Below are 115,343 nucleotides of genomic sequence, written 5' to 3'. Positions count from 1 at the left end.
GCCGATCGCCTTCATGGTCGTCGCTTTCGTGCTCGGCTTCTTCATGAGCCTGGGCAAGGCCGCCGTCTACAAGCACATCCCGGCCTACTATCCTGAAAATGTCGGCGCCGTCGGCGGCCTCGTCGGCATGATCGGCGGCCTTGGCGGCTTCATCCTGCCCATCGCATTCGGCGCGCTCAACGACCTCACCGGCCTGTGGTCGAGCTGCTTCATGCTTTTGTTCGCCATCGTCGTGGCATCGCTGGTCTGGATGCACCTGTCGATCCGCCGGATGTCGCGCGAAAGCGCCGACGCGCCGCTGACCTTCGCTGCCCAGTGACATTGTCGAGGAGCACAGCAATGACCGAGAGACTTGTCATCATCGGCAACGGCATGGCCCCCGGGCGCATGCTGGAACATCTGCTGGAAGCAGCACCCGACCGCTACCAGGTCACCATCTTCAACGCCGAGCCGCGCGTGAACTACGACCGCATCATGCTGTCGCCGGTCCTGTCGGGCGAGAAGGCCTTCGAGGAGATCGTGATCCACGGCGACGGCTGGTACATCAAGCACGGCATCACGCTCTACAAGGGCCACAGGATCGTCGCCATCGACCGCGTGGCGAAGACCGTCACATCGGACCATGGCGTCACCGAACCCTATGACAGGCTGGTCGTCGCCACCGGTTCGGTGCCCTTCATCATTCCGGTGCCGGGCACGGATTTGCCCGGCGTGCTGACCTACCGCGACCTCGACGACGTCAACGCCATGCTGCTTGCCGCCCAGTCACGCGCCAGGGCGGTGGTGATCGGCGGCGGACTGCTCGGCCTGGAGGCCGCGGCGGGACTGAAGGAGCAGGGCATGGATGTGACGGTGCTGCACGTCATGCCGACGCTGATGGAGCGCCAGCTCGACCCTGCCGCCGGCTATCTCCTGCAGAAGGCGGTCGAGGCGCGTGGCATCAAGGTGATGACCAAGGCCAACACCAAGGCCATCGTCGGCGATGGCAAGGTCGAGGGCGTGGAACTCGCCGATGGCACCATCATCCCGGCGACGCTGGTGGTGATGGCAGTCGGCATCCGGCCCAATGCATCGATCGCCAGGGATGCCGGCATCGACACCAATCGCGGCATTGTGGTCGACCACGGCATGCGCACCTCCGATCCCGACATCCTTGCGCTCGGCGAATGCGCGGAGGTCGGCGGCCAGGTCTACGGGCTCGTCGCGCCGCTCTACGAGATGGCACGCGTCGCAGCGGCCCATCTCGCTGGCGACGAGACGGCCTGCTTCGTCCATTCCGACACGCCGACAAAGCTCAAGGTCACCGGCATCGACCTCTATTCGCTCGGCGACTTCGCCGATGGCGACGACCGCGAGGAGATCGTGCTGCGCGATGCCGCAGCCGGCATCTACAAGCGGCTGGTGCTCAAGGACAATCGTGTCATCGGCACGGTGCTCTATGGCGAAACGGGTGACGGGGCCTGGTTCAACGACCTCAAGAAGAAGCAGACCGATATTTCGGAGATGCGCGACACGCTGATCTTCGGCCAGGCCTATCAGGGAGGATCGCCGCTGGACCCTATGGCGGCCGTTGCGGCACTGGCGGATGATGCAGAAATCTGCGGCTGCAACGGCGTCTGCAAGGGCAAGATCACCGGCACCATCATTGCGAAGGGGCTGACCTCGCTCGACGACGTCCGCGCCCATACCAAGGCGTCCGCGTCCTGCGGCTCCTGCACCGGCCTTGTCGAGCAACTGATGTCGCTGACCCTGGGCGACAGCTACAACCCTACAGCCGTGCAGCCGATGTGCAAATGCACCGAGCTCGGCCATGACGACGTGCGCCGCCTGATCAAGGCCAAGGGCCTGAAGACCATCCCGGAGGTGATGCAGGAGCTGCAGTGGAAGACCTCCTGCGGCTGCGCCAAGTGCCGGCCGGCGCTCAACTACTACCTCGTCTGCGACTGGCCCGACGAATATGCCGACGACTACCAGTCGCGTTTCATCAACGAGCGTGTCCACGCCAACATCCAGAAGGACGGTACCTATTCGGTGGTGCCGCGCATGTGGGGCGGGGTGACCAGCTCAGGCGAATTGCGCGCCATCGCCGATGTCGTCGACAAGTTCGAGATCCCGCTGGTCAAGGTGACGGGCGGCCAGCGCATCGACATGCTGGGCATCCGCAAGGAGGACCTGCCGGCGGTCTGGTCCGATCTTGGCAAGGCCGGTTTCGTCTCGGGCCACGCTTATGCCAAGGGCCTGCGCACGGTGAAGACCTGCGTCGGCTCCGACTGGTGCCGTTTCGGCACCCAGGATTCGACCGGACTCGGCATCCGCATCGAGAAGTTCATGTGGGGCTCGTGGACGCCGGCCAAGCTCAAGATGGCGGTGTCGGGCTGCCCGCGCAACTGCGCCGAGGCGACCTGCAAGGACATCGGCGTGATCTGCGTCGACAGCGGTTTCGAGGTCCATTTTGCCGGTGCTGCCGGCCTCGACATCAAGGGCACCGAGGTGCTCGGCCTTGTGAAATCGGAGGACGAGGCGCTCGAGGTCATCGTCGCGCTGACGCAGATGTATCGCGAGCAGGGCCGCTATCTCGAACGCATCTACAAATGGGCCAAGCGTGTCGGCATTGCCGAGATCAGGCGCCAGATCCTCGACGATGCCGGCAAGCGCAAGGCCTATTACGAGCGTTTCGTCTTTTCCCAGAAATTCGCCCAGGTCGATCCATGGTCGGAGCGCGTCTCCGGCAAGGACAAGCACGAGTTCCGCCCGATGGCCTCGGTCGGCTATGCGGAGGCAGCGGAATGAGCGAGATGGACTGGATCGCGATCGGGACGATCGCCGACATACCGTTGCGCGGTGCGCGCTGTGTGAACACGCCCCAGGGCAAGATCGGCGTGTTCCGCACCGCCGAAGACCAGGTCTTCGCCATCGAGGACCACTGCCCGCACAAGGGCGGGCCGCTGAGCCAGGGCATCGTCCATGGTGCGGCGGTGACCTGCCCGCTGCACAACTGGGTGTTTTCGCTCGAAACCGGCAAGGCGCTCGGCGCCGACGAAGGCGCGGTCAGGACCATCCCGCTCAAGGTCGAGGACGGGCGCCTGTTCATCGCCCTCGAACTCCGTGCTTCGAAGGCAGCCTGACCATGACGGATGCACGCGAGGTGAGGACCGCCTGTCCCTATTGCGGGGTGGGTTGCGGCGTGCAGGCGCGGGTCGCCGCGGACGAAACAGTGTCCGTGCGCGGCGACCCCGGCCATCCCGCCAATGCCGGCAAACTCTGTTCCAAGGGCTCCGCGCTTGGCGAAACGCTCCGCCTCGACGGGCGTGTGCTGCATCCCGAGATCGCCGGCCGCAGCACCTCCTGGGACGCGGCGCTCGATGTGGTGGCCGGGCGCTTCTCCGAGACCATCGCCCGCCACGGAGCTGACGCCGTTGCCTTCTATGTCTCGGGGCAATTGCTGACCGAGGATTATTACGTCGCCAACAAGCTGATGAAGGGGTTCATCGGCTCGGCCAATATCGACACCAATTCGCGGCTGTGCATGGCCTCCAGCGTCGCCGGCCACAAGCGCGCCTTCGGCGAAGACATTGTGCCCGGCGTCTACGCGGATTTAGAACAGGCCGACCTTGTCGTGCTTGTCGGGTCCAACACCGCCTGGTGCCATCCGATCCTCTACCAGCGCCTGCTTGCCGCGCGCGCCGAGCGCGGAACCAGGATCGTCGTCGTCGATCCGCGCCGCACGGCTACCGCCGGAGAGTGCGACCTGCATCTGCAGCTCAGGCCGGGCACCGACGTGGCGCTGTTCAACGGCCTTCTGGCGCATCTTGTGGGCAGCAGTGCCATCGACCGCGACTATGTCGCCGCCCACACTTCGGGCTTCGAGGCGGCGGTCAGCCTTGCCTGCGCCGACGCGCCGACGCCGAGGCGTGTCGCCGAAACCTGCGATCTCGACAGCGCCGAGGTGTCACGTTTCTACGACTGGTTCGCGGCGACGGCGCGCACCGTCACCGTCTACAGCCAGGGCGTCAACCAGTCGGCCCATGGCACCGACAAGGTCAATGCCATCCTCAATTGCCACTTGGCGACCGGCCGCATCGGCAGGCCGGGCATGGGGCCGTTCTCGGTCACCGGCCAGCCCAATGCGATGGGCGGGCGCGAGGTTGGCGGCCTTGCCAACCAGCTTGCAGCGCATATGGGCTTCGACGATCCCCAGGCGCCTGACAGGGTCGGCCGCTTCTGGCGCACGGTTGCCATTGCCCGCAAGCCGGGCCTGAAGGCCGTCGACATGTTCGAGGCGGCAGGCGACGGCCGTATCAAGGCGCTCTGGGTGATGGGCACCAACCCCGCCGTCAGCATGCCGGATGCCGGCAAGGTGCGCGCTGCCCTGAAGGCCTGCGAATTCGTCGTGGTCTCGGATGTCACCCGCACCGACACCAGCCAGTTCGCCGACGTGCTGCTGCCTGCCGCGGCCTGGGGCGAGAAGGACGGCACGGTGACCAATTCAGAGCGCCTGATATCGCGCCAGAAATCGTTCCTGCCGATGCCTGGCGACGTCAGGCCCGACTGGTGGATCGTCTCGCAGGTCGCCCGGCGCATGGGCTTTGCCGAAGCCTTCGACCATCGGGGCCCGGCGGCGATCTTTCGCGAGCACGCGGCACTGTCCGCCTTCGAGAATGACGGCGTCCGCCTGTTCGACATTGGCGGCCTCGCCGATATCGAGGACAGCGCCTATGATACGCTTGTGCCGCTGCACTGGCCTTTTCCCGCCCGCGCCTCGGCCAAGAGCCCACGCTTGCTTGGCGATGGCCGCTTTCCCACCGCCGACGGCCGCGCCCGTTTCGTCGCCGTTCGCCAGGAGGGCGCGGCGCTGCCGGTCGACGCGGCGTTTCCCTTGGTTCTCAACACCGGCCGTCTGCGCGACCAGTGGCACACCATGACCCGCACCGGCCGGGTGCCGCGCCTGATGGCCAATGCGCCGGAGCCGGTGATCGAGCTGAACGCTGCCGACGCCGCCGCACTTGGGGTCGCCGACGGCGATCTCGTCCGCATCGAAAGCCGCTATGGCGGCGGCCGGGCCAAGGTCGCTGCCAGCGCCGGCCAGCGGCGGGGCGAGGCTTTCCTGCCGATGCACTGGAGCGGGCGCTTTGCCGCCAACGCCGCCGCCGGGTCGTTGTCGGCGCCGGTCACCGATCCATTTTCCGGCCAGCCGGAACTCAAGCACGTCCCGGTGCGGATCGCGCGCGAGCCGGTCGCCTGGGCCGGCGTGCTGATGACCCGCCGCGATATCAGGCCGACCGGCTTTGTCCACTGGAGCCGCGCGGCGGTGGCCGGCGGCTGGGTCTATGAACTCTCCGGCACCGAACCGCCCGAACAGGGCATCCTGCTCGCCCGCCGGCTGGTCGACGTCGTGCCGGCCGACCAACTGCTCGAATACACCGACCGGCGCAGCTCGACCTTCCGTGCTGCCGCGACCGACGCGGCGGGCCGGCTCGGCGAGGCGCTGCTGGTCGCGCCGCAAGGCCATCTGCCCGAGCGCGACTGGCTGCTGTCGCTGCTCGCTTCCGCCGAGCCGCTGTCGCCGCTCGACCGCCGCGCGCTGCTGTCGGGGCGAGCGCCGGTGCCGGTGCCGTCTGTCGGCCGCATCGTCTGCTCCTGCTTCAATGTTGGCATGAACCAGCTCACCAGCGCGATCTCGGGCGGCAGCAAAAGCCTCGACGATATCGGCAAGGTGCTGAAGGCCGGCACCAATTGCGGCTCCTGCCGGTCGGAGATCAGAACGATGCTCGAGGCCTCTCGGCTGATGGCGGCGGAGTGAGCCCTCAGGGCTGGGTGGACAGGCGGACGTCTCAGAGCGCGCCGATATCGGCCTATCGGACCTTGAGTGCCGCCACGGCCGCCTCGCTGCGATGGATGTGGTCGTTCGCATCGGCCTGGCTCTGGACGAGCAGGATGAACAGCAGGTCGGTCAGGGCCAGCTGCGCGTCGCGGGCGGTGATCGACGACGAGCGGACATTGTCCTCGTCGCTGACCGAGTGAAGCACGACGTCTGAAATGGCGCTCAGCGGATTGTCCCTGAGCGAGGAGATGACGACGACGGCAGCGCCCCGCTCTTTGGCGAGTTCGGCGATGCGGACCGTCTCGATGCTGGTGCCCGAATGCGAGAATGCCAGCAGCACGTCACGCGATCCCAGCGACGCGGCGCTGGCGAGCTGTACATGGCTGTCGCTGTCGTGCAGCACGTTGCGGCCGAGCTTCATCAGCTTGATGGCGAAGTCGCGCGCCACCAGCGATGAGGCGCTGACGCCGGCGAGGTGGATGCGCTCGGCCCGGTCGAGCAGGTCGAGAACCCGCCCCACTGTCTGTTCGCTGTTGACCGACATCGTCTGCTGCATCGCCGCGAGCTTGCCGGCCACCAGCTTTTGCTGCACGGCGACGTAACCGTCGGCGCGGTCGATGCTGCCATGGACCATGCCGGGCGGCGCCTGCCATTGCTGGGCCTTGGCCTCGCTGACTGCGAGCTTCAGCTGCTGGTAGCTGGGATAACCGAGCTTCTGCGCGAATTTCACGACGCTGGACTGGCTGCGCCCCGTCTGTTCGCCCAGCGCCACCGACGACAGGCGCAGCATTTCGTCTGGATTGTCGACGATGAACTGGCCGATCTGCCGGTCGGCCGGCGCCATGGTGTCGAGCGTCGCAATGATTTTCGTGAGAACCGACATGAAGCTCCTCGGGGCTCTCTCATCGAGCTGACATCAAGGAATAGAATATTCCAGGCAAGGTTGACAGAGAAGAATATTGCGATCAACTCTCTTGTCAGTTCTGCCGGTTCGATCGGCTGCTGAACGGATTCTTTGATATGGACAAGTTGCGTATCGTCGGCGGGCAGAGGCTGCAGGGCGCGGTCGCCATTTCAGGCGCCAAGAATGCGGCCTTGCCGCAGATCGCAGCCTCGCTGCTGAGCCCGGAACCGCTCCACCTGACGAACCTGCCTGCGGTGAGCGACGTCGAAAACATGCTCGGCGTCATCACCCAGCATGGCGCCGAGATCAGCCGCCAGGGCCGCTCCGTCCATGTCGACGCGAGCAAGGCCTCGTCGCGGGAAACCAGCTACGACACGGTGCGCAAGATGCGTGCCACGGTGCTGGTGCTGGGGCCGCTGCTTGCCCGTTTCGGCAAGGCCGAGGTGTCGCTGCCCGGCGGCTGCGCCATCGGCGCGCGGCCCGTCGACATGCACATCAAGGCGCTCGGACAATTGGGCGCCGACATCGGCATTCGCGGCGGCTCGATCGTCGCCGCCGCGCCCAAGGGGCTGACCGGCGCACGCATCGTGCTCGGCTCGCCGTCGGTGGGCGCGACCGAGACGGCGATGATGGCGGCAACCGCGGCACAGGGCGAGACCGAGATCGTCAACGCCGCCCGCGAGCCCGAGGTGATGGACCTCGCCGCCTGCCTCGGCGCCATGGGCGCAAACATCGAAGGGGCGGGCACGCACCGGATCCTCGTCCAGGGCGGCACGTCCTGGCGCGCGGCCAGCCATCACACCATCCCCGACCGCATCGAGGCGGGAACCTATGCGATTGCCGCGGCGATTACAGGCGGCCAGCTCGAGCTGACCAATGCGCGACTCGAGCACATGGCGTCGGTGGTGCAGGTGCTGGAGGCGGCGGGCGTCAGCGTCTGGCCGGGCGACCGCGGGCTGATCGTCTCGCGCGACGGTCCGTTGACGCCGGTCGACGTCACCACGGAGCCATATCCGGGCTTTCCGACCGATCTCCAGGCCCAGTTCATGGCGTTGATGTGCTGCGCACCGGGCGCGTCGCTGTTGCGCGAGACGGTGTTCGAGAACCGCTTCATGCATGTGCCCGAGCTGGTTCGGCTCGGCGCCAACATCACCTTGCAGGGCACGACGGCGCTGGTGCGCGGCGGCACACCACTGCGCGGGGCGCAGGTCATGGCCACCGATCTCCGGGCGTCGGTGTCGCTGGTGCTTGCAGCCCTGGTCGCCGAGGGCGAGAGCATCGTCAATCGCGTCTACCACCTCGACCGGGGCTACGAGAGCCTCGACCGCAAGCTCCAGATGTGCGGAGCGACAATCGAGCGGCTACCCGGATGAGTGCGGTGGCGCTCCCCCGTTTCTATCTCGGCGTCGATGGCGGCGGCACCGGTTGCCGCGCCCGCATCGTCGATGCGACAGGCGATGTGCTCGGCCAAGGGCTCTCCGGTCCGGCGACGACGCGGCTCGGCATCGACGTCGCCTGGGCCTCGATCGCCCGTGCCTATGGCGCGGCCGTCGAGGAGGCCGGCTTCGGCGCAGCCGAGCTGGCGCGCACCCTTGCCGGCATCGGCCTTGCCGGCATCGGCCGCAAGGGCGCGCTGGAGGCGCTGCAGGCGCTGGAACACCCCTTCGCCGCCATCGGCTTCACCAGCGACGGCATGGGCGCCTGCCTTGGCGCCCATTCGGGCAAGGACGGCGCCATCGTCATTGCCGGCACCGGTTCGATCGGGCTGGGTTTCGTCGAGGGACGCGACCTCAGGGTCGGCGGCTACGGTTTTCCGATCTCGGATGAGGGCAGTGGCGCCGATCTCGGCCTGAAGGCGGTGCAACTGGCGCTGCGCGCCCATGATGGCCGCCACGACCGTTCGGCCCTTCTCACCGAGGTCATGCAGCGCTTCCACAACGACCCGATGGAAGCCGTGACCTGGATGGACCGGGCAACCGCCACCGATTACGCAGCACTTGCGCCCACCGTCATGCGCCACGCCGACCAGGGCGATGCCGCCGGGCGCCGCATCGTGCAGTCGGCGGCAGAGCAGATCGACACCATCGTGCGCACCCTGTTCGACAAGGGCGCGCCGCGCGTCACCCTGCTCGGCGGCCTGGCCAGCCCGCTGGAGCCCTGGCTTGCGCCCGACGTCCGCCGCCGCCTCAAGCCGGCGGACGGCGATGCCGTGTCGGGGGCGATCATCCTGGCCCGACAGCTCGACCTGATACCCATTGCCAAGGAATAATCCATTCCAAAATTTATTGACAAGAGGAATATGTCATTCTAAAACGTTAATGAAAGCCTAGGAGAACCGGCTCCACAGGCTCGTGCATCTTGAGAACCGGGCAGGTGGCGACAAGTGTCAGAACAAGCCTTGATTTCGGAACTGGGGCGTTTGGTTTCCGAGGAGCGGAACCCGCGCACCATGGATATCGACCTTTTGCCGACCATCGACGTGCTCAGGAAAATCAACGACGAAGACAAGCTTGTCGCCCATGCGGTCGAGGACGTGATTCCAGAGATCGCCGCTGCCGTTGACCGCACCATCGCCGCCTTCCGCCAGGGCGGGCGCCTGATCTATATGGGCGCCGGCACCAGCGGCCGCATCGGCGTGCTCGACGCCTCGGAGTGCCCGCCGACTTTCAGCGTGCCTGCGACCATGGTGGTCGGCCTCATTGCCGGCGGCTACAGCGCGCTGCTGAAGGCCACCGAAGGGGCCGAGGACAGCCAGACCAAGGGTGCGGAGGCGCTGGCCGACATCGAGCTGACATCCAGGGACGTCGTCGTCGGGATCGCTGCAAGCGGCCGTACGCCCTATGTCATCGGCGGTCTGAACTATGCGAAGAAGGTCGGCGCCACCGCGGTGGCTTTGTCCTGCAACCCGCAGTCGGCCATCGCTGAAATCGCCGACATCGCCATTTCGCCCGTCGTCGGCCCCGAGGCGCTGACCGGTTCGACGCGGATGAAATCGGGCACGGCCGAAAAGCTGGTGCTCAACATGCTGACCACCGCCAGCATGATCGGCATCGGCAAGACCTATGAAAACCTCATGGTCGATCTCAAGGCGTCCAACAAGAAGCTTGTTGCCCGCGCGGCCCGCATCGTCATGCAGGCAGCCGACTGCACGCTGGAGGAGGCGCAGGCAGCGCTCGCCCAGACCGACAACGACGTGAAGCTCGCCATCCTCATCGTCATGACGGGGATGGACGTCGCCACGGCGCGATCGGCGCTGGACGGCTCCAGAGGCTTCTTGCGGCAAGCAATCCAGGATGCGAAGCAGGCATCCATATGATCCGGGCCACTGATCCGGATAAGTGAGTGATCTGGGCGGCCATTCCGGCCGCCGGCGAAAGAGTAACAGGGAGGATGAAATGACCAGCAAGTTCAAGTATTTCCTAGGCGCGACGACGGCCGTGATGATCGGTCTGTCGGCGGTCGCCGGCCATGCCGATGCGGCGAACCTGCGCATGGCCTGGGCGCAGGACGCCACCGGCCTCGACCCGCACAAGCAGACCGCGTTTTCGTCGCTGCGCCTGCTCGAGCTGATCTATGAGCCGCTTGTGCGCCTCGACGCCGACCTCAAGATCATCCCCGGCATCGCGACGTCCTGGGAATTCGCGGCCGACGGCAAGCAGCTGACCTTCAAGCTCGACCCCAAGGCCAAGTTCCAGAACGGTGCCGCCGTAACCTCCGCCGACGTCAAAGCATCGTTCGAGCGTATCCTCGACGAGAAGACCGGTGCCGCCAACCGCGCCAACTATCTCTCCATCGAGAGCATCGATGCACCCGATGCCGGCACCGTCGTCTTCAAGCTGAAGCAGCCCGACGCGCCGATCCTGACCGCCATGACCGACACCAATTCGTCGATCGTCCCGGCAAGCGAGATCGCGGCCGGCACCATCGGCACCAAGGCTGTCGGCTCGGGTCCGTTCAAGCTCGAGAAGTGGGACCCCAATTCCAAGGCTGCACTTGTCGCCAACAAGGACTGGGCCGGGGGTGCTACCGGCGTCGACGGCATCGAGATCAGCGTATTGCCCGACGAAACCGCGATCCTCGCGGCCATGCGCACGGGCCAGGTCGACTTCGCGCTGCTCAACGACCCGCTGATCGCGACGCTGGTGCCCAACGAGCCGAAGCTCCAGCTCAACCGTGCGCCGCTGCTCGCCTACCACGTGCTGCAGCTCAACCCGGCGCGCAAGCCGATGAACGAGCTTGCCGTGCGCCAGGCCATCTCCTGCGCCGTCGACCGCAAGGCGGTGCTCGACACGGCCTCCCTCGGCGAAGGCCAGGTGACCGGGCCGATTACCGCACCGTTCTTCGCGTCCGATCCGAATTCGCTGTTCTGCTACAAGCAGGACTTGGAGAAGGCCAAGAAGCTGATGGCCGATGCCGGTTTTGCCGATGGCTTCAGCGCCACCGTGATCGCTGCCACCGGCGAGCCGCCGACGGCTGCCGCCGAAGCCCAGGTGCTGCAGTCGCAGCTGGCCGAGATCGGCGTCAAGCTCGACATCAAGATGATGGAGCTCAACGTCTATGTCGACACCTGGCTGAAGGGCGACTTCGACATGGCGGTGGCGCTGAATGGCGGCCGTCCCGACCCCTACACCATGTACAACCGCTACTGGACCAAGAACGGCAACCTGCAGAAGGTTTCCAACTTCGCCGACGACACGCTCGACAAGCTGCTGCAGGACGGCCGCGCCGAGACCGATCCGGAAAAGCGCAAGGCGATCTTCGCCGAGTTCGACAAGCAGCTTGCCGAAAAGGCGCCGTGGATCTGGCTCTACACCGGCTATGGCTACACCGCCCAGCAAAAGAACGTGCAGGGTTTTGTGCCGATGCCGACCGGCTCGCTGGTCAGTCTCGGCAAGGTCACCATCCAGTAGCAACTGCGTTTTGGGCGGCGGGCATCTCCCTGTCGCCGCCCGAAGGCGGTCGCCGTTGAGCCGATGGCGACCGCCCTTGAATCCGCGACCGGCCTTTGCCGGTCCAGCCCGGGAACCGCAACGGCTCCCCAACTCCAGATGGTCCTTACGCCATGAGTTACGTGATACGTCGCCTGCGGGCCTTTCCCCTGGTGCTGATCGGCGTCTCGATCATCGTCTTCATCGCCATCCGGCTGGTGCCGGGCGATTCCATCACCGCCATGCTGGGAACCGAGGCCGGACTTCTGACGCCGCAGCAGCGGGATTCGCTGGCCATCTATTTCGGCATCGACCAACCCTGGCCGGTCCAGTACTGGCGCTGGTTCACCGGCCTGTTCAGCGGCGACCTCGGCATATCGGTGACCTACGGCAAGCCGGTGCTGTCAGTCATCCTCGAACGCTTTCCGCTGACGCTTGAACTGGCACTTCTGGCCATGCTGATCGCGCTGTCGATCGGCGTTCCGGCCGGCATCTTCGCCGCCACCCGCAACGAGCGTCCCGCCGATCTCGGCGTTCGCATCGCTGCCATGATCGGCCAGTCGACGCCGAGCTTCGTCGTCGGCCTCGTCATCATCTACATCCTGTCGGCCGGCTTCGGCGTGCTGCCCACCATGGGGGCGTTCACCCCATTCTGGCAGGATCCGTTGCAGAATCTCGGCCAGATGATCCTGCCGGCAATCACGCTCGGCTGTGCCTTTGCGTCTTCGGTTACCCGCGTCACCCGCTCGGCCATGCTCGATGTTTTGAGCGACGACTATGTGCGCACGGCACGCTCCAAGGGTGCGTCCGAACGCAGTGTGGTCTGGCGCCACGCCTTGCCCAATGCGCTTGTACCCGTGGTCACGCTGAGCGGCATCGAGTTCGGCTACTTGCTCGGCGGCGCCGTCATCGTCGAACAGATCTACGCCTTGCCTGGCCTCGGCCGCATGGTGCTGGAAGCCATCCTGCAGCGCGACTACGCGCTGGTGCAGGGCGCGGTGCTGTTCATTGCCCTCAACTTCATGATCGTCAATCTGCTCGTCGACCTCGCTTATGCCGCGCTCGACCCCCGTATTCGCCTGGAGGGCCGTTGATGCGTGTCGTGAAGGCCATTCTTTCGCATCCGAGCGGCCGCATCGGCGGCGTCATCGTGCTGGTCTATCTGCTCGTCGCCCTGCTCGGCGCCGTCGGCCTGACCCCGCATGACCCCTTGATGCAGTACCGCATCGACCGCCTGCATGCGCCGACATCGTCCTACTGGATGGGCACCGATCTGTTCGGCCGCGACGTCATGAGCCGCCTGATGAAGGGCATCGGCCAGTCCTTCACCGTGGCGTTCTTCTCCGTCGCGCTCGCCACGCTCGCCGGCACGGTGCTCGGGCTCACGGCCGCCTGGTACGGCAAGGGCTGGGATACGGTGATGATGCGGTTCATGGACGTGCTGCTGGCTTTCCCGGCGATCCTGCTGGCGCTGCTCATCGTCACCATCGTCGGCCCCGGCACCTGGACCAGCGTTGCCGCCATCAGCATCGTCTACACCCCGATCTTCACACGCGTGGTGCGCGGCCCGGCGCTGTCGCTCAAGGCGCGCGACTTCGTCGATGCCGCCCGCACCTTCGGCTCCAGCCGCAGCTACATCCTGACCCGGCACCTGCTGCTCAACCTGGTGGCGCCTTTGACCGTGCAGGTGACTTTGGCGCTCGCCTGGGCGCTGCTGACCGAAGCCGGCCTCAGCTTCCTCGGCCTCGGCACCCAGCCGCCGGCCTCGTCGCTCGGCCTTATGCTGAGCGATGCCCGCAACCTGATGGAGCAGGCGCCGTGGCTGCTGGCCTTTCCGGCCGTCGCCATCATGCTCTCGATCCTCGGTTTCAACCTTCTCGGCGATGCGCTGCGCGACATCCTCGACCCCAAGACGAGGAGGGCGTGACGATGGCGCCTGATATGAAGCCGATCCTTTCGGTCCGCGACCTGCATGTCAGTTTCGGCCCGGCGGCCAGCGCCAAGGAGGTTGTCCACGGCGTCAGCTTCGACCTCGGCGTCGGCGAGGTGCTGGCGATCGTCGGCGAGAGCGGTTCGGGCAAGTCGGTGACGGCGCTGTCGACCAACCGCCTGATCGATTATGCCGGCGGCCGCATCACCAGCGGCACCATCGAATTGCTGCGCGCCGACGGCAGCGTGCTCGACGTCACCGGCGCCGGCCGGCAGGAGCTGACCGGCATCCGCGGCGCCGAGATCGGCGTCATCTTCCAGGAGCCGATGACCTCGCTCAATCCGGTGCTGACCATCGGCGCCCAGATCGAGGAATCGTTCCGCCTGCATCGCGGCCTGACCGGCGCGCAGGCGCGCACCGCTGCGCGCGAGGCGCTCGAGCGGGTGCGTATTCCCGATGCCGAGCGCCGGCTCAAGGCGACGCCGAACGAGCTGTCGGGCGGCATGCTGCAGCGGGTGATGATCGCCATGGCGCTCGCCTGCAATCCGCGCCTGCTGATCGCCGACGAGCCTACGACCGCACTCGACGTGACCGTCCAGGCGCAGATCATGGCGCTGCTGGCCGAACTCAGGCGCGAGACCGGCATGTCGATGATCTTCATCAGCCACGACATCGGACTTGTCGCCGGCATCGCAGACCGCGTCATGGTGATGCAGGACGGCAGGGTCGTCGAACAGGGCGACCTGAGCGACATCCTCGACAAGCCGCAACATCCATACACGCAGCATCTCTTGCATGCGGTGCCGCATTTCTCCAGCGGCGTCGCGGCACGGACCGACGGCGCCCGCATGACGGAGCCGCTGCCCAGGCCGATGCTCGAAGTCGACGAACTCGTCGTGCGCTATCCGCTGAAGGGCGGCTGGTTCAGCAAGCCGGTGGGGGCTGTGCATGCCGTCGACGGCGTCGGCTTCGACCTGTTGCCGGGCGAGACGCTGGCGATCGTCGGCGAAAGCGGTTCCGGCAAGTCGACGACCGCGCGCGCCGTGCTCGGCCTGGTGTCGCCGACGCGCGGGGCGTTTGCCGTCGAAGCCCAGGCGGCGCGCCCCGGCCAGAGCCGGCTGCCGGTGCAGATGGTGTTCCAGAACCCCTATGCCTCGCTCAATCCGCGCCTCACGGTCGAGCAGATTCTGGCCGAGCCGGTGATCGCCACCGGCACGCCCATCGACGTCAAGGTTCGTGACAGGATGGCAGCATTGCTCAAGCGCGTCGGCCTGCCCGAGGACAGCCTTGCCCGCTATCCGCACCAGTTCTCCGGCGGCCAGCGCCAGCGCCTGTGCATTGCGCGTGCGCTGATGCTCAATCCGTCTGTCGTGGTGCTCGACGAGGCGGTCTCGGCGCTCGACGTTTCTGTCCAGGCGCGCGTGCTCGAGCTGCTGGTCGACCTGCAGCACGAATATGGTCTCGCTTATCTCTTCATCTCGCACGACATGGCCGTCGTCGAGCGCATCGCGCATCGTGTCGCGGTGATGTATGCCGGGCAGATCGTCGAGATCGGCGATGCCAAATCGGTGCTGTCCGACCCGCAGCACCCCTACACCAGGAAGCTCATCGAGGCCGTGCCGACAATCGACCGCCGCAAGCAGCATTTCGAGCTCGACACCCGCCAGGTGCCGTCGCTGGTGCGTCCGGTCGGCTACGAGCCGCCTGCCGCGACATGGATGCAATACGGCGCCGACCACAAGGTCCGCGCCGAGGCCTGAGGGAAGCGAACATGGCCAGCCACGACATCGCCCAGCGTTTCGAGCGTGCATTCGTCCCGCTCGAACAGGCCGTCGCCGCTGGTCGGATTCCCGGCGGGGTGATGGGGGTCGTCGACAAGGACGGCCGGCGCTTCTCCCGTGCCATCGGCCATGCGCAACGCCTGCCGTCCGAGCGACCGATGCGCGAAGTGAGCTGGTTCGACCTGGCGTCCTTGACCAAGGTGATCTTTACCACGCCGCGCATCCTGGCGCTGGCCGAGGCAGGCAGCATCGACCTCGACGCGCCCCTGACGACGGTGCTGCCGGACTTGCGACAATATGATGCCGACGCCTGGGAACGGCAGGTCACCTTCCGCCAGTGCCTCGGCCACCAGACGCCGTTCCCGGCAGTCGAGCCGATCTACACCTATGGCCGCGATCCCGACCTCCTCAGGACATTTGTCCTGCAGCGCCAGTGGCGGAAGCTGGAGGCGCCTGTCTATTCCGACATCAACTTCATCCTGCTCGGCTTTGCCATGGAGCGCCTGTCGGGTACCTGGATCCGCGGCATGGATGCCGGCCCGGGCTTTGCCTTTTCGGCCGATCCCGACCAGTCGGCGGCGACCGAGGACTGCACCTGGCGCCACCGGGTGCTGTCGGGCGAGGTCCATGACGACAATTGCGCAGCACTTCAGGGGGCGGGCCATGCCGGCCTGTTCGGCACGGCGGCTGCGGTGCTCGATTTCGCCCACGGCCTGCTCGACGGCAGCGGCGCCTCCGCCGACACGATCGCGCTGATGCGCACGCCGCTTTCGGACAAGCGCACGCATGGCTGGGAGCATGCTCATGCCGGCTGGTCCGGCGGCGACCGCTGCAGCGCAGCCACAATCGGCCATACCGGATTTACCGGCACCGGCCTGTGGATCGATTTCGACGCCGGCCGCGCCTGGACCCTGCTCACCAACCGCATCCACCCGACGCGTCATTTCGACAGCGGCATATCGGATCTGCGCCGCCAGGTCGGCGACATCATGACAGGAGCTTGAACATGCAACCCATCTGGTCGGTCGGGCTGATGACCGGAACCGTGCTCGACGGCAACATCGACGTCGCCCTGCTCAAGACCGACGGCGAGCGCATCGAGGCCTTCGGTCCTTACGCGCTGGTGCCTTACGAGGCGTCCGTCCGGCCGATGCTGGAGCAGGCCCAGGCCGAGGCCAGGGTCTGGAACTTCGAGGGGCCGGAGCCGGCGATCTTCGCTGCGGCCGAAGAGGCGCTGACCCGCGCCCAGTCCGCCGCCGTCCGCCAGGTCGTCGAGGGCGCCGGCATGGCGATGGCAGAGATCGGCGTCGTCGGCTTCCACGGCCAGACGGTGCTGCATCGCGGCCCGCAGAAAGGCGGCCTGCCGGGCGAGACCCGCCAGCTCGGCGATGGCCAGCTGATGCAGTCGCTGCTCGGCACCAAGGTGGTCTATGACTTCCGCACAGCCGACATCCGCGCCGGCGGGCAGGGTGCGCCGCTGGCCGCCGCCTACCACGCCGCACTGCTCGGCACGGCAGGCGCGAGCGGCGACAGCGCCATCCTCAATCTCGGCGGCGTCGGCAACGTCACCTGGTGGGACGGCAAGTCCGACCTTGTCGCCTTCGACACCGGCCCGGCCAACGCGCCGATCAACGACTTCGTCAAGGCGCGGGGGCTGGGCGAGATGGACCGCGGCGGGGCGCTCGCCGCCGCCGGCAGCGTCGACGAGGCGCGCCTCGCGCGCCTGCTCGAACACCCCTATCTCACGGCTGCCTATCCTAAGTCGCTCGACCGCTTTGACTTCACCGCTGCGATGGCCGACGGGTTGAGCAACGAGGACGGTGCTGCCACCCTGACCGCCTTCAGCGCGTCCTGTGTCGGCAAGGCGCTCGATCTTCTGCCGCAGCGGCCGACGAGGCTGTTCGTCTCGGGCGGCGGCCGCCACAACCCGACCTTCATGGCGATGCTGGGCAAGCGGGCGGGCGTCGAGGCGGTTTCCGCCGACACCATCGGCTGGCGCGGCGATGCCGTCGAAGCCGAGTGCTTCGCCTTCCTCGCCGTGCGTGTCCTGCGCGGCCTGCCGATCAGCTTCCCGAGCACGACCGGCGTGCCGCAGCCGATGACCGGCGGCCGCATCGCCGGCTGACCGGTTGCAGGCTGCCAACCGCAAGGCAGCCAGTCAGGTCGCCGGCTGGAGCGGCTTGGACAGAAAGGTCCGCGTGCGGCCTTTGGGGAAATCCGCCAGCTCGCCGAACGGCTTGTAGCCCTGGCGCTGATAGACCTTCAGCGCCGTCGGGTTGAAGGTGTCGATATAGGCCCCGTGGCAGCCGCGCCGGGTGGCCTCGTCCTCGGCGGCCTCAAGCATGCGTGCGGCCATGTTCTGGCCGCGCAGGCTGTCGTCCACCCAGAGCCACTGTATGTAGAGCCAGCCCCAGGCGGTGTAGCCCGATATGCCGGCCAGGAGTTTTTGGTGCTCGTCGCGGACGGCAACGATCAGCGCCTGCTTTTCCGCCGGGCCGACATCCCCTGAATTGAAGGTGGCGAGGCGTTCGCCGATGATGTCGAGCTCGTCGGAGGAGGGGGCATCGAGGGCGGTGATGGTGCAGGTCATTGAGGGGATCCCGTGGCGGATCCTTCTAGCAGGAAAATCCTGACGCGCCGCATGTTAGGGCCGTGGCCAGCGACAAATTCCTGTGCGCGAGGCGGCACGACGCCCGACCCCTGGGGCCGGGCGCCTGCCGGTCATGAGCTGCAGTTCCCGGGACTGCTTGTCTGGGTACTACTGCTTCTGGGCATAGGTCGGCTTGCCGTCGTCGCCTCGCTTCCATTCATAGATGACGTAGTCGGGGCGGGTGATGTCGCCCTTGGCGTCGTAGCCGATGTCGCCGATCGCCGTCGTCCAGGGACCATTGGCCCGCATCGTCTCGGCGACCTTCTGGGCGTCGTCGGCCGCGCCCGTCTTGGTTATGGCGGCGGCGATGATCTGGACGGCGGCGTAGGAATACAAGGTATAGGCTTCCGGCTCGAAACCCTTGGCCCGGAAGTTCTCGACCAGACCCTTGGCTGCCGGATTCTTGCGCGGATCGGGCGAGAAGGTGTTGAGCGTGCCGACCACGGAGTCGCCGGCGATCGAGGCGAGCTCGTTCGACACCATGCCGTCGCCCGAGAACAGGATAGCCTTCAGCCCCTGGTCGGCCGACTGGCGCATGATCAGGCCGGCCTCGGTGTGCAGGCCGCCGAAATAGATCAGGCTGACGCCGGCCTGCTTCAGCTTGCCGATGAGGGCCGAGAAATCCTTGTCGCCGATATTGATGCCTTCATACAGCACCTCGTTGATGCCGTTGCCGTTGAGCACCGCCTTGGCGACGTCGACAAGGCCCTGGCCATAGGGGCTCTTGTCGTGGATCATCGCGATCTTGGCGTCCTTGAAATTGGCGGCGATGTAGTCGCCGGCGACCTTGCCCTGCTGGTCGTCGCGGCCGCAGGTGCGGAAGGTGTTCCACAGGCCGCGCTCGGTATATTGCGGATTGGTCGAAGCCGGCGAAATCTCGAGCACGCCATTTTCGGCATAGACCTCGGACGCCGGGATCGAAACGCCCGAATTGAAGTGGCCGACGACATATTTGACGCCGTCGGCGACGAATTTGTTGGCCACCGAAATGCCCTGCTTCGGATCGGAAACGTCGTCGCCGACCTGGATCCTGATCTGCTCGCCGAGCACACCGCCGGCGGCGTTGATGTCGGCGGCGGCCTGCTCGGCGCCCTTCTGGAACTGCGCCCCGAAGGCGGCGTTCGGGCCGGTGATCGGGCCGGCGACGCCGATCACGATGTCGGCCCAGGCCGTGCCGCCAAAGGCGACCAGCGCGGTCAAGGCAACTGCTGACAACAGCGATTTTTTCATCTGAAGACTCCCATTGGTATTGTGGGCGTTGGTTGATGCCTTGCCGCGATGCCCACGCTCGCTGGCAAGGCTGACCGTTCCGGACCTGCCGCCGGTGTTCCCTTGTTGAACGGCGGCCTTCTCCTTGCGGCCGTCTAGGACGTCAGTTCCACGGCCATCGCGGTCGCCTCGCCGCCGCCGATGCAGACCGAAGCGATGCCGCGCCGCAGCCCGTGCTGGCGCAGCGCCGACACGAGCGTGACGAGGATGCGCGCCCCCGAGGCGCCGATCGGATGGCCAAGCGCGCAGGCGCCGCCATGGACGTTGACCTTGTCGCGCGGCAGGTCGAGCTCGCTCATCGCGACCATCGGCACCACGGCGAAGGCCTCGTTGATCTCGAAGAGATCGACGTCCTCGATACGCCAGCTGACCGTCTCGCAGAGCTTGCGCATGGCGCCGACCGGTGCCGAGGTGAAGAGATTGGGCGCCTGGGCGTGGGTGACGTGGCCGCGAATTGTTGCGAGAGGGGTGAGGCCGGCTCTGTCCGCCGCCGAGCGGCGCATCAGCGCGAGGGCCGCGGCACCATCCGAGATCGACGAGGAGTTGGCTGCCGTCACCGTGCCGCCGTCGCGAAAGGCCGGTTTCAGCAAGGCGATCCTGTCGGGGCGGGCCTTTTGCGGCTGCTCGTCGTCGCCGACCAGCCGATCGGCCTTGCCGTCCGGTGCCGTGACCGGAACGATCTCGTCGCGAAAGCTGCCGTCGGCGATGGCCTGCCGTGCCCTGTCGAGCGACTCCAGCGCAAACGTGTCCTGAGCATCGCGCGTGAAGCCATAGGCCTCGGCGCAGTCCTCGGCGAATGTGCCCATCAGGCGCCCCTCGTCATAGGCGTCCTCGAGGCCATCGAGATACATGTGGTCGACGAGGCGATGATGCCCGATGCGGTAGCCCGAGCGTGCGCGGTCGAGCAGATAGGGTGCGTTCGACATGCTCTCCATGCCGCCGGCGACGATCGTCCTGGCCGATCCCGCGGCGATGAGGTCGTGCGCCAGCATCGCCGACATCATGCCGGAGCCGCACATCTTGTTGACGGTGGTGGCGCCTGTGGCGAGCGGCAGCCCGGCTGCAAGCGCTGCCTGGCGCGCCGGCGCCTGGCCTTGGCCGGCGGTCAGGACACAGCCCATCAGCACCTGGTCGACAAGGCCGGTGTCCAGCCCGGACCTCTCCAGGACGGCGCGGATGGCTGCCGCTCCAAGCTGCGGGGCGGTGACCTCCTTCAGGCTTCCGAGGAAGCCGCCAAGCGGTGTCCTGGCTGCCCCTGCTATGACCACCGGATCATGACTGTTCACCCAGCTCTCCTCCTGCATGTGCTCAGCGCGGCGCCATGCGCAGCGCGCCGTCGAGGCGGATAACCTCGCCATTCAGCATGGTGTTCTGGCAGATGTGCCTGACCAGCCCGGCATATTCGTCAGGGCGGCCGAGGCGCGGCGGGAACGGTACGCTGGCGCCGAGCGCGTCCCGCACCTCCTGCGGCATCGCTGCCATCATCGGCGTCTCGAATATGCCCGGCGCGATGGTGACGACGCGCACGCCGTGGCGGGCCAGTTCGCGGGCGACGGGCAAGGTCAGCGCGACGACGCCGCCCTTCGACGCGGCATAGGCGGCTTGGCCGATCTGGCCGTCGAAGGCGGCGATGGAGGCGGTGTTGATGATGATGCCGCGCTCGCCATCGGTGTCGGCTTCACCCTTGACCATGACGCTTGCGGCAAGCCGCAACATGTTGAAGGTGCCCAAGAGATTGACGGCGACGGTCCGGGCGAAGCTGTCGAGGCCATGCGGTGCGTCGCGGCCGATGACCCGTTCGCCCGGTGCGATGCCGGCGCAGTTGACCAGCCCGTGGATGCCGCCGAACATCTCCTCGGCATGTCTCACCGCGGCGAGGCCGTCGGCTTCGCTGGTGACGTCGGCGCGAAAGAAAAGCGCCTTGCCGCCGAGTTCCGCGGCCGTCTTCTCGCCGGCGGAAGCGTTGACGTCGATGGTGAGCACGCTGGCGCCCGCCTCGGCAAGCATCCGGGCGACGGCCGCGCCCAGCCCCGAGCCCGCTCCCGTTACCAGAAAGACCTTGTCCCTGATCTGCATTTTTCGGCCCGGATGCGTTGTTCTTGCCGACATGTTGCAACGAAGCCAGGTGGCCGACGATGACCGCCGCGCTCAGATTTGGTGATCGATTTTGCAATGTTTGCTGTTCGCCGCGGCCCGGGCGTAGGGCGCGAGCGGGCCGAGCGACGGGCCGTCCTCGGCCTCGGCCATGGCGCCGGCCTCGCGGCGAAACGAAGCCGGGCTCCGGCCAGTCCATTTGTGGAAGGCGCGATGAAAGGCGCTCGGTTCGGAAAAGCCGATGTCGGCGGCGACGTCGGCGACGGAGCGGCTGCCGCTCAGCAGCGCCTCCATCGCCAGCGCGCGGCGCATCTCGTCCTTGATCGAGCGATAGGTCTGGCCCTCCAGCTGCAGCCGGCGGCGCAGGGTCGGCTCCTGCATGCGCATGCCGGTGGCCAGGTTGCCGAGGCTCGGCCAGGCCGACGGAAGCATGTTGTGCAGGCGTCCGCGGATCGCCGCCGAAAGCCCTTCGTCATGGCGATAGCGCACCAATATGTTGGCCGGCGCCTGGCGCAGGAAGTCGCGCAGGGCGGCGCTGTCGCGGATGACGGGCAGCCTGAGGAAGTCGGCGTCGAAGACCAGCCGCGTCTCGGGCTGGTCGAAGCGCACCGGGGCGCCGAAGAACAGGCGATAATCGGTTCCGGTCGGCGGCGCGCTGCATTTGAAATCGACCCAGCGGATCGGCAGGCGCCGGCCTACGAGCCAGCAGTTCAGGCCATGCACGATGATCCAGAAGGTACGGTAGGCAAAGGCGGAGCGCAGCGGGCCGGCATCGCGCAGGGTGACCTCCGCCAGTCCGTCTCGGACGATCAGTTCGCCATGCGGATCGTCGAGCACGACACGCAGGAAGCGCAGGCTGCGCCGCAGCGCATGCTCGAGCGTCGTTGTCGTCAGCACCGCATGGCACAAAAGGGCAAAGCTGCCCGAGCGCATCGGCCGCGCGCCTTCGCCGAAGAACTCGTCGTCCATGGCCTCGGCCACCGCCCGCCAGAGCGCGCCATACTGCCGGGCGGAGATCGGTTCCGAGATGATGGGCGGCAGCCCCAGCTGCGCCAGCAGAGGCGCTATGGGAACGTCGTGGCGGCGCAGGCATTCGAGCGTATCGTCGACGAAACAGGGGGCGACCATCCGACGTTCCACCGCATCTGCTCCCGCGCTAACGCTCACCCCGGTCGAAAGTGGCAGGCCCCACGCCGCGCTGGCGCAAGGTGTTCCGCGCCACCTTCTCCGTCGGCGTTCGCGGCAACGGCGTGTCGGTGATCTCGATGTAGCGCGGCACCATGTGACGGGGCGCGAGGTCCCTGAAATGGTCGAGCAGGTCGGCCGCCTCCACCGTCGAGCCGGCGCGCCGCAGGGCAACGACCATGATGTCCTCTTCGGTGAATTCGGAAGGGATTCCGAAAGCAGCACTTTCCAGAATGTCGGGGTGTTTTTCGGCGACCGTCTCCAACTCATAGGCGGAGATGTTTTCGCCGCGGCGGCGGATCGCCTCGTTCAGCCGATGCTTGAAATAGAGCCAGCCATCCTTGTCCATGTAGCCGGCGTCGCCCGAGTGGTACCAGAGGTTCCGGAGCGTCTGCACCGTCTTGGCCTCTGCGCGGTAGTAGCCGGAAAACATGCTCCAGCTCTTGGTCGGGCGCGAGACGATCTCGCCTATGCTGCCGGGCGGCAGCGGCCTGTCGGCATCGTCGACGATCGCCACCTGCCAGTCCGGATGCGGCCGGCCGCAGGACCCGGGACGGGTCTCGTCCACCGTATCAAGCGTCACGAAGCTGGTTTCGGTCTGGCCGTAGCCGGTGACGAGCCGCATGTCGAAGCGGCGTTCGAAGGCCTCCCTGTCTGCTACCATCGGAATGCACTGACACACCCGGACGGGATTGTCGCGGTCGGCGTCCGATGGCTGGGCACGCATCAGGATGACGGCCATCGCGCCGAGCAGATTGGTCGCGGTTGCGCCGCTGGCGCGGAGCTGATCCCAGAACCTGGAGGCGCTGAAGCTTTCGACCAGCGTCGTTTTGGTGCCGTAGATCAGCGGCAGCAGCACGCCGAACATCTGCGCATCGGTGTGAAACAGCGGCAGCGCGGAGAAATAGCTGTCGCTGCCGGTGTAGCCGAGATTGGACGCCATCGCCGCCGCCCAGGAATAGCAATGATGGTGCGACATCAATGCCCCCTTGGCCGGGCCCGTCGTGCCGGAGGTGTAGAGGATCGCCATCGGGTCGGCGTAGTGGACGTCGACGAGGTCGAAGCCCAATTGCGGTGCCATGCAGTCGTCGAAGGCGACGATGCGGTCGATCCTGATGCCCGCCGCCCGCGCCTCGGCGGGATCCGTGCCGACGAGGATCAGCGTCCGCAGGCTGGGCAGATTGTCCTGGACCTTGGCCAGCTCGGCCAGCGCGCCGGCGTCCGCAACCAGCACCTCGGCGCCGCAATTGTTCAGGTTGTGGCAGAGCAGGTCGCCCTTCAAGCCGGGATTGGTCGGCACCTCGATCGCCCCCAGGCTCGCTGTCGCAAACCACAGCGCGACGAGTTCGAACGAGTTGGGCAACAGCATCGCCACGCGGTCCGAGCGGCCCACGCCGAGCTGGCGCAGGCCGCGCGCCAGCCGGCTCGACACCTGCAGCATCTCCTCGAAGCTTGCGCTTCGCCCGCAGACGTCGATGAACGACTTGTTGCCGAAGCGCTCGGCCTGGCGCAGCAGGATCCGCGGCAGCACCCGGCTCTCCAGCTCGTTGTCGTTCTTACCCGGTATGTAGGCGGGGGAAAAGACGCTCGATGTCATGGCGCGTTCAGAACCTTTTTGCCCGGGCCTGCGCTTCGGCGGAGAGGAAGCCGCTGACCGTGGCCCTGGTCTCGAGCGCCATGGCAGCGGCGAGCGAGGAGTGGAAACCTTCGTTGATGGCGTGCTTGATGTCGGCGACCGCCTCCTCGGGCCGCGCGGCGATCGCCAGCGCCAGCGTCCTTGCCGCCTCGAGCAGCTCGGCCTCGGCAACCAGCTTCCAGGCGATGCCGACCTCGACCGCCTTGGCCGCATCGTGGCGTTCGCCGAGGATCATCAATTCCTTGGCGATCTGCGGCCCGACCTGCTTGGTCAGAAGTGCTGTCACCCCGCCTGTCACGAACAGGCCGTAGCCGACCTCGGGGAAGAACCAGCGCGTGGTGTCGGCAAACAGCCGGAAGTCGCAATTGACCACCCATTCCAGCGCGCCGCCGACGCACCAGCCATGCACCGCGGCAATGACGATCTTGCGCGACTGCATGATCTGCAGCGTGATCTGCTGGATGGACTCGACCCAGGCCTGCGTCGCCGCTTCCGACGTGGTCTGCGCGTCGAGATCCTTGAGATCGTCGCCGGAGCAGAAGGCGCGGCCTTCGCCATGCAGGATGACGACGCGGGTGGCCGTCCTCGCTTCGGCTGCCGCCAGTGCTGCCGAAAGCTGGTTGACGAGGTCGCCATTCATGGCGTTGAGCCGTTCCGGCCGGTTCAGCCTGATCCAGCTGATGGCGCCGTCGTCCGTCGAAATGACTGCTGGTGTCATGATGGGGTCCTCATACGATCATCGGTTCGGCATAGGAGCCCCAGACTTCTCTCAGCGCGCTGCAGATCTCGCCGAGCGTCGCGCGCGCCTTCACCAGCTCGATCGTCTTGGGCAGCAGGTTGATGTCGTCTGACTGGGCCTGTTCGGCGAGCTCGGCCAGCAGCTGCTTGACCAGTCCGTTGTCCCTTTCGGTCCGCACCGCGTTGAGGCGGTCGATCTGCAGCTGGGTGCACTGGTCGTCATAGGGATGGATGTGGACCTCGGCGGAACCGCTGGTCTCGTCGACATGCCGGTTGACGCCGACCGAGACCTTTTCGCCGCTGTCGATCTTCTTGAAGGTGGCATAGGCGGAATCGGCCAGCTTCTGCTGGAACCAGCCTTCCTCGACCAGTTTGATGGCGCCGCCGCGCTCCTTGACCTCGTCCAGCACCTTCCAGATTTCGGTCTCCATGTCATGCGTCAGGCGCTCGACGAAATAGGAGCCGCCGAGCGGATCGATCACCGACGTCACGTTGATTTCGTCGCGGATGATCTGCTGCGTCCGGATCGCCAGCTTCATCGCCTCCTCGGTCGGGATGGCGAAGGCCTCGTCGAGGCCATTGGTGTGCATGCTCTGGCAGCCGCCGAGCACCGCGCCCAAAGCCTGGATCGCCGTGCGCATCAGGTTGTTGTGGTGCTCGACCTTGGTCAGGCTCATTGCCGCTGTCTGCACATGCACCCTGAGGCGCATCGATTCCGGCTTCTTGGCGTGGAACTGCTCGGACATGATCCTGGCGTAGACCCGCCGGGCCGCCCTGAACTTGCAGATTTGTTCGAAGAAATCCTGGTGGCTGATGAAGAAGAACGACAGCCGCGGCGCGAAGTCGTCTATGTCCATGCCGGCGGCGATGACCTCCTCGCAATAGGCAATGGTGAAGGCCATGATGAAGGCGATCTCCTGCAGCGCATTGCCGCCGACATCGGAGAGATGGTAGCCGCTGAGGCTGATCGGATTGAGCTTCGGCGTCGTCTTCGCGCTGTGCATGATCAGGTCGCGCAGCAGCCTGACGGCCGGCCGTACCGGGTAGATCCATTCCTTCTGGGCGACATATTCCTTGAGCGGGTCGGCCTGCAATGTGCCGGTCAGCTTGGTTAGGTCGTAGCCGCGCCTTTCCGCGACCGCGACGAACATCGCGTAGATCACCCAGGCTGAGGGGTTGATGGTCAGCGACACCGAGATCTTTTCGAGGTCGATGCCGTCGAACAGGCGGTCGACGTCGTCGACCGTGTCGATCGCCACGCCGACGCGCCCGACCTCGCCGAAGGCCATCGGATCGTCCGAATCGAGGCCCAGCAGCGTCGGCAGGTCGAAGTCGGTCGACAGCCCGGTCTGGCCGGTCTGGATCATGTATTTGTAGCGCTGGTTGGTCGCCTCGGGATTGCCGAAGCCGGCGACCTGCCGGATGGTCCAGGGGCGGCCGCGATACATCGTCGGATAGGCGCCCCGGGTGAAGGGATAGGCGCCCGGAAATCCGAGATCGCCGGCCGGGATGCCGGCGACGTCGGCGGCGGTGTAGATCCGCTTCAGCGGAATGCCGCATTCCGTCTCATAGGCCGCCTTTTCCTCGGGCCTGCTGTTCAGCGTGGCCGCGAGTTCGTTGGCTTCCCACGCGGCCTGCTTTTCCCTGATGTCCTCGATCGCCTCGGCTGAGAACAGATTCATGCCAGCACCTCATTGTCCCAACCCAGCAAAAGGCAGGCGGCGGCGGACGGATCCGTGGTCCGGCTCACCACCGCCTGAACGTGGGCCTCGAGTTCGCCTGTGTCGCGTTTGAACCTGTCCTGGAAAAGCTGCCGGGCGGTGCCCAGGATCCGCGTCCTGCCGATGCTGCGCTCGCGCTCGCGCAGCTCGCCGCTGTCCCTGAGATGGTCCCAATGCCTTGAGATGGCGTCCTTCAGCTCGTTGATCCGCTCGCCCGACAGCGAGCTGACCGGCAGAACGGGCGTCTGCCAGTCCGACCCCGGTCTTGCAGGTCCGAGGCTCATCATGCCGCGCAGGGCCGCGACCGTTGCCGATGCGTCGGGCCTGTCGCTCTTGCTGACGGCATGGATGTCGGCAATTTCGAGGATGCCGGCCTTGATCGCCTGGATGTCGTCGCCAAGTCCCGGCGCCGACAGCACCACGATGGTGTGGGCGGCAGTGACGACTTCGACCTCGTCCTGTCCGACCCCGACGGTTTCGATGATGATCGGCGAATAGCCGGCGGCATCGAGGACATCGACGGCCTGAAGCGTCGCGCGGGCCAGGCCGCCGAGATGTCCGCGCGTCGCCATGCTGCGGACGAAGGCCTGGCAGGATTGCGCCGCCTCGCTCATCCGCACCCGGTCGCCGAGGATGGCGCCGCCGGAAAACGGGCTGCTCGGATCGACGGCAACCACGCCGACCTTGTGCCCGTCTGCGGCAAAGGCCCTGATCAGGGCGGCGACCAGCGTCGACTTGCCGGCGCCGGGAACACCGGTGATGCCGAGCACATGGGCCTTGCCGCTGTGGCGGTAGATCTCGGCCAGCGCCTCGGCTGCCTCGGCATATCCTGCCTCAGCCCGGCTGATCATCCGGGCGACCGCCAGCACGCTGCCCCTGAGCACTTCCGGCACGAGGGCCGCCGAAGGCACATAGGCCGTTCGCCGGGCGGGCCGGGATGAGGCGAACGCCGTCATTTCAGGCCACGTTCGGCGATCAGCTTCCTGATCGTCGTGACGATCAGGTCGCCCCTGGCTTCCTGCGGCACGATGGCGTCGACGCCGCTGTCCGACAGAGCGGCGTAGTCATGCTCGGGAATGACGCCGCCGGCGACGACGAAAATATGCTCGGCCTGTTTTTCCCGGAGGCAACGGCCGAGTTCCTGGAACAAAGGCAGGTGCGAGCCCGACAGCAGGCTGACGCCGATGACGTCGACGTCCTCCTGGATCGCGGCAGTGACCACGTCCTTGGGCGATTTGTAGAGGCCGGTATAGACGACCTCCATGCCGGCGTCGCGCAGGATCCGGGCGACCACCTTGGCGCCCCGGTCATGGCCGTCGAGGCCGAGCTTGGCGACAAGCACCCGGATGCTGCCGGGCGCGTTGACGTCGATCTCCGCCCGGGCGGCGTCGCCCTGGCTGATGGTGTTCATGTCGGTCATGTCTGGAGTGCCTTTCACTCTGCGGCGATGCTGGAGCCGCTTGCACCAGCGGCCAGCCCGGCTTCGATCGAGTCGGAAATGATGCTGAGGCCGAGGTCGAGTTCGGCCTCCGAGATCGTCAGGGGAGGGGCGATGCGGAACACGCCGCCCATGCCGGGAAGCTTGACGATGTTCATGCTGAGGCCGCGCTTGAACGCCTCGGCCGCGATCCGCGCGCCGAGCTCATGGTCGGGTTCCCTGTCCGTGCCATTCTTGACGATCTCGACCCCGAGCATCAGGCCGCGGCCGCGCACGTCGCCGACACATTCGTAACGTTGCTTGAACCGCGACAGGCCGTCGAACAGCCTGGCGCCGAGATGCCGGGCGCGTTCGACGAGATTCTCGTCCTCGACCACATCGAGCACGGCAAGGCCGACGGCCGCCGGCAACGGGTCGGAGACATGGGTGGTGTAGAACAGGAAGCCCTTGGCATAGGCCGCCTCCTCGATCTCCGCCGTCGTCATGACAGCCGAAAGCGGCAGGCCGGCGCCGATGGTCTTGGACAGGGTCAGTATGTCGGGGGTGACGCCGTCGCGCTGGAAGGCAAACATCGTTCCGGTGCGGCCGATGCCGGTCTGCGCCTCGTCAAGGATGAGCAGCATGCCGCGCTCGTGGCATTTCTGCCTGAGGGCGGCGAGATAACCCTCGGGCAGCTCCAGCATGCCGCCGCTCGACAGGATCGGCTCGGCGACGAAGGCCGCCAGGCTCCCCGTCGACTGGCTGTCCACCAGGGTGAAGGCGTCATCGAGCTCTGTGCGCCAGTCGAGGCTGCCGTCGGCATGCCGGAAGCGCGGGCGAAAACTGTTCGGCGCCGGTATGGCGATCGACCCGACGGCCGCAGGCCCATATCCCTTGCGGCCGGCGCTGTAGGTCGCCGAGGCGGCGACGCCGGTCATGCCGTGCCAGCTCTTGGAGAAGGCGACGATCTCGTGCTTGCCGGTGACCAGCTTGGCCATGCGGATGGCGGCTTCGTTCGATTCGGCGCCTGTCGACAGCAGAAGCGCCCTGTCGAGGCCGGGCGCCAGCCCGGCCAGGCGCTCGGCGAGCTCGACGACCGGGCGCGAGAGCATGCCGCTGAACAGATGCGCGACCTTTTCGACCTGCCGGCTGACCGTCGAGACGATCCTCGGATGGGCATGGCCGAGCAGGGCGCTCATCTGGCCGGAGGTGAAGTCGAGGATCGGCCGGTCGTTGGCGTCATAGACGAACGAGCCGGCGGCACGCTCGATGATCGCCGGCTCGAAGCTGCCGCCATAACGGATGAGGTGCTTCCTCGCCGAAGCCCAAAACGCCTGATCCCGGTTGTTCGACATGTCTCACCCCTTTTGATGATGCTCGGTCGAACGATAGGGCTTGGCGTTTATGCAGAAAAATTGATAATATTAGGATTCAGATATAAGAGGATTTGATATGCAGGCGCCGCTTGACCTGAGATTGGTGACGACCTTCGTCCGCGCAGCCCAGCTGGGCACGCTAAGCGCCACCGCCGTGCAGGTCGGGCGGACCCAGTCGGCGGTGACGATGCAGATCCAGCGGCTGGAAGAGGTGCTCGGCCAGAGCCTGTTTCACCGCCGCGGCAGCGGCGTCAGCCTGACGGCCAGCGGCGCCCGTTTCCTTGCCTATGCCGAACGCATCCTCAAGCTGCAGGACGATGCGGTGTCGGCCCTTTCGGACAAGGGCCTGCACGGCTCGATCATCTTCGGCAGCCCGGAGGACTATCTGATCGCCTTCTTCCCGGCGATCCTGAAGACCTTCGGCAGTCTATATCCCGATGTCGAGATCAAGGTCGTCTCGGCGCCTACGGTCGAATTGCGCGGGCTGCTGCACCAGCGGCAGCTCGACCTGGCGTTGGTCTCGACGCCGAATGCGAGTGATTCCCCAGATGTCGTCCGCCCCGAGCCGCTGGTCTGGGTCGGCAGCCGGCCGACGCTGGAGCAGCATGATTTCGGCGACGTCATCCCGATGGCGCTGCCGGCCTCCAACGCGATGGATCACCGCGCCGCATGCGATGCCATGGCCCATGCCGGGCTGCGCTACAAGATCTCCTATGCCAGCAACAGCCTGGCCGGCCTGATCGCGGTTGCCCGCTCGGGCCTGGCAATCAGCGTCATGACCAAGGAGGCGGTGCCGTCCGACCTCCACATCCTCAACGCGCCGCTGCCGCCGCTTTCCAGCCTCGGCATGCTGATCGCCTATGGCGACACCGAACGCTCGCCGGCGGTCGAGGCTTTCGCCAATCACATCCGGCAGGTCCTGCCGACGTTGTGAGGTGAGGATGCGACTGCCGCGCGCACGAGGCTCGTCGCCAGCCTTGCGAACTGAGGGGATTTCGAGCGATTTGCGAAAATTGTGGCTGGGGCGCCAGGATTCGAACCTGGGAATGTCGGTACCAAAAACCGATGCCTTACCGCTTGGCGACGCCCCAACACGCTTCGGCAGCAGGCCGAAGCGAGTCAATCGACAGCCGCCTTATATGCAGCGCGCGGCAAAAGCACAATCGTAGCCTTGCCGCTTTCCGCATCATCTTGCGGCAGGTATGAGCGGCCCAGGGGGCTGGTCGCATTAGGCTCGAATCGACCGAATCGCATGCGCCGACGTGTCGGCGATTGCCGAGCCTCTGCAACGCTGCCCCCTCGGAGCTATGGCGGTCATTCGCCCCAGACGGCGAGCTCGTTTCCGGCCGGATCGACGAAATGGAATCGCCGGCCGCCGGGGAAGGAGAAGATCGGCTTGACGATGGTGCCGCCGGCCTCTTCGACCGCGGCAAGGCTGTCTTCCAATGCCTCGGAATAGAGTACAGGTAGCGGTTTTGCCGGGACTTCTGCCTGGAAACCGCCGTCGAGGCCTTCCGCGAAGGCTGAATAATCGGGGCCGTAGTCGGTGAAGGTCCAGCCGAAAGCCGCGCTGTAGAAGGACTTCACATGGTCGAGCGTGCCGCCAACCGCCGCCATTTCGATGTAGTCGAGCTTGCCGGTCTTGCGCATGGTCGTCTCCGATATTCGTTCCTGATATGTTCTATATGAGGCAAGGGGTGGCCGCAAGGGTGTCGCAGTCCCGGTTCATTAATCGATTGTAGGACATTCCGTGGCGGAACAGTGCCTTGCCTTTCGCAGCGCAGCATCCTATCGCTCGCCGCAGAAGCAGGCGGCGGCCACCGCCCGGCTCCACACTCAGTCGGCGAGGAGAAGGCATGACCAAGTGGGTTTACAGTTTTGGCGACGGTGCAGCGGAGGGACGGTCCAGCGACCGCGACCTGCTCGGCGGCAAGGGCGCGAATCTCGCCGAGATGTGCAGTCTCGGCCTGCCGGTGCCGCCCGGTTTCACCATCACCACGGCAGCCTGCAACTGGTTTTATGCCAATGGCCGCGCCTATCCCGCGACGCTCGAAGCCGACGTCCGCGCCGCCCTCGACACTGTCGGCGCCATCACCGGCCGCCGTTTCGGCGACCCTGAAAAGCTGCTGCTCGTCTCGGTGCGTTCGGGCGCCCGTGCCTCGATGCCGGGCATGATGGACACCGTGCTCAATCTCGGCCTCAACGACGTCACAGTCGAGGCGCTGGCGGCCGACGCCGGCGACGCCCGTTTTGCCTATGACAGCTACCGTCGCTTCATCACCATGTATTCCGACGTGGTGCTCGGCCTCGACCATGAGGTCTTCGAGGAACTGCTCGAAGACGAGAAGGGCCGTCTCGGCTACGAACTCGACACCGAGTTCACCGCGCCGCAATGGCAGGACGTCATCAAGCTCTACAAGGCCAAGGTCGAGGAAGAGCTCGGTCGCGCCTTCCCGCAGGATCCGCACGAGCAGCTTTGGGGCGCCATCGGTGCAGTGTTCCAGAGCTGGATGAACCACCGCGCCATCACCTATCGCCGCCTGCACGACATTCCCGAGAGCTGGGGCACGGCGGTCAACGTCCAGGCCATGGTGTTCGGCAATATGGGCGAGACCTCGGCGACCGGCGTCGCCTTCACACGCAACCCCTCGACCGGCGAGAAGATGCTCTATGGCGAGTTCCTGGTGAACGCCCAGGGCGAGGACGTCGTTGCCGGCATCCGCACGCCGCAGAACATCACCGAAGCCGCGCGCATCGCCGCCGGCTCCGACAAGCCCTCGCTGCAGAAGCTGATGCCGGAGGCGTTCAACACCTTCGTTGCGATCTCCAATCGCCTCGAACAGCATTACCGCGATATGCAGGACCTCGAATTCACCATCGAGCGCGGCAAGCTGTGGATGCTGCAGACCCGCTCGGGCAAGCGTACCGCCAAGGCGGCACTCAAGATCGCCGCCGAAATGGCCGGCGAAGGGCTGATCAGCAAGGAGGAGGCGATCTGCCGGATCGATCCGTCGGCGCTCGACCAACTGCTGCACCCGACAATCGACCCCAAGGCGCAGCGCGAGGTCATCGCCGTCGGCCTGCCGGCCTCGCCGGGTGCCGCCACCGGCGAGATCGTGTTCTCCTCCGACGAAGCCGAGGAGCTGAAGTCGGCCGGGCGCAAGGTCATCCTGGTGCGCATCGAGACCAGCCCCGAGGACATCCACGGCATGCATGCCTCGGAAGGCATCCTGACGACGCGCGGCGGCATGACCAGCCACGCCGCGGTGGTTGCCCGCGGCATGGGCAAGCCCTGCGTTTCGGGCGCCGGTTCGCTGCGCGTCGACTATCGCGCCGGCACGCTGATCACCATGGGTCACACCTTCCGCAAGGGCGACGTCATCACCATCGACGGCTCCAACGGCCAGGTGCTGAAGGGCTCGGTGCCGATGCTGCAGCCGGAACTGTCAGGCGATTTCGCCGCCATCATGGAGTGGGCAGACGCGGCGCGCCGCATGAAGGTGCGCACCAATGCCGAAACGCCGGCCGATGCGCGCATGGCGCGCTCCTTCGGCGCCGAAGGCATCGGCCTATGCCGCACCGAGCACATGTTCTTCGACGGCGACCGCATCGTTGCGATGCGCGAGATGATCCTCGCCGACACCGAGAAGGACAGGCGCACCGCCCTTGCCAAGCTGTTGCCGATGCAGCGTTCGGACTTCATCGAGCTGTTCGAGATCATGGCCGGCCTGCCGGTGACGATCCGCCTGCTCGACCCGCCGCTGCACGAGTTCCTGCCCAAGACCGAGGAAGAGATCGCCGAGGTCGCGGCGGCGATGAACGTCTCGGCCGACAAGCTGCGCCAGCGCACCGAGGCGCTGCACGAGTTCAACCCGATGCTCGGCCATCGCGGCTGTCGTCTCGCCGTCTCCTATCCGGAGATTGCCGAGATGCAGGCGCGCGCCATCTTCGAGGCGGCCGTCGAGGCCGGCAAGAAGACCGGCAGCCCGGTCGTGCCCGAGATCATGGTGCCGCTGGTCGGCCTGATGAAGGAGCTCGACTACGTCAAGGCGCGCATCGACCAGGTCGCGCAGAGCGTGATGCGGGAAACGGGCGTGAATATCGATTATCTCGTCGGCACGATGATCGAGCTGCCGCGCGCGGCCATTCGCGCCCATGTCATTGCCGAGGCGGCCGAATTCTTCTCCTTCGGCACCAACGATCTGACGCAGACGACCTTCGGTATCTCGCGTGACGATGCCGCGTCCTTCCTCGAGACCTATCGCCAGAAGGGCATCATCGAGCAGGACCCGTTCGTCTCGCTCGACGTCGACGGCGTCGGCGAACTGGTCAAGATCGCCGCCGAAAAGGGCAGGGCGACGCGGCCGGAAATCAAGCTCGGCATCTGCGGCGAGCATGGCGGCGACCCGGCCTCGATCCACTTCTGCGAAAGCGTCGGGCTGGACTATGTCTCCTGCTCGCCATTCCGCGTGCCGATCGCCAGGCTTGCCGCCGCGCAGTCGGCGGTCAAGGCGCAGCGCTAAAGCGTTCCAAGGCAACTTGATCGGTCATACCCATTTGCAAATTGGGTATGACCGATCGCATCTGCTGACCTCGCCAGGCAGACGCCGATTTCGAACCGTGATGGCTGACGGCATTGCGCCGCTTGGTTCCGTTGTTCGGCAGCAACGCCGGTGCGGCATCGTCTTCAACGCGTCCGGCACCTCAGCCAAATAGCCGTCACGGTCATCATCGCGCCAAGATTGGGGTGCCAGTGGCCGCGATTCCAGACTGCATTTCCCGGAAATTCGCATGCGCAGGCTCGGCAGGTTTTTGATTGGCGTCGGTTTTGCGGCGCTGATGGGGTCTTCAGCCTCGGCGGCACTTCTCGAACCGCGGTTGCATCTCAGGCCTTCCACCGAAGCCACCCCCCGCGTGGCGCTGACGCTCGACGCCTGCGGCGGCAAGACAGACGCCCGCATCCTCTCGGCACTCGTCGACAACAAGATACCGGCGACGATCTTCGTCACCGGCAAGTGGCTGAAGCGCAACGCCGAGGCGCTCGCCGTCATGCGGGCGCATCCCGAGCTGTTCGAGCTGGAAAATCACGGCGCCGAGCATGTGCCGGCGGTCGACACGCCACACAGCATCTATGGGCTGAAAAGCGCCGGCAGCAGCGAGGCCGTGCAGGCAGAGGTCGTGGCCGGCGCTCTGGCCCTGACCGAGCGCGGCGGGCCGGCGCCGAAGTGGTTCCGCGGCGCTACCGCGCAATACAGCAAGAGCTCGATCGCACTGATCCGCAGTCTCGGCTTCAGGATCGCCGGCTATTCGATCAATGGCGACGGCGGCTCGCTGCTCGGTGCGCGCGAAACCGAGCGCCGCGTGTCAGCTGCGAGGGATGGCGACGTCATCATCGCCCACATCAACCAGCCGACCCACGCGGCAGGCGGCGGGCTGGTCAAGGGCCTGCTGGCGCTGAAGGCAAAGGGCTACACCTTCGTGCGGCTGGACGATGTCGAAGATGACGGTACCGACGACACGACGAACTGATGCCGTCGCGCAGCCGCTTCACGCTGCGGCGCGGAAAGCCTCGACCACGCCGACATAGGCTTCGGCGAGTTTTGCCAATGGGCTATTGCTGCGGCTGGCCGATTCGACCTTGAGCTTGCCGCCGGTGACAGGCAGCGAAAGCAGCAGGAACTGGCGCCTGGCGCCGTCACCGATCGATGCCGCCGCGACATGCCTGTCCTCGCCGGCCTCGTCGAGGCGCATCTTGAACAGCAGGATGCCGCCGACGGCCTCGAGCGCATCGTCGACCATGTCGGCGAATTCCGATTCCGAGACGCTGCCTGGAGCGATCGAGGGGGCGGCGATGGTTGCCGGTCCGGCGTCCTCCGGCGCTTGCGCGGCCAGCTCCTCGGGGCCAAGCACGACGGGCGCAGCTTCCTCGGCGGCCGGCGCTTCCGCCTCAACATCGGCTTCGGCTGATGTTTCCGCCGCAAGCTCAGGCGCTTCCGCAGCCTCGGGAACCACGGCAGCTTCGGTGGACAGCTCCTCCGCCGAAAGCTCGACATCGGCCGCAGCTTCCGCGACCGATTCGGATGCGGCCTCGACGATTTCTGCCTCGGCAACGGAAACCTGGGCGGCGGAAACGTCGGCAGCCTCGTCGCCGGCCGAAATCTCTTCGGTTGCGATAAGCTCCGGTGCTGCGATCAGCTCCGGCGGAACCGTTTCGGCAACATTGTCCAGTTGAGCCTCTGGCTCCTGCGATGACGCTTCGTGCTGCGGCAGGCCTTCGTCTTCCGCGCGGGGATGCGTATCCATGTGATGCCTCACAATATCTTACCAATCCCGCCAGCCGGTAACAAAGGTTAACCGGGACCGTGGCCGCAATATGGCCGCTGGATTTGCCGGCTTGGCTTTCCCCTTGGTCGGACTGGACAATCCAGCCATTGCGCCCAAAATGGCCTGACAAGATCTGGGAGGATCCACATGCTCGGACTGATGCAGGAGTGGCCGCTATTGTGCCACAAGATCATTGACCACGCCGCACGGCAGCATCCCAACCGGGAGATCGTGACGCGGTCGATCGAGGGGCCCATCGTTCGCACAAACTATGTCGAGCTGCGCGCGCGCTCGCTCAAGGTGGCGCAACGGCTGGAGCGTGACGGCTACAAGCTCGGCGACCGTATCGCCACGCTGGCCTGGAACTCGGCGCGGCACATGGAGGCCTGGTACGGCATCATGGGCATGGGCGCCGTCTATCACACGCTCAATCCCAGGCTTTTCCCCGAGCAGCTCGTCTGGATCATGAACCATGCCCAGGACCAGGCGCTGTTCGTCGACCTGACCTTCATGCCGCTGGTCGAAAAGATCGCGCTGCAGGTCGCGTCGCTGAAGCGGATCATCGTCCTGACCGATGCCGCCCATCTGCCGCCGACGGCGCTGCCCAATGTCATGGCTTATGAGGAGTGGCTGGCCGAAGCCGACGGCGACTTTGCCTGGAAGGCGCTCGACGAACATGCGGCGGCCGGCATGTGCTATACCTCGGGCACCACAGGTGACCCCAAGGGCGTCGTCTACAGCCACCGCTCCAACGTGCTGCATGCGATGATCGCCGTGATGCCTGACGCCATGGGCATTTCGGTGCGCGACGTCGTCCTTCCGGTGGTGCCGATGTTCCATGCCAATGCCTGGGGGCTGGCCCAGAGCGTGCCGATGGTCGGCGCCAAGCTGGTCATGCCCGGCGGCAAGATGGACGGCGCCTCGATCTACGAACTGCTCGACACCGAACGTGTCACCTTCACCGCGGCCGTGCCGACCGTCTGGCTGATGCTGCTGCAGCACCTCGAGGAAACCGGCAAGAAGCTGCCGCATCTCAACAAGGTGGTGATCGGCGGCTCGGCCTGCCCGCGCATGGTGACGGAGAAGTTTGAGCGCAATTACGGCGTCGAGGTCATCCACGCCTGGGGCATGACCGAGATGTCGCCACTCGGCACGCTCTGCACCATCAAGCCCGAATATGACGAGCTCGAAGGCGACGACAGGCTGAACCTCCAGCAGAAGCAGGGCTACACGCCCTTCGGTGTCGAGATGAAGATCACCGACGACGACAACAACGAACTGCCCTGGGATGGCAAGACCTTCGGCCGGCTCAAGGTGCGCGGTCCTGCGGTATCCGGCTCCTATTTCGGCGGCGCCAGCGCCGAGCAGTTCGACGCCGACGAATGGTTCGATACCGGCGACGTCGCCCATATCGATGAACATGGCTACATGCAGATCACCGACCGCTCCAAGGACGTGATCAAGTCTGGTGGCGAGTGGATTTCTTCGATCGAGCTTGAAAACCTGGCGGTCGGACATCCCGACGTTCAGGAAGCAGCGGTGATCGGGGTCAGGCACTCGCGCTGGGAAGAGCGTCCGCTGATGGTGATCGTGCGCAAGCAGGGCAAGGAGCCTGATAAAGCCGACATATTGGCGTTCATCGACGGCAAGGTCGCCAAGTGGTGGATGCCCGACGACGTCGCTTTCGTCGACGAAATCCCCCATACCGCGACCGGCAAGATCCTGAAGACGGCGCTGCGCGAGAAATTCAGGGATTATCGCCTGCCGACGGACACTGCGGCATAGGCAAGTTCATGTGCGGGAAGGGGGCATGAGCCGCCTTTCCGCTTCAACCGCAGCCGGAAACCTTCTAGTTTGACCAGGCAGCGACGTCTGCCGTGGGGACGGCAGTGCTGCCATATAGACTGGATGGGTAACGGGGTTCCATGGCTGAGTTCCAGACGAGATATCATGAGGTGCGCACCACGCGTTCGGCCGGTCTGTCCAGGGGCATGGCATCGTTTGCGGCGGTGCTGCTGGTCACGGTGGTTCTCGGCCATCGCCGCGGCCTCGTCGACACCACGGCGTTCTTCTGGGTGCTCGGCATCGTCGCACTGCTTGCCGCTTTTGCCCTGCTCTTGTCGGGTCTTGCCTTTTCGCGGCTGTGGAAGTTCGGCGATCGCGGCGGCCACGATTTGACCTTCGGTGCGCTGCTGGCGCTGGTGGTGCTCGCCCCGTTCGGCTTCGTCGCCTACCAGATCGCCACCTTGCCGATGCTGCGCGACATCTCGACCGATGTCGAAGATCCGCCGGCGCTGACGGCGGCGGTCTCGCTCAGAACGTCAGCCATGAACAGGCTCGAAATCCCGACCGCAGGCGAGCGCACCCTGCAGACCCAGTCCTATCCGCTGGTTGCCGGGCGGCGTTACGACCTGTCGCTCGACCAGGTGTTGCAGAGTGTCTCGGCCGTGCTCGCCCGCCAGGGCTGGGAGGTCGTCGTGCCGCCACCGGCCGCCGACAAGGCCACTGGTGAAGTCGACATCGAAGCTGTGGCGCGGACCTTCATCCTCGCCTTGCCCTCCGACGTGGCCATCCGGATGGTCGATGACGGCGATTCGACCTTTGTCGACATGCGCTCAGCCTCGCGCTACGGCCGCCACGACCTCGGCGAAAACGCCGCGCGGATCACGGCTTTCCTGGCCGAGCTCGACCAGGAAATCGCCAGCCAGGCCGGAACCGCGACGACGGCGACGCCCGAACAATAGGCCTGGCAGGCACGATCGATTTATTCTGACCAGATGTTTTTCAGGCTGGGGAATAGAGACTGTCGATCGCCGGTACCCCGTTGCTGACGGCCTGGCCGCGGCCGACCAGATCTTCGAGATGCGCCAGCACCGAAAGCCCGGCCGCGCCGTAGAGGCTGGGATCGGTGTTGCGATAGATGGCGCGCACGATGTCGGGGATCGAGCTGTCGCCGGCAACGAGGCGTTCGAGGATCGCGGCTTCGCGCATCTGACGGTGCGCTTTCAGCCCGCGCACGAATGTCTGCGGCGAGGTGACCGGGCCGCCATGACCGGGCAGATAGGTGCTGTCGTCGCGTTCGATCAACTTGTCGAGCGACGCCATGTAATCCGACATCGCACCATCAGGCGGCGCCACGATCGAGGTCGACCAGGCCATGACATGGTCGGCCGAAAACAGGATGCCGCTGCCCTCGAGCGCAAAAGCGGCGTGATTCGCCGCATGGCCAGGCGTCAGCACCGTTCGCATGCGCCAGCCGTCGCCATCGACGAGCTGGCCGTCGGCGACAATGACGTCGGGGACGAAGTCGGTGTCGCTGCTGGCATCGAGCGGCGCCACTTCGCCGATACGCAGCGGACGCGCCGAGCGGTGCGGCCCCTCGGCAACCGTCACGGCGCCGGTCGCAGCCTTCAGCCGGGCCGCCAGCGGCGAGTGATCGCGATGGGTATGGCTGACGAAGATATGGCTGACCGGGCGGCCGGCAATGGCGGAAAGCAGCGCTTCGAGATGCGCGTCGTCATTTGGCCCGGGATCGAGCACGGCAAGCGCGTCGGTGCCGATGATGTAGCTGTTGGTGCCATGGAAGGTGAAGGCGCTCGGGTTGTTGGCGGTGAGCCGCATGACGCCGTCGGCAACAGTGACAGGCTGGCCGTAGGCAGGGTCGAAGCGTGTGTCGAAGTCGAGAGACATGGCCAGCCGATATCTGTGGGTTCGAGGTGCCCTGGGCAAATTCGTTTGCCGCTTAGCATGGAAGACAATATAGGGAAAACCATGACTACAGTGCCGCGCGTTGAGGCGCAAAGGACGCTGTAGCAGTTTTGAATCGGTGCATGATCCCCAGCGAAAATCGAGTTCGATTTTCAGGGGCATGCAAAGCGTGCCTCGGCGCGCATACCACAAGGGGATTTACATGGCCGCTGCATCCAGTTCCACAGCACTCATCTCGGCGGCATTGCCCGAAAAGGGCGCGACGCGCCTGGCAACGCAGCTGTTGCTGGCCGTTGCAGGCTCGCTGCTGCTCATCGCTTCGGCCAAGACCAAGGTCGTGCTCGGACCGGTCGACATGTCGCTGCAGACGCTGGCCGTGCTCGGCATCGGCGCGGCCTATGGCCTGCGCCTCGGCGTGGCGACGCTGCTGCTCTACATGGCGCAGGGCGCCATGGGGTATCCGGTGTTCCAGAGCACGCCCGAAAAGGGCATCGGCATTGCCTACATGCTCGGCTCGACCGGCGGCTATCTGCTCGGCTTCGTCGCCATGGCGGCGATCGTCGGCTGGGCCGTCGACCGTGGCTGGGGCCGCAGCATCGTCAAGATGCTCGGCGTCATGCTGGTCGCCGAAATCGTCATGATGGCGCTCGGCTTCTCCTGGCTGTCGCTGCTGATCGGCGCGGAAAAGTCCTGGCAGTTCGGCGTCGTGCCGTTCATCGTGCCCGACCTGATCAAGGTGGCGCTGGCTGCCGCTGCCGTTCCGGCGATCTGGGCGCTGCTGCCCAAGAAAGCCTGATCGCCTCGACAGGCGTTTGATCTGCCAGGCGGTGGAATTGCTTGGCGGTGGATTGACGGGCGATGGATTAATGGACGCCCCGGCCTTAGAAAGGCTGGGGCGTTCTGCATTTGAAGAGCAGTGAATTCATGACCGTTCTCGTCACCGGCACGGCCGGCTTCATCGGCTTCCACCTTGCCCGCCGCCTCCTGGCCGACGGCTACGAGGTCGTCGGCTTCGACAGCGTCACCGACTATTACGACACCTCGCTGAAGACCGCGCGGCTGCAGCTGCTCGCCGAGCATGGCGATTTCCGCTTCATCCAGGCCGATCTGGCCGATGCGGCGGCGGTGACGTCCGCTTTCGAATGCCGGCCCGAGATCGTCATCAACCTCGCCGCACAGGCCGGCGTGCGTTATTCGCTCGACAATCCGCAAGCCTATGTCGATGCCAATGTCACCGGCTTTCTCAACATCCTCGAGAACTGCCGCGCAACGCAGCCGAAACACCTGATCTATGCCTCATCGAGTTCGGTCTATGGCGGCAACAAGAAGCAGCCCTATTCGCCGCGCGACGGCGCCGACCATCCGGTCAGCCTCTATGCCGCCACCAAGAAGGCCAATGAGCTGATGGCGCATACCTACAGCCATCTGTTCGGCGTGCCGGCGACGGGCTTGCGCTTTTTCACCGTCTACGGGCCATGGGGCCGGCCCGACATGGCCTATTACAAATTCACCCGCGCCATCTTCGCCGGCGAGACCATCGACATCTACAACAATGGCGATATGTATCGCGACTTCACCTATGTCGACGACATCGTCGAAGGCATCGTGCGGCTGATCGACCTGCCGCCCATGCCCGACCCCGACTATGACATTTCAGCCGGCGGGGCGTCGGGCAGCTGGGCGCCGCATCGCGTCATGAACATCGGCAACCGCCGCAAGGAACATCTGATGGAGATGATCCGCATCCTCGAACGCGCGACCGGCCGCGAGGCGGTGAAGAACTTCATGCCGCTGCAGCCGGGCGACGTGCTCAGCACCTGGGCCGATGTCGGCGACCTCGAAAACCTGATCGGCGAGCTGCCGCACACGCCCATCGAGGACGGGCTCGTCCGCTTCGTCGACTGGTACGGCAGATATTACCGCGTCCAGTAGGTACGGCGATCGGGCGTCTCCCCGCGGGCGCTTCACCGACCGCGCGATGCCGCCCCTCTCCAGGGGGCGGCCGGTCGGGCTTCTCCTCGCCGGAAGTGCCGCGCTGATTTTCCGCGGCTGAGGACGTTGCTGGCGCCCGTTGGCTTTGCCGGCGGGCCTCTTCCATGCGTTGAGGCTCCGCCCGTTTTTGGATTTGGCGCGGTACGTCATATTGAATAGCGCGGACCAGGGAGCGGGGCTATCGTCATCAAGTCGTCCGTATCAGCAACAGGCAAACGGGCGCTTGGAAGCGGTCATCGTGCTTTCGCCCTGTCCAGGGAAGCAAGCATGTTGGCAAACGGTATGGCGGACTCCGCCCAACTCACCATTCTTACCAGAGCGGTCGATGACTATTGCGCGAAGTATCGCGTCGCGGGCGGCCGTGATCGTGAGGAGATAGCAACACGTGTGATGGCGCTATTCCGCCGGGGGATTAGCGATTCCAGTGCATTGGCAGTTGCATTGGAGAAATCCAGCGGCAGCCTTCACATCCGCGCCGCATTCGATTGTGGACGGCTGAGTACGGTGATCCTGGCAGCAACTGTAGAATAGGCGCGGCGAGTTAGCGTTCGGATCCCTCGCGATCGATCTGTAGCTCTGTTCCCACTCTCTACCCATATGCGAAAGCCTGCCCTTTGCGGACGGCAGGCTTTTCGTTTGCGAGGTTTTCGTGACTTCAGAGCATAACGGCCGTGCATCGGGAGACGGTCTGTCCGACAGCCCTTCGGCACCGCAACTCCTGGTGAGCCGCTACGACGATGCCTGCCTTGCGCCTCGATCCTTCGGACCCAACGTCATGAACCTGTGGAAGCCTCTGCTGGCCATGCACCGGGCCGGCGTCCGCGATGAAGATGAAGCGGTGCTGCGCGCTCGTCGACGGCCAGGCGGCACCAAAAAAGGGCCCGCAGACGGTGCCGGCGAGCCCTTTGCGAGTGGGCTGGTTCAGGCCGCCAAAGCCTCGCGATTGGCTTTGCTGTCGGCCAGCATGGTCAGGTCATTGTCGGTGGTTTCTTCCTCGGCGAGCGTAGCCGCAAACAGCTTGGCGGCGTCCGGCATCTTCATGATCTCCGCCCAGCGGCGCAGCGTGCCATAGCGGGTGATCTCGTAATGCTCCACGGCCTGGGCAGCCGAGATCAGGCCGGCATCACCGGCGGCGGTGCCCTTGAACTCCTCGAGGATTTCCTCGCCTTCCTCGATGATGCCGTCAATTGCGGGGCATGTCTTGCCCTGGGCGCGCTTGCCGAGAAGGTCGAACACCTGCTGCAGACGCTCGACATGGCCTTCGGTCTGGTCGCGGTGCTTGTCGAAGGCGGCCTTCAGTTCCGGCGAACTGGCGCCGCGCGCCATCTTGGGCAGGGCTTTCAGAATCTTGCGCTCGGCATAATAGATGTCGCGCAGCGTGTCGTAAAACAGGTCGTCGAGACCCTTCTCCTTGTTAGGCATGTCGTTGCTCCTGGGGTTGAGGTATTGCCCGGGGACAACGACCGGTGTCGGCTCAGGTTCCGAAGCGGTGCCACTTTGTGACCAACCCGCTTCGAGCAGGCGTCTTAACGTCGCCTCGCGTTGCGCCTCGCGCGCCGCGGCACGGAGCAACTGTTCGAACCCGTCGCTCAAGCCGTCGTCGCACCGTCCCAGGAGATTGAGCCCCAACAAACCCTTCACTGTCGCGCACCTCCTGAAATCGAATAGGTTGACGCCGGATCAACGCCCGATGCCGAGGTCTGTTCCAGATGATGCGGGTGAGGGTGCAACCGTCGGACCGGCGCGTGCGTCGAGCGAGAAGAAAACCGAGGCCGAGCAGACCGCAAGGAACATTGGCGACGGGGGAGGGGCTCCGGCGTCGGGGCGCTGCCGCCCGACGGTGCCCGTCAGGAGGCAAGGCCGACAGATCGACCGGTCGTCTGGTTGCTGCCGGGCTTCCGGTCAGCTCGATCGCCAAGCTGGTTGTCGGTGGCATCGTCCTGGCGATCGTCGCTTCATGATGGGGGAGGCTGCAAGCTGCATCGAGCAGCCCGGCCCACCGAAGCGTGACCTGCAATTGAGCAACAAGGCTGAGCCAAGGCCACCGGCCCTGTTCCGGCACGGAGGGAACCTGTCGCCTCGACTTTGGAACGGATACAGGCGAGAGTGGTCTGGCGTGGCAATTGCCGGCGGCCAACGGGTTCGCATCGGCAGCACTCTCGATCTGGATGATCTTGCTTGTAACGGAAACTGAAGCGCGACCGACAGGAGCGCACAAGGACTTCTTGAGATGTCCGACCTTCCGAACAAACCGCTTGGCTCTCACCCGCTGGTGCAGCGCCTCGTGACAGAAACTAGCATAACAGAAGAGGAAGCCCGAGAACTCATCGCCCTCATCGGGTATGGTTGGCAGTCGCTGTTGCGAGAGGCCAATCTGCTGGCGAAAAAACGGTAACGCAGACCTCTGGCGTTTAAGGCTATCCGATCTTCCTGATACGGCCCTTGTCCAATCGGAAAACGCCGTCGGTCCCGCCCTGCTTTTCGAGGTCCGTCAGCAACTCGTCCCAGATTCCGAGGAACTGGCCACAATCCTCGCATGATATCGGTGTCCCAGGGTCGACATCCTCGGGAATGCGCAAGCGAATTGTTTCGCAATAAGGACATTCGAGCTTGTGATTGAGATATTTGGCATCAACCATGGTTGCATCCTCACCGCAGAGACGGCCAGTGGATCGACCGCTCGGATAGATGGAATATCAGGCCGCCACATCACCGCTTGGCATCGTGAGTGCTCCCGTTGGCTTGAAGGTCTGCCGTCAGCTTCTCCAGAGCGTCGACGGAATCCTGATAATGCGATGCGTAGCGGGGAAACATGACCTGCTGAGTTCGATAGAAATCGAGCCATTTAGGCAGATCGGAGATGGGATAGGTGTTCTTCCAGGAACCTTTCGACATTGTGAATGTGCCCGCGATCGGATCATACACGACATCCATGAAAAAGGGTTGGGACAACTTCATCTAGTCGGCCGATGACCTCAGGCGTTTTGCGCTCAGATACATCAATGCTGCGGCTGCCTTGGTGCGATCCCAGCCGGCAGCCTGGGCATCGTCAAGCAGGCTTTCCAAACGATCTGTCAGGGCGCTTTGGCATTCTGCGTCATAGGCAAGCGAATTGGCGTGACTTTCCGGCGATCTGATCGCCATGTTTTTTGGCATCGATGGCATGTCCATGTGTAGTGGGGTGGCGACCCTACGTCGCCACCCGCCGTTTGAACCATAAGTCAGACGTGTCTCTGCTGTCCCGATTCCGCCGGCGGCAGCGCTGCGCCGTCCTGAACAAGGATGTCCTTCTTGCGCGCAAAGGCGACAAGGACACCCCTGGCGGTTTCAGCATCGATGTCGCCTGCCAAAGCAGCCCGACACGCTCTGATGGCAGCCCTTTGCTCCGGACTGTTGCCGCACCATTCCATGGTGAACTGATAGGCGTCGGCAACCGTGTTCAGCTGACGCGGGAAACCAAGACCGACCCAAACGCGGACGGGCTTGCTGAACGGCTGTGCCAGCATTGCATGCCCCTCCCGTCAAACGCCGACGCCACTTGCGCCCGTCTTGCCGCCGATCATCCACGGCAGCGGGACGCTGACGTCTTCCAGTATGTCGATGGATTTGGCAAAGCCGATGAATGCCTGCCGCGCGGCGGAAATCGGATAGTCGCTGTCGAAGGCGCGCTGGCACGCTCTCAGGGCCGTCTCGTAGATCGGGCCACGGCGGTTTCTTGGCCATTCGTAGAGAAATTCTAGGGCGTCCTCGAGGCAGGCTATCTCCTCAACAAGACTGTTTCCGACCTTCACGAAAACAGGGCTGTCGAACATCCGATCGCTCATCAGATCCTCCAAGTCGAACGAAAGTTTGCGTTTTTGGATAGGCCGACGCCGACAGCGGTGCCGGCCCGCATTCGATATGTGTTGGGATAATTCTTGTTTCAAGATCGATTTTCGTGAACCGTCGTGAATTGACTCCGCAAGGTATTTGTTCCTGTTTTGTGCAAAATGCTTAATGCCGACAATGCCCTTTCCTGTCCAAGCTGAACGATGCCAGCGAGGTCGCGGTTCGGTCACGCTTTTGCAGGTGCAGCCACGTCTGATTGATGGCAACAAGCTGCGCAGGCTTGTCGCCATCAATGACTAGGGGATGCCATTTTGCCGGGAAGATTGGGACATGCCACGCAGACCCACAAGAAGCGAAAAACTGACCGAGAGCGAGATCGAGGCGATTGTCCTCGCCGCGATCCCTTTCCGCAAAGCAGTCCAGCAGTGCGTCATCGGCCTGAAGCCGTTCAACGAGACCTACTCGCTCCTGCACGACCACGTTAACAGGCTTGACGCGGTTCTGGAGAAGATTATCGGCGAGACGATCGACCATCGCGGGAAAAACCTTGGGCTGCTCCCGCGGTGGCCGTGACGTTGCCTGTTAGCCGATGCCGATGCGGGCGATGCCGGTGTAGGCGGCGACCCCGGCAAGTCCCTCGATCACCGGCGTCGCCGCGTCGAACTCGCCCAGGCTGTCCTTGTAGCTGAACGGAATGCCCATGAAGTCCCAGCGGCCGAGATGCGTCACCTGGCCTGTCAGCTTCTTGATCTCGTTCTTTGCGACCCGATCCAGGATTTCGCCGGCGACATCGTCGATCGGCCAGCCCAGCGGCGTGTTGACGTCGAAATCGACCTTGGTCAGAACGGCCTGGGTGACCACCAGGTCGCCATAGACATAGCCGGCGGTCAGATCGGCGGTGAGCCGGATTTCCGATGCGAAGTCGCCGCTGCCCAGTACGCTCGCGCTCGCCAGGCCGAGCTTCAGGCCGCTGGGACCGTCGATCCAGGCCCGCGCGGCGCCGAGAAAGTCGATGACCGCCCGGAGCCCGATATTGCCGGTTACCGTCAGGCCGGCGCCGCCAAAGATGATGCCGGTGGTGATGTCGGCGGTCAGCTTCTTGAGGCTAAAGGCCCCGCTGACGCTCCATTTGACGAGCCCGCCGCCGCCGGCGTTGACCATCACCGCGGGCTGGAGAACCTTGGCGGTGAAGTCGATGAACCGGGTCTTCGGCAGGTAGACGGCCATGTCGACCCGATCCGCGCTGACGCTGGGCGCAGGGATCGCCTGGCCATAGGGAAACAGCGGGTCCGGCTCGACGGTGATCGAGGTCGGGTCGCAGCCTCCGACAGCGATCTGCGCCCTCGAGGCGGTGACCAGCACATGATCGCCGTCATAGTCGAACTGGAGCGGCTCGAGCAATGTCAGCCAGGGCGCAAGCTCGCCCGTCTCGTAATAGGGCAGGAGCGCGATCAGCAGATTGATGAACATGTTCTTGGTGGTCCAGATGCTCGGCAGCTCGACCTCCTGCAGAAAGCTGTCCTGTTGCGGCGCGGGCAGGGCTGTCTTCGCCAGGACCGCGACCGCGTCCGGCCCCCAGGCTCCGACCATGTTGGTGTCGGCGCTGCCTTGCTCGCGCCAGAACAGTTTTCGCGACGCAAAGTCATAATCGAGCACGAGCCGGATCGGCTGGCTGGTCGTGACCTCGTAGGTCCTGATGATCTCGCTCGGATTGCCCCTGAGATGGATTGTCGCCTCGATCCTGGCGTCGAGCTCGACATAACCGAAGCCCATCTTGACCTTCAGGTCCGACAGGAACGCCGAATAGGCAAGCCCATAGACCGGCAACGGGATGTCTCCCATGCCGACTGCCGGCTGGTCGGGGAAGACCCCTTCCAGCTTGCCCTGGATTGCCTGGATTTCCCGAACCAGCTGCAGCCTGCTGAAGGCAATTGCCGGCATGCCCTTGGCAAAATTGATGAATCGCGAATGAAGATCAGAGATAGTCATCGATACCCCCCCCACGAGTTTTCGTTGCTCTCTTACTTCATCAGTGAAACAAAATATTAACCTTACGTCCAGTCGGTATACTCAGGCATCTCAGATGGGTCGAGAAGACGGACCCGCCCCTGTTCTTCCAAGGCCGCAAGCGACTGCCGACAAGACTGAGGCTCCGCGCATCCGTCGGCTCGATCCGGCATCACCCCGCATCCAGGCGCTTCACCTCGGCCGCCAGATGATCGCGTCCGGCGGCAACACCTTTTCTGCCGTCCATCGCTGAGCCTGTGCGAACCGGCGGCCGCCGATCCTGGTGGCCTGTGTCCCCGATGTTCTCCTCCGACTGACCGGCCTGCCTGTCTGAGGACAAATTTCGCGCCAGGATCAGCTGTTCAAGCGTGCCGGGGAATTGCATTCCAGAAGATGCGGAAGGCGGGCAAAAACTGACTGTGCAGGCGGTGGTTTTTGGTCGTGTCCTGCTTGCGACACCGCTAATTTGTGCGAAACTGCAGCCAATCGGTCGTTTCGGCACTCAAACCGCGGCCATGGAACGATTTCCGAAGGCTTTTCAATGCTTGCCAGACTGACTCACCTGGACCGTGTCGAGGCGGAGGCGATCCACATTTTCCGTGAGGTTGCCGCCACTTTCACCAAGCCTGTGATGCTCTATTCCGTGGGCAAGGATTCCTCGGTCCTGCTGCATCTGGCGATGAAGGCCTTCTACCCCGCCAAGCCGCCATTCCCCTTCCTGCATGTCGACACGACGTGGAAGTTCCGCGAGATGATCGAGTTCCGCGACGCGATGGCGCGCGAGCTCGGCTTCGACCTCCTGGTCCATGTCAATCCGGACGGCGTCCGCGACAACATCAATCCGTTCGATCACGGCTCGAACACCCATACCCATGTGATGAAGACTGTCGGCCTGCGCCAGGCGCTCGACAAATACGGCTTCGACGCGGCCTTCGGCGGCGCCCGTCGCGACGAGGAGAAGTCGCGCGCCAAGGAGCGCATCTTTTCCTTCCGCAATGCCCAGCATGCCTGGGACCCGAAGAACCAGCGTCCAGAAATGTGGAAGATCTTCAACACCCGCGTCGCCCAGGGGGAATCGATCCGCGTCTTCCCGCTCTCCAACTGGACCGAGCTCGATATCTGGCAGTACATCCTGCAGGAAAACATTCCGATCGTGCCGCTCTATTTCGCCAAGCATCGGCCGGTGGTCGAGCGTGACGGCATGCTGATCCTGCGCGACGACGACCGCATGAAGCTCAGGCCGGGCGAGGTGGTCGAAAACAAGCTCGTGCGCTTCCGCACGCTGGGCTGCTACCCGCTGACCGGCGCGATCGAATCCGACGCCGACAGCCTCGAAGGCATCGTCAGCGAGATGCTGACCGCCCGCACCTCCGAGCGGCAAGGACGCCTCATCGACCGCGACGAAGCCGGCTCGATGGAAAAGAAGAAGCGCGAAGGGTATTTCTGAGAATGCGCCACGCCATGGCCACCAAGATCGAGGCCGCCGAGAGCGTCCGCGAATATCTCGCCGGCCAGGAGCAGAAGTCGCTCCTGCGCTTCCTGACCTGCGGCTCGGTCGATGACGGCAAGTCGACGCTGATCGGCCGGCTTCTCTCCGACACCAAGCAGATCTTCGAAGACCAGCTCGCAGCCCTCGAGCGCGATTCGCGCAAGCACGGCACGACAGGCGAGGACGTCGATTTCGCATTGCTGGTCGACGGGCTGGAAGCCGAGCGCGAGCAGGGCATCACCATCGATGTCGCCTACCGTTTCTTCGCCACGCCGAAGCGCAAGTTCATCGTCGCCGACACGCCCGGCCATGAGCAGTACACCCGCAACATGGCAACCGGCGCCTCGACCGCCGACCTCGCCATCGTTCTCGTCGACGCGCGCCAGGGTGTGCTGCGCCAGACGCGCCGGCATTCGATCATCGCCTCGCTGCTCGGCATCAGGAACATCGTCGTCGCGATCAACAAGATCGACCTCGTCGGCTTCGACCAGGGCGTGTTCGACCGCATCACTGCAGAATATGCCAGCTTCGCCGAAAGCCTCGGCTTCAGGTCTATCGTGCCGATCCCGATGTCGGCGCGCTTCGGCGACAATGTCACGCGGCGCTCGGACAAGATGGGCTGGTATTCCGGCCCGACCCTGATCGAGCATCTCGAGACGGTTGTCGTTGAGGAAGAGGCGACCGACCGGCCGTTCCGCTTCCCGGTGCAATATGTCAACCGGCCCAATCTCGATTTCCGCGGCTTTGCCGGCACGATCGCCTCCGGATCGATCTCGCAGGGCGACGAAATCGTCGTCGCCAAGTCAGGCAAGCCGTCGACGGTCAAGCGCATCGTCGCCCATGGCGGCGACCTGCGCAGCGCCGTTGCTGGCCAGGCCATCACCCTCGTGCTCGAAGACGAGGTCGAGGTGTCGCGCGGCAACCTTTTGGTTTCGCCTGATGCCCGGCCCGATGTCGCCGACCAGTTCGCCGCCAATGTCGTCTGGTTCGACGAGCAGGCGCTGCTGCCGGGGCGCTCCTACATCCTGCGCACCGAGACCGACCAGGCAAGCGCCACCGTCACCGAGCTGAAGTACCGCATCAACGTCAACGACTTCGCCCATGAGGCGGCCAAGTCACTGGAGATGAACGAAGTCGGCGTCTGCAACATCTCGACCCAGTCGCCTATCGCCTTCGACAGTTTTGCCGAAAACCGCACCACCGGCGCCTTCATCCTGATCGACCGGATCAGCAACGCCACCGTCGGCGCCGGCATGATCCTGCATCCGCTGCGGCGTTCTGAAAACATCCACTGGCAGTCGCTCGACGTGACCCGCCATGCCCGCGCCGACCTCAAGAACCAGCGCCCGGCGGTGCTGTGGTTCACCGGCCTGTCTGGTTCGGGCAAGTCGACAGTCGCCAACATGCTGGAAAAGAAGCTGCACGCGGCCGGCCGCCACACCTACATCCTCGACGGCGACAATGTCCGCCATGGCCTCAACCGCGATCTCGGCTTCACCGACGAGGATCGTGTCGAGAACATCCGCCGCGTCGCCGAAGTCGCCAAGTTGATGGCCGATGCCGGCCTGATCGTCATCGTCTCCTTCATCTCGCCGTTCCGCGCCGAGCGCCGCATGGCGCGCGAATTGATGGGGCAGGGCGAGTTCGTCGAGGTCTTTGTCGACACGCCGTTCGAGGAGTGCGCCAAGCGCGACCCCAAGGGGCTGTATGCCCGTGCGCTCGCCGGCGCGATAAAGAACTTCACCGGTGTCGATTCGCCCTATGAAACGCCGGAGAATCCTGAGATTCATCTCCAGACACTCGGCAAGACCCCTGAAGAGATGGTCGAGACCGTCGAGCACTGGCTGAATGAGCGAGACCTTGCAGAGCATCAATACGACGACGGCGGCGGTATCTGACGAAGCCATACTGGAGACCTTCGAACGCCTGGCCATCGCGGCCGGGCGAGCGATCATGGAGGTCTACAATTCCGAGATCACGGTGACGGACAAGGCGGATGCCTCGCCCGTCACGCAGGCCGACAGGGCTGCTGAAAAGATCATCCTCGAAGGATTGCGCGCGGCCTTTTCAGGTGTGCCATGTGTCGCCGAGGAAGAGACGTCGGAGGGTGTGATTGCGCCCGATCTCGGCCGCGCCTTCTTCGTCATCGACCCGCTCGACGGCACCAAGGAATTCGTCAAGCGGCGCACCGACTTCACCGTCAATATCGCGCTTGTCCGCGACGGCGCGCCCGAAATCGGCGTCGTCTATGCACCTTGCACCGGCCGGTTCTTTGCCGGCCGCCCTGGCAAGGCCGAAGCCTTCGAGATCGTCGACGGCGTGGCCGCCGGCCGCCGCCAGATTCATGTGCGCGAAGGCCGTGAGCCGCTGACCATCGTCGCCAGCCGGTCGCACCTGACACCCGAGACCGAAACCTTCATCAAGCGCGTGCATGCCGCCGAGATCGTCTCGGTCGGCTCGTCGCTGAAGTTCTGCCTGCTGGCATCTGGTGAGGCCGACCTCTATCCGCGCTTCGGCCGGACAATGGAATGGGATACGGCGGCGGGCGATGCGGTGTTGCGCGCCGCCGGCGGCACCACCCATACGCTGGATGGCGCGCCGCTGGTCTATGGCAAGCGCAACCAGGCCAATGATGCGGATTTCGCCAATCCGCATTTCGTCTCGAGCGGCCGGATCATCGACCCGGCCTTCATGTTCTGATCTGAAATTACCGCTTATTCGGCCGCGATCTTGGCCGAGTTGGAGCCGACATAGTTGCGGATCGTGGTGATGATCCGGTCCTGGTCGGCTTCGCTGAGGTAAGGATGCATCGGCAGGCACAGGATGGTGCCCGGCACGGCATCGGATACCGGCAGGCCGCCCGGCGTGCGCGGGTAGTGGCTGTAGGCCACCTGCACATGCAGCGGCTTCACGTAATAGATGACCGACGGAATGCCCTCGGCCTGCAGGTGCTGCTTCAGGCCGTCTCGGTCCGCAGTCTCGATGGCGTATTGGGCCCAGGCCGAACGGCCGCCGGAAGGTGCGCGCGAGGCTTTCACCACATCGCCGAGGCCGTCGGCATAACGCTGGGCGACGCGCGCACGCGCCTCCATCTCGTCTTCCAGGATCGCCAGCTTCTCGATCAGGATCGCTGCCTGCAGCGTGTCGAGGCGCGAGTTCAGGCCGACATGGATGTTGTCGTACTGGGTCTCGCCCTTGCCGTGGAAGGCGAAGGAACGCAGCTTGGCTGCGAACGCGTCGTCATTGGTGAACATCGCACCGCCGTCGCCATAGCAGCCGAGCGGCTTGGCCGGATAGAAGCTGGTGGCGGCGACATGGCCGTAGGCGCCGCACATCTTGCCGTCCTGCGAGCCGCCGATCGACTGGGCGGCGTCCTCGATGACCAGCAGGTTCTCGCGCTTGGCAATCGCATCGATGGCCGCATAGTCGGCGGCGATGCCGAACAGGTCCACCGGGATGATCGCCTTGGGCTTCAGGCGGCCTTCGGCCTTGATCATGGCGATCGCGGCTTCGAGGCTCTCGATGGATATGTTGTAGGTATCCGGCTCGATGTCGACGAAGACCGGCTCGGCCTTGGCAAGCGCCACCACTTCGGCGGTGGCCGCGAAGGTGAAGCTCGGCACGAACACCGCATCACCTGGGCCGATGCCGGAGGCGAGCAGAGGCAGCAGCAGCGCGTCGGTGCCGTTGGCGCAGGCGACCACATGCTTGACGCCGACATATTCGGCGAGCTGGTTCTCGAATTCGGTGACTTCCGGACCGAGGATGTAGCGTCCTTCATCGACAACCTTGTCGATGGCCGCCTTCAGACGGTCGCGGATTCGTTCGCGCTGCGCGCCGAGATCGATGAACTGCATTATTGCCCCAAAACCCAATCGTTTCTTCGCGCCGCTGATAGCAGAGTTGGGGTGCCCGAAAAAGCCGAGCACCCTGCGGCATGCAGGGCGCGGCTGCGGTTCCTGTTACTTTCGGTTGCAGCGATTTCGCGTCGAAAATGGCGGAAAACAGGGACTTTCAGGCAGATGCGTTTAAGCCGGCTTGCCGATGCGAAACATAAAGTGATCGCTGAAATCGCCTGTAAACGCCCGATTCAGGCCAGTTCGCGCCGCCATGGCGGGTTTGCGCCTGCCCTGGATACGGTTACCGCCGCGGCCCGCGCGCCGAGCGAAAGTGCCGCTTCGATGGCTGGTTCCGACAGGTCCGCAACAGCGTCCTTGGTCAGCATCTTCTGTTCGTGCAGCGAGGCGAGAACGCCGGCATTGAAGGTGTCGCCGGCGCCGACTGTGTCGACCACCGTTACCTTTTCCGGCGTCACCGAGATGGTATGGCTGGCGCTGTAGGCGGTTGCGCCCTTGCTGCCCCTGGTGACGATCACCAGCTTCGGGCCCTGGCCCAGCCAGTGCGCCGCGATCTCGTCATGGCTGCCGGTCTCGCCGAACCAGGCCAGGTCCTCGTCCGAAAGCTTGACGATGTCGGCCATGACAAGCATGCGGCGCATGCGTCCAAGATGCGCCTGCTTGTCCTGGATGAAACCCGGCCGGATGTTGGGGTCGAACATCATGACGCGGCGCTGGTGCTCGCGCTTCATCAGCGCCTCGTAGGCGGAACCGCATGGCTCGGGAATGAGGCTGATCGCGCCGAACAGCATGGCATCGATGTCGTCGCCAAGGCTCGGCAGATCGGCCTCGGTCAGCATGCGGCCGGCGGTGTTTTCGTCATAGAAGGTGTAGGTGGCGTGGCCGTTGTCGAGCCGGACGAAGGCCAACGTCGTCGGCCGTCCCGACAGATTGGCGTGGCGCGAGCCGACATTGCTCGCTGCGAGCACGTCGCGGATCTGCTGGCCGAACAGGTCGGATGACAGGCCGGAGAAGAATTCGGTCGGCACGCCCAGGCGCCCGAGCGCGATCGCCGAATTGAAGATCGCACCGCCGGCATAAGGCGCAAAGGCAGGTTCGCCGTCGGGACTTTGCCGTGGCAGCATGTCGATGAGCGCTTCGCCGCAGCACAGGATCATGATTTGCCGGTTCCCTCTGGATAGATGACGCCCTTGCGGACGATGACATTGGCGTAGAGCCTTGGCTCGCTGGTGGCAATGATGGTGTGGGCCGCCTTGACCCTGTCGTAGAAGGCATCACCGGCGAGCGGCACGACGGCGAAGCCGGGTGCGCGATGGGCACAGACCTCTGCGATTTCGCCATGCACGGGGTCGGACACGTCAGGGTCGCCCTTGACCGAGGAGCGGAAGATCGCCTGCGGCACGAAATCGTCGACCGGCAGCACCTGCAGCACGGCGTCGAGCACCGGGATCAGGTCCAGCCCGTCGGCGCGGACGACGCGGCGACCATGCTCGAGCGCGGGATAGTTGCCGTCGACGATGGCGATCTCGTCGCCATGGCCCATCGCCCGCAAGGTGAAGAGCAGTTCGGGTCCGAGCAGGGCGGGAATGTTGATGAGCACGATCAGACCCCTCGCGACGGTGCGGTCGAGCCGATGAGGAAGCGCTCTGACAGCGGCAGGCTGGCGCCGCCCATGGCGCGCGCATGGATGCCGACGGTGCCCTCGCGGACGGACGGGATACGCAAGCCCTCGACGTCGATCCTGCCGATCGCCGACTGCACTGCCTGCACCAGGCGGGCGCGGATCGACGCCGGCATCCAGCCGTCGATGACAGCACTTTCGAAATCGATGACCGAGGCCGACGCCACGATGGCATAGGCAAGCGCCTCCGAGGCGGTCGTAATCCAGTTGTCGAGGTCGGGGCCCATGTCGGGCCCGAGATCTTGCCATTCCTCGGGCGATGTCCAGAGGTAGGCCGCTTCGATACCCCTGGCGTTCAGTGCCTTTTCGAGCACGGCGATGGAGGCGACGTCGATGAGCTGGGTTGGCCTGCCGCCGGGGCCCGGCACCGGCATCGAGCCGAGCGCGCCGGCATTGCCCGTCGGACCGCTGTAGAGCCTGCCGTTCAGCACCACGCCGCCGCCGGCGAAGGCGCCGATGTAGAAATAGACGAAGTCGCGCAGCGCGCCCATGTCGCCGAACACCAGTTCGGCGCCGCAGGCGGAGGTGGCGTCGTTCTGGAGATAGACGGGGAAGGAAAACAGCGCCTGCAGGTCGGCGCGGATGTCGCGGTTGCGCCAGGCATCCATGATTTCTCGCGGAGCACCCGCCGTGTCGACCCAGTTCCAGAGCTCGAACGGCATGGCGACGCCGAGGCCGGCGATGCGCTTGTCCTGCTCGCGCGTCAGGCCGGCACGCATCTGGGCGATGCCTGATTTCACGAATTCGATGGTGTCCTGAGGCGTCGGGTAGCCATAGGAATTCTGCAGCATCGCCCGCGTTCTGCCGAGAAAATCGATCAGCACGAGTTCGGCGCTGCGGCGACCGATCTTGAGGCCGATGAAGAAGGCGCCTTCCGGGTTGAGCGCCATCGGAATGGAGGGCTGGCCGATCTTGCCGCGGATCGGCTCCTGGCGCAGCAGAAGCCCTTCGACCTCCAGTTCGCGCATGATGACGGAGACGGTCTGCGCCGACAGGCCGGTCATGCGGGCGATGTCGGATTTGGCCAGCGCGCCGCTCTGCCTGACCAGTGACAGCACCAGCCGCTCGTTCTGGTCGCGCATGCCGCTCTGGTTGGTGCCGCGCAATTGCGGGGTCTCCGCAGCATCGGGCGAACCGTGCCTCAAACTCCCGGCCTCCACCGGCTTCCTCCCATACTTCGCGGTCTTCTCAGAAGATCCGCCCGCGGTCTTCTCCAGAGATCCGCTCAGCGGTTTTCCTGAAAATCCGCAATTCTCTTTTGCGGCAGAATGCGGGCCGACCGCAATCCTGTCAATAATAAATAAGAGTGATTTAATTATTGACAGGCGGCCCCGATTGGTGTTTCGTCGGCGCCGGATACTTGACTGGGAAGAGTGAACGAGCATCCGGAGCACGGCCCGCTGACGGGCGTGCATGGTTTGGTTCTGGGAGGAGTGCCCCTTATGAAATTTTCGGTTCTGAAGACGACTGTCTTTGGTGCGGCCGTTGCCGCGCTCGCCGCTGTCGCAGCCCCTGCATCCGCTGCCGACGTCGGCGCCTGCCTGATCACCAAGACTGACACCAACCCCTTCTTCGTCAAGATGAAGGAAGGTGCCACCGCCAAGGCGACTGAGCTCGGCGTGACGCTGAAGAGTTATGCCGGCAAGATCGACGGCGACTCGGAAAGCCAGGTCGCGGCGATCGAGACCTGCATCGCCGACGGTGCCAAGGGCATCCTGATCACCGCGTCCGACACCAAGGGCATCGTGCCTGCGGTCAAGAAGGCGCGCGATGCCGGCATCCTGGTCATCGCACTCGACACCCCGCTGGAGCCGGCTGACGCTGCCGACGCCACCTTCGCCACCGACAATCTGCTTGCCGGCAAGCTGATCGGCCAGTGGGCTGCCGCCACGCTCGGCGACAAGGCCAAGGACGCCAAGGTTGCCTTCCTCGACCTGACCCCGTCGCAGCCGACCGTCGACGTCCTGCGCGACCAGGGCTTCATGATGGGCTTCGGCATCGACGTGAAGGACGCCAACAAGATCGGCGACGAAGACGATGCCCGCATCGTCGGCCACGACGTCACCAACGGCAATGAAGAAGGTGGCCGCAAGGCGATGGAGAACCTGCTCCAGAAGGATCCGGGCATCACCGTCGTCCACACCATCAACGAGCCTGCCGCTGCCGGCGCCTATGAAGCACTCAAGGCCGTGGGAATGGAGAAGAACGTGCTGATCGTCTCCGTCGACGGCGGCTGCCCGGGCGTCAAGAACGTCCAGGATGGCGTCATCGGTGCGACCTCGCAGCAGTATCCTCTGATGATGGCCGCTCTCGGCATCGAGGCGATCAAGAAGTTCGCCGACAGCGGCGAGAAGCCCAAGCCGACCGAAGGCAAGGACTTCTTCGACACCGGCGTTTCGCTCGTGACCGACAAGCCGGCCACCGGCGTGGAATCGATCGACGTGAAGACCGGCCTGGAAAAGTGCTGGGGTTGATCTGACCGCCTGACGGCGAGACACTTCCTTGCAGACGAAGGGCGACCCCTTGGTCGCCCTTCCTACAAGGGGGCTATGAAATCCCTGATGGGAGGAAATCGACATGAGTGACGCTTCGGCAGATGCCAGGCGGCCGCAGGAGTTCGAGAAGGTTCTCTCGGGCAGCGACACGTCAGTGGCCAGCTTCGATACGCATACAAGGTCGCCAATCGAGAAGATCCAGCATTTCCTGCACTCCAATCCCGCGGCGGTGCCGCTGATCGTGCTGGTTACCTCGGTCGCGCTGTTCGGCCTGATCATCGGCGGCAAGTTCTTCTCCGCCTTCTCGATGACGCTGATCCTGCAGCAGGTGGCGATCACCGGCATCATCGGCGCCGCCCAGACGCTGGTCATCCTGACCGCCGGCATCGATCTCTCCGTCGGCGCTATCATGGTGCTGTCGTCTGTGGTCATGGGGCAGTTCACGTTCCGATACGGCCTGCCGCCGTCGCTGGCGATCCTGTGCGGCTTCGCCGTCGGCGCATTGTGCGGCTGGATCAATGGCGTGCTCGTCTCCTACATGAAGCTGCCGCCCTTCATCGTCACGCTCGGCACCTGGCAGATCGTGCTCGCAACGAATTTCCTCTATTCGGCCAACGAGACGATCCGCGCCCAGGACATCGAGGCCCAGGCTCCGATCCTCCAGTTCTTCGGGGCCAATTTTCGGCTCGGTAATGCGGTCTTCACCTATGGTGTCGTCGCCATGGTGCTGTTGGTGGCCGTCCTCTGGTACATCCTGAATCACACCGCCTGGGGCCGGCATGTCTATGCCATTGGCGACGATCCCGAGGCCGCCCAGCTTTCCGGCGTGCGTGTCAACAGGGTGCTGATTTCGGTCTATGTCATCTCCGGCCTGGTCTGCGCGCTCGGCGGCTGGATGCTCATCGGCCGCATCGGCTCGGTGTCGCCGACGGCAGGCCAGTTCGCCAACATCGAATCCATCACTGCGGTGGTGATCGGCGGCATCTCGCTGTTCGGCGGACGCGGCTCGATCCTCGGCATGCTGTTCGGCGCGCTGATCGTCGGCGTGTTCCAGCTCGGCCTGCGCCTCATCGGCACCGATCCGCAATGGACCTATCTGTTGATCGGCACCCTCATCATCATCGCGGTCGCAATCGACCAGTGGATCAGAAAGGTTGCAGGCTGATGGCTACCGAACCTCTTCTCACCGCCCGTGGGCTGGTCAAGCGCTATGGCCGCGTCACTGCCCTCAACAATGCCGACTTCGATCTCTATCCGGGCGAAATCCTGGCTGTGATCGGCGACAACGGCGCCGGCAAGTCGTCGCTCATCAAGGCGATCTCAGGCGCGGTCACGCCCGACGAAGGCGAGATCCTGCTTGAAGGCAAGCCGGTCCACTTCAAGTCGCCGATGGAGGCGCGCGACGCCGGCATCGAGACGGTCTACCAGAATCTCGCTTTGTCGCCGGCGCTGTCGATCGCCGACAACATGTTCCTCGGCCGCGAGATCCGGAAGCCCGGCATCATGGGCAACTGGTTCCGCATGCTCGACCGGGGCGCGATGGAAAAGCGGGCGCGCGAAAAGCTGACCGAACTTGGCCTGATGACCATCCAGAACATCAGCCAGGCTGTCGAAACGCTGTCCGGCGGCCAGCGTCAGGGTGTGGCGGTGGCACGCGCGGCTGCCTTCGGCTCCAAGGTGGTGATCATGGACGAGCCGACGGCGGCCCTTGGCGTCAAGGAAAGCCGGCGCGTGCTCGAACTGATCCTCGACGTCAAGCGGCGCGGCCTGCCGATTGTCTTGATCTCGCACAACATGCCGCATGTCTTCGAGGTCGCCGACCGCATCCATATCCACCGCCTCGGCCGCCGGCTGACGGTCATCGATCCGAAGGAATACTCGATGTCCGATGCGGTGGCTTTCATGACCGGCGCCAAGGCGCCGCCGGAAGCGGCCATCGCTGCCTGACCGGCCGGCCTAAACCTGGGGGTCTCCGCTCGCGAGATCCCCCTGTCTCCGCGTCGTGAGATATTGACGCGGAGATTTAAATCGATTGAGATCGCATTCGGAATAGCTAACATGCGTGTGGGAGGACAGGTGTCGGCAAGGGAGGCAGAAGAACGGTGGCCGAACAACATGCGAGAGGCGAGATGACCCGCGCAGTGACCCCCAAAATCCCCGAACCGCCGCTTGGCGATACCAGCCCCGAGGCCCTGGCTGCCGAAATCCTCAGCGCGCTGAAGTACCGGCTCGGCAAGGACGCCACGGTTGCGACCGACTATGACTGGCTGACCGCATCGATCAAGGTGGTGCGCGACCGCATCGTCGACGAGTGGATCTCCTCGACCAAGGAGGCCTACGACCAGAGCGCCAAGCGGGTTTATTACCTCTCGCTGGAGTTCCTGATCGGCCGGCTGATGCGCGACGCCTTCTCCAATCTCGGCCTGATGGACGCGATGCGCCAGGCGCTGGCCTCGCTCGGCGTCGAGTTCGATGTCATCGCCAGGCTCGAGCCCGACGCGGCACTCGGCAATGGCGGTCTCGGCCGGCTCGCCGCCTGCTTCATGGAAAGCATGGCGACCGTCGACATTCCGGCCCATGGCTACGGCATTCGTTACGCCAACGGCATGTTCCGCCAGGAAATCCATGACGGCTGGCAGGTCGAACTGCCCGAGACCTGGCTGGAACACGGCAATCCCTGGGAATTCGAGCGCCGCGAACGCGCCTTCGAGGTCGGCTTCGGCGGTTCGGTCGAGTCGATCACCGCACCGGATGGACGGCTCGAACGCCACGTCTGGAAACCGACCGACCGCGTGCTGGCGGTTGCCTACGACACCCCCGTGGTGGGTTGGCGCGGCGCGCGCGTCAACACGCTCAGGCTGTGGTCTGGCATGCCGCTCGATCCGATCCTGCTCGACAGGTTCAATGCCGGCGACCACATCGGTGCGCTGGCCGAAAGCAATAAGGCCGACGCGCTGTCGCGCGTGCTCTATCCCGCCGACTCGCACAAGGAGGGGCAGGAGCTCAGGCTGCGTCAGGAGTATTTCTTCTCGACGGCCTCGCTGCAGGACATCCTGCAGCGCCACATCAGCAAATATGGCGACCTCATCTCCTTGCCCGACAAGGCGGCGATCCACCTCAATGACACCCATCCCGCCGTCGCCGTGCCCGAGCTGATGCGCCTCCTGATGGATGTCCATGGCATGGATTTCGACACCTCCTGGGACATCACCAGGCGGACCTTTGCCTACACCAACCATACGCTTTTGCCGGAAGCGCTCGAAAGCTGGCCGGTGCCGCTGTTCGAGCGGCTTCTGCCGCGCCACATGCAGATCGTCTACGCCATCAATGCCGAGGTTCTGCTCGAAGCCAGGGCGACCGGCCGCTTCAATGGCGAGCAGATCAGCCGTATCTCGCTGATCCAGGAGAATGGCGAGCGCCGCGTCCGCATGGGCAATCTTGCCTTCGCCGGCTCGCACAGCGTCAACGGCGTCTCGGCACTGCACACCGAGCTGATGAAGGAAACGGTGTTTGCCGACCTGCACAGCCTCTATCCCGACCGCATCAACAACAAGACCAACGGCATCACGCCGCGGCGCTGGCTGATCCAGTGCAATCCCGGCTTGACCGGCCTGGCGCGCGAAGCCATCGGCGACCGCTTCCTTGACGACATCGAGGCGATCCGCGAGCTCGACGGCTTTGCCGGAGATGCCGCGTTCCGCGACAAGTTCGCCGCCGTCAAGCGCGCCAACAAGGTGCGGCTGTCGAACCTCGTCGCCGAGCGGCTGGGCATCAAGGTCGATCCGTCGGCGCTGTTCGACATCCAGATCAAGCGCATCCACGAATACAAGCGCCAGCTGCTGAACATCATCGAGGCGGTGGCGCTCTACGACCAGATCCGCTCGCATCCCGAGCGCGAATGGATGCCGCGGGTGAAGTTCTTCGGCGGCAAGGCGGCACCGAGCTACCACAACGCCAAGCTGATCATCAAACTGGCCAATGACGTCGCCAGGGTGATCAACAGCGATCCATCGGTGCGCGGGCTGCTCAAGGTCGTCTTCGTGCCGAACTACAATGTCAGCGTCGCCGAGATCCTGATGCCGGCGGCCGACCTGTCGGAGCAGATCTCGACGGCGGGCATGGAGGCATCCGGTACCGGCAACATGAAGTTCGCGCTCAACGGCGCGCTCACCATCGGCACGCTCGACGGCGCCAATGTCGAGATCAAGGAGCATGTCGGCGACGACAACATCTTCATCTTCGGCCTGACCACCGAGGAGGTTGCCCAGCGCCGCAACAGCTCCTACCAGCCGGCGGCGGTGATCGACGGTTCGCCTGAACTCAAGCAGGCGGTCGCTGCGATTTCCTCAGGCGTGTTCTCGCCCGACGACCCCGCGCGCTACCGCGAGCTGATGGACGGGCTCTACCAGCACGACTGGTTCATGGTCGCCGCCGACTTCGATTCTTATGCCGCTGCCCAGCGCCAGGTCGACACTGTCTGGCGCGACAGCCCGGACTGGTACGCGCGCGCCATTCGCAATGTCGCGCGTGTCGGCTGGTTCTCTTCGGACCGGACAATCCGTCAATATGCCAAAGAAATCTGGAACGTACCGGCCTGATGTGATTGCATGAACTGACCTCGCCGAAGAAACCCTGGGAGGGGACACCAAGACATGCTGAAGCCCGGCGCGGCCGCCGAAACGAAACCGGAGCTCGACAGAGCCACGGACGGCGATATCGAGGCGATCGTGAACGGCACCCATGGCGACCCGTTCGCGGTGCTCGGGCTCCAGCAGTCGGGCAAGGGCTTTCTTGCCCGTTGTTTCATCCCGCATGCCGAGACCGTCACCGCCCACACGATTGAAGGCAAGGCGTGCGGCGATCTTGCCCGCCGCAACGATGCCGGTTTCTTCGAAGGCAAGCTGTCGATCCGCAAGCGCCAGCCGCTGCGTTATCTGGCAAAAAATGCCGGCGGCGACTGGTGGGTGACCGATGCCTACAGCTTCGGCCCGGTGCTCGGGCCGATGGACGACTACTTCATCTCTGAAGGCTCGCATCTCCGCCTGTTCGACAAGCTCGGCGCGCATCTGATTACGCATGAAGGCGCTGACGGCGTGCATTTCGCCGTCTGGGCGCCCAACGCGCACCGGGTTTCGGTGGTCGGCGACTTCAACGACTGGGACGGCCGCAGGCATCCGATGCGCCTGCGCCAGGACACCGGCATCTGGGAGATCTTCGTGCCCGACATCGGTCCGGGCCGGCCCTACAAGTTCGAGCTGATCGGGTCCCGCGGCGTCAGGCTGCCGCTCAAGGCCGATCCGTTCGCCATCCGCTCGGAACTGCGCCCGGCAACCGCCTCTGTGACCGACATGCCGCCCGCGCATGAATGGGGCGATGCCGCGCACCGGGCCCACTGGAAAGCGGCTGACCATCGGCGCGAGCCGATCAGCATCTATGAGGTCCATGCCGGCTCATGGCAGCGCCGCGACGACGGCAGCTTCCTGTCGTGGGACGAGATGGCCGACCGGCTGATCCCCTATGCCGTCGACACCGGCTTCACCCATATCGAGTTCCTGCCGATCTCGGAACATCCCTACGACCCGTCCTGGGGCTACCAGACGACGGGGCTTTATGCGCCGTCCGCCCGCTTCGGTGAACCCGAAGGTTTTGCCCGCTTCGTCGACGGCGCCCATCGTGCCGGCATCGGCGTCATCCTCGACTGGGTGCCGGCGCATTTCCCCGTCGACGAACACGGACTGGCGCATTTCGATGGCACAGCACTCTACGAGCATGCCGACCCGCGCCAGGGCTTCCATCCCGACTGGAACACCGCGATCTACAATTTCGGCCGGCGCGAAGTGGTGTCGTTCCTGGTCAACAACGCCCTGTTCTGGGCAGAGAAATACCATGTCGACGGGCTGCGCGTGGATGCGGTCGCCTCGATGCTCTATCTCGACTACTCGCGCAAGGAAGGCGAGTGGATCCCCAACGAGTTCGGTGGCCGCGAGAACCTGGAGTCGGTGCGTTTCCTGCAGAAGATGAATGCGGCTGTCTATGGCGCCCATCCCGGTGTGATGACCATCGCCGAGGAATCGACCTCCTGGCCCAAGGTGTCGCAGCCGGTGCATGAAGGCGGGCTCGGCTTCGGCTTCAAATGGAACATGGGCTTCATGCATGACACGCTGGAGTACCTTGCCAAGGAGCCGGTGCATCGCAAGCATCATCACAACGAGATCACCTTCGGGCTGCTCTACGCCTTCAGCGAGAATTTCGTCCTGCCGCTGTCGCATGACGAGGTCGTGCATGGCAAAGGCACGCTGCTCGCCAAGATGGCCGGCGACGACTGGCAGAAGTTCGCGACTTTGCGCGCCTACTATGCCTTCATGTGGGGTTATCCCGGCAAGAAGCTCCTGTTCATGGGCCAGGAGTTTGCCCAGCGCGCGGAATGGAGCGAGGCAAGGGCGCTCGACTGGAACCTGCTCGACTTCGCCCCGCATCGCGGTGTCTGGCAGCTGGTGCGTGATCTCAACCAGCTCTACCGCTCGCGCCCGGCGCTGCATGCCCGCGACTGCGAGCCCGAAGGCTTCGAGTGGCTGATCGTCGACGATGCCGCGAACTCCGTCTTCGCCTGGCTGCGCAAGGCGCCTGGCGCTGCACCCATCGCCGTCATCTCGAGCTTCACGCCGGTTCTGCGCGACGGCTATCGCGTGCCGCTGCCAAAGCCAGGCACATGGCGGGAAATCTTCAACTCCGACGCGCTGGACTATGGCGGGTCGGGCAAAGGCAACAGCGGCATGGTCACCGCGCACCCGACGGATGGAGGAGGGGCAGCGGCTGTGCTGCTTCTGCCGCCGCTCGCGACGATCATGCTCGAATTTGTGGCGGACTGAGCAGGGAGGATGGCATGGAACTGAAGAGAAACCAGCCGCTGGCGCGCGATGCCATGGCCTATGTGCTTGCCGGCGGGCGCGGCAGCCGGCTCAAGGAACTGACCGACCGGCGCGCCAAGCCCGCGGTCTATTTCGGCGGCAAGACCCGCATCATCGATTTTGCGCTGTCCAATGCGCTGAACTCGGGCATTCGCCGCCTCGGCGTTGCCACCCAGTACAAGGCGCATTCGCTGATCCGCCACCTGCAGCGTGGATGGAACTTCCTCAGGCCGGAGCGCAACGAGAGTTTCGACATCCTGCCTGCAAGCCAGCGCGTCTCCGAAACGCAGTGGTATGAAGGCACAGCGGATGCGGTCTACCAGAACATCGACATCATCGAGGCTTACGGCCCCGAATACATGGTCATCCTCGCCGGCGACCACATCTACAAGATGGATTACGAGCTGATGCTGCGCCAGCACGTCGACGCCGGCGCCGACGTCACCGTCGGCTGCCTCGAGGTGCCGCGCATGGAGGCGACCGGCTTCGGCGTCATGCATGTCGACAAGAAGGACAACATTATTTCCTTCATCGAAAAGCCGGCCGATCCGCCCGGCATCCCCGACAAGCCGGACTATGCGCTGGCCTCGATGGGCATCTATGTCTTCAAGACCAAGTTCCTGATGGAGCAGTTGCGCCGCGACGCCAACGAACCGGAATCGAGCCGCGACTTCGGCAAGGACATCATTCCCTACATCGTCCAGCACGGCAAAGCCGTCGCCCATCGTTTCGCCAAGTCCTGCGTGCGCTCGAGCATGGAAGGCGAGGCCTACTGGCGCGACGTCGGCACCGTCGACGCCTATTGGGAAGCCAATATCGACCTCACCGACATCACGCCCGAACTCGACCTCTATGATCGCGACTGGCCGATCTGGACCTATTCGGAACTGACGCCGCCGGCCAAGTTCGTCCATGACGAGGACGGCCGGCGCGGGTCCGCCATATCGTCACTGGTCTCGGGCGACTGCATCGTCTCGGGCGCCTCGCTGAAGCGCAGCCTGATCTTCACCGGCGCGCGCATCAATTCCTATTCGACGCTCGAGGATGTGGTGATGCTGCCGGCCTGCTATGTCGGCCGCAATGCGCGGCTCAAACGGGTCGTCATCGATCATGGCGTCCAGATACCGGAGGGACTTGTCGTCGGTGAGGATCCGGTGCTCGACGCCAAGCGTTTCCGCGTCTCGGAAAAAGGCATCTGCCTGATCACCCAGGACATGATCAACAGGCTGGAGTCGTAACCGGTGCAGGTGCTTTCGGTCACGCCCGAGATCTTCCCGCTGATCAAGACCGGCGGGCTGGCCGACGTCACCGGCGCCTTGCCGGCGGCACTTGCCGGGCTCGGCGTCGCCACCCGCAGCCTGGTGCCGGGTTATCCCGTGGTGATGAACGCGCTGAAGAAGAAAAAGACGGTTCATCACTACCCCGCCTTGCAAGGCGGCAAGGCAGCGCTCCATTCAGCCGAGATCGCCGGCCTCGACATGCTGGTGCTCGACGCGCCGCATCTGTTCGACCGGCCCGGCGGACCCTATGGCGACGTCACCGGTGCCGATTGGCAGGACAATTGGCGGCGCTTTGCAGCACTCGGCCGTGTCGGCGCCGACATCGCTGCGGGTGTGGTCAAGGACTACAGGCCCGACATCGTGCACGCCCATGACTGGCAGTCGGCGATGACGCTTGCCTATATGCGTTATGGCGAGGCGGCTGATGTGCCGTCTGTCATGACGGTGCACAACCTCGCCTTCCAGGGGCAGTTCGGCGCCAGCATCTTTGCCGGCCTCGGCCTGCCGCAGCAGGCGATGGCGCTCGACGGCGTCGAATATTATGGCGGCGTCGGCTTCCTCAAGGCCGGCCTGCAGGCAGCGTGGGCGATCACCACCGTCAGCCCGACCTACGCCCAGGAAATTCGCACTCCGGCCTTCGGCATGGGGCTCGACGGGCTGATCAACCTGCGCTCGCCCGACCTTTACGGCATCGTCAACGGCATCGACGACGACATCTGGAACCCGGAGACCGACACCCATCTTGCGGCCACCTACACGTCCAAGAGCCTGAAGGGGCGCAAGGCCAACAAGCGGGCGATCGAAGAGCGCATGACGCTCGATCGTGACGACGGTCCGATCTATTGCGTCGTCAGCCGCCTGACCTGGCAGAAGGGCATCGACATTCTTTCGACCATCATCGATCCGGTGGTCGCCTCCGGCGCGCGGCTGGCGATACTGGGCTCGGGCGATGCCGGGCTGGAAGGCGCGCTTCTCGCCGCTGCCGCCCGCCATCGCGGCCGTGTCGGCGTCGTCATCGGTTATGACGAGGGCCTGTCGCATCTGCTGCAGGGCGGCGCCGACGGTATCCTGATCCCGTCGCGTTTCGAGCCATGCGGCCTGACCCAGCTTTATGGCCTGCGTTATGGCTGCGTGCCGATCGTCGCGCGCACCGGCGGGCTGGCCGATACCGTCATCGACGCCAACGAGGCAGCGGTTGCGGCCGGCGTCGCCACCGGTTTCCAGTTCGCGCCCGAAGACGCCGGCGCCTTCCACCACGCCATATCGAGGGCCAATGCGCTGCATGCCGAGCCGGCAGTCTGGGCGGCAATCCAGAAGCAGGGCATGAAGTCGGATGTATCCTGGGACCGCAGCGCCCAGAAATATGCCGCACTTTACCGCATGCTTCTCTCAAAAAGGGATGCCTGAATGATTCGCACCGTCGCCACCACGCCCTATACCGACCAGAAGCCCGGCACGTCGGGCCTGCGCAAGAAGGTGCCGGTCTTCCAGCAGCCGAACTATGCCGAGAACTTCATCCAGTCGGTGTTCGATTCGCTCGAAGGTTTCGCCGGCAAGACGCTGGTCGTCGGCGGCGACGGCCGCTTCTACAATCGCGAGGTGATCCAGAAGGTCATCGCCATGGCGGTGGCCAACGGCTTCGGCCGCGTCGTTGTCGGGCAGGGCGGCATCCTGTCGACGCCGGCGGCCTCCAACCTGATCCGCAAACGCAAGGCCTTTGGCGGGCTGATCCTGTCGGCCAGCCACAATCCCGGCGGCCCGCACGAGGATTTCGGCATCAAGTACAATGCCGAAAACGGCGGTCCTGCGCCGGAGAAGATGACCGATGCGATCTATGCCCGCAGCAAGGTCATTTCGGCCTACAGGATCGCCGACATCGGCGCTGTCGATCTCGACAAAACAGGCACCTTCGAGGTCGGCGGCATGAAGGTCGAGGTCGTCGACCCCGTCACCGACTATGCCGAGTTGATGGAGACTTTGTTCGATTTCGACGCCTTGCGCGCCCTGTTCAAGTCGGGCTTCCGCATGCGTTTCGACGCCATGCACGCGGTGACGGGCCCCTACGCCAAGGAGATCCTCGAGCGCCGCCTCGGCGCTGCCGAGGGCACCGCCCGCAACTTCGTGCCGCTGGAGGATTTCGGCGGCCACCATCCCGATCCGAACCTGGTCCACGCCAAGCATCTCTATGACGAGATGATGGGGCCTGATGCGCCTGATTTCGGCGCCGCTTCGGACGGCGACGGCGACCGCAACCTGATCATCGGCCGCGGCATCTTCATCACGCCGTCGGATTCGCTGGCGATGCTGGCGGCCAACGCCCATCTCGCGCCGGGCTACAAGGCCGGCCTCAAGGGCATCGCCCGCTCGATGCCGACCAGCGGTGCCGCCGACCGGGTTGCCGAGAAGCTCGGCATCGGCATGTACGAGACGCCGACCGGCTGGAAGTTCTTCGGCAATCTGCTCGACGCCGGCATGGCGACGATCTGCGGCGAGGAGAGTGCCGGCACCGGTTCAGACCATGTCCGCGAGAAGGACGGGCTGTGGGCGGTGCTTTTGTGGCTCAACATTCTTGCCGTGCGCGGCGAGAGCGCCAAGGACATCGTCGCCAAGCATTGGGCGACCTATGGCCAGAACTATTATTCGCGCCATGACTATGAAGAGGTCGAGACCGACAAGGCCAATGCGCTGGTCGACGCCCTGCGCGGCAAGCTGGCGTCGCTGCCGGGAACCAGCGTTCAGGGCATGAAGATCGCCAGTGCCGACGACTTTGCCTACAACGATCCTGTCGACGGCTCGGTGAGCAGGAACCAGGGCATCCGCGTGCTGTTCGAAGGCGGTTCGCGTGTCGTCTTCCGCCTGTCGGGCACCGGCACCTCGGGCGCCACCTTGCGCGTCTATATCGAGCGCTACGAACCCGATCCGGCGCGGCACGGGCAGGACACGCAGGCCGCACTTGCCGACCTGATCAAGGCCGCCGACGACATCGCCGGCATCCGCAGCCACACCGGCCGCGACAAGCCGAGCGTGATTACGTGAAATGGTCGATTTCGGCTGAGCTCCCCCCTCGTGGGGGAGATGTCCGGCAGGACAGAGGGGGGCAACGTAGAGCGCTTTCCTCCGACGTTTGCCGGACGAGCCTGCTCCCTGTCCGGAGAGGTCGCGATCCTTCGCGCCCCCCTCTGTCCTGCCGGACATCTCCCCCACAAGGGGGGAGATTGGCTGGCCGCACCGGTGCTGCCCGATGATCCAGGGTCGCAGCACCCCGGCTCTCGGCGCGACGGTAACCGATGACGGTATCCGTTTTGCCGTCTGGTCCGGCGCCGCCGAACGCATCTGGGTGTCTGTCTACGACGCCGACGGCAAGGCGGAGACGGCCCGGCTGGAAATGCCCCGCAGTGACGACGGCGTTTTCGCCCTTGATGTCCCGGGACTGGGCGCAGGCACCCGCTACGGCTTTCGCGCCGACGGGCCATATGCGCCCGACAATGGCTTGTGGTTCGATCCCGACAAGCTGCTGGTCGATCCTTATGCGCTCAGGCTCGACCGGTCCTATCGCTATGACGGCCGGCTTGCGGCCCCGAGGGGGCAGGGCGGCGACAGTGCCGGGCTGATGCCTAAGGCTGTGGCCGAGAGGCTGCCCATCGTGCCGCACGCAGCATCGGCGTTTCGGCCGGGCGGGTTGATCTACGAGGTGCCGGTCCGCGCCTTCACCCTGCGCCATCCCGATGTGCCCAAGCGCCTGCGCGGCACCATCCGGGCGCTGGCCGAGCCTGTCATCATCGACCATCTGTTGAAGATCGGCGTGTCGGCGGTCGAGCTGATGCCGGTGACGGCGACGATGGACGAACGCCACTTGCCGCGCCTCGGCCTCAGCAATGCCTGGGGCTACAATCCGGTGACCTTCATGGCGCTCGACCCGCGCCTGGCGCCCGGCGGCCTGGCCGATCTCAGCGAGACGACGGCGGCACTGCATGCCGCCGGCATCGGCGTGATCCTCGACCTGGTCTTCAACCACACCGCCGAAAGCGATGAATTCGGGCCGACCCTGTCGCTGCGCGGCTTGGACAATGGCGCCTACTATCGTCCGGCGGTCGACGATCCCGGCCGTTATGCCAACGACACCGGAACCGGCAACACGCTCGCCTGCGACCATCCGGTGGTCGGGGAACTCGTGCTCGATAGCTTGCGGCATTTCATCGTCCACGCCGGCATCGACGGCTTCCGCTTCGATCTCGCGCCGGTGCTGGGGCGGGTCGGCGGTGAATTCAGTGCTGACGCACCGTTGTTGCAGGCGATGCGGCGGGACCCCGTTATCGGCGACCGCGTCCTGATCGCCGAACCCTGGGACATCGGCCACAACGGCTACCGGCTTGGCGGCTTTCCCCCGGAGTTTCTCGAATGGAACGACCGCTACCGCGACGACGTCAGGCGTTTCTGGCGCGGCGACCGCGGTTTGGTCGGCGCGCTGGCGACACGGCTCGCCGGATCCTCCGACAGCTTCGGCGGCGGGGCGCAGACGCGGACGGTGAACTTCATTGCCGCCCATGACGGCATGACGGTCGCCGACCTCGTCCGCTACGAGCGCAAGCACAACGAGGCCAATGGCGAACACAACCACGACGGCCACAACGAGAACTTTTCCTGGAACAACGGCGTCGAGGGCGAGAGCGGCGATCCCGAGATATCGGCCGAGCGCAGTCGCGATATCAGCGCCTTGCTGGCGACGCTGTTTGCCTCGCGCGGCGCCATCATGCTGACGGCGGGAGACGAATTCGGCCGGAGCCAGCGCGGCAACAACAATGCCTACGCCCAGGACAACGAACTGACCTGGCTCGACTGGGCCGAGCGTGACGTCGCCCTGGAGGACTTCGTTGCTGAACTTGGCAAGCTGAGGCGAGAGGTGCCGGCGCTGGCGCAAGTCGGCTTCCTCAGCGGCGCAGTCCCTGATGGCGCGCAGGTGGCGGACGTCGAATGGCTGACCGAGGCCGGCCGGGCGATGAGCGACGCCAACTGGCATGAACCCGACCGTCACCGCCTGACGATGCTTCTGGGCAATGGTGCCGCAGAGGGCGGCCGGCTTGCCGTCATGATCAACGGCGCGCGGCGCGATGTCCATTTTGCCCTGCCTGCGCGTTCGGCCTTCGAATGGCGACAGGCGATGGCCGGGGCACATCCGGGCGGCGGGCGTTTTGCCGTGCCGGCGCGCAGCGTTTCATTTGCGATCGAACGGCCTCAGGCCGAAAGCCCAGGAGATCAGCCATGACCCAGCAATCCGGTGCCGACTGGTGGCGCGGCTGCGTCATTTACCAGGTCTATCCGCGCTCGTTCCAGGACAGCACCGGCGACGGCAGCGGCGATCTCGCCGGCATCACCAGGCGCCTGCCGCATATCGCCTCGCTGGGCGTCGATGCGGTCTGGCTGTCGCCCTTCTTCAAGTCGCCGATGGCCGACATGGGCTACGACGTCTCCGATTATTGTGACGTCGATCCGATGTTCGGCACGCTCGCCGACTTCGACGCGATGATATCGGAGGCGCACCGCCTCGGGCTGAAGATCATCATCGACCAGGTGCTGTCGCACTCGTCCGACAAGCATCCCTGGTTCGTCGAAAGCCGGATGAGCCGCGACAATCCCAAGGCCGACTGGTATGTCTGGGCCCAGCCCAAGCCCGACGGCACCGCGCCGAACAACTGGCTGTCGATCTTCGGCGGTCCGGGCTGGGAGTGGGATTCGACGCGCAAGCAATATTACCAGCACAATTTCCTCGCCTCGCAGCCGGATCTCAACTTCCACAATCCCGAAGTGCAGGCAGCGCTTCTGGAAACGGTTCGCTTCTGGCTCGATCGGGGGGTCGACGGCTTCCGGCTCGACACGGTGAATTTCTACGTCCACGACAAGTGGCTGCGCGACAACCCGCCCTTGGCGAAAAGCGTTGCCGGCGAGAACGAGGAAGCCAATCCCTACGAGTACCAGGACCATCTGTTCGACAAGACGCGGCCGGAAAACATCGCCTTTCTCGAGCGCTTTCGCGCCGTGCTCGACGAATATGGCAGTCGCAGTTCGGTCGGTGAGGTCGGCGACGGCGAGCGCTCGCTGCAGACGGTGGCGGCCTACACCTCGGGCGGCGACAAGCTGCATATGTGCTACACATTCGACCTGCTTGGCCCGAAATTCTCCGCCGCCCACGTCCGCAAATGCATTGCCGATTTCGAGGCGGCGGTGACCGACGGCTGGGTCTGCTGGGCCTTCTCCAACCATGACGTCATCCGCCATGTCACGCGCTGGACGCGGCCCGGCGGCGACCCGGAGGCGGTGGCCAAATTCTCCATTGCCCTGCTTGCCTGCCTGCGCGGTTCGATCTGCATCTACCAGGGCGAGGAGCTTGGTCTTGAAGAAGCCGACGTTGCTTTCGAAGACTTGCGCGATCCTTACGGCATCCGCTTCTGGCCGGGTTACAAGGGCCGCGACGGCTGCCGCACGCCGATGGTGTGGGAGGCCCAGGCAGAGCAGGGTGGCTTCTCCGACGGCAAGCCCTGGCTGCCGATTTCGGCTGCCCATCGTGCCCTGGCGGTCGACCGCCAGCAGCGCGACGCGGAATCAGTTCTGTGTCGTTACAGGGCGGTGCTCGCGGCGCGCAGGACGCTTCCGCCACTTATCCACGGCTCGATTGAGCTGCTGGAAACCAAGGGCGACGTGCTCGCTTTCCTGCGTGAGGAAGGGGCCGAACGGCTGCTGTGCGTGTTCAATTTTTCCGAGAAAGCGGCGTCATGGCCAGTTCCGGCAAGGCTTGGCGGCTTGAGCCCGGTGCCGTTTCCCGGAGCTTTGGGTGAAGTCGAAAAAGACCGTATCACCTTGGCGCCGCTCGATTACTTTATCGGGCGCTTAGTTTGAACTCGCTCAAGTTGACTTTAGGTGAGCACGAGTCGTGTTGAAAATAAAAATTGTCGTGTCTAGTGTCAGCCACCGCTGGCGGTAGGGAGCTGCCGGCTCGCTCAACGAAACCGGACAGATCCGGCATTCGGGCGCTAACCAGGCGAGGCCGTGTTTACGGGGAACACGCCTATTTGGGAGAAGTAACACATGCTGAAGAACATGCTGAAAGCGACAGTGTTCGCTACGACGCTTGCGCTGTCTGCTGGAGCGTTGTCCGTTCCGGCTTTTGCGGAGGTCGTCTTCAATCGCGGCAATTCGGCCGATCCGGAATCGCTGGATCCGCACAAGACATCGACGGTCTATGAAGCCCACATCCTGCGCGACCTGTTCGAAGGTCTTGTCATGCAGGACCAGAATGCCGAAATCATTCCGGGTGCAGCCGAGAGCTGGACCGTTTCGGACGACGGCACCGTCTACACCTTCAAGCTCCGTCAGGGCGCTACCTGGTCGGATGGCAGCCCGGTTACCGCCGAAGACTTCGTCTACTCCTTCCGCCGCCTCGAGGATCCGGCCACCGGCGCCGAATATGCTTCGATGCTCTATGTCGTGAAGAACGGCGAAGAAGTGAACACCGGCAAGGCCAAGCCCGAAGAACTCGGCGTCAAGGCAGTCGATGCCAACACCTTCGAAGTGACCCTCAAGGCACCGACCCCATACTTCCTCGAAATGCTGACGCACCAGTCGACCTATCCGGTCAACAAGGCCGCCATCGACAAGCTCGGCGCCGATTGGATCAAGCCGGGCAACCTGGTTTCCAACGGCGCGTTCACGCTCGCTGAATTCGTCCCGAACGATCACATCAAGCTGGTCAAGAACCCGAAGTTCCATGACGCCGCCAATGTGAAGCTCGACGCCGTCAACTACTTCCCGACGGAAGACCGCTCGACCGCCATCAAGCGCTTCGAGGCTGGCGAACTCGACAGCAACGACGATATCCCGACCGAGCAGATGGCTGACCTGAAGGCCAAATTCGGCGATCAGCTGCGTATCGGCGCCTATCTCGGCACCTACTACTACGCGATCAAGACGGACAAGGCGCCGTGGGACAATGTCGAGCTGCGCAATGCAGTGTCGATGGCCATCGACCGCGACTTCCTGGCCGAGAAGGTCTGGCAGAACTCGATGATCCCCGGCTACTCGATGGTGCCGCCCGGTATCGAAGGCTACACTTCGGCACTGGCGACCTTCGCCGACAAGTCGCAGATCGACCGCGAGGATGAAGCCAAGAAGGTTCTCGAGAAGCTCGGCTACGGCCCCGACAAGCCGCTGAAGATGGAAATCCGCTACAACACGTCGGAGAACCACAAGAACACGGCAGTCGCGATCCAGGAGCAGCTCAAGCCGCTCGGCATCGAGGTGACGCTGCTCAACACCGACACCAAGACCCACTACGGTCATCTCGAGCAGAAGGGTGACTTCGACGTCGCTCGTGCGGGCTGGATTGCCGACTACAAGGATCCGGAAAGCTTCCTCGGCATCTCGCGCAAGGCTTCCGGCAACAACTACTCGAACTACAATAGCCCAAAGTTTGAGGAGGCCATGAACAAGGCAGCCGCCGCTGGCGGCAAGCCGGAAGAACGCCTGAAGGAAATGGCGGCAGCAGAACGCATCTTGATCGATGATGTCGGCCAGATCCCGCTGCTCTACTACAGCTACAAGAACCTCGTTTCGCCGAAGATCAAGGGCTTCGACGAGAACGTCATGGACGTTCATCCTTCACGCTTCGTCAGCAAGGACTAGTCCCGGCTCTGCCGCCGCCCCTGAAAAAGGGGGCGGCGGTCCCGGCTAACCTGCGAAGGCGTGGTAGCTATGTTTCTCTATGTATTCAGGCGGCTTCTGACCGCCATTCCGACGATGTTCGTCATCGTCACGCTGGCCTTCTTCCTGATCCGCGTCGCTCCGGGCGGCCCATTCAATCAGGAGCGCGGACTCAGTCCCGAGATCAAGGCCAATCTTGAGGCCCAATTCGGTCTTAATGATCCGATCTGGCTGCAATACGTCAACTATCTCAAGAACCTGCTGCACGGTAACTTCGGGCCCAGCTACAACCTGCCTGACTTCACCGTCACCGAGCTGTTCGCCAATGGCCTGCCGATCTCGGTTCAGCTGGGCCTGTCGGCTCTTGTCCTGGCGCTTGCCGTCGGAACGGTGCTTGGTATCGTCGCAGCCCTCAACCAGAACAAGCTTGGCGACTATTCGGTGATCGCACTCGCCACTGCAGGCAGCACGATCCCGACCTTCGTCATTGCCCCTGTGATCCAGCTGCTGTTCGGCCTGACCTGGAAGCTGCTGCCGATCGGCGGTTGGGGCGATGGGGCATGGATCAACAAGATCGGCCCGATCCTGACTTTGTCACTGCCGCAGATCGCCATCGTGGCGCGCCTGATGCGCGGTTCGATGATCGAGTCGCTGCGTTCCAACCACATCCGGACGGCGCGTGCGCTTGGCCTGTCCGACTGGTCGGTGGTGGTCAAACACGCACTGCGTGGCGCTGTCCTGCCCATCGTGTCTTATGCGGGCCCGGCGGCGGCGGCATTGCTCACCGGTTCGATCATCGTCGAGACGATCTTCGCCATTCCCGGTATAGGCCGCTACTTCGTCGATGCGGCACTCAACCGCGACTACACGCTGGTCATGGGCACGGTGGTGGTGATTGCGCTGTTTACGATCGCCTTCAACCTGATCGTCGACATCCTCTATGCCTTCTTCGATCCGCGGGTCCGCTATGACTGATACAGCCATTTCAGCGCCCGTCGTCGGGCGATCGCTCTGGGGCGATGCGTGGGCACGCCTCAAGGCCAACAAGGCTGCGATGTTCAGCCTTTTCTACCTGATCGCCATGGCGACCGTCTGCATCGTCGGACCGTTCTTCGTGCCGCATCAGTACACGACGATCTACGCCGACTATGTCCGGACGCCGCCAAGTCTCTCGGCCTATCCCAAGCCGGAAATGATCGAGACCGCCATGAACGACGCCGTCAAGCGCATGCGTGTCGACGTCAAGGAATGGCGCCAGGAAGGCGAACGGGTGTTCATCACCGTGACGTCGAGCAAACCGCTCGACGAGCGCAACATCCGCTATCTCGACCGTTCCGACACCTTCGACGACGGCAAGCTCGAAAGCACCTCTGCCGATGGGCTGACGGCGGTGATGAGCGCCTCGATCAAGCAGCAGTACTTCCTGTTCGGCACCGACAACACCGGCCGCGACCTGCTGTCGCGAACGCTGATGGCGGGCCGCATCTCGCTGGCGATCGGCCTTCTGGCCGGCATCGTCGCCGTGGTCATCGGGGTCATCTATGGCGCCACTGCCGGCTTCATGGGCGGCAAGACCGACGAGGTGATGATGCGCATCGTCGACGTGCTCTATTCGCTTCCCTTCATCTTCTTCGTCATCATGCTGGTCGTCTTCTTCGGGCGAAACTTCGTGCTGATGTTCCTGGCTGTGGGGGCGGTGTTGTGGCTCGACATGGCGCGCATCGTGCGTGGCCAGGCCTTGTCGATCCGCCGGCAGGAATACGTCCAGGCGGCCGAAGCGCTCGGCGTCCGCTCTCGCGGCATCGTGCAGCGTCACGTCATCCCCAATCTGCTTGGACCTGTCGTCATCTACATGACGCTGCTGGTGCCGCAGGTCATCATCCTGGAGAGCTTCCTGTCGTTCCTGGGGCTCGGCGTGCAGGAGCCGATGACGAGCTGGGGCGTGCTGATCTCCGTGGGCGCCAAGAACATCGGTACCGCCAACTGGCTGCTGTTGTTCCCGGCCTTCTTCCTGGTCTCGACGCTGTTCGCGCTGAACTTCATCGGCGACGGCCTGCGTGACGCTCTCGATCCGAAGGACAGGTGAGATGGCTGGAGAAACAATCCTATCGGTCAAGGACCTGCGCGTCCGCTTCCGCACGCTCGACGGCGTGGTGGAGGCGGTGAAGGGCATCCACCTTCACGTCGACGCCGGCGAGACGGTTGCCGTGGTCGGTGAATCCGGCTCCGGCAAGAGCCAGACGATGATGGCGGCGATGAGCCTGCTGGCATCCAATGGCGAGGCCACAGGCGCTGTCGACTACCGCGGCAAGAACCTGCTGACACTCGGCAAATCGGAACTCAACAAGGTCCGTGGCCGCAAGATCAGCATGATCTTCCAGGAGCCGATGACCTCGCTCGATCCGCTCTACACCATCGGCAACCAGCTGATGGAACCGATCCGCAAGCATCGCGGCTTGAGCGGGGCGGCAGCGCGCGCCGAAGCCCTCAGGCTGCTCGAACTGGTCAAGATTCCCGACCCCGAGCGGCGCCTGAAATCCTATCCGCACGAAATGTCGGGCGGCCAGCGCCAGCGCGTGATGATCGCCATGGCGCTGGCCAACGACCCCGACATCCTGATCGCCGACGAGCCGACCACTGCACTCGACGTGACGATCCAGGCGCAGATCCTGACCCTGCTGGCCGAACTGCAGCGCAAGCTCGGCATGGCCATCGTCTTCATCACCCATGACCTCGGCATCGTCCGGCGCTTTGCCGACCGTGTCTATGTCATGCGCTATGGCGAGGTGGTGGAGGAGGGCAAGGCCGACGAGCTGTTTGCCAATCCGCAGCACGACTACACCAAGATGCTGCTGGCAGCCGAGCCGACCGGTCGTAAGGCGCCGCCTGCCGCCAATGCGCCGATCCTGCTCGAAGGGCGCAATGTCGAGGTCGAGTTCAAGATCGGCGGCGGCTTCCTTGCCGGCCCGCCGATGCTATTGCGGGCGGTCGACCGCATCTCGATCATGCTCAAGCAGCGCCAGACGATCGGCATCGTCGGTGAATCGGGATCGGGCAAGTCGACGCTGGGCCGGGCTCTGCTCCGGCTGTTGCCGAGCCAGGGAACGATCCGCTTCGGCAACAAGGATCTGTCCAAGGCCGACCGTGCCGACATGCGCCCGCTGCGGCGGGAGCTTCAGCTCGTTTTCCAGGATCCGTTCGGCTCCTTGTCGCCGCGCATGACGGTGGGCCAGATCATCACCGAAGGCCTTCTGGTGCACGAGCCGTCGCTGTCGTCCAAGGAACGCGACAACAGGGCGGTGGAGGCCCTGCGTGAAGTCGGGCTATCCCCCGAAACACGCAACCGCTATCCGCACGAGTTCTCCGGCGGCCAGCGCCAGCGCATCGCCATTGCGCGCGCGATGATCCTCAAGCCCAAGGTCGTCGTGCTCGATGAGCCGACCTCGGCGCTCGACCGATCGGTGCAGAAGCAGATCGTCGAGCTTTTGCGCAAGCTGCAGGCCGACCACGATCTGTCCTACCTGTTCATCAGTCACGATCTGGCCGTGGTGCGCGCCATGTCGGACTACATCATCGTGATGAAGCAGGGAAAGATCGTCGAGGAGGGGCCGACCGAGGAGATCTTCGGGGCGCCGCGTGAAGCCTACACCAAGACCCTGATGGCGGCGGCGATCGACGAGACGAAGTTCCGCCAATCGGCCTGACGGTTTGGCAGCCTGACGGCTTTGGCAGGCCACAGCCTGGTGAAAAACAGCAACAGGCCCGGAGACGTCAGTCTCCGGGCCTGTTCGCGTTCAGAGCACCAGAACGGAGCGGCCGCAGTTGACGCCGTGAACCCGCACATCGGCTTCGCCGACCTTTACGCCGACCAGCGTCAGGACGTTGTAAAGCAGCCCGTCGATGGGGGCGGTCACGCCTGACAGCAGCCCGACGATGGCGGTCTTGACCGCGGCGTCTGTCGGCACGAACAGGCCGAGGCCAAGGCCCAGCACCTTGAGATCGACATCCAGCGTCAGCCCGCTCAACAGCGAGGCGGTCAGCGACTGCGTCAGGTTGCGTGTCGACACCGACTTGACCCGGCGTGCGTCGATGTCGCTCTTGTTGAACGTAAGGGCCTGCGGCGTCATGTTGCCGATCCGCACATTCGCGGCACCCTTGACGTCGACGGTCAGCACGTTGAGGCCGACCGGGTTGAGCTTGACCAGCTGCGCGGGCTGCACCACGGGCCTCTTGGTAAAGACCCTGAGTTCCTCCGGGTTGATGTCGCCGAGCCAGATCTCGGCGACGCCGGGCTGGGCGTCGACCGTGACGATCGCGCTTGCCGGCTTGCCGGTGGGACAGGAAACGCTTTTCAACTGGGCCTCGGCATAGGCCAACTCGACATAGAGCGGCACGCGCACCGACCCGCCCAGCACGCTGTCGACCAATCCCCCGGTGCCGCCAACGGTGACGACGAGTTGCAGCCTTGTCTGCGCCGTACGCACGATCTTGCCCGGCTCGCCGACCGCAAACCAGCTGTATCCTTGCGGTGGTTCGCCGATGGCGACGTTCAGCTTGACGCCGAGCAGACCCGGCACGCCGGCGCCAAGGTCGACGGCGACCTGGTTCTTGCCGTTGGCGATGGCGGCTGCAGCGCTGACCAGTTCCATGATGCCGACATCGGCGTCCAGCCCGGCGGCGCCACGACCCGTCGACAGTTTGCCGATCGCGCCGAGGTCGATGTAGTTCTTGAGCGGTACCTTGAGCGAACCGGGGATGTGAGAGCCCAGAAGTTTGTTCAAGGCGATGTCGGCGTCCCTGTCCTTGTTGACCGTTGCCAGAGCCGACAGTATCTGCCCGACGCTCGCTTCAGCCTGCAGCACCTCATTGTAGGTACCCGCCGTCAGGTTCAATCCGGTTTTCAGCGCATCGATGAACTGCAGCGCGTTGACGTCGGCCCCCAGTAGCGCGTTGTAGTCCATCACATTGAGCGAAAGCGTCGTACCCAGCAGGCCGCCAAGAAGGCTGTTGAGCAGGCCGCCATTGAGGCTGGCAAGCCTGGAGCCCACGGAGAAGGCGGCTTCCGCCGGCGCGGTCGCGACCGCTGTGGTGACAATCTTGCGCTCACCGATCAGCGCATTGGCGAAAAAGGTCGTGCCGTCCTTGGAATAGGTGACGCGCACGGCGTTTGGCGGCGCTGCACCGACGACGAAGCGCGCGTCGACTGCGACAGTGGGGTCGGCGGCATAGCGCCCCTTTTCGACGAGCACGCGCTTGTAACCGACAGTGAGTGTTTGAGGGGTGGAGCCGTCAACCAGGACGACGTTGTTCTGACGATTGTTGTTGAACACCTTCAGCACCGCGGCATCGGCCTTGGCGATGTTGCCGGCGGCATAGATTGCTGCAAGATCGGTAATCGACTGGGCTTCGCGGCGCTCGACATAAAGCGAGCCTTCGTCGACTGCCAGTGCAGCCGTGGCAAGGCCGATCGGCAGCGACAGCGCGAACATGGTCGCCATGTTGCCTTTTCGCGCGCGCCGGAACTCGGACAGTCTGTTCAGGATTGCCGTAAACATTCAGATGCCCCCCACCCGAATTGTCGAACTGCGTTTGATGGTCTGCTCCGGCATTGGCAGCATTGTCAGCAGATTCCAGATCGGAAGCTGGCGGGCGTCGTAGCTCAAGGAGACGACGAACTGTTCGCTGTCATTGGCGCTGTCCTTGGCGTCTACTGTCAGTTTTGTCTTGTCGATGAGGACGTAGCCGTCGCCGTTGAGATCGATGTATCGCTGTGCGAGCGTCTTGCGCTCGGCTTCGTTGAGCCCGCCGATGGCGGTGCGGGCTGCGTCGGCTGCCATCTGCTGGACGGAATGCAGGGCGCCGAAGTAAATTCCGTAAGCGATCATTCCAAACACAAGCAGGATGAAGACCGGTGCGACAATTGCAAATTCGATTGCTGATGTGCCGGATCGGGACTGCAGGAACCCGCTACTATCGGGGGGCCTTATGCGGATCAGTGTCCTTGCCCATCTTTCCAAGTGCTTGATCCGCTCGGTAAAGGACTTGGATGCGTCTGCGCCCAGCTTGCGGCGGTTTCTGAGAACACGCGAGCCCCCTGGATTTCTGGTCGTCGCAAGCGACGCCATCCTGCGGAAATATTGTTTGTATGCAAAGTATTTATTCTCACTCATATGCCACCTGTTTGGCCACTGCCAAGATCATCCGCCTCGCTACCAGAGATGAACTAGATTAGTTCCAGAGTGGTCCCAGAAGATTATCGATTTGCTAATGTGCTTGCAGGTTGTGGCGAACGGCCAAGAGAATCTGAATCTCGACAGTAAAATCCGACTAAAATGATCTTGTTTTGTATGAGGTCAGACGGATTTTGTTAGAATACCGTGGTCGCAGGAAGTTTTCGCCAAGCGACAGCAAGAAGAATACAACCCTCGATTGATGAGATCGGGTTTGGCAATCGTTGTCGCGAAGCTGGTGGCCCGGAAAGCGGGTTGTTCACGCCGTCTTTCGGTTCGGGACGAAGGTTGATCCTGGCCGGTCGCAGCGCGAAAGGCGTGGCGCTTTGCGGCTTCAGTCTAAAGAATTGGGAATTCGGGTGAGCGACCCGAGACATAGGTGACGTTTCGTACCGGACACATGGGTAACACTTTTGGCTTTTGGCCGGAGGTGTTGATGCCGTGGAAGGAGAGTTCGGTGATGGAGGAACGTCTTCGTTTTGTTGCGCGGCTTCTGGATGGCGAGGGCATGAGTGATGTGTGCCGAGAGTTCGGGATTTCCCGCAAGACCGGCTACAAGATCCTCAACCGCTACAAGGACGACGGCCTGGAGGCGCTGACCGACCGGTCACGGCGGCCGGTCCGCTATGCCAACCAACTGCCCTGTCAGATCGAGCAGGCGATTGTGAAGGCCAAGAAGGACAAGCCGCACTGGGGCGCCAGGAAGATCCGTGAGCTTCTGGTGCGCAAGCTGGCCGGCGACGTTCGGCTGCCGTCGACGAGCACGGTCCATGCCGTGCTCGACCGCCACGGCCTTGTCACGCGCGCCCGTCAGAGGCGGCGCTGCAAGGCCGAGGGCACGCCGCTGTCGGCGGCATGCTGCCCCAACGATCTGTGGTGTGTCGATTTCAAGGGCGAGTTCAGGCTCGGCAATCGCCAGTACTGTTACCCTTTGACGGTGACTGACCAGGCCTCGCGCATGATCCTTCTGTGCGAAGCCCTCGAATCAACGCGGGAGGTGCCCGTCGTCGAAGCCTTCGTGAGGTTGTTCAAGCAGCGCGGTCTGCCGGCGGCGATCAGAAGCGACAACGGGCTGCCCTTCGCCTCTCCCAACGGGCTCTACAATCTGTCCAGGCTCTCGGTCTTCTGGCTGCGGCTGGGCATCGACATCGAGCGCATCAAACCCGGCAACCCGCAGCAGAACGGCAGGCATGAGCGTATGCACCGGACCCTCAAGCAGGAGACGACCCGGCCGCCGGGCATGAACATTCTACAGCAGCAGGCCAGGTTCGATGCATTCGTCAGCGAATTCAATGCCGAACGACCGCACCAAGCGATCGGCATGAAGGTGCCGGACGAACTCTATAAGCCCTCTTCAAGAGCCTATGAGGGGCTGCCAGACCTGCATTACCCCTTCCATGACCGCGACATCCTCGTCACCGCCTGTGGCCGCATCTGCATGCACCGCAAGAAGATCAATGTCTCGACCGTGCTCGCCGGCCAGAGGCTCGGAATCACTGAAGTCGACGACGCCATTTGGCTCGTCTCCTTCATGCACTATGATCTTGGCTATATCGACCTCGAACAGAGGACCCTGCAGACCATCGACAACCCGTTCGGCACGAGGTTGTCACCCATGTCTTAGGTACAAACTGTTACCTATGTCTTCGGGCTGTACAGGGATTTTTCTGGTCGGAGTGGCAGGATTCGAACCTGCGACCCCATCGTCCCGAACGATGTGCGCTACCAGGCTGCGCTACACTCCGTGACCAGTGGGCGGGCTTATAGCTGCCGCTTTTGCTTCCTGCAAGCGCCAAAGGTTCGACTGGCGCAATTTTTCGCAAGTGAGTAATCTTGTTGTGCTTTTAAGCCTTTTTGCTGCCGTGGCGGGAGGGGACAGTGCCCCGATCTTGCGGTATTCGATGCCGAACAGAATCTATGCGCAGCATGGCGCCGGAGTGCAGTCGTGAATTTCAAGCCAGTCGCCCAAGCATCTCCCAATACGTTCGAATTCGAGACGCTCGCACTGGTCAAGCCGACCGGCTTTCGCGAATACGATGCGCGCTGGTGGTTCGGCCATCCGAGCTCGCCCAAGGAGCCGGAACTCAATCTGATCGGCGTCCAGGCGCTGGGCATGGGCATCGGCACGTTGATCCGGCGTCTCGGCGCCGGACCCGACATCGTCGTCGGCCACGATTTCCGCTCTTACTCGATGTCGATCAAGCTGGCGCTGGTGTCAGGTCTTCAGGCGGCGGGCGCACGGGTCAAGGATATCGGCCTGGCACTGTCGCCGATGGCCTATTTCGCCCAGTTCGCGCTCGACACGCCGTCGGTCGCCATGGTCACCGCCTCGCACAACGAGAACGGCTGGACCGGCGTGAAGATGGGCGCGCAGCGGCCGCTGACCTTCGGCCCGGACGAAATGTCGGCGCTCAGGGAAATCGTGCTCAATGGCGACTTCGACCTGACCGGCGGCGGCTCCTATGAGTTCGTGCCCGATTTCCGCAAGACCTATATCGACGACCTGGTGGCCGGCAAACGCATCACCCGCAAGCTGCGCGTCGTCGCCGCCTGCGGCAACGGCACGGCAGGGGCGTTTGCGCCGGAAGCGCTCGAGCGCATCGGCTGCGAGGTCATCCCGCTCGATATCGAGCTCGACCATTCGTTCCCACGCTACAACCCCAACCCCGAGGACATGCAGATGCTGCATGCGATCAGGGACAAGGTGCTGGAAACAGGCGCCGATGTCGGGCTCGGCTTCGACGGCGACGGCGACCGCTGCGGCGTGGTCGACAATGAGGGCAACGAGATATTTGCGGACAAAGTCGGCGTCATGCTCGCGCGTGACATCTCGGCGCTCCATCCGAACGCGACCTTCGTCGTCGACGTGAAATCCACCGGCCTGTTCAACACCGACACCGTGCTGGCCGCCAATGGCGCCAAGACCGACTACTGGAAGACGGGCCACTCCTATCTCAAGCGCCGCGTCGCCGAAGTGGGCGCCATCGCCGGCTTCGAGAAGTCTGGCCATTTCTTCTTCAACCCGCCGATCGGCCGCGGTTATGACGACGGCATCGTCACCGCGATCGCCGTCTGCCAGATGCTCGACCGCAGCCCCGGCAAGTCGATGGCCGATCTCTATCGCGACCTGCCGCTGACCTATGGCACGCCGACAATGTCGCCGCATTGCGACGACGAGCTGAAATATGGCGTCGTCGACAAGGTCGTTGCCGATTTCGAGGCGATGAAGCGCAATGGCGATATCTTCGCCGGACAGAAGATCGTCGATCTCGTCACCGTCAACGGCGTGCGTGTCGTTGCCGAGGACGGCACCTGGGGGCTGGTTCGCGCCTCCTCCAACAAGCCGGAACTGGTCGTGGTGGTGGAAAGCCCGGTGTCGTCGGAGCGTCGGCGTGAGATGTTCGAGGCGGTTGACGCGGTGCTGCGGCGCAATCCGTCCGTCGGCGCCTACAACCAGACCTTCTGAGGGGGAGCGGGCATGGCCGAGAGGATCGTCAGTTTTGTCATGAGCGGCGGCGTCGGCTCCCGGCTCTGGCCGCTGTCGCGCGAGGACAACCCCAAACAGTTCCATGACCTGTCGGGCGACGGCTCGATGCTGGTCAAGACGCTGAAGCGGCTTGCCGCGCGCGACGAAGGCGAAACGCCGATCTATCTGATCGCGTCCGAGCGCCATGCCGAACGGGTGCGCGCCGATCTCGCGGCGATCGATCTTGCCGGCGGCGGCGCGATCTTCGAGCCGACGGGCCGCAACACGGCTGCGGCCGTGGCGATTGCCGCACTGCAGACGATCAAGGCTTATGGCGACGGCACCGTGCTGGTGGTGCCTTCGGACCACGAAATCTCGACGCAGCGCCAGTTCTGGGAAACCGTCGAAAACGGGGTGCCGGCAGCCGTGGCCGGCCGGATGGTGGTGTTCGGTATCCGCCCGACCGCACCCGAGACGGGTTACGGCTACATCGAGGCCGGTGCCGAAGGCGGCGGCGTTTCCGACGTCACCCGCTTTGTCGAAAAGCCCGACCTCAAGACGGCCGAAGGTTATCTCGCCGCCGGCAACTTCTTCTGGAATGCCGGCATCTTCCTGTTCAAGGCCAGCGCCATGCGCGCCGCCTTCCTCAAGCACCAGCCTGACATCTGGCAGAAGGCCGAAGCAGCCTTTCAGTCCCAGACCAGCGACCTCTCCGGCGTCTACATGCCGCTGGATCTCTACCAGGACATCCCGTCCAACTCGATCGACTACGCCATCATGGAGCGTGTCGACGGCATCGCCATGGTGCCGGCAAGTTTCCGCTGGAACGATCTCGGGTCGTGGCAGTCGCTGCTCGATGTCAGCCCCTCCGACAAGGACGGCAACGTCATCGTCGGCGATGTCGTCGCCATCGACTGCGAGAATTCCTATCTGCGCGGCGAAGGCCGCCTGCTTTCGGCCATCGGCCTGAAGGACGTCGCCATCGTCTCGACCTCGGACGCGACCTTCGTCGCCCCGGTCAGCCACAGCCAGAACGTCAAGAAGATCGTCGAGCAGCTCGAAAAGAGCGGCCGGCTGGAGACCAAGTTCACGCCGGCGCATGGCCGTGTCATTGCCAACGGCGCCTGGCGTCGGCGGGTGCAGCATTGGCTGATGGACGAGACGCTGCCGCTGTGGTCGACATCGGGTGTCGACGAGCAGTTCGGTGGCTTCTACGAGGCACTGGGCTTCGACGCCAGGCCATTGGCCAAGCCCAAGCGCATGCGCACCATGGCGCGACAGGTCTATGCCTTTGCGGTGGCCAAGCAGCGCGGCTGGGATGGCAGGGCCGACCAGCTGATCGACCACGGCATCCGCTTCATGGCCGACAAAGGCCGCACCGAACGCGGTGGCTGGGTGCGGACGCTGAACCCTGACGGCAGCGTGCTCGATCCGGTCGAGGACGCCTATGATCACGCCTGCGTGCTCCTGGCGCTGGCCCATGCGCATCGCTCGGGCAATGCCGAGGCGCTGGTGCTGGCCACCGAAACATTCGCCTTCCTCGACAAACACCTCGAGGACGAGCGCATGACCGGCTTCATGGAAAGCCCTGATGGCGAGGGCGTGCGCCGCTCCAACCCGCACATGCATCTGCTGGAGGCGTTTCTCGCCTGGCACGCGGTGACGGGTGACCGCGCCTATCTCAGGCGCGCCGCGCGCATCATCGATCTGTTCCGCAGCCACTTCTTCGAGGTCGACAGCTGGACGCTGGGCGAGTTCTTCGACCGCGACTGGCATCCGGCACCTGGCGAAAAGGGCCAGTGGACCGAACCCGGCCATCATTTCGAATGGGCCTCGCTGCTTGTCGATTTTGCCGACAAGAGCGGCCAGAAGGATCTCGTCGCCTTCGGCCGCAAGCTCTATGCCTCGGCGGTCGCCAACGGCCTCAACCGTGCGACGGGGCTGGCCTATGGCGCGGTGTCGCGGCAGGGCCTGCCGCTCGACAACATCTCGCGCAGCTGGCCGCAGACCGAGGCGATCAAGGCGGCCGTCGCGCTCGACGGCACCGGCGGCCCCGACCTCAAGCCCGAGATCGAAGCACGTGTCGGACGCCTGTTCCGCTGGCACATCGACCCCGCACCGCAGGGCCTGTGGATCGACCAGATCGACGAGCGCGGCCGCTCCTTGGCCAAGGAAGTGCCGGCCAGCATCTTCTACCATCTGGTGACGGCGCTGACGCAGTATCTCGACAAGACCGAGGACGTCGCGCACTGACTTCGAACCAACAAAAAAGCCGGCCAATTGACCGGCTTTTTGCTATTCAGGCGATGCGAGGCGGCTTGAGCGCCGCAGTTGTTGCTGGCCCTCGGTCCGCTGCCCCTCATCCCCCTGCCGGGACCTTCTCCCCGTAAACGGGGAGAAGAGGGCTGGCCGCTTCTTCCTTCTCCCCGTTCACGGGGAGAAGGCGCCCGAAGGGTGGAGGAGGGGCCGCGCCGACACCTCCAAGCATCCCCAATTTTCAGCTCAGCGGCACACCAAGCCAGCCCGGCAACCAGGCCAAGCTTCAGTACGGGCTCGCGACGTCGCCCGTTTCGACATAGACCGTCTTGAGCTGCGAATAGTGCGACAGGGCGGCGAGCGAGTTCTCGCGGCCGATGCCCGATTGCTTGGCGCCGCCGAAGGGGATTTCGACCGGCGTCAGATTGTAGGCGTTGATCCAGCACGTCCCGGCCTTGAGCTCGCCGATGACGCGATGGCCGCGCGCAATGTCCTTGGTGAAGACGCCGGCGGCGAGGCCGAATTCGGTGTCGTTGGCGCGGGCGATGACCTCGTCCTCGCTGTCGAAGGACAGCACGCTCATGACCGGGCCGAAGATCTCCTCGCGGGCGATGCGCATGGTGTCCTTCACACCGGTGAACACGGTCGGCTCGACGAAGAAGCCGCCTTCGAAGCCCTGCAGTGAGGGCACCCCACCACCACAACGCAACTCGGCACCTTCGCCTTTGCCGACGCCGATGTAATCGAGAACCTTGTCGTGCTGGGCCTTGCTGACCAGCGGGCCCATCTGCGTCTCGGGGTCGAGCGGGTCGCCGATACGGATCGACTTGGTGCGCTCGACCAGCCGTTCGACGAAACGGTCGTGCAGGCCTTTCTGGACAAAGACGCGGGTGCCGTTGGAGCAGACCTGGCCGGTCGAGTAGAAATTGCCGAGCATCGCGCCGCCGACGGCGTTTTCGAGATCGGCGTCGTCGAAGACGATGATCGGCGACTTGCCGCCGAGCTCCATCGTCGCGTGTTTCATATGCGAGCCGGCGAGCGACAACACCTTCTTGCCCGTCGGCACCGAGCCGGTGAGCGAAATCTTGTCGACGACCGGATGCGCGGCGAGTGCCGCGCCGACATCACCGTAACCCTGGACGACATTGAACAGCCCGTCAGGCAGGCCGGCTTCGGTGTAGATTTCGGCCAGCGCAAGAGCGGACAGGGGCGTGTTCTCAGACGGCTTGAACACCATGGCATTGCCCATGGCGAGCGCGGGTGCCGACTTCCAGCCGGCGATCTGGATCGGGTAGTTCCAGGCGCCGATGCCGACGCAGACGCCGAGCGCCTCGCGCCTGGTGTAGGCGAAGGGGCCGCCGAGATCGACATAGTCGCCGTTGAAGGCAGCGACCGCACCGGCGAAATATTCGAGACAGTCGGCGGCGGAGGCGGCGTCGGCCACCAGCGTTTCCTGGATCGCCTTGCCGGTGTCGAGCGTCTCGATGCGCGACAGCTCCTCATTGCGGGCGCGCAACATGTCGGCGGCACGGCGCAGGATGCGGCCGCGCTCGATGGGCTTCAGCCGTGCCCAGGCCGGCTGCGCCTCGCGCGCGGCCTCGATCGCCAGCTCGACGATGTTGGGTGTTGCCGACCGCAGCTCGGCAATGGTCTCGCCGGTTGCCGGATAGATGACCGGGATCGATGCTCCACGCTCGTCGTCGATGTAGCGGCCGTTGACATAATGCGAGGCTTTGGGCTGGGCGCGCATGCGTTTGCTCCAGTTGTCTATTCGATGGTCCGGCGGGTAGGCCGGATGATGCTTTATCTGTCGGAGACCTGCCAGCGCGGATTGATCCACGGCTCCTGGTTCGACGGGGCGAGCGGTGTCCGCCCCAATATGTGGTCGGACGCCTTTTCGCCAGTCATGATCGACGGGCTGTTGAGGTTGCCATTGGTGACGCGCGGGAAGATCGAGGAGTCGGCAACGCGCAGGCTGTCCACGCCGATCACCCGGCACTCGGGATCGACGACGCTGGTCGGGTCGTCGGCGCGGCCCATGCGGCAGGTGCCACAAGGGTGGTAGGCGCTTTCCGAATGCTCGCGGATGAAGGCGTCGAGTTGCTCGTCCGACTGCACATGGCTGCCTGGCGATATCTCCTTGCCGCGGAACGGGTCGAAGGCGGCCTGGCCGAAGATCTCGCGGGTGAGGCGGATGCAGTGCCGGAAGTCTTCCCAGTCGTCGGGATGCGACATGTAGTTGAAGCGGATCTCCGGCTTGTCCCACGGGTCGTTTGAGCGAAGCGTGATCGCGCCGCGCGACTTCGACCGCATCGGCCCGACATGGGCCTGGAAGCCATGCGACTTGGCCGCCGCCTTGCCGTCGTAACGTACGGCCGCCGGCAGGAAGTGGAACTGGATGTCTGGGTAGTCGACGCCTGATTTCGAGCGCACAAAGGCTGCGGCTTCGAAATGGTTGGTGGCGCCGAGGCCGGTCTTGAACAGCAGCCACTCCGCGCCGATCAGCGCCTTGGAGAACGGGTTGAAGACCGAGTGCAGGGTAATCGGCTGGGTCGCCTCCTGCTGGATGTAGAGCTCCATGTGGTCCTGGAGATTCTGGCCGACGCCGCGCCTGTCGGCGACGACTGCTATGCCGTGCTTCTTGAGATGCTCGGCCGGTCCGATGCCCGACAGCATCAGCAGTTTCGGCGAGTTGATGGAGGAGGCGGCGACGATCACCTCACGTCGTGCCTTAACGACCTGAATCTTCCTGCGAGTCTCGATCTCGACGCCGGTGGCGCGTTGGTTCTCGATCACCACGCGCCGGGCGAAGCCATTGACGATACGGACATTTCCGCGTTTCAGCGCCGGCCTGAGATAGGCATTGGCGACCGACCAGCGGCGCCCGCCATGGATGGTCTGCTCCATCGCGCCAAAGCCTTCCTGCTTGGCGCCATTATAGTCTTCGGTCAGCTCGAAACCGGCCTGGCGGCCGGCCTCGACGAAGGCCTGGTAGAGCGGGTTCTTGCGCGGCCCACGCTGCACGTTGAGCGGACCCGAGGTGCCGCGCCAGCCTTCCTCGCCGCCATTCGAATGCTCCATGCGCTTGAAGTAGGGCAGCACGTCGGCATACCCCCAGCCGGTGGCGCCCTGTTCTGCCCAGTGATCGAAGTCGTGGGCATGGCCGCGGACATAGACCATGCCGTTGATCGAGGACGAGCCGCCGAGAACCTTTCCGCGTGGGGTGGCGAGAACGCGGCCGCCGAGATGCGGCTCCGGCTCGCTGGCAAAGCCCCAATCGTAGCGGCTCATATTGAGCGGGATGGACAGTGCCGACGGCATCTGGATCAGCGGGCCGAAATCGGTGCCGCCATATTCGATGACGATGACGGAGTGCTTGCCGTCTTCCGACAGGCGATAGGCCATGGCCGAGCCGGCCGAGCCGGAGCCGACGATTACGTAATCTGCTTCAAGCATTGTTCACATGAACCAAAAAATCGGCGAGCGAGACGTTGCCGCCGGTTGCGACGACGAGCACGGTCTTGCCGGCCACGTCGACCTTTCCTCCCAGAAGTGCCGCCAGCGACGAGGCGCCCGACGGCTCGAGCACGAGTTTCAGCCGCTCGAAGGCCGTGGTCATCGCGCGGCGGACAGAGGCATCGTCGACGGTCAGCGCGCGAACATTGGTGGTCGTGATGGCGGCAAAGGGCGCTTCGCCCGGCCGGCGCGCCATCAGGCCGTCGCAGATCGATTTCTCCGCCAGCGGCACGGCGGAAAGCGCGCCATTGGCGAGCGATGCGCCCAGCCCGTTGAAGCCCTCGGGCTCCACGGCGAACACTTCGGTCGACGGTGACAGGTGATGGAAGGCCAAAGCCACGCCGCCGATCAGCCCGCCGCCGCCGACGGGGCAGAGCACGATGTCGGCGACCACACCCTTTGCTGCCAGTTGGTCGAGCGCTTCGAGGCCGGCGCCGGCCTGGCCGGCGACGATCTCGGGATCGTCGAACGGGTGAAGCAGGACGAGCCCTTCCGTCTCGGAGATTTCGCGTGCCCTGGCGGCAGCGACCTCTTCGCGGGCGCGGTCGCCATGGTCGGTCAGGACCACGCGCGCGCCATAGGCCTTGGTCGCCTCGCGTTTGGCGGCGGGAGCGTCGATGGGCATGACGATGGTGACGGGAATGCCGAGCGACTGGCCGGCCGCGGCAAGGCCCTGGGCGAAATTGCCGGAGGAGAAGGCGACAACGCCGCGTCTGGCTTCTTCAGGCGAAAGCTGCTTCAGCCGCCAATAGGCGCCGCGCGCCTTGAACGAACCGGACCATTGCAGCGACTCCGCCTTGACGAAGACACGCGCAGCACCAGTCTCACGGGCAAGGACGGCGGATTCGAGCAGCGGCGTCAACTGCGTCGCCTGCGACGTCTCGGCATAGGCTTCTCGCAGCCGGTCGAGACCTGGAACTTCGGTGCTCATCATTGACCCCTCGGGAAACGCTTGCTCTCTTCGAGCACGTTGAGGTCCATGTGATTGCGCATGTAGCGCTCCGACGCTTTCTGCAGCGGCTGGAAATCCCATGGGTAGTAGGCGCCGTTGCGCAGCGCGGGATAGACCACCCAGCGCCGCGCCTGGCTTTCGCGCACGGCGGCGTCGAAGCCCGCCATGTCCCAGCGGGCTCGGACTTTTGCCATGAAGTCGGTGACCAGATCGGCATAAGCGGGGTCAGCTGCGAGGTTGCGCAGTTCGTTGGCGTCCGATTCCAGATCAAACAGCTGCGGCGGGTCGATCTCGCAGTGGACGAACTTGAAGCGGCCGTCGCGGATGGCGACCAGCGGCGCATAGGAGCCTTCGGCGGCGTATTCCATGAGCACCGGCGCGTTGCGCTGTTCGCCGCGCGCCAATGGCAGCAAAGACTGCCCGTCGGTCCAGGGCGCGATGGCGGAGAGGTCGATGCCGGCGAGGTCGCACAGCGTCGGCAGCACGTCGAGATTGGAGGTCGGTTCGGCGATCAGGCCCGCCGGCAGGCCCTTGCCCGCGACCATCAGGGGGACACGCGCCGAGCCTTCGTAGAAGCACATCTTGAACCACAGGCCGCGCTCTCCGAGCATGTCGCCATGGTCGGAGCAGAACAGGATGACGGTGTCGTCGAGCATGCGCGTGCGTTCGAGCACCGACAGCAGCTCGCCGACCTTGTCGTCGATATAGGAGATGTTGGCGAAATAGCCGCGACGCGAGCGGCGCACCTGCTCCGGCGTGATGTCGAAGCTGGCATAGTCGCTGGCGAGGTAGAGGCGCTGCGAATGCGGGTCCTGCAGGTCCTCGGGGATGAAGCCGACCTCGGGGTCGAGGGCGGGGCAGTCCTCATAGAGGTCCCAATACTGGCGGCGCGCGACATAGGGGTCGTGTGGATGGGTGAAGGAGACGGTGAGGCACCAGGGACGGCGCTCGGCCTGATCGGAGACGCGGGCGAAATCGTAAAGCTTCTGGGCAGCCAGGAAAGCGACCTCGTCGTCATACTCCATCTGGTTGGAAATTTCGGCAGTGCCCGCGCCGGTGACCGAGCCGAGATTGTGGTACCACCAGTCGATGCGTTCGCCCGGCTTGCGATAGTCCGGCGTCCAGCCGAAATCGGCCGGATAGATGTCGGTCGTCAGCCGCTCCTCGAAACCGTGCATCTGGTCCGGGCCGACGAAATGCATCTTGCCCGACAGCACGGTGTGGTAGCCGGCACCGCGCAGGTGATGCGCAAAGGTCGGGACCGACGAGGTGAATTCGGCGGCGTTGTCATAGACGCCGGTGCGCGATGGCAACTGCCCGGACATGAAGGCGGCGCGGCCCGGCGCGCAGAGCGGCGAGGCGGTGTAGTTGTTGCGGAAACGTGCCGAGCGCGCAGCGAGCGCCTTGAGGTGCGGGGTGTGCAGGAAGTCGGCTGGACCGTCGGGGAAGAACGTCCCGGCCAACTGGTCGACCATGACGATGAGGACGTTGGGCTGCCTGGTCTTCATGCGTTGCCCGCCTGCGAGAGCTTGGTTTCGAGGTAGTCCTCGACCAGTGCAATGGCCGAGGCGGCATTGGGAATTCCCTCCCGCAACGCCCGGCGAATGTAGAGACCGTCGATCAGCGCCGCTGTCGCCTCGGCGACGCGCTCAGCCTCATGGCGTTGCAGGAGCCGGGTCAGGCCGCTCATCAGATTAGAATGCAGGCGATGGGCGTAGACACGCAGCAGCCGGCGCAGCGCCGGCGATTTCTGCGCCTCGACATAGAAGGCAAGCCAGGCGGCGATCGTCTCCGACCGGAACTGCTTGTCGGAGAAGTTGACCGCGATGACGGCGGAGACGCGGGCGCGCGCCGTCTCTGCCTGTCGAAGTGCGGCGGTCGTGTCGATCAGCAGTTCGGACAAAAGGTGCCGCATGGTCGCGGCAAGCAGTTCGTCCTTGGCGCCGAAATAGTGATGAGCAAGCGCGGAGGAGACGCCGGCGCGTCCGGCGATCTCCGACATGGTCACGTCCAGGTTGCCGCGCTCGCCGATCGCCGAGATCGTCGCGTCGATAAGCGCCTTGCGGCGCAGCGGCTCCATTCCGACTTTGGGCATGCGGGATCCTCCAGTGGCCAAAGTATTTTTAATTGACTCGTCAATCAATAAAAATCACGGCGCGTGTCGTCTCGAATGCGTCATGGAACCCCCATCTGGACCATTGAATGTTGTCGAAAACTGTTCATATTTGAACGGAATTGAAGGGCGTTGGAATCGCCCGCCAAATGGCGCAACATACCAATGACGATGGAGACGAAGATGACCGCATGCATCGTGGGCTGGGCGCATTCGCGTTTCGGCAAGCTGGAAGGCGAGACGCTGGAAAGCCTGATCACGCAGGTTGCCACCGAGGCGCTGGCGCATGCGGGCGTCGGGCCGGAAGATGTCGACGAGATCGTGCTCGGCCATTTCAATGCCGGCTTCTCCGCCCAGGATTTCACCGCGAGCCTTGTGCTGCAGGCCGACGACCGCCTGCGTTTCAAGCCGGCGACGCGTGTCGAAAATGCCTGCGCCACCGGCTCTGCCGCCGTGCGCCAGGGCATCCGTGCCGTCAATGCCGGCCAGCGCATCGTGCTGGTGGTCGGCGCCGAACAGATGACCACGACACCGGGACCGGAGATCGGCAAGAACCTGTTGCGCGCCTCCTATCTGCCCGAGGATGGCGACACCCCGGCTGGCTTTGCCGGCGTCTTCGGCAAGATCGCCCAGGCCTATTTCCAGCGTTATGGCGACCAGTCCGATGCGCTGGCGATGATCGCTGCCAAGAACCACAAGAACGGCGTCGAAAACCCGTACGCCCAGATGCGCAAGGATTTCGGCTTCGACTTCTGCCGCCAGGAGAGCGAGAAGAACCCGTTTGTCGCCGGCCCGCTGAAGCGCACCGACTGCTCTCTCGTCTCCGACGGTGCGGCAGCCCTGGTGCTGACCGATGCGACCACGGCGCTGAAGATGAAGCGTGCGATTGCTTTCCGCGCCAACGAGCATGTGCAGGACTTCCTGCCGATGTCGAAGCGCGACATCCTGCAGTTCGAAGGTTGCGAGTTGGCCTGGAACCAGGCGTTGAAGGCGGCGGGCGTTTCGCTCGACGACCTGTCCTTCGTCGAGACGCATGACTGCTTCACCATCGCCGAGCTGATCGAATATGAGGCCATGGGGCTTGCGCCGCGCGGCGAGGGTGCCCGCGTCGTCATGGAGGGCATCACCGCTAGGGATGGCCGCCTGCCGGTCAATCCCTCGGGTGGTCTCAAGGCCAAGGGGCATCCGATCGGTGCGACCGGCGTGTCGATGCATGTCTTGACCGCGATGCAGCTTGCCGGCGAGGCCGGCGGCATCCAGGTCAAGGACGCCAGGCTCGGCGGCATCTTCAACATGGGCGGTGCCGCGGTCGCCAACTACGTGTCGATCCTGGACCGCATCAGATGAGGCATTCGGCCGTCGTCATCGGCGGTGCGTCGGGCATCGGCCTTGCCGTGGCCGAGCGCCTGGTATCAGATGGATGGCCGGTGGCAATGATCGATGGCGATGCGGCAGCCCTTGCCGCTGCCGCAGACGCAATCGACAATGACGATGTCCTCTTCATCGAGGCCGACCCGACAGACGAGGACAATGTCGCCGAAGCGTTCGACCAGGTGGTCGACAGCCTTGGTCTCATTGGCGGACTGGTGGCGGTGGCCGGCTTCGACCGGCATGCAAGTGCCGAAGACACCAGTGCTGAAATGTTGCGCGAAGCGCTCGACGTCAATCTGGTCGGGCCGTTCATCGCCGCCCATGCCGCGCTCGAGCGGATGGGGGCGTCCCTGTCCATCGTCAATGTCGGTTCGGTCGCCGGCCTGCGCGCGCATCGCGGCAGGCTCGCCGTCGCCGCCTCGCAGGCCGGGCTGAAGCTGATGTCTGAGGTGCTGGCGCTGGAGGTCGGCAATCGTGGCGTTCGTGTCAACGCCGTCGCAGCCGGGCCGACCGAGATCGAAGCGGATGGCAATGGCAGCGGGATCGCGCCGCGGCTGATGCCGCAGGGCCGTTATGCCGAGCCCGAGGAGATCGCCGCCGCGGTTGCCTTCCTGCTGTCGCCGGAAGCAAGTTATGTCAACGGTCATACGCTCGCAGTGGATGGCGGATTCCTCGCCGCCGCGCTATCGGGTGACAAGGCATGATGCTGCACGGCTAGTCGGGCAGGCGTCACGCCCGGCAAAAATCGTCCGCTAGCGCATGAAGGCACGTTGAAAATGGCAAATCCGGTTCTTGTCGAGGTGCTGCGCGGCGACCTCGTTGAAAGCGTGCATCGTGGTGCGGTGGTCGTCGTCGACGGCGACGGCAAGCAGGTCTGGGCCATGGGCGATGCGCAGCAACAGGTCTTCCCGCGCTCGGCGGTCAAGGCGATCCAGGCGCTGCCTTTCGTCGAAAGCGGCACGGCCGATGCATATGGCTTCGGCGATCGTGAACTGGCGCTGGCCTGTTCCTCGCATTCCGGCGAAGTCGCCCATGCCGAGCTTGCCAATGCCATGCTCGCCAAGGCCGGCCTCGACGTCGATGCGCTCGAATGCGGCGCGCACTGGCCGTCCAATCACGGCGCCACCATCGCGCTGGCCCGCAGCGGCGCCTCGCCAAGTGCGCTGCACAACAATTGCTCGGGCAAGCATTCCGCCTTCGTCTGCACCTGCCGCCACCTCGGCATCGCGCATCAGGGTTATGTCAGGCCCGAGCATCGTTTCCAGGAGATGGTTCGCGAGACGATGGAAGCGGTAACAGGAGCCCGGCACGACGAGGCCAATCGCGGCATTGACGGCTGTTCGATCCCGACCTTTGCCGTGCCGCTGCAAAACCTTGCCTTGGGGTTCGCGCGCATGGTCACCGGCAATGGTCTCGGCGCGGACCGGGCAGGGGCTGCACGCCGGCTGATGTCGGCCTGCATGAGCGAACCTTTTCTGGTCGCTGGAACCGACAGGGCCGATACGGAGTTGATGCAGACTGCACCCGGACGGATCTTCGTCAAGGTCGGCGCCGAAGGCGTGTTTTGCGCGGCCGTGCCCGAACTTGGGCTCGGCATTGCGTTGAAATGCGACGACGGCGCCGGCAGGGCGGCCGAGGTCATGATCGCGGCGGCTCTGGCCAGGCTTCTGGCCGCTGATGAAGCGCTGTCCGGCACCATGAAAAAGGCTGCCAATCCTGTGCTCAGGAACTGGAACGGCATTGAAGTTGCGTCGCTTCGGCCCAGCGCTGCATTCGGCTGAGGACGCAATGGGCGGGTCAGCGTGGCTGGCTTGTTATCCATGCAGCGAACACCTAGGTTCGGTTGATGAGCAGAGCTTTTACCCGCGAAGACGATAGCGAAAACGTAATCGCCGACATCGGCGAGCGGCCGGTCAGTGCGTCGCGAAACCTGGTCACAGAGCAAGGCCTCGCCCATATCGAGGCCCAGCTCGCCAGCCTGCGCGAGGATCTGGCCAAGGCCGAGGCCGATGCCGACCGCGAGCGCATTGCGACCGTGTCGCGCGACCTGCGCTATTGGCAGTCGCGCCGCGAGACGGCAGAGGTGTCCGTTCCCGAGCCTGACAGCACGGTCGTCCGCTTCGGCATGAAGGTTGTCATCGAGGATGACAAGGGCAAGCGCAACGTCTGGCAGATCGTCGGCGAAGACGAGGCCGACGCCGCCAAGGGCCGCATCTCGCATGCCTCGCCGATGGCAGTCGCACTGTTCGGCAAATCGGTCGGCGACCTCGCCTCGGTCAACGGCCATGAATGGGAAATCGTCGAACTGGGCAGCTAGCTTTCGACCGGAACCGTGTGGTCGCGGAAGAATGCGGTGGCGCCAGCTTCATCGATTTCGCCGGCTGCGATCATGAGCACGAACTGGATAACGTCCTGTTGCGATGCCTCGACGCTCAAGCCATTGAAAAACAGAAACAAGTCCGCTGCGGCAAATGCCGTGCGCTTGTTGCCGTCGACAAAGGGATGGTTCTTGGCGATGCCGAACAGATAGGCCGCTGCCAGTTCGCATCGGTCCGGTGTGCCGTCAGCGACCTTTTGCAGCGGGCGCGCCAGCGCCGACTCCAGCATGTCCTCTGATCGAACGCCCGGTGCGCCACCGTGCAGGCGCAGCTGTTCGGCATGCAGCGCCTCGACGAATTGACGCGAGTGGAACTCGGTCATTTCGCCAGTGCGCGATAGGCAACCTCGTACTTCTTCATCCGTTCGCGCGCGATCTTCATCTTGCGCTCGAATTCCTCTGGGTCGTCCTGTGCCGGGCTGAGGCGCAATTCGTTGCCGTCTTCGGTGAGAACCAGCGTGTCGCCAGCCCTCAGATTGTGCCGCTCCAGCACCTCCTTCGGCAGGATCACGCCTTCCGAGTTTCCGATCTTGCGCACCGTCACATTCATGGCCAAGTCTCCATGTTATAACTTATGTATAACATGCCGACTCGCCGGAACCAAGCCCCGGCCGGAACCAAGCCATTGTCGCTTGCGTAGACCGCCACTATACCTTGCGGGTGGCCGCAGCTGCGGTCGGAAAATAGCATTGCCGGAGACAACGCCCATGGCGCAGGACGACAGCATTTTCATTGGTGCCAGCCGCAAGCCGGACGATAGCTATCAACGACCCGAAGAATTGCTGTTGAAATACGGCAATCGCCACGGCCTGGTTACAGGCGCGACCGGCACCGGCAAGACGGTGACGCTGCAGATACTGGCCGAGGGCTTCTCGAATGCCGGCGTTCCGGTGTTCTGCGCCGACATCAAGGGCGACCTGTCGGGCATCTCGATGATCGGCGAGGCCAAGGATTTTCTCACTGCCCGCGCCGAGGCGATCAAGCTCGACCCATATGAGTTCCAGGAATTCCCTGTCATCTTCTGGGACCTGTTCGGCGAACAGGGGCATCCCATCCGCGCGACCATTTCCGAAATGGGCCCGCTGCTTTTGTCGCGGCTGATGAACCTGACGGAGGCGCAGGAAGGCGTGCTCAACATCGCTTTCCGCATTGCCGACGAGGAAGGCCTGCTGCTGCTCGACATGAAGGACCTGCAGTCGCTCTTGGCCAACATCGCCGATCGGGCCGACGAAATCGGTACCCGCTATGGCAATATCACCAAGCCTTCGGTCGGCGCGATCCAGCGGTCGCTGCTGGTGCTCGAGCAGCAGGGCGGCAACCACTTCTTCGGCGAGCCGGCGCTGAAGATCGCCGACATCATGCGCACGACGCGCGACGGCCGCGGCGCGATCAACGTGCTGGCCGCCGACAAGCTGATGATGAACCCCAGGCTTTATGCCACCTTCCTGCTCTGGCTGCTGTCGGAGCTGTTCGAGGTGCTGCCCGAGGTCGGCGATCCCGACAAGCCGAAGCTGGTGTTCTTCTTCGACGAAGCCCACCTTCTGTTCGACGAGGCGCCGAAGATCGTCGTCGACCGGGTCGAGCAGGTCGTGCGCCTGATCCGCTCCAAGGGCGTCGGCGTCTATTTCGTCACCCAGAACCCGCTCGACGTCCCCGAAACCGTGCTCGCCCAGCTCGGCAACCGTGTCCAGCATGCGCTGCGCGCCTACACGCCGCGCGAGCAGAAGGCGGTAAAGACCGCTGCCGATACCTTCCGTCCGAACCCCGACTTCAACTGCGCCACCGCCATCACCCAGCTCGGCACCGGCGAGGCGTTGGTCTCGACGCTCGAGGCCAAGGGTGTGCCGTCCATGGTGCAGCGGACGCTGATCCGGCCGCCGGCATCGCGGCTCGGGCCGATCACGCCGCAAGAGCGCCAGAAGCTGATCAACGAAAGCCCTGTCGCCGGACAGTACGACCAGACGGTCGACCGCGAATCGGCCTTCGAGATGCTGCAGAAGAAAGCGCTCGAGGCGCAAAAGGCCCAGGAGCAGGCGCAGCAGCAGGCGAATACCGGCGGCGGCAGCGGCTGGACCATTCCGGGCTTTGGCAATGATGCGCCGGCGCCCAGTGGTCGCAACACCGGCAATGCGCCCAGGCCGCGAACCTCGAACCGGCAGACGGTGACGGAAGCTGCGCTGAAGTCGGTCGTGCGCTCCGTCGGCTCGTCGGTCGGCCGTGCGCTGGTGCGCGGCATTCTGGGCAGCCTGAAGAAGGGCTTTTGAAACACCCTGAGGCTCCAAAGAAAAACGGCGCGTCGATGACGCGCCGTTTTTCGTTGATGGGCCGCCCTGGGCTGGTCAGGCCATGCCGAGGCCGTTGGTGACCAGGATCGGCGTCTTGGACGGCACGCGGTCGTAGAGATCGATGATGTCCTGGTTCATCAGGCGCACGCAGCCCGACGACACCGACTTGCCGATCGTCCACCATTCCGGCGAACCATGGACGCGGTAGAGCGTGTCTTCGTTGTTCTGGAAGATGTAGAGCGCACGGGCGCCGAGAGGGTTGTTGAGCCCCGGGGCCATGCCGCCATTGCGGACGCTGTACTTCTCGAGTTCCGGCTGGCGGCCGATCATGTCGTCCGGCGGCGTCCACTTCGGCCACTTGCGCTTCCACTGGATGACGGCGCGGCCCTGCCAGGCAAAGCCGGCGCGGCCCAGGCCGACGCCGTAGCGGATCGCCTGGCCGTTTTCGCGCACGAGATAGAGGAAGTGGGTCGAGGTATCGACGACCAGCGTGCCAGGACGTTCGCCGGTCGGATCGGCGACGATCTGGCGAAGGAACTGGGGCTTCACCTTCTTGACCGGAATGCCGGGAACCTCATAGCCCTCGTCGCTGACCGGGCCATACATGTTGACGTAGTCGCCGAAGGCCGGATCGATGGTCGGCGTCGGCGGGACGATCTGAGGCGCTTGCACGAACTGGCCGCCGCCGCTGACGGTCGAGCAGGCCGAAAGCGCTGCCGTGGCAGCACCTGCGGCCGCCAGATTGAGAAAGCCGCGCCTCGTCAGAGGGCGGGATGAATCATGTGATATGGGCATGGCTGCGATCTAGGAGTCCAGTTCGAAAGAAATGGTGAATTCAAGGAAACGGTCGCGTTCCCCTAACGCTCACGGAGATAGGCAGGTCAAAATCAGACCTTAGGGTGGACAAAGCATGGCAACGATGTGACGCGCCAATCACTGTTGCGTTATGGCAACATGCCTGACCTATGGTTAGCTAACCAATTGTAACTAAACCTTCCAGCGACGGCAGGATCAGGGATGGTGGCAAGTCGCGGTACTCGTCCGGCTGGTCGGCGCGGTTGATCCAGACGGTACGGCAGCCGAATTTGGCGGCACCCGCAATGTCCCATCGATTGGACGACTGGAACGATATCGCTTCGGGATAGAGGCGCCAGCTGCTGGCCACCAGATCATACACCGACTGGTCCGTCTTGAAGCGGCGCACACTGTCGACGGAGAAGATCTCGTCCAGGATGAGGTCGAGCCCGGCAGAACGGGTGGCTGCCTCGAGCATGGCGGGCGAACCATTGGACAGGATCGCCAGCCTGGCGCCATTGTCCTTCAGGTTGCGCAGGACGGCAGGGACCTCCGGATAGCAATCGAGCCGCCAATAGGCGTCGAGCAGCTTGCTGCGCATGGCCGGATCGACGGAGGGCACCTTGCGGAAGGCGAAGTCGAGCGCCTGTTCGGTGAGCTGCCAGAAGTCGAGATAGGCGCCCATCAGGGTGCGGACCCAGGAATATTCGAGCTGCTTGGCCCGCCAGATCTCGGACAGCAGCTGGCCGTCCGGGCCGATGTCGGCGGCATGGCGGCGAACGGCGGCGTGCACGTCGAACAGCGTGCCATAGGCGTCGAATATGTAGGCGGCGTGGCGCATGCCTGTGGTTTTCCAACGGCTTGGCGGCGAGCGCAAGCACAACTATCGGCTGGCTCCAACATTTAGGCCTGCTGCCGGTTGACGGGGCCGGCCAAAGCCTTTTCGATGCCCGACACCAACAAGATGCGACGGGAAAAGACCATGACGCTCGCTGCGGCTGCACAATCCACGACCTGGACCTATGTCGATGGCGATTGGCACGAGGGCAATGTCGCGCTCATCGGCCCGCGCAGCCACGCCATGTGGCTTGGGTCCAGCGTCTTCGACGGCGGCCGCTGGTTCGAGGGCGTGGCGCCCGATCTTGAAGCGCATTCGCGGCGGGTCAACTCCTCGGCGATCGCGCTCGGTCTGAAGCCGACGATGAGCCCGGAGCAGATCGTCGGGCTGACCTGGGATGGGCTCAAGAAATTCGACGGCAAGACCGCCGTTTACATCAGGCCGATGTATTGGGCCGAGCATGGCGGCTACATGGGTGTCCCGGCGGACCCGTCTTCGACGCGGTTCTGCCTCTGCCTCTACGAATCACCGATGCTGCCGCCGACCGGATTTTCGATCGGCCTGTCGCCGTTTCGCCGCCCTAGCATGGAAACGATGCCGACCAACGCCAAGGCCGGCTGCCTTTATCCGAACAACGGCCGCGCCATCCTCGATGCCAAGATGCGCGGTTTCGACAATGCGCTGGTGCTCGACATGCTGGGCAACGTCGCCGAGACCGGATCGTCGAACATCTTCCTGGTCAAGAACGGCCAGGTGTTCACCCCGGCGCCGAATGGAACTTTCTTGTCCGGAATCACCCGCAGCCGGACAATGTCGTTGCTTGCCGAGAGCGGCCACACCGTTATCGAGAAGACGCTTTCGGTGCGCGAATTCCTCGAAGCCGACGAGATTTTCTCGACCGGAAACCATTCCAAGGTCGTTCCGGTGACGCGCATCGAAGACCGAAATCTGCAGCCGGGACCGGTAGCAAAAAAGTCTCGCGAGCTATATTGGGAGTGGGCTCACTCTACCGGCAAGGCCTGAGTGCAGCGAAGAAAAAACAGTGCCTCTCATCTGTTTCCAAGATGACGACGACCTATCTGTAGACGGCATAGTCATGCCGCGAAATTGCCAGCAAGGGAGTATGATCCATGGCTTTTGAATTGCCCGAATTGCCCTACGACTACGAGGCGCTGCAGCCCTTCATGTCGAAGGAGACGCTCGAGTACCATCACGACAAGCACCACAAGGCCTATGTCGACAACGGCAACAAGCTGGCTGCCGAAGCGGGCATGGACAAGCTGTCGCTGGAAGAGGTGGTGAAGCAGTCGTTCGGCAAGAACGCCGGCCTGTTCAACAACGCCGCCCAGCACTACAACCACGTCCACTTCTGGAAGTGGATGAAGAAGGGCGGCGGCGGCAACAAGCTGCCAGGCGCACTGCAGAAGGCCGTCGATGCCGATCTCGGCGGTTACGACAAGTTCAAGGCCGACTTCATCGCTGCCGGCACCACGCAGTTCGGCTCGGGCTGGGCCTGGCTGTCGGTCAAGGATGGCAAGCTCGCCATCTCCAAGACCCCGAACGGCGAGAACCCGCTGGTTCACGGCGCGACCCCGATCCTCGGCGTCGACGTCTGGGAGCACTCCTACTACATCGACTATCGCAATGCCCGTCCGAAGTATCTCGAGGCATTCGTCGACAGCCTGATCAACTGGGACTACGTGCTCGAGCTCTACGAAAAGGCCTGAGCCGCAGACCCGCCCGGTCGCATCCCCTGATGTGACCGGTGACAGGCCGACGCATCTGAAACCCCGGCAACCGCCGGGGTTTTTGCGTTTGGGTGGAAATGTTCGAAAAACTCTAACAGTCACGGAAGCGTGAAGAGAATTTCAGGACGAATTCGGCCAGTTTCGCCGTTGGCCCTAGGCACACCACCGCAGCATTCGCCGATGTGATTGCTGACCGCCAGGCAGTGATGAAGGAAAATGCGAAGCAAGTCGGCACACTGGTGAAGATGGTGAAGGGCGAGGGCGCCGTTCGATGCGGCGGCTGTCGTCGCCGCCCTGACCGCGCTCAACGACAACGTCCAGAAGATCGACGTGGCAGCGTCGTTCCCCGCCGGCAGCGACAAGGGCGACACCACCGCCTCGCCGAAGATCTGGGAAGACCTGGCCGGCTTCCAGGCCCAGGTCGACAAGTTCAAGGAAGTCACTGCCGCCGCAGTCGCCAGCCCGGCTGCGGATCTGGATGCGTTGAAGGCGCAGGTCGGCACCATCGGCCAGACCTGCGGCACCTGCCACGAGGCGTTCCGCGTGAAGAAGGGCTGACCCCTCGCGGATGGCTGTTTTCAGGAAAATCGCAGTTGCGGCTCTGGCGCTTGGCGGCGCCGGGGCCGCAATTTTCTGGTGGCTGACGGTGCCGGAGAGGCTGGCGCCTGACATGTTGGCTGCCTTGGGAACCGGCGACACCGGCCGCGGCCAGCGCATATTCGACGCCGGCGGTTGCGCCTCGTGTCACGCCAGGCCGAAATCCGAAGGCGACGCGCGGCTGCAGCTCGCCGGCGGCGTCGAACTCAAGACGCAGTTCGGCACCTTCGTCGCGCCGAACATTTCTTCCGATCCCAATGACGGCATCGGCGCATGGTCGCTCGAAGATTTCGCCAATGCGATGCTGAAAGGCGTGTCGCGCGAGGGCCAGCATCTCTATCCGGCATTTCCCTATGCCTCCTACGCCCGCATGAAGCCGGCTGACGTCGCCGACCTCTACGCCTTCCTGAAGACGCTGCCGGCGGTTGAGGGCAGGGCGCCTGATCACGAGCTTGGCTTCCCCTTCAACATACGGCTCGGGCTGGGACTGTGGAAACAGCTCTATCTCAGCGATCAGCCGGTGGTCGCCTTTGCCGAGGGCACGCCCGACAAGGTGCTGCATGGGCGTGACCTTGTCGAGGGTGCCGGCCATTGCGGCGAATGCCACACGCCGCGCAGCCTTGCCGGCGGCACCGAAAAGGGCCAGTGGCTGGCCGGCGCTAGGGCAGCCGAAGGCGACGGCGTCGTGCCCAACATCACGCCCGAAGGCAAGGACATCAGCGGCTGGTCCGAAGCCGATATCGCCGGCTATCTCGAAACCGGCTTCACGCCGGAGTTCGATTCCGTGGGCGGCACCATGGTCGAGGTGCAGAAGAACATGGCGAGACTGACTGCCGCCGACCGGGAGGCGATCGCCGCCTATCTCAAGGCGATCCCGCCACAGGCCAACGGTTACCCGGCGCAGCAGCCGAAGCCCGCGGGTTGAGCCCCACCGGCGGCCAGAGGCCGCCGGTCTCTCCATCGCGATGTCAGGCGCGCCCGGCTACCTTCAGAGCGAAAGCGTAGTTGAAGGCGACTTCCTCGAGCCTGGAGAAGCGGCCGGAGGCGCCGGCATGGCCCGAATCCATGTTGATCTTGAACAGCACCGGGCTGTTGCCCGACTTGCGCTCGCGCAGCCGTGCCGCCCATTTGGCCGGCTCCCAATAGGTGACGCGCGGATCGGTCAGGCCGGCCACCGCCAGGATCGGCGGATAGTCGACCTCAGCGACATTGTCGTAGGGCGAGTAGGCGGCGATGGTCTTGTAGTCCGCTTCCGAGGCGATCGGATTGCCCCATTCGGGCCATTCCGGCGGCGTCAGCGGCAAGGTGTCGTCGAGCATGGTGGTCAGCACGTCGACGAAGGGCACTTCGGCGATGATGCCGGCAAAGGCCTCGGGCGCCATGTTGGCCACCGCTCCCATCAGCATGCCGCCGGCCGAGCCGCCTTGCGCGACGATGCGCTCATGCGCGGTGTAGCGCTCGGCGACGAGATGGTGGGCTGAGGCGATGAAGTCGGTGAAGGTGTTGACCTTGGTCGCGCGCTTGCCGTCCTCGTACCAGGCATAACCCTTGTCCTTGCCGCCGCGGATATGGGCGATGGCATAGACGAAGCCGCGGTCGACCAGCGACAGACAGTTGGTGTTGAACGAAGCCGGAATGGTCATGCCGTAGGAGCCGTAGCCATAGAGCAGGCAGGGTGCTGTTCCGTCGAGTGGCGTGTCGCGGTGATGGATCAGCGAGATCGGCACCAGTTCGCCATCCGGCGCCGGAGCCATCAGGCGGCGCGTGACATAGTCCTCGATGTTGTGGCCCGACGGCACTTCCTGCGTCTTGAGCAGGGTTCGTTCGCGTGTCCGCATGTTGTAGTCGAATAGCTGCGACGGGGTGGTCATCGACGAATAGGAAAAGCGCATGGTGTCGGTGTCGTATTCGTAGGAACCCGACAGCCCGAGCGAGAACGCCTCTTCGGGGAAGGAGATCAGGTGCTCGGCACCCGTGGCGCGCTCATGGACGACGATGCGGGGCAGGCCCTCCTTGCGCTCGAGGCGGACCATGAAGTCCTTGAAGCCGACCACCGACAGGATGAGGCGGCCAGGTTCATGGGCGACCAGCTCCTTCCAGTTGCTTCGCGCCGGATCGCTGACCGGCGCCGTCATGATCTTGAAGTCCTTGGCGCCATCGGCGTTGGTCAGCACGAAGAAGATGTCGCCGCCTTCTTCGAGGTCGTATTGCAGGCCGATCTCGCGCGCTGCCACAAGTTTTGGCGCCGCCAGCGGATCGGTCGCCGGAAACAGGCGGTACTCCGATGTCTCATGGTCGCTGATGGAGATCATGATCCATTCGTTGGAGCGCGTGCCGCCGACATTCATGAAGAAGCCGGGGTCGGTTTCCTCATAGACCAGCCGGTCCGCTGCGGCGTCCGTGCCGAGCCCATGGTAGAACACCTTTGACGGCCGGTGGTTGGGATCGAGGCGGGTGTAGAAGAAGCCGGTATTGGCCGCGTCCCATGTGCCCGAACCGCCGGTGTCGCCGACCACGTCGTCAAGTTCCGCGCCGCTGCCGATGTCACGCACGCGCAGCGTGTAGAATTCCGACCCCTTGTCGTCGAAGGCCCAGATCAGGCGCTTGTGGTCCGACGAGTGGTCGATGCCGCCGAGGCGGAAATAGGCGTGGCCGTCGGCTTCCTTGTCGCCGTCGAGGATGATCTCTTCCGGACCGCCTTCGCTCGGAATGCGGAAGTAGCGCGGCTGCTCGCCGCCCTTCTTGAACGAGGAGCCATAAGCGAAAGGGCCATCCTTCATCGGCACCGAGGAATCGTCTTCCTTGATGCGGCCCTTCATCTCGGCAAACAGCGCCTTCCTGAGCTCGACGGTGTCGGCCATCAGTTCGGCCTGATAGGTGTTTTCCGCCTCGAGATGGCTGCGGATATCGGCATCGAGCACGCTCGGGTCGCGGAACACCTCCTGCCAGTTGTCGGCGCGCAGCCAGGCATATTCGTCGACGCGCGTGATGCCGTGGCGCGTGTCGGAGACGGGGCGCTTGTCGGTCACGGGCGCGGCGATGTCGGCGAAGATCTTGGGTCGGGTCATTAGGTCTCGCGTGGGTGCTGAGTCTTGAATGCCGAATGAACACGTCGATCAGGGCGGGTTCAAGGGCGGAGTTGCAGTGTGGCGGCAACGTATATGTGACCGGCCACGCCGAAGGAGAAGACCAGATGTTCAAGAAGACCGCCGCAGCAGTTGCCATTGCCTCGACAGTCGCCGTGTTCGCGGCCGAATTGCCGCTGCCTTTTCCGCCTGGGAAGTTGCCAGGGTGCCGTGGGGCGATACGCTCAACATCCGCAAGTTCCCGTCGAACGGCTCGCAGAAGCAGGCGGCCTATCCCAACGGCAAGGTGCTGCAGATGACCGGCCGTTGCACCGGCGGGGTCGATCTGCGCGACATCAGCCGTCTGCCCGTGTGGAAGCAGGAGCAGCGGGTCCGCTACAGCTGGTGCCAGGTCTGGCATGACCCCGCACAGAACGGCAACTACGTCACCGGCTGGGTCTATGGTCGCTACATCACCCCGTACTGACGCGTTTCCAGGCGATATTGCCGCAGCTGCCGCAACGGCGGAAAGCGGTTGTCGTTGACAAGGTCCGATTGCGCTTGCCCCTTGGCTGCCCGACGTCTATGCCCTCAGGTCAACAACGTGAGACACAAAGAGGGCCCGTCCGCTGACCTTCCTGATACTCATGCTGCCGTTTGCGGGAGCGTTGCTTGCACCTGCGCTCGTTCGCGTGATGAAACACAATGCCGGCTGGCTGCTGGCCGCCATTCCACTGGTCGTTTTTCTGCATCTTGCCGGCATGCTCGATGCGGTCAGCAAAGGCAGTTCGATTTCTGGTGGATTTGACTGGGCTCCGAGTCTCGGTCTTCGCTTCTCCTGGTTTCTCGATGGCCTGTCGCTGACCTTTGCCCTGCTGATATCAGGCATCGGCACGCTGATCGTGATTTATGCCGGCGGCTATCTCAAAGGGCACCCGCATCAGGGCCGCTTTTTCTCGTTCATCCTGCTGTTCATGGGGGCGATGCTGGGACTTGTCGTCTCGGATTCGTTCCTGATGCTGTTCGTCTACTGGGAGCTGACGTCGATCACGTCGTTCCTTTTGATCGGCTTCGACCACGGGCGGGAAGCTTCGCGGCGCGCGGCACTGCAGGCGCTGCTGGTCACCGGCATTGGCGGGCTTTCCCTGTTGGCAGGTCTGCTGGTCATCGCCCAGGCAACCGGCATGAGCGAGCTCTCGTCGCTGCTCGGCTCCGGCGACGCCTTGCGCAACAGCCCGCTCTACCTTGCTGCCCTGTTGCTCGTGTTGGGCGGCGCTTTCACCAAATCGGCGCAGTTTCCGTTCCATTTCTGGCTGCCCAACGCCATGGAAGCGCCGACGCCCGTCTCGGCCTACCTGCATTCGGCGACCATGGTGAAAGCAGGCGTCTATCTGCTGATGCGCCTCAATTCCGTGATGGGCGACACTGCGGCCTGGGAGACGATCCTGCCCTTGGTCGGCGGCGCGACACTTGCGATTGGCACGTTGCTCGCTGTCAGGCAGACCGATCTCAAGCTGATGCTCGCCTACACCACGGTCGCCTCTCTCGGACTGCTGGTGATGCTGACAGGCCTTGGTTCCGACAAGGCGATCGAGGCGGCGGCGCTTTATCTGATCGCCCATTCGATGTTCAAGGGCGCGCTGTTCATGGTAGCCGGCCTGATCGACCATGAGGCGGGTACGCGCGACATCACCTGCCTGCGCGGCCTGCGCAAGGCCATGCCGATCACCTTCGCGGCAGCGATGCTTGCAGCACTCTCGATGGGCGGGCTGCCGCTGTTCTCAGGCTTTTTGGCCAAGGAACAGATTTATTATGCACTTGGTTCGCCGGAGGGCTGGCAGGCCGTGCTGCTCGTCATAGCCGTCTGCGGCAATGCGCTGATGTTTGCCATCGGATTTGCGGTGGCACTTCGGCCTTTCCTCGGCGATGCCTTGAGGACGCCGAAGGCGGCGCATGAAGGGCCGATATCGCTGTGGCTGGGGCCGGCTGTGCTCGGAGCCTTGGGACTGGCTGCGGCCCTTGCCGCGCCGATCACGCATCGGTTCCTGTCGTCGCCCGCGGCGAGCGCCGTTGCCGGCAGCCCCATCGAGGTCACCATCTCGACGATCCCGCACATCGGCGTGCCGCTGTTGCTGTCCGGCCTGACGGTCGCGCTGGGCATCGCCGCCTATGTCAGGCTCGACAGCTTGCGCGGCGCGACGGCTGGCGTTCTCCAGGCGATCGGCTGGGGCCCGGACCGTGGCTTCGACCAGGTGCTGCGCGGCCTCTTGCGGCTCGCGACAGGTCTGACGCGCATCATCCACAACGGCCGCCTCGACATCTACATGACCGTTACCTTCGTCGCGGTGGCGGCAGCGCTGCTGCTGCCGATGGTGCTGTTCGGCGAGCTGCCCTCGATGCCTGATGTGCCGGCATTGCGCTTCTACGAATGGGGCGTTCTGGCCATCGCCGTGATCGGCATCGCTGCCGTGGTCAAGGCGCGCAGCCGGCTGACGGCCATCGTTTCGCTCGGCATCCAGGGTTTTGCCGTCGCCTTGCTCTACATGCTGTTCGGCGCGCCAGACCTGTCCTTCACCCAGTTCATGGTCGAGACGCTGTCGGTGGTGATCCTGGCGCTGGTCATGACGCGGCTCAGGCTTGCGCCGACCGACCGCCGCCCGCATGCGCAGAAGCTTCTGGACATGGCAATTGCCGCAGCTTGCGGTACGGCCTTCGCGCTGCTTCTGCTCAAGGTGACGCAACTGCCGTTCGACGACCGGCTGTCGCAGTTCTTCAACACCTACGCCAAGACCATCGCCCATGGCCGCAATGTGGTGAACGTCATCATCGTCGATTTCCGCGGCCTCGACACGCTGGGCGAAATCGCCGTGGTGATGGTGACGGGCCTCGCCATCCTTGCGCTGATACGCATCCGCTCCAAAAAGGCGGACGTTCATGCCCCGGTCAGGAAGGAGGCGTAACATGCAGACGCTGATTTTCCGCACCGCCGCACCCTACCTCACCGGCCTGATGCTGATGTTTTCGGTGTTCGTCTTGTTGCGCGGCCACAATGAGCCGGGCGGCGGTTTCACCGGCGGCCTGGTCGCGGCATCCGCCTTCGCCATCCACGGCATCGCCTTTGGCGTGCCGGCGGTGCGCCGGGCACTCTACTTCCACCCCATGTCGATATCAGGCTTTGGGCTGTTTGCCGCCGCTGCGGCCGGTCTGCCGTCGCTTCTGTTCGGCGTGCCGTTCCTGACCGGGCTGTGGACGTCGCCCGCCTTCTTCAGGATGTCCGTCGACCTGTCGACGGTCATCGTCTTCGACATCGGCGTCTATCTGGTCGTGGTCGGCTCGTTCACCTCGATCGCGCTGGCGCTCGAAGACAGGGAGCACGACTGATGGAAGCCGTGTTCGCCATCCTCGTCGGCCTGTTCTTCGCTGCCGGCATCTATCTGATGCTGTCGCGGCACATCATCCGCATCCTGCTCGGCGTTGTGTTGTTCGGCAACGCGGTCAATCTTCTGATCTTCACCAATGGACGCATCATCCGCGAGGTGCCGCCGATCATTGCGGAAGGTCTCGACGTGCCGGCGGGCGCCGTGGCCAATCCGTTGCCGCAGGCGCTGATCCTGACGGCAATCGTCATCTCGTTCTGCTTCTTCTGCTTCCTGCTGGTGCTTGCCTATCGCGCCTATCAGGAGATCGGTACCGACGACACCGACAGCATGCGTGTCGCCGAGCCCGTGGACGACGGCTTGCCGCCGATGGGGTACTGAGACCATGGCCGTGCAAGGTGAGATCGTCGACAAGGCCGCTGCGATGGTTGCCGGGCCGATTGCATCAGTCGACTGGCTGGTCATTGCCCCGGTCGTACTGCCGATCATTGCGGGGGCCGTGCTTCTGTTGATCCGGCACAGCATTCGCTGGCATGCGGTGCTGGCGCTGGTTGTGCTCGTGGTCATGGTCGGCGCCAATGGCCTGCTGCTGCAGCGCGTGCTGGCAACAGGCCCGGTGTCGATGACGATGGGAAGCTGGCTGCCGCCATTCGGCATCTCCTTTACCGCTGACGTGCTGGGGGCTGCATTTTCGCTGACGGCTTCGCTCGTCGCATTCGTCTGCTGCGCCTATTCGCTGCGCGACATCGACGCGACCGGCAGGCGCTACGGCTTCTATCCGTTCCTGATGCTGATGATGGCCGGCGTCAGCGGCGCCTTCCTGACCGGGGACATGTTCAACCTCTATGTCTGGTTCGAGGTCTTCCTGATCTCGTCCTTCGGCTTGCTGATCCTGGGGTCCGACAAGGCGCAGATCGACGGCGCCACCAAATATGCGATCCTGAACCTGGTCGGCACGACCTTGTTCCTGATCGCGACCGGCTATCTCTATGGCACGTTCGGCACGCTGAACATGGCCGACCTTGCCACACGCGCAGGCCAGATCGGCACGGCTGCGCCGCTGATGACGCTGGCCACGCTCTATCTGCTCGCCTTCGGCATGAAGGCGGCGGCCTTTCCGCTCAATTTCTGGCTGCCGGCGTCCTATCACACGCCGCCCGTCATCACCGGCGCGCTGTTTGGCGGTCTTTTGACCAAGGTCGGCATCTACGCATTGTTGCGGACGCTGGTGATGATCTTCGCCGCCGAACGGTTGGTGCTGGCCGGTCTCATCGGCTGGGTGGCGGTGGCGACCATGCTTATCGGCGCGCTTGGCGCCCTGGCGCAATCCGACATCCGCAGGATCGCCGGCTTCCTGGTCATCTCGGGCGTCGGGATCATGCTTGCCGGCATCGCGCTGGGCAGCAATGGCGGGCTGTCGGGCGCGATCTTCTACGCACTGCATTCGATGCTGGCGCTGTCGGCGCTGTACTTGCTCGGCGGGCTGATGCGCCAGCGCGGCGGCAGTTTTTCGCTGCACAGCCTGTCAGGGCTCTATGGCGCAAGTCCATTTCTCGCCGCGCTCGCCTTCATCATCTCGCTTGCGGTAGCCGGCCTGCCTCCCGGCTCGGGACTGTGGCCGAAGGTGATGCTGGTGCGGGCGTCGCTCGACGGCGGCGCCTGGCAGATTGCGGCCGCTATCCTGGTGAGCGGCTTCCTGGCGACCGTGGCCCTTGGCCGTGTGTTCATCCTCGCTTTCTGGCGCGAGGCTCCAGGTGACAAAGCTTCAAGTGACAAGACAGCGGCCGCTGGTCCGATGTCGGCGTCGGGTTGCTCAGCCCTTGTCGTTCTTGTTGCGGCGATGCTCGCGATGGGCGTCCTGCCGGAGCCCTTCATTCGGCTCTCGACGGCGGCGGCCAGCGGACTGCTCGACGCTTCGGCCTATGTACAGGCAGTCTTCCCGGCGGGGAGTGGATCATGATCCCTTTCCGCAACGAATTGATACTGGCGCTTGTCTGGGTCGCTGTCTCGGGAAGCTACTCGATCCCCAATCTGGTCTTTGGTTTTGCCGTCGGATGGGTGGTCCTGTTCCTGGTGCGCGACCAGATCCAGGCCACCAGGGCCGTCATCCGCCCGGTGGCGCTGCTTCTGCTGATTGCCTTGTTCATCAAGGAACTTTTCCTCTCGGCCTTCAGGGTTGCAAAGCTGGTGCTGTCGCCACGCATGGACATCAAACCCGGCATCTTCGCCTATCCTTTGAAGGTCGACCGGGATTTTGAGATCACCTTGCTCGCAAATCTGATCACGCTCACGCCCGGCACCTTGTCAGTCGACGTTTCCGATGACCGGCGCACGCTGTTTATTCATGGGATGGACTGTTCCGACCTCGACCAGGCGCGGCGCGACATCGCCCAAGGCTTCGAGCGCAGAATACTGGAGGCATTCAGATGATGTCTGGAACTGCTTTCCTCAACATCAGCGCGATCTTTGCGTTGGGCGTTCTCACCATCTCGTTTCTGCTGGTGGTGGTGCGCGTCGTGAAGGGGCCGTCCTTGCCGGACCGGATCCTGGCGCTCGACATGCTTGTTGCCGTTGCTATCGGATTTATTGCCGTTCTTGGCGTGCGTTCGGGCTTCACACTGTATGTCGATGTCGCCATCGCGCTTGGTCTTGTCGGCTTCCTGGCGACGGTTGCCTTCGCGCGTTTCGTGATGAGCGGCGGCATCGATGCGAAGAAAGAAGAAGCCGAAGAGGACAGGCCATGATCGACGGAGCAGCCGACTATCTGGCCGGAGGTCTCATCATCGTCGGCGCGTTGTTTGCGCTTGTGGCATCTGTCGGGTTGTTGCGACTTCCTGATCTTTACACGCGCATGCATGCGGCGTCGAAGGCCGGCACTGTGGGATCTTGTCTGATGCTGATCGCTCTTGCTGCGCACATCGGCGAACCGGCAACCGCATTGCGGGCGCTGGCTGGGGTCGTGTTCTTCCTGCTGACAGCGCCGATCTCGGCCCATCTGCTTGCCAAGGCGGCATATTCGGCCGGTTATCGCATGTGGGAGGGGGCAGTGAGCGACGATTTGGCTGAAACGGCCGCCGTGGCAAAGAAGAACGGCCCCTCTGGCACCGAAGGTTGATAATGACCTTTCGGGACAACTTTCAGCGTTGTCAAAAATCATCTCATTTGAAGGCGTCAGCGTATCAAAAAGGTTCATTTGTTAGAGAAGTGATGAAATCATTGTTGTTGTAGTTCACAAAGAATAGTGAATTGACTTGTTCTGGAGACGGGCTCATTAAAGTGATGGAGTGCGAGTCGCAGAGGCAATCTACGATACAAGAACGCACCGCATCCCGATCGGAATATCGGGCAAAAAAACATCCAGTCACATTGGGGCCTAAGCATATGGATACTTCCGAAACGCCTGCAACCAACAATGACACGCTGATCGAGTTGACCGCCGATGTGGTGGCTGCCTATGTCAGCAACAATCCAGTTCCGGTGGGAGAACTTCCGGGCCTGATCGCAGATGTCCACGCAGCTCTCGGCCGCGTTGGCAATGTCACCGAGACGCCGCCAGCCGACAAGCAGAAGCCGGCCGTCAATCCCAAGCGCTCGGTGCACGACGACTACATCATTTGCCTTGAAGATGGTAAGAAGTTCAAATCGTTGAAGCGTCACCTGATGACGCACTACAACATGACCCCCGACCAGTATCGCGAGAAGTGGGGCCTTGACGCCGCCTATCCCATGGTGGCGCCCAACTATGCGGCTGCGCGTTCGCAGCTCGCCAAGAAGATGGGCCTCGGCCGCAAGCGCAAGAGCAAGTAACGCCCTTCGAAAGAGTTTCAGCTTGCGGCGCCCGCGGGCGCCGCATTGCGTTTTGGCCTGGGATGGTGCGGCACAGCGACAGCTGGTCCGGCTGGCCAGGAAAGACGCTCGTCAGCCGGTCGCGCACCTGCCTGAGGACGATGCGGCGATCGAGATCATCGCTCCGGTGGCGATCCTCTGGGCCTCTCGCGTTCGATCGCCTGCTCGGCCGATGCGGTGCTCGCCGCACGACAATGCGTCGACGTCACCGCAAGGTGCTGCCGAGCTGAAAAGGTGCTGCCCAGCATCAAGGGACGGAGGCGCCCGAGATGCGGCTGAGACGGAGGCTCAGGCGATCTGGTGGAGCGCTGCCTCGGCATCACGCTTGATGCGCTTGACCATCGAACGCAGGCCGTTTGCGCGCTGGGGCGACAGATGCTCGTTGAGGCCAAGCTCCTTCAGCGTCGCCTCGGCGTCGATGGCCGTGATCTCGCTGGCGCGATGGCCTGAAAAGAGCGCAAGCATGATGGCAACCAGGCCGCGCACGATATGGGCGTCGGAAGTGCCTTGGAAATGGATGACCGGGTCGGTCCCGTCGCCAATATGGGTCACCAGCCAGACCTGGCTGACGCAGCCTTGCACCTTGTTGCTGTCGGTCTGGGCGCTTTCCGGAAAGGGCGGCAGCGCTTCACCCAATTCGATAACATAGCGATAGCGGTCCTCCCATTCCTCGAGGAATGAGAAGTCGTCGCGAATGGTGTCGATCGAAGCCGTCATGATGGGTTGGATATAGTCGCAGCATCGCTGCCCGTCACGAAAAAAGCCCGTCACGAACAAAGAAAGACACCGCAGGCGCCAGAGGCGGGCGACCTGCGGTGGGGCCTGGCGCCTTGAGCTTGCAGCCGGGCTGGCTGAGCCGAAGCGCTGAACCGAAAGGGATTGGCTGCCCGAACGCCTGCTCCGTTCGCGGCAATGCCTTGTGTCGGAAATCAGTTGGCCGGAGCCGCGGGCCTCGGGGTCGGCACGGCGGCAGCCTCGGCCGGCACGATGCCAGCCTCCGGGCCAGCTTCCGGGCCAGCTTCCGGGCCAGCCTCTGGAGCAGCCTCGGGAACGCTGCCGGTCTGCGTTGCCGTGTCGGGCTGGCCGAACTGCTCATCGAGCGCCTGATAGGCGATGCGGGCGCTTTCACGGGCCCTGACACCGATGGTCTGCATCGCGGCCTTGCCCGTCTCGCAGACGTCAGGCTTGCGCTCGCAGATGCCGGCGAGGTCGCCGACGGCTTCGCGGGCGGCAAAGATCGCCTGCAGCGGGCTCACGCTGTTCTCGCCATTCGGCCCGGTGCCGAGCGGCAGAACAAGAAGGACGAGCGAGAACCAGAATGCGGTCCTGATGAGAAAGCCCATGGTGTGCCTCTTACTGTGTGGCGGGCCTGTTTGTTTTTTGTCGACCCACATCTTGTTGAGCCGACAATGACATGGAGGAACAAAGGAGCGATTGCTGCAAACGGTGGCATTTTGCGCAGGCTTTTCACCAAAGTTTAACGGACTGGCTCGGCTTGCGCAGGTGGTTTCGCAGGCAATGTCTCACGGTTTCCGTAAGCAATTGATTTAAATTGAAAAACCGCGGGAAAATGCGGCCAGGACAGATTCGCAGGCGCCAAGTCGGCAAATAACCCCCTGTTTACCATGGCGATAACTGTTCTCGAATGTCGGCGCTGTGATCCCGATATTCGCCGCGTAGCCGGGTTTCGGTCGGCCAGCCTTATCCCTTCATTAAAGGCTCGGTGCGAGTTTGGGACAACTACAGAAGAGCCGCAAAGCGAGCCACGGAAGAGTGCGTAGCGTTGAGTTTTGTCATGACCAGATACGGTGAGTTTTCCGGCGCGATGGCCGGCGGCTGCGACCGGCTGGTCCATCCGTCAGCAGATGGCATCGAGCGTTCGCGCCAGCGGCGCCTCGTCGGCTTGCTGCTGGCGGCGCCTTTCCTGGTTGCCGGCGCGGGTGTGTTCCTGGTCTCTGCCAATCTCGGCGCAGCCTCGACCTTTGCCGTCATTTTCGCGGCCTTCAGCCTGAGCTGGCTTGCTGCATTGCTGATTGCTGCGACCGGCAAGACCGGACAGATCGGTGCGACATCTCTTGTTGTCGCAACGACTGCGATCGCTGCGATCGTTGCCGCGGCGGGCGGACTGACGTCGCCGGCGACATTGCTTGTCGCGGCACTCCCGCTCGAGGCGCTGTGGGTCTGGCGGACGCGCAAGGCGGCAAAGCTTGGCACTGTGGCGGCCGCCGTCGCGCTGCTGTCCCAGGCTGCTCTCGGTTCCATGCCTTTTGCAGATGGCGCAGCCGTCTCGGCCTGGCAGTGGCTTCTGCCGGTTGCCTGGCTTGCCACATTTGCCGTTCGTGCCGGTGCTTTCCTCGATCGCCGCGTCGAACAGCAAGACGCGCCCGCTGGTTCTCTCGAAACGATCCTCAAGGCGGTCGTGCTGCGCATTGCCCATAATGGCGACGTGACCGATGTCTCCGAGCAGGCTCGGACCATGCTCAGGCTGCAGCCGGAGCTGCTGTTGGGAACGGCGCTTTTCGACCGCATCCATGTTGCCGATCGTGTCGGCTATCTCTGCGCGCTGGCTGACATGCGCGACGGTGCGCAACTGCGCGAGGTTGAATTGCGCCTGCGCCTGCCCAGGCAGAATGAGGGCGACGCCGGTGACAATTTCCGGCCGTTCGCGCTCGAGCTGATGAAGGCCGACGGTCAGGCCTTCGTTGCCGTCGTCCGCAACAACGACACGGTTTCCGATCTGCGTGACCAACTGGCGACGGCAGCTGATGCGGTCAAGAGCGCCGAACTTGCCAAGAGCAACT

Annotated in this window: 98 protein-coding genes, 2 tRNA genes and 2 pseudogenes (2 of these 102 only partly in view); 62 read left to right on the top strand and 40 right to left on the bottom strand. The window is 64.2% G+C overall.

Annotation, left to right across the window (positions count from 1 at the left end):
* The 4 genes in view from H5P29_RS24875 to H5P29_RS24860 are tightly spaced (at most 20 nt apart) and all read left to right on the top strand, a layout consistent with a single transcriptional unit that may run on beyond the window.
* A protein-coding gene (locus tag H5P29_RS24875; protein ID WP_154385988.1) for a nitrate/nitrite transporter crosses the window boundary here: on the top strand, positions 1-319 show its 3' portion. 974 nt of this gene lie to the left of the window's left edge; the window shows 319 of its 1,293 coding nt (coding positions 975-1,293); its start codon lies off the left edge, out of view; it ends in the stop codon at positions 317-319.
* Positions 320-339: 20 nt separating this feature from the next.
* Positions 340-2,790: a nitrite reductase large subunit NirB gene (nirB, locus tag H5P29_RS24870; RefSeq protein ID WP_154385987.1), complete on the top strand. Its 2,451-nt coding sequence runs from the start codon at positions 340-342 to the stop codon at positions 2,788-2,790.
* Positions 2,791-2,795: 5 nt separating this feature from the next.
* Positions 2,796-3,125, top strand: a complete 330-nt coding sequence (nirD, locus tag H5P29_RS24865; protein ID WP_067966946.1) for a nitrite reductase small subunit NirD — start codon at positions 2,796-2,798, stop codon at positions 3,123-3,125.
* Positions 3,126-3,127: 2 nt separating this feature from the next.
* On the top strand, positions 3,128-5,800 hold the full coding sequence (locus H5P29_RS24860; RefSeq protein ID WP_154385986.1) for a nitrate reductase: 2,673 nt from the start codon (positions 3,128-3,130) through the stop codon (positions 5,798-5,800).
* A 52-nt stretch (positions 5,801-5,852) separates the two neighbouring features.
* On the opposite strand, the gene H5P29_RS24855 is transcribed toward H5P29_RS24860, so the two are convergent.
* Entirely contained in the window at positions 5,853-6,704 is an 852-nt protein-coding gene (locus tag H5P29_RS24855) for a MurR/RpiR family transcriptional regulator (protein WP_154385985.1), read from the bottom strand.
* A 137-nt stretch (positions 6,705-6,841) separates the two neighbouring features.
* Here H5P29_RS24855 and murA point away from each other — a divergent pair, with 137 nt between their 5' ends.
* From murA to H5P29_RS24810, 9 genes are all read left to right on the top strand, one after another.
* Positions 6,842-8,098, top strand: coding sequence for a UDP-N-acetylglucosamine 1-carboxyvinyltransferase (gene murA, locus H5P29_RS24850; RefSeq protein ID WP_154385984.1), 1,257 nt, complete (start codon positions 6,842-6,844; stop codon positions 8,096-8,098).
* Between the two features lie 5 nt (positions 8,099-8,103).
* Positions 8,104-8,994 (top strand): BadF/BadG/BcrA/BcrD ATPase family protein, encoded by an 891-nt coding sequence (locus H5P29_RS24845; RefSeq protein WP_371818589.1) that lies wholly within the window; start codon positions 8,104-8,106, stop codon positions 8,992-8,994.
* Positions 8,995-9,108: 114 nt separating this feature from the next.
* Positions 9,109-10,041 carry an N-acetylmuramic acid 6-phosphate etherase gene (gene murQ / locus H5P29_RS24840; RefSeq protein WP_185910192.1) on the top strand — a complete coding sequence of 311 codons (933 nt, stop codon included), beginning with the start codon at positions 9,109-9,111 and terminating at the stop codon, positions 10,039-10,041.
* 79 nt (positions 10,042-10,120) lie between these two features.
* Entirely contained in the window at positions 10,121-11,635 is a 1,515-nt protein-coding gene (locus H5P29_RS24835) for an ABC transporter substrate-binding protein (protein ID WP_154385982.1), read from the top strand.
* 152 nt (positions 11,636-11,787) lie between these two features.
* Entirely contained in the window at positions 11,788-12,747 is a 960-nt protein-coding gene (locus tag H5P29_RS24830; RefSeq protein WP_067964503.1) for an ABC transporter permease, read from the top strand.
* Entirely contained in the window at positions 12,747-13,580 is an 834-nt protein-coding gene (locus H5P29_RS24825) for an ABC transporter permease (protein ID WP_067964501.1), read from the top strand. The genes H5P29_RS24830 and H5P29_RS24825 overlap by 1 nt, the downstream gene beginning before the upstream one ends.
* A 14-nt stretch (positions 13,581-13,594) precedes the next feature.
* Entirely contained in the window at positions 13,595-15,343 is a 1,749-nt protein-coding gene (locus H5P29_RS24820) for an ABC transporter ATP-binding protein (protein WP_067966943.1), read from the top strand.
* A gap of 11 nt (positions 15,344-15,354) precedes the next feature.
* A complete protein-coding gene (locus H5P29_RS24815) occupies positions 15,355-16,368 on the top strand; it encodes a serine hydrolase (RefSeq protein ID WP_154385981.1) in 1,014 nt (337 codons plus the stop codon).
* Positions 16,369-16,370: 2 nt separating this feature from the next.
* Entirely contained in the window at positions 16,371-17,489 is a 1,119-nt protein-coding gene (locus tag H5P29_RS24810; RefSeq protein ID WP_067964497.1) for an anhydro-N-acetylmuramic acid kinase, read from the top strand.
* 33 nt (positions 17,490-17,522) lie between these two features.
* Here the strand turns inward: H5P29_RS24810 and H5P29_RS24805 are convergent, their stop codons facing one another.
* The 11 genes from H5P29_RS24805 to H5P29_RS24755 all read right to left on the bottom strand — a co-directional run bounded on the left by H5P29_RS24805 (position 17,523) and on the right by H5P29_RS24755 (position 29,429).
* The gene (locus H5P29_RS24805; RefSeq protein ID WP_154385980.1) at positions 17,523-17,954 is read right to left on the bottom strand and encodes an N-acetyltransferase; all 432 of its coding nucleotides are present in this window, start codon (positions 17,952-17,954) and stop codon (positions 17,523-17,525) included.
* 168 nt (positions 17,955-18,122) lie between these two features.
* The gene (locus H5P29_RS24800; RefSeq protein ID WP_067964493.1) at positions 18,123-19,244 is read right to left on the bottom strand and encodes a branched-chain amino acid ABC transporter substrate-binding protein; all 1,122 of its coding nucleotides are present in this window, start codon (positions 19,242-19,244) and stop codon (positions 18,123-18,125) included.
* Between the two features lie 134 nt (positions 19,245-19,378).
* Positions 19,379-20,569 carry an acetyl-CoA C-acyltransferase gene (locus H5P29_RS24795; protein WP_067966940.1) on the bottom strand — a complete coding sequence of 397 codons (1,191 nt, stop codon included), beginning with the start codon at positions 20,567-20,569 and terminating at the stop codon, positions 19,379-19,381.
* Between the two features lie 22 nt (positions 20,570-20,591).
* The gene (locus tag H5P29_RS24790) at positions 20,592-21,359 is read right to left on the bottom strand and encodes a 3-hydroxyacyl-CoA dehydrogenase (protein ID WP_067964491.1); all 768 of its coding nucleotides are present in this window, start codon (positions 21,357-21,359) and stop codon (positions 20,592-20,594) included.
* A 72-nt stretch (positions 21,360-21,431) separates the two neighbouring features.
* Positions 21,432-22,517, bottom strand: coding sequence for an AraC family transcriptional regulator (locus H5P29_RS24785; protein WP_083948645.1), 1,086 nt, complete (start codon positions 22,515-22,517; stop codon positions 21,432-21,434).
* 16 nt (positions 22,518-22,533) lie between these two features.
* A complete protein-coding gene (locus H5P29_RS24780; protein ID WP_067964489.1) occupies positions 22,534-24,159 on the bottom strand; it encodes an AMP-binding protein in 1,626 nt (541 codons plus the stop codon).
* 7 nt (positions 24,160-24,166) lie between these two features.
* Entirely contained in the window at positions 24,167-24,916 is a 750-nt protein-coding gene (locus H5P29_RS24775; protein ID WP_067964488.1) for an enoyl-CoA hydratase/isomerase family protein, read from the bottom strand.
* Positions 24,917-24,926: 10 nt separating this feature from the next.
* Positions 24,927-26,618, bottom strand: coding sequence for a methylmalonyl-CoA mutase family protein (locus H5P29_RS24770; protein ID WP_067964486.1), 1,692 nt, complete (start codon positions 26,616-26,618; stop codon positions 24,927-24,929).
* Complete coding sequence (gene meaB, locus H5P29_RS24765; RefSeq protein WP_067964484.1) at positions 26,615-27,613, bottom strand: methylmalonyl Co-A mutase-associated GTPase MeaB; 999 nt, start codon at positions 27,611-27,613, stop codon at positions 26,615-26,617. Before meaB ends, H5P29_RS24770 begins: the two co-directional genes overlap by 4 nt.
* Complete coding sequence (locus tag H5P29_RS24760) at positions 27,610-28,068, bottom strand: cobalamin B12-binding domain-containing protein (RefSeq protein ID WP_067966937.1); 459 nt, start codon at positions 28,066-28,068, stop codon at positions 27,610-27,612. Before H5P29_RS24760 ends, meaB begins: the two co-directional genes overlap by 4 nt.
* Before the next feature lie 23 nt (positions 28,069-28,091).
* Positions 28,092-29,429: an aspartate aminotransferase family protein gene (locus H5P29_RS24755; RefSeq protein ID WP_067964482.1), complete on the bottom strand. Its 1,338-nt coding sequence runs from the start codon at positions 29,427-29,429 to the stop codon at positions 28,092-28,094.
* A 97-nt stretch (positions 29,430-29,526) separates the two neighbouring features.
* Between H5P29_RS24755 and H5P29_RS24750 the strand changes: the two genes are divergently transcribed.
* The gene (locus tag H5P29_RS24750) at positions 29,527-30,384 is read left to right on the top strand and encodes a LysR family transcriptional regulator (RefSeq protein WP_067964480.1); all 858 of its coding nucleotides are present in this window, start codon (positions 29,527-29,529) and stop codon (positions 30,382-30,384) included.
* An 82-nt stretch (positions 30,385-30,466) separates the two neighbouring features.
* On the opposite strand, the gene H5P29_RS24745 is transcribed toward H5P29_RS24750, so the two are convergent.
* Together H5P29_RS24745 and H5P29_RS24740 are read right to left on the bottom strand one after the other, a co-directional pair.
* A tRNA-Gln gene (locus H5P29_RS24745) sits at positions 30,467-30,541 on the bottom strand.
* A 223-nt stretch (positions 30,542-30,764) separates the two neighbouring features.
* On the bottom strand, positions 30,765-31,100 hold the full coding sequence (locus tag H5P29_RS24740; RefSeq protein ID WP_067964478.1) for a VOC family protein: 336 nt from the start codon (positions 31,098-31,100) through the stop codon (positions 30,765-30,767).
* A 206-nt stretch (positions 31,101-31,306) separates the two neighbouring features.
* Here H5P29_RS24740 and ppdK point away from each other — a divergent pair, with 206 nt between their 5' ends.
* Both ppdK and H5P29_RS24730 read left to right on the top strand, forming a co-directional pair.
* Entirely contained in the window at positions 31,307-33,973 is a 2,667-nt protein-coding gene (gene ppdK, locus H5P29_RS24735) for a pyruvate, phosphate dikinase (protein WP_067964476.1), read from the top strand.
* A gap of 268 nt (positions 33,974-34,241) precedes the next feature.
* Positions 34,242-34,979 (top strand): polysaccharide deacetylase family protein, encoded by a 738-nt coding sequence (locus H5P29_RS24730; protein WP_067964474.1) that lies wholly within the window; start codon positions 34,242-34,244, stop codon positions 34,977-34,979.
* Positions 34,980-34,997: 18 nt separating this feature from the next.
* On the opposite strand, the gene H5P29_RS32660 is transcribed toward H5P29_RS24730, so the two are convergent.
* Positions 34,998-35,753, bottom strand: a complete 756-nt coding sequence (locus H5P29_RS32660) for a hypothetical protein (RefSeq protein ID WP_246670807.1) — start codon at positions 35,751-35,753, stop codon at positions 34,998-35,000.
* A gap of 168 nt (positions 35,754-35,921) precedes the next feature.
* Here H5P29_RS32660 and H5P29_RS24720 point away from each other — a divergent pair, with 168 nt between their 5' ends.
* Both H5P29_RS24720 and H5P29_RS24715 read left to right on the top strand, forming a co-directional pair.
* Positions 35,922-37,559 (top strand): fatty-acid--CoA ligase, encoded by a 1,638-nt coding sequence (locus H5P29_RS24720; RefSeq protein WP_154385978.1) that lies wholly within the window; start codon positions 35,922-35,924, stop codon positions 37,557-37,559.
* 140 nt (positions 37,560-37,699) lie between these two features.
* Positions 37,700-38,518, top strand: a complete 819-nt coding sequence (locus H5P29_RS24715; RefSeq protein ID WP_246670806.1) for a DUF1499 domain-containing protein — start codon at positions 37,700-37,702, stop codon at positions 38,516-38,518.
* 40 nt (positions 38,519-38,558) lie between these two features.
* Here the strand turns inward: H5P29_RS24715 and H5P29_RS24710 are convergent, their stop codons facing one another.
* The gene (locus tag H5P29_RS24710; protein ID WP_154385977.1) at positions 38,559-39,464 is read right to left on the bottom strand and encodes an MBL fold metallo-hydrolase; all 906 of its coding nucleotides are present in this window, start codon (positions 39,462-39,464) and stop codon (positions 38,559-38,561) included.
* A gap of 220 nt (positions 39,465-39,684) precedes the next feature.
* Here H5P29_RS24710 and H5P29_RS24705 point away from each other — a divergent pair, with 220 nt between their 5' ends.
* The 3 genes from H5P29_RS24705 (at position 39,685) to H5P29_RS24695 (ending at position 42,005) form a co-directional block, all read left to right on the top strand.
* On the top strand, positions 39,685-40,278 hold the full coding sequence (locus H5P29_RS24705; RefSeq protein ID WP_067964466.1) for a biotin transporter BioY: 594 nt from the start codon (positions 39,685-39,687) through the stop codon (positions 40,276-40,278).
* Between the two features lie 128 nt (positions 40,279-40,406).
* Positions 40,407-41,414 (top strand): NAD-dependent epimerase, encoded by a 1,008-nt coding sequence (locus H5P29_RS24700; RefSeq protein WP_154385976.1) that lies wholly within the window; start codon positions 40,407-40,409, stop codon positions 41,412-41,414.
* A gap of 327 nt (positions 41,415-41,741) precedes the next feature.
* Complete coding sequence (locus H5P29_RS24695) at positions 41,742-42,005, top strand: hypothetical protein (protein WP_067964462.1); 264 nt, start codon at positions 41,742-41,744, stop codon at positions 42,003-42,005.
* 390 nt (positions 42,006-42,395) lie between these two features.
* Here the strand turns inward: H5P29_RS24695 and H5P29_RS24690 are convergent, their stop codons facing one another.
* On the bottom strand, positions 42,396-42,896 hold the full coding sequence (locus tag H5P29_RS24690; RefSeq protein WP_154385975.1) for a ferritin-like domain-containing protein: 501 nt from the start codon (positions 42,894-42,896) through the stop codon (positions 42,396-42,398).
* 808 nt (positions 42,897-43,704) lie between these two features.
* Between H5P29_RS24690 and H5P29_RS24685 the strand changes: the two genes are divergently transcribed.
* Positions 43,705-43,869, top strand: a complete 165-nt coding sequence (locus H5P29_RS24685; protein WP_169808353.1) for a hypothetical protein — start codon at positions 43,705-43,707, stop codon at positions 43,867-43,869.
* A 314-nt stretch (positions 43,870-44,183) separates the two neighbouring features.
* On the opposite strand, the gene H5P29_RS24680 is transcribed toward H5P29_RS24685, so the two are convergent.
* The 3 genes from H5P29_RS24680 to H5P29_RS24665 form a co-directional block, all read right to left on the bottom strand.
* Positions 44,184-44,432, bottom strand: coding sequence for a hypothetical protein (locus H5P29_RS24680; RefSeq protein WP_067964460.1), 249 nt, complete (start codon positions 44,430-44,432; stop codon positions 44,184-44,186).
* Positions 44,433-44,695: 263 nt separating this feature from the next.
* Complete coding sequence (locus H5P29_RS24670; protein WP_154385974.1) at positions 44,696-44,980, bottom strand: DUF982 domain-containing protein; 285 nt, start codon at positions 44,978-44,980, stop codon at positions 44,696-44,698.
* 15 nt (positions 44,981-44,995) lie between these two features.
* Positions 44,996-45,298, bottom strand: coding sequence for a DUF982 domain-containing protein (locus H5P29_RS24665; RefSeq protein ID WP_067964454.1), 303 nt, complete (start codon positions 45,296-45,298; stop codon positions 44,996-44,998).
* 334 nt (positions 45,299-45,632) lie between these two features.
* Between H5P29_RS24665 and H5P29_RS32365 the strand changes: the two genes are divergently transcribed.
* Positions 45,633-45,875 carry a hypothetical protein gene (locus H5P29_RS32365; RefSeq protein ID WP_154385973.1) on the top strand — a complete coding sequence of 81 codons (243 nt, stop codon included), beginning with the start codon at positions 45,633-45,635 and terminating at the stop codon, positions 45,873-45,875.
* A gap of 9 nt (positions 45,876-45,884) precedes the next feature.
* On the opposite strand, the gene H5P29_RS24655 is transcribed toward H5P29_RS32365, so the two are convergent.
* Positions 45,885-47,291, bottom strand: coding sequence for a hypothetical protein (locus H5P29_RS24655; RefSeq protein WP_154385972.1), 1,407 nt, complete (start codon positions 47,289-47,291; stop codon positions 45,885-45,887).
* 559 nt (positions 47,292-47,850) lie between these two features.
* On the opposite strand from H5P29_RS24655, the gene cysD reads away from it, so the two are divergent.
* The 3 genes from cysD to cysQ are packed head-to-tail and all read left to right on the top strand — an operon-like array spanning position 47,851 to position 51,498.
* Entirely contained in the window at positions 47,851-48,756 is a 906-nt protein-coding gene (cysD, locus tag H5P29_RS24650; protein ID WP_154385971.1) for a sulfate adenylyltransferase subunit CysD, read from the top strand.
* Between the two features lie 2 nt (positions 48,757-48,758).
* The gene (cysN, locus tag H5P29_RS24645) at positions 48,759-50,696 is read left to right on the top strand and encodes a sulfate adenylyltransferase subunit CysN (RefSeq protein ID WP_154385970.1); all 1,938 of its coding nucleotides are present in this window, start codon (positions 48,759-48,761) and stop codon (positions 50,694-50,696) included.
* Positions 50,647-51,498: a 3'(2'),5'-bisphosphate nucleotidase CysQ gene (gene cysQ / locus H5P29_RS24640; RefSeq protein WP_154385969.1), complete on the top strand. Its 852-nt coding sequence runs from the start codon at positions 50,647-50,649 to the stop codon at positions 51,496-51,498. The genes cysN and cysQ overlap by 50 nt, the downstream gene beginning before the upstream one ends.
* A 14-nt stretch (positions 51,499-51,512) precedes the next feature.
* On the opposite strand, the gene H5P29_RS24635 is transcribed toward cysQ, so the two are convergent.
* From H5P29_RS24635 to H5P29_RS24620, 4 genes are all read right to left on the bottom strand, one after another.
* The gene (locus tag H5P29_RS24635; protein WP_067964442.1) at positions 51,513-52,655 is read right to left on the bottom strand and encodes a DegT/DnrJ/EryC1/StrS aminotransferase family protein; all 1,143 of its coding nucleotides are present in this window, start codon (positions 52,653-52,655) and stop codon (positions 51,513-51,515) included.
* Between the two features lie 233 nt (positions 52,656-52,888).
* The gene (locus H5P29_RS24630) at positions 52,889-53,812 is read right to left on the bottom strand and encodes a carbohydrate kinase (RefSeq protein WP_067964440.1); all 924 of its coding nucleotides are present in this window, start codon (positions 53,810-53,812) and stop codon (positions 52,889-52,891) included.
* Positions 53,809-54,255: an RbsD/FucU family protein gene (locus tag H5P29_RS24625; RefSeq protein ID WP_067964438.1), complete on the bottom strand. Its 447-nt coding sequence runs from the start codon at positions 54,253-54,255 to the stop codon at positions 53,809-53,811. The genes H5P29_RS24630 and H5P29_RS24625 overlap by 4 nt, the downstream gene beginning before the upstream one ends.
* Positions 54,256-54,257: 2 nt before the next feature.
* On the bottom strand, positions 54,258-55,496 hold the full coding sequence (locus H5P29_RS24620) for an ROK family transcriptional regulator (RefSeq protein WP_067964436.1): 1,239 nt from the start codon (positions 55,494-55,496) through the stop codon (positions 54,258-54,260).
* A gap of 282 nt (positions 55,497-55,778) precedes the next feature.
* Between H5P29_RS24620 and H5P29_RS24615 the strand changes: the two genes are divergently transcribed.
* The 14 genes from H5P29_RS24615 to H5P29_RS24550 all read left to right on the top strand — a co-directional run bounded on the left by H5P29_RS24615 (position 55,779) and on the right by H5P29_RS24550 (position 77,414).
* On the top strand, positions 55,779-56,810 hold the full coding sequence (locus H5P29_RS24615; RefSeq protein WP_182575801.1) for a sugar ABC transporter substrate-binding protein: 1,032 nt from the start codon (positions 55,779-55,781) through the stop codon (positions 56,808-56,810).
* A gap of 103 nt (positions 56,811-56,913) precedes the next feature.
* On the top strand, positions 56,914-57,996 hold the full coding sequence (locus H5P29_RS24610; protein WP_067964434.1) for an ABC transporter permease: 1,083 nt from the start codon (positions 56,914-56,916) through the stop codon (positions 57,994-57,996).
* A complete protein-coding gene (locus tag H5P29_RS24605) occupies positions 57,996-58,778 on the top strand; it encodes an ATP-binding cassette domain-containing protein (RefSeq protein WP_067964432.1) in 783 nt (260 codons plus the stop codon). Before H5P29_RS24610 ends, H5P29_RS24605 begins: the two co-directional genes overlap by 1 nt.
* 182 nt (positions 58,779-58,960) lie before the next feature.
* Positions 58,961-61,429: a glycogen/starch/alpha-glucan phosphorylase gene (locus H5P29_RS24600; RefSeq protein ID WP_067964431.1), complete on the top strand. Its 2,469-nt coding sequence runs from the start codon at positions 58,961-58,963 to the stop codon at positions 61,427-61,429.
* 54 nt (positions 61,430-61,483) lie between these two features.
* The gene (glgB, locus tag H5P29_RS24595; protein WP_154385968.1) at positions 61,484-63,700 is read left to right on the top strand and encodes a 1,4-alpha-glucan branching protein GlgB; all 2,217 of its coding nucleotides are present in this window, start codon (positions 61,484-61,486) and stop codon (positions 63,698-63,700) included.
* Between the two features lie 14 nt (positions 63,701-63,714).
* Positions 63,715-64,977: a glucose-1-phosphate adenylyltransferase gene (glgC, locus tag H5P29_RS24590; RefSeq protein WP_067964427.1), complete on the top strand. Its 1,263-nt coding sequence runs from the start codon at positions 63,715-63,717 to the stop codon at positions 64,975-64,977.
* Between the two features lie 3 nt (positions 64,978-64,980).
* Positions 64,981-66,426: a glycogen synthase GlgA gene (glgA, locus tag H5P29_RS24585; RefSeq protein WP_067964425.1), complete on the top strand. Its 1,446-nt coding sequence runs from the start codon at positions 64,981-64,983 to the stop codon at positions 66,424-66,426.
* Positions 66,427-68,055 carry an alpha-D-glucose phosphate-specific phosphoglucomutase gene (locus H5P29_RS24580; protein ID WP_067964423.1) on the top strand — a complete coding sequence of 543 codons (1,629 nt, stop codon included), beginning with the start codon at positions 66,427-66,429 and terminating at the stop codon, positions 68,053-68,055. It abuts the gene before it with no gap.
* A 205-nt stretch (positions 68,056-68,260) separates the two neighbouring features.
* Positions 68,261-70,282 (top strand): glycogen debranching protein GlgX, encoded by a 2,022-nt coding sequence (glgX, locus tag H5P29_RS24575; RefSeq protein WP_154385967.1) that lies wholly within the window; start codon positions 68,261-68,263, stop codon positions 70,280-70,282.
* Entirely contained in the window at positions 70,279-71,910 is a 1,632-nt protein-coding gene (locus tag H5P29_RS24570; protein ID WP_154385966.1) for an alpha-glucosidase family protein, read from the top strand. Before glgX ends, H5P29_RS24570 begins: the two co-directional genes overlap by 4 nt.
* 189 nt (positions 71,911-72,099) lie before the next feature.
* Positions 72,100-73,692 (top strand): peptide ABC transporter substrate-binding protein, encoded by a 1,593-nt coding sequence (locus H5P29_RS24565; RefSeq protein ID WP_067964419.1) that lies wholly within the window; start codon positions 72,100-72,102, stop codon positions 73,690-73,692.
* Positions 73,693-73,761: 69 nt separating this feature from the next.
* A complete protein-coding gene (locus H5P29_RS24560) occupies positions 73,762-74,685 on the top strand; it encodes an ABC transporter permease subunit (protein ID WP_067964417.1) in 924 nt (307 codons plus the stop codon).
* Complete coding sequence (locus H5P29_RS24555; protein ID WP_067964415.1) at positions 74,678-75,796, top strand: ABC transporter permease; 1,119 nt, start codon at positions 74,678-74,680, stop codon at positions 75,794-75,796. The genes H5P29_RS24560 and H5P29_RS24555 overlap by 8 nt, the downstream gene beginning before the upstream one ends.
* 1 nt (position 75,797) lies before the next feature.
* On the top strand, positions 75,798-77,414 hold the full coding sequence (locus tag H5P29_RS24550; protein ID WP_067964413.1) for an ABC transporter ATP-binding protein: 1,617 nt from the start codon (positions 75,798-75,800) through the stop codon (positions 77,412-77,414).
* Between the two features lie 90 nt (positions 77,415-77,504).
* On the opposite strand, the gene H5P29_RS24545 is transcribed toward H5P29_RS24550, so the two are convergent.
* A complete protein-coding gene (locus H5P29_RS24545) occupies positions 77,505-79,208 on the bottom strand; it encodes a pilus assembly protein TadG-related protein (protein WP_185910190.1) in 1,704 nt (567 codons plus the stop codon).
* Between the two features lie 57 nt (positions 79,209-79,265).
* Positions 79,266-79,880 carry a TadE/TadG family type IV pilus assembly protein gene (locus H5P29_RS24540; RefSeq protein ID WP_348640621.1) on the bottom strand — a complete coding sequence of 205 codons (615 nt, stop codon included), beginning with the start codon at positions 79,878-79,880 and terminating at the stop codon, positions 79,266-79,268.
* A 496-nt stretch (positions 79,881-80,376) separates the two neighbouring features.
* On the opposite strand from H5P29_RS24540, the gene H5P29_RS24535 reads away from it, so the two are divergent.
* Positions 80,377-81,564, top strand: a complete 1,188-nt coding sequence (locus tag H5P29_RS24535; protein ID WP_185910189.1) for an IS481 family transposase — start codon at positions 80,377-80,379, stop codon at positions 81,562-81,564.
* Positions 81,565-81,608: 44 nt separating this feature from the next.
* Here H5P29_RS24535 and H5P29_RS24530 read toward each other — a convergent pair.
* A tRNA-Pro gene (locus tag H5P29_RS24530) sits at positions 81,609-81,685 on the bottom strand.
* A 200-nt stretch (positions 81,686-81,885) separates the two neighbouring features.
* Between H5P29_RS24530 and H5P29_RS24525 the strand changes: the two genes are divergently transcribed.
* Both H5P29_RS24525 and H5P29_RS24520 read left to right on the top strand, forming a co-directional pair.
* Positions 81,886-83,406: a phosphomannomutase/phosphoglucomutase gene (locus H5P29_RS24525; protein WP_185910188.1), complete on the top strand. Its 1,521-nt coding sequence runs from the start codon at positions 81,886-81,888 to the stop codon at positions 83,404-83,406.
* Between the two features lie 12 nt (positions 83,407-83,418).
* Complete coding sequence (locus H5P29_RS24520; RefSeq protein ID WP_154384972.1) at positions 83,419-85,659, top strand: mannose-1-phosphate guanylyltransferase/mannose-6-phosphate isomerase; 2,241 nt, start codon at positions 83,419-83,421, stop codon at positions 85,657-85,659.
* Positions 85,660-85,948: 289 nt separating this feature from the next.
* On the opposite strand, the gene betB is transcribed toward H5P29_RS24520, so the two are convergent.
* The 5 genes from betB to betI are packed head-to-tail and all read right to left on the bottom strand — an operon-like array spanning position 85,949 to position 92,225.
* Complete coding sequence (gene betB, locus H5P29_RS24515) at positions 85,949-87,412, bottom strand: betaine-aldehyde dehydrogenase (protein WP_067964402.1); 1,464 nt, start codon at positions 87,410-87,412, stop codon at positions 85,949-85,951.
* A 53-nt stretch (positions 87,413-87,465) separates the two neighbouring features.
* Entirely contained in the window at positions 87,466-89,118 is a 1,653-nt protein-coding gene (betA, locus tag H5P29_RS24510) for a choline dehydrogenase (RefSeq protein WP_154384973.1), read from the bottom strand.
* Complete coding sequence (locus tag H5P29_RS24505; protein WP_371818657.1) at positions 89,111-90,109, bottom strand: threonine/serine dehydratase; 999 nt, start codon at positions 90,107-90,109, stop codon at positions 89,111-89,113. Before H5P29_RS24505 ends, betA begins: the two co-directional genes overlap by 8 nt.
* Entirely contained in the window at positions 90,109-91,638 is a 1,530-nt protein-coding gene (gene betC / locus H5P29_RS24500; protein ID WP_154384974.1) for a choline-sulfatase, read from the bottom strand. Before betC ends, H5P29_RS24505 begins: the two co-directional genes overlap by 1 nt.
* Entirely contained in the window at positions 91,635-92,225 is a 591-nt protein-coding gene (gene betI, locus H5P29_RS24495) for a transcriptional regulator BetI (RefSeq protein WP_154384975.1), read from the bottom strand. The genes betC and betI overlap by 4 nt, the downstream gene beginning before the upstream one ends.
* A 201-nt stretch (positions 92,226-92,426) precedes the next feature.
* Here betI and H5P29_RS24490 point away from each other — a divergent pair, with 201 nt between their 5' ends.
* From H5P29_RS24490 to H5P29_RS24475, 4 genes are all read left to right on the top strand, one after another.
* Positions 92,427-93,590 (top strand): acetyl-CoA acetyltransferase, encoded by a 1,164-nt coding sequence (locus H5P29_RS24490; protein ID WP_154384976.1) that lies wholly within the window; start codon positions 92,427-92,429, stop codon positions 93,588-93,590.
* Positions 93,587-94,318, top strand: coding sequence for an SDR family NAD(P)-dependent oxidoreductase (locus H5P29_RS24485; protein WP_067964392.1), 732 nt, complete (start codon positions 93,587-93,589; stop codon positions 94,316-94,318). Before H5P29_RS24490 ends, H5P29_RS24485 begins: the two co-directional genes overlap by 4 nt.
* Before the next feature lie 72 nt (positions 94,319-94,390).
* The gene (locus H5P29_RS24480; RefSeq protein WP_067964390.1) at positions 94,391-95,395 is read left to right on the top strand and encodes an asparaginase; all 1,005 of its coding nucleotides are present in this window, start codon (positions 94,391-94,393) and stop codon (positions 95,393-95,395) included.
* A 65-nt stretch (positions 95,396-95,460) separates the two neighbouring features.
* Entirely contained in the window at positions 95,461-95,931 is a 471-nt protein-coding gene (locus tag H5P29_RS24475) for a GreA/GreB family elongation factor (protein WP_067964388.1), read from the top strand.
* Here the strand turns inward: H5P29_RS24475 and H5P29_RS24470 are convergent.
* Entirely contained in the window at positions 95,928-96,314 is a 387-nt protein-coding gene (locus H5P29_RS24470) for a type II toxin-antitoxin system death-on-curing family toxin (protein ID WP_154384977.1), read from the bottom strand. The two genes, H5P29_RS24475 and H5P29_RS24470, sit on opposite strands and share 4 nt — an antisense overlap.
* Positions 96,311-96,541 (bottom strand): AbrB/MazE/SpoVT family DNA-binding domain-containing protein, encoded by a 231-nt coding sequence (locus tag H5P29_RS24465; protein ID WP_067964384.1) that lies wholly within the window; start codon positions 96,539-96,541, stop codon positions 96,311-96,313. Before H5P29_RS24465 ends, H5P29_RS24470 begins: the two co-directional genes overlap by 4 nt.
* Before the next feature lie 157 nt (positions 96,542-96,698).
* On the opposite strand from H5P29_RS24465, the gene H5P29_RS24460 reads away from it, so the two are divergent.
* Positions 96,699-98,255 carry a helicase HerA-like C-terminal domain-containing protein gene (locus H5P29_RS24460; protein WP_067964382.1) on the top strand — a complete coding sequence of 519 codons (1,557 nt, stop codon included), beginning with the start codon at positions 96,699-96,701 and terminating at the stop codon, positions 98,253-98,255.
* A gap of 75 nt (positions 98,256-98,330) precedes the next feature.
* Here the strand turns inward: H5P29_RS24460 and H5P29_RS24455 are convergent, their stop codons facing one another.
* Positions 98,331-99,071 (bottom strand): L,D-transpeptidase, encoded by a 741-nt coding sequence (locus H5P29_RS24455; RefSeq protein WP_067964380.1) that lies wholly within the window; start codon positions 99,069-99,071, stop codon positions 98,331-98,333.
* 178 nt (positions 99,072-99,249) lie between these two features.
* Positions 99,250-99,912 carry a haloacid dehalogenase type II gene (locus H5P29_RS24450; RefSeq protein ID WP_067964378.1) on the bottom strand — a complete coding sequence of 221 codons (663 nt, stop codon included), beginning with the start codon at positions 99,910-99,912 and terminating at the stop codon, positions 99,250-99,252.
* A 141-nt stretch (positions 99,913-100,053) separates the two neighbouring features.
* Between H5P29_RS24450 and H5P29_RS24445 the strand changes: the two genes are divergently transcribed.
* From H5P29_RS24445 to H5P29_RS24430, 4 genes and pseudogenes are all read left to right on the top strand, one after another.
* Positions 100,054-100,932, top strand: a complete 879-nt coding sequence (locus H5P29_RS24445) for a branched-chain amino acid aminotransferase (RefSeq protein WP_067966913.1) — start codon at positions 100,054-100,056, stop codon at positions 100,930-100,932.
* 107 nt (positions 100,933-101,039) lie between these two features.
* Positions 101,040-101,636 carry a superoxide dismutase gene (locus H5P29_RS24440; protein ID WP_067964376.1) on the top strand — a complete coding sequence of 199 codons (597 nt, stop codon included), beginning with the start codon at positions 101,040-101,042 and terminating at the stop codon, positions 101,634-101,636.
* A gap of 227 nt (positions 101,637-101,863) precedes the next feature.
* Positions 101,864-102,215 (top strand): annotated as a pseudogene (locus tag H5P29_RS24435) (cytochrome c).
* Between the two features lie 10 nt (positions 102,216-102,225).
* Positions 102,226-103,179 carry a cytochrome c gene (locus H5P29_RS24430; RefSeq protein ID WP_154384978.1) on the top strand — a complete coding sequence of 318 codons (954 nt, stop codon included), beginning with the start codon at positions 102,226-102,228 and terminating at the stop codon, positions 103,177-103,179.
* 43 nt (positions 103,180-103,222) lie between these two features.
* Here the strand turns inward: H5P29_RS24430 and H5P29_RS24425 are convergent, their stop codons facing one another.
* Positions 103,223-105,322, bottom strand: a complete 2,100-nt coding sequence (locus tag H5P29_RS24425) for a S9 family peptidase (protein ID WP_154384979.1) — start codon at positions 105,320-105,322, stop codon at positions 103,223-103,225.
* Between the two features lie 223 nt (positions 105,323-105,545).
* Between H5P29_RS24425 and H5P29_RS24420 the strand changes: the two genes are divergently transcribed.
* The 9 genes from H5P29_RS24420 (at position 105,546) to H5P29_RS24380 (ending at position 112,503) form a co-directional block, all read left to right on the top strand.
* Positions 105,546-105,806 (top strand): SH3 domain-containing protein, encoded by a 261-nt coding sequence (locus H5P29_RS24420; RefSeq protein ID WP_246670753.1) that lies wholly within the window; start codon positions 105,546-105,548, stop codon positions 105,804-105,806.
* Positions 105,807-105,966: 160 nt separating this feature from the next.
* The gene (locus tag H5P29_RS24415; protein ID WP_154384980.1) at positions 105,967-108,279 is read left to right on the top strand and encodes a putative monovalent cation/H+ antiporter subunit A; all 2,313 of its coding nucleotides are present in this window, start codon (positions 105,967-105,969) and stop codon (positions 108,277-108,279) included.
* Between the two features lies 1 nt (position 108,280).
* A complete protein-coding gene (locus H5P29_RS24410; protein ID WP_154384981.1) occupies positions 108,281-108,700 on the top strand; it encodes a Na+/H+ antiporter subunit B in 420 nt (139 codons plus the stop codon).
* Positions 108,700-109,077: a Na+/H+ antiporter subunit C gene (locus H5P29_RS24405; protein WP_067964363.1), complete on the top strand. Its 378-nt coding sequence runs from the start codon at positions 108,700-108,702 to the stop codon at positions 109,075-109,077. The genes H5P29_RS24410 and H5P29_RS24405 overlap by 1 nt, the downstream gene beginning before the upstream one ends.
* 4 nt (positions 109,078-109,081) lie before the next feature.
* On the top strand, positions 109,082-110,656 hold the full coding sequence (locus H5P29_RS24400) for a Na+/H+ antiporter subunit D (RefSeq protein WP_154384982.1): 1,575 nt from the start codon (positions 109,082-109,084) through the stop codon (positions 110,654-110,656).
* Positions 110,653-111,126: a Na+/H+ antiporter subunit E gene (locus H5P29_RS24395; RefSeq protein ID WP_067964359.1), complete on the top strand. Its 474-nt coding sequence runs from the start codon at positions 110,653-110,655 to the stop codon at positions 111,124-111,126. The genes H5P29_RS24400 and H5P29_RS24395 overlap by 4 nt, the downstream gene beginning before the upstream one ends.
* Complete coding sequence (locus H5P29_RS24390; protein ID WP_154385184.1) at positions 111,126-111,440, top strand: cation:proton antiporter; 315 nt, start codon at positions 111,126-111,128, stop codon at positions 111,438-111,440. The genes H5P29_RS24395 and H5P29_RS24390 overlap by 1 nt, the downstream gene beginning before the upstream one ends.
* Positions 111,437-111,811 carry a monovalent cation/H(+) antiporter subunit G gene (mnhG, locus tag H5P29_RS24385; protein ID WP_154384983.1) on the top strand — a complete coding sequence of 125 codons (375 nt, stop codon included), beginning with the start codon at positions 111,437-111,439 and terminating at the stop codon, positions 111,809-111,811. The genes H5P29_RS24390 and mnhG overlap by 4 nt, the downstream gene beginning before the upstream one ends.
* Before the next feature lie 266 nt (positions 111,812-112,077).
* Positions 112,078-112,503, top strand: coding sequence for a MucR family transcriptional regulator (locus H5P29_RS24380; protein ID WP_154384984.1), 426 nt, complete (start codon positions 112,078-112,080; stop codon positions 112,501-112,503).
* 327 nt (positions 112,504-112,830) lie between these two features.
* Here the strand turns inward: H5P29_RS24380 and H5P29_RS24375 are convergent, their stop codons facing one another.
* Both H5P29_RS24375 and H5P29_RS24370 read right to left on the bottom strand, forming a co-directional pair.
* Positions 112,831-113,259, bottom strand: a complete 429-nt coding sequence (locus tag H5P29_RS24375) for a SufE family protein (RefSeq protein ID WP_067964351.1) — start codon at positions 113,257-113,259, stop codon at positions 112,831-112,833.
* A 326-nt stretch (positions 113,260-113,585) separates the two neighbouring features.
* Positions 113,586-113,885, bottom strand: a pseudogene (locus tag H5P29_RS24370) (DUF5330 domain-containing protein); the annotation flags it as partial.
* A gap of 452 nt (positions 113,886-114,337) precedes the next feature.
* Between H5P29_RS24370 and H5P29_RS24365 the strand changes: the two are divergent.
* Positions 114,338-115,343, top strand: the 5' portion of a protein-coding gene (locus H5P29_RS24365; protein WP_246340961.1) for a PAS domain-containing sensor histidine kinase. Its footprint extends 770 nt past the window's final position; the window shows 1,006 of its 1,776 coding nt (coding positions 1-1,006); it begins with the start codon at positions 114,338-114,340; its stop codon lies off the right edge, out of view.

Source organism: Aminobacter sp. MDW-2, from assembly GCF_014250155.1.
Taxonomy (GTDB): Bacteria; Pseudomonadota; Alphaproteobacteria; order Rhizobiales; family Rhizobiaceae; genus Aminobacter; species Aminobacter ciceronei.
Note: the sequence above shows the minus strand (reverse complement) of the source record. Positions and strands in the feature narration are given on the sequence as shown.

Excerpts from the sequence above, each read along its gene's own strand:
- nirB (WP_154385987.1), top strand. The coding sequence starts at position 340 with ATGACCGAGAGACTTGTCATCATCGGCAACGGCATGGCCCCCGGGCGC.
- nirD (WP_067966946.1), top strand. The coding sequence starts at position 2,796 with ATGGACTGGATCGCGATCGGGACGATCGCCGACATACCGTTGCGCGGT.
- H5P29_RS24860 (WP_154385986.1), top strand. The coding sequence starts at position 3,128 with ATGACGGATGCACGCGAGGTGAGGACCGCCTGTCCCTATTGCGGGGTG.
- H5P29_RS24855 (WP_154385985.1), bottom strand. The coding sequence starts at position 6,704 with ATGTCGGTTCTCACGAAAATCATTGCGACGCTCGACACCATGGCGCCG.
- murA (WP_154385984.1), top strand. The coding sequence starts at position 6,842 with ATGGACAAGTTGCGTATCGTCGGCGGGCAGAGGCTGCAGGGCGCGGTC.
- H5P29_RS24835 (WP_154385982.1), top strand. The coding sequence starts at position 10,121 with ATGACCAGCAAGTTCAAGTATTTCCTAGGCGCGACGACGGCCGTGATG.
- H5P29_RS24830 (WP_067964503.1), top strand. The coding sequence starts at position 11,788 with ATGAGTTACGTGATACGTCGCCTGCGGGCCTTTCCCCTGGTGCTGATC.
- H5P29_RS24825 (WP_067964501.1), top strand. The coding sequence starts at position 12,747 with ATGCGTGTCGTGAAGGCCATTCTTTCGCATCCGAGCGGCCGCATCGGC.
- H5P29_RS24820 (WP_067966943.1), top strand. The coding sequence starts at position 13,595 with ATGAAGCCGATCCTTTCGGTCCGCGACCTGCATGTCAGTTTCGGCCCG.
- H5P29_RS24815 (WP_154385981.1), top strand. The coding sequence starts at position 15,355 with ATGGCCAGCCACGACATCGCCCAGCGTTTCGAGCGTGCATTCGTCCCG.
- H5P29_RS24810 (WP_067964497.1), top strand. The coding sequence starts at position 16,371 with ATGCAACCCATCTGGTCGGTCGGGCTGATGACCGGAACCGTGCTCGAC.
- H5P29_RS24805 (WP_154385980.1), bottom strand. The coding sequence starts at position 17,954 with ATGACCTGCACCATCACCGCCCTCGATGCCCCCTCCTCCGACGAGCTC.
- H5P29_RS24800 (WP_067964493.1), bottom strand. The coding sequence starts at position 19,244 with ATGAAAAAATCGCTGTTGTCAGCAGTTGCCTTGACCGCGCTGGTCGCC.
- H5P29_RS24790 (WP_067964491.1), bottom strand. The coding sequence starts at position 21,359 with ATGCAGATCAGGGACAAGGTCTTTCTGGTAACGGGAGCGGGCTCGGGG.
- H5P29_RS24780 (WP_067964489.1), bottom strand. The coding sequence starts at position 24,159 with ATGACATCGAGCGTCTTTTCCCCCGCCTACATACCGGGTAAGAACGAC.
- H5P29_RS24775 (WP_067964488.1), bottom strand. The coding sequence starts at position 24,916 with ATGACACCAGCAGTCATTTCGACGGACGACGGCGCCATCAGCTGGATC.
- H5P29_RS24770 (WP_067964486.1), bottom strand. The coding sequence starts at position 26,618 with ATGAATCTGTTCTCAGCCGAGGCGATCGAGGACATCAGGGAAAAGCAG.
- meaB (WP_067964484.1), bottom strand. The coding sequence starts at position 27,613 with ATGACGGCGTTCGCCTCATCCCGGCCCGCCCGGCGAACGGCCTATGTG.
- H5P29_RS24760 (WP_067966937.1), bottom strand. The coding sequence starts at position 28,068 with ATGAACACCATCAGCCAGGGCGACGCCGCCCGGGCGGAGATCGACGTC.
- H5P29_RS24755 (WP_067964482.1), bottom strand. The coding sequence starts at position 29,429 with ATGTCGAACAACCGGGATCAGGCGTTTTGGGCTTCGGCGAGGAAGCAC.
- H5P29_RS24750 (WP_067964480.1), top strand. The coding sequence starts at position 29,527 with ATGCAGGCGCCGCTTGACCTGAGATTGGTGACGACCTTCGTCCGCGCA.
- H5P29_RS24740 (WP_067964478.1), bottom strand. The coding sequence starts at position 31,100 with ATGCGCAAGACCGGCAAGCTCGACTACATCGAAATGGCGGCGGTTGGC.
- ppdK (WP_067964476.1), top strand. The coding sequence starts at position 31,307 with ATGACCAAGTGGGTTTACAGTTTTGGCGACGGTGCAGCGGAGGGACGG.
- H5P29_RS24730 (WP_067964474.1), top strand. The coding sequence starts at position 34,242 with ATGCGCAGGCTCGGCAGGTTTTTGATTGGCGTCGGTTTTGCGGCGCTG.
- H5P29_RS32660 (WP_246670807.1), bottom strand. The coding sequence starts at position 35,753 with ATGGATACGCATCCCCGCGCGGAAGACGAAGGCCTGCCGCAGCACGAA.
- H5P29_RS24720 (WP_154385978.1), top strand. The coding sequence starts at position 35,922 with ATGCTCGGACTGATGCAGGAGTGGCCGCTATTGTGCCACAAGATCATT.
- H5P29_RS24715 (WP_246670806.1), top strand. The coding sequence starts at position 37,700 with ATGGCTGAGTTCCAGACGAGATATCATGAGGTGCGCACCACGCGTTCG.
- H5P29_RS24710 (WP_154385977.1), bottom strand. The coding sequence starts at position 39,464 with ATGTCTCTCGACTTCGACACACGCTTCGACCCTGCCTACGGCCAGCCT.
- H5P29_RS24705 (WP_067964466.1), top strand. The coding sequence starts at position 39,685 with ATGGCCGCTGCATCCAGTTCCACAGCACTCATCTCGGCGGCATTGCCC.
- H5P29_RS24700 (WP_154385976.1), top strand. The coding sequence starts at position 40,407 with ATGACCGTTCTCGTCACCGGCACGGCCGGCTTCATCGGCTTCCACCTT.
- H5P29_RS24695 (WP_067964462.1), top strand. The coding sequence starts at position 41,742 with ATGTTGGCAAACGGTATGGCGGACTCCGCCCAACTCACCATTCTTACC.
- H5P29_RS24690 (WP_154385975.1), bottom strand. The coding sequence starts at position 42,896 with ATGCCTAACAAGGAGAAGGGTCTCGACGACCTGTTTTACGACACGCTG.
- H5P29_RS24685 (WP_169808353.1), top strand. The coding sequence starts at position 43,705 with ATGTCCGACCTTCCGAACAAACCGCTTGGCTCTCACCCGCTGGTGCAG.
- H5P29_RS24680 (WP_067964460.1), bottom strand. The coding sequence starts at position 44,432 with ATGAAGTTGTCCCAACCCTTTTTCATGGATGTCGTGTATGATCCGATC.
- H5P29_RS24670 (WP_154385974.1), bottom strand. The coding sequence starts at position 44,980 with ATGCTGGCACAGCCGTTCAGCAAGCCCGTCCGCGTTTGGGTCGGTCTT.
- H5P29_RS24665 (WP_067964454.1), bottom strand. The coding sequence starts at position 45,298 with ATGAGCGATCGGATGTTCGACAGCCCTGTTTTCGTGAAGGTCGGAAAC.
- H5P29_RS32365 (WP_154385973.1), top strand. The coding sequence starts at position 45,633 with ATGCCACGCAGACCCACAAGAAGCGAAAAACTGACCGAGAGCGAGATC.
- H5P29_RS24655 (WP_154385972.1), bottom strand. The coding sequence starts at position 47,291 with ATGACTATCTCTGATCTTCATTCGCGATTCATCAATTTTGCCAAGGGC.
- cysD (WP_154385971.1), top strand. The coding sequence starts at position 47,851 with ATGCTTGCCAGACTGACTCACCTGGACCGTGTCGAGGCGGAGGCGATC.
- cysN (WP_154385970.1), top strand. The coding sequence starts at position 48,759 with ATGCGCCACGCCATGGCCACCAAGATCGAGGCCGCCGAGAGCGTCCGC.
- cysQ (WP_154385969.1), top strand. The coding sequence starts at position 50,647 with ATGAGCGAGACCTTGCAGAGCATCAATACGACGACGGCGGCGGTATCT.
- H5P29_RS24635 (WP_067964442.1), bottom strand. The coding sequence starts at position 52,655 with ATGCAGTTCATCGATCTCGGCGCGCAGCGCGAACGAATCCGCGACCGT.
- H5P29_RS24630 (WP_067964440.1), bottom strand. The coding sequence starts at position 53,812 with ATGATCCTGTGCTGCGGCGAAGCGCTCATCGACATGCTGCCACGGCAA.
- H5P29_RS24615 (WP_182575801.1), top strand. The coding sequence starts at position 55,779 with ATGAAATTTTCGGTTCTGAAGACGACTGTCTTTGGTGCGGCCGTTGCC.
- H5P29_RS24610 (WP_067964434.1), top strand. The coding sequence starts at position 56,914 with ATGAGTGACGCTTCGGCAGATGCCAGGCGGCCGCAGGAGTTCGAGAAG.
- H5P29_RS24605 (WP_067964432.1), top strand. The coding sequence starts at position 57,996 with ATGGCTACCGAACCTCTTCTCACCGCCCGTGGGCTGGTCAAGCGCTAT.
- H5P29_RS24600 (WP_067964431.1), top strand. The coding sequence starts at position 58,961 with ATGACCCGCGCAGTGACCCCCAAAATCCCCGAACCGCCGCTTGGCGAT.
- glgB (WP_154385968.1), top strand. The coding sequence starts at position 61,484 with ATGCTGAAGCCCGGCGCGGCCGCCGAAACGAAACCGGAGCTCGACAGA.
- glgC (WP_067964427.1), top strand. The coding sequence starts at position 63,715 with ATGGAACTGAAGAGAAACCAGCCGCTGGCGCGCGATGCCATGGCCTAT.
- H5P29_RS24580 (WP_067964423.1), top strand. The coding sequence starts at position 66,427 with ATGATTCGCACCGTCGCCACCACGCCCTATACCGACCAGAAGCCCGGC.
- glgX (WP_154385967.1), top strand. The coding sequence starts at position 68,261 with ATGATCCAGGGTCGCAGCACCCCGGCTCTCGGCGCGACGGTAACCGAT.
- H5P29_RS24570 (WP_154385966.1), top strand. The coding sequence starts at position 70,279 with ATGACCCAGCAATCCGGTGCCGACTGGTGGCGCGGCTGCGTCATTTAC.
- H5P29_RS24565 (WP_067964419.1), top strand. The coding sequence starts at position 72,100 with ATGCTGAAGAACATGCTGAAAGCGACAGTGTTCGCTACGACGCTTGCG.
- H5P29_RS24560 (WP_067964417.1), top strand. The coding sequence starts at position 73,762 with ATGTTTCTCTATGTATTCAGGCGGCTTCTGACCGCCATTCCGACGATG.
- H5P29_RS24555 (WP_067964415.1), top strand. The coding sequence starts at position 74,678 with ATGACTGATACAGCCATTTCAGCGCCCGTCGTCGGGCGATCGCTCTGG.
- H5P29_RS24550 (WP_067964413.1), top strand. The coding sequence starts at position 75,798 with ATGGCTGGAGAAACAATCCTATCGGTCAAGGACCTGCGCGTCCGCTTC.
- H5P29_RS24545 (WP_185910190.1), bottom strand. The coding sequence starts at position 79,208 with ATGGCGACCATGTTCGCGCTGTCGCTGCCGATCGGCCTTGCCACGGCT.
- H5P29_RS24540 (WP_348640621.1), bottom strand. The coding sequence starts at position 79,880 with ATGAGTGAGAATAAATACTTTGCATACAAACAATATTTCCGCAGGATG.
- H5P29_RS24535 (WP_185910189.1), top strand. The coding sequence starts at position 80,377 with ATGCCGTGGAAGGAGAGTTCGGTGATGGAGGAACGTCTTCGTTTTGTT.
- H5P29_RS24520 (WP_154384972.1), top strand. The coding sequence starts at position 83,419 with ATGGCCGAGAGGATCGTCAGTTTTGTCATGAGCGGCGGCGTCGGCTCC.
- betB (WP_067964402.1), bottom strand. The coding sequence starts at position 87,412 with ATGCGCGCCCAGCCCAAAGCCTCGCATTATGTCAACGGCCGCTACATC.
- betA (WP_154384973.1), bottom strand. The coding sequence starts at position 89,118 with ATGCTTGAAGCAGATTACGTAATCGTCGGCTCCGGCTCGGCCGGCTCG.
- H5P29_RS24505 (WP_371818657.1), bottom strand. The coding sequence starts at position 90,109 with ATGAGCACCGAAGTTCCAGGTCTCGACCGGCTGCGAGAAGCCTATGCC.
- betC (WP_154384974.1), bottom strand. The coding sequence starts at position 91,638 with ATGAAGACCAGGCAGCCCAACGTCCTCATCGTCATGGTCGACCAGTTG.
- betI (WP_154384975.1), bottom strand. The coding sequence starts at position 92,225 with ATGCCCAAAGTCGGAATGGAGCCGCTGCGCCGCAAGGCGCTTATCGAC.
- H5P29_RS24490 (WP_154384976.1), top strand. The coding sequence starts at position 92,427 with ATGACCGCATGCATCGTGGGCTGGGCGCATTCGCGTTTCGGCAAGCTG.
- H5P29_RS24485 (WP_067964392.1), top strand. The coding sequence starts at position 93,587 with ATGAGGCATTCGGCCGTCGTCATCGGCGGTGCGTCGGGCATCGGCCTT.
- H5P29_RS24480 (WP_067964390.1), top strand. The coding sequence starts at position 94,391 with ATGGCAAATCCGGTTCTTGTCGAGGTGCTGCGCGGCGACCTCGTTGAA.
- H5P29_RS24475 (WP_067964388.1), top strand. The coding sequence starts at position 95,461 with ATGAGCAGAGCTTTTACCCGCGAAGACGATAGCGAAAACGTAATCGCC.
- H5P29_RS24470 (WP_154384977.1), bottom strand. The coding sequence starts at position 96,314 with ATGACCGAGTTCCACTCGCGTCAATTCGTCGAGGCGCTGCATGCCGAA.
- H5P29_RS24465 (WP_067964384.1), bottom strand. The coding sequence starts at position 96,541 with ATGAATGTGACGGTGCGCAAGATCGGAAACTCGGAAGGCGTGATCCTG.
- H5P29_RS24460 (WP_067964382.1), top strand. The coding sequence starts at position 96,699 with ATGGCGCAGGACGACAGCATTTTCATTGGTGCCAGCCGCAAGCCGGAC.
- H5P29_RS24455 (WP_067964380.1), bottom strand. The coding sequence starts at position 99,071 with ATGCCCATATCACATGATTCATCCCGCCCTCTGACGAGGCGCGGCTTT.
- H5P29_RS24450 (WP_067964378.1), bottom strand. The coding sequence starts at position 99,912 with ATGCGCCACGCCGCCTACATATTCGACGCCTATGGCACGCTGTTCGAC.
- H5P29_RS24445 (WP_067966913.1), top strand. The coding sequence starts at position 100,054 with ATGACGCTCGCTGCGGCTGCACAATCCACGACCTGGACCTATGTCGAT.
- H5P29_RS24440 (WP_067964376.1), top strand. The coding sequence starts at position 101,040 with ATGGCTTTTGAATTGCCCGAATTGCCCTACGACTACGAGGCGCTGCAG.
- H5P29_RS24430 (WP_154384978.1), top strand. The coding sequence starts at position 102,226 with ATGGCTGTTTTCAGGAAAATCGCAGTTGCGGCTCTGGCGCTTGGCGGC.
- H5P29_RS24425 (WP_154384979.1), bottom strand. The coding sequence starts at position 105,322 with ATGACCCGACCCAAGATCTTCGCCGACATCGCCGCGCCCGTGACCGAC.
- H5P29_RS24415 (WP_154384980.1), top strand. The coding sequence starts at position 105,967 with ATGCTGCCGTTTGCGGGAGCGTTGCTTGCACCTGCGCTCGTTCGCGTG.
- H5P29_RS24410 (WP_154384981.1), top strand. The coding sequence starts at position 108,281 with ATGCAGACGCTGATTTTCCGCACCGCCGCACCCTACCTCACCGGCCTG.
- H5P29_RS24405 (WP_067964363.1), top strand. The coding sequence starts at position 108,700 with ATGGAAGCCGTGTTCGCCATCCTCGTCGGCCTGTTCTTCGCTGCCGGC.
- H5P29_RS24400 (WP_154384982.1), top strand. The coding sequence starts at position 109,082 with ATGGCCGTGCAAGGTGAGATCGTCGACAAGGCCGCTGCGATGGTTGCC.
- H5P29_RS24395 (WP_067964359.1), top strand. The coding sequence starts at position 110,653 with ATGATCCCTTTCCGCAACGAATTGATACTGGCGCTTGTCTGGGTCGCT.
- H5P29_RS24390 (WP_154385184.1), top strand. The coding sequence starts at position 111,126 with ATGTCTGGAACTGCTTTCCTCAACATCAGCGCGATCTTTGCGTTGGGC.
- mnhG (WP_154384983.1), top strand. The coding sequence starts at position 111,437 with ATGATCGACGGAGCAGCCGACTATCTGGCCGGAGGTCTCATCATCGTC.
- H5P29_RS24380 (WP_154384984.1), top strand. The coding sequence starts at position 112,078 with ATGGATACTTCCGAAACGCCTGCAACCAACAATGACACGCTGATCGAG.
- H5P29_RS24375 (WP_067964351.1), bottom strand. The coding sequence starts at position 113,259 with ATGACGGCTTCGATCGACACCATTCGCGACGACTTCTCATTCCTCGAG.